The following is a 115,343-nucleotide window of genomic DNA, read 5'->3' on the forward strand; positions in this document are numbered from 1 at the left end:
AAGGCGACTTTTTAGATGGTTTTTGTATTGTTTTTGGTGAGTTACCAATTTAAACGAACGATTACGACATGTGCCAGCACACTACACAAATGTTAGGTAATCGAAGCCCATGAAAATATTTCGAATGTTGCCTATTCTTCTGCTGGTCGGTTGTGCATTTGGTGTAATCGATCGCACTGCTGAGCAGGTTGCTCTGTTAGAAGAGTGCTATTCGATAGTGAAACCAGCCTTCCTTTACGAGGCCCGGTGCGCAGATCTCAATTCACGAGGTTTCGGCAACAGTAAATTTTGCACAGGCATTCAGGGGTTCGATCCGTTGCCATACATTCGACCTGATGGTTCAAAGTATGAATACCAGTACCCGAAATCCTGGTCAGAATACATAAGTGACCGTGAGATGTGGGATAGTCAAATGTTCAATAAGCTTCTATTCGAAAAACAGCGAACTATCATCGCTCCCATTGATGTAGGAATACGGATACATGTTATTGACATTTATGAATATCCGCGGGGTGAAACCGGCCATGTGCTTGTTGGTCGAGCAAGAATTGCCAGCGGTGAACATCAGAATACAATTGTAGAATTGCCTTCTCCCGGCGGGTTCTCCGATACTGGGCCTTCCTGGTTAAAGCACTGGTTCTACCCGGATAGTGGTGATATCCAATTGTCAGAAGAGTATTTGCAACCATGCTATTAATATTTACCTAACAAAAGCGTCAACGCGGACCGGCTTTTCCGCTGGCGCTACAAAGCCGGCCGGTTACGCTAAACGTTAGGCGGCAAGGACCGTTCAATGATTGTCCGCGAAATATTAGACTTCTTGTATACCTACGTACTCACTGCATGGTACTTCTACGCTGCACTGGTCGTTATAGTTCTAGCCATTGCTGTTCTGACGAGGCGTACTAAGCCGTCAATTGCGTCAAGCATTCCCGTTCTCGGAGATCATGTTAGTACTGTTCCATTCTTTATTGCAGATATCTGGCAAGGCCTCGCAAAAGGCCATGGCTTAGTGGCCCTGCATCAAGAAGCTATCAGACTTGAGGTCCAAATCGTTGACTCATTAACCGGACTAATAAAATTTAGGCATCAGATTGTGGAAGTTCCAATCAGAGATGTCGCATCGATTGCCATTAGATCCTACTTGTTTGGAACCTACACACTGCTTTGGTTGCAGGGAACGAGGATGGATACTTTCCAAAGCTTTCCAAGGTTGCGTGGCGGGCGATGCAGACTGCGAATCGCGCGTCGCGACCGACAGAACTGCGCAGCCTTCGTAGAGCACTTCGCAACCGTCAAGGCGTCTGGGCAAGTGGTGGCTGCCGCCTAACAATTCGTTCAAGCCGAACTTGTTTGGCTCCGCTACACAAGTCGGCTTAACTCGAGCGTTAGCTTTTTTGGAACAGAACAATGGAGATCATATGAATATCGGGATGACGGCTGTGTTCGTAACGGCACTGTCTGTGGCAGGACTAGCTTTAGCTTCTGAAAGCTCTCCCTATGCCGGCGAAGAATCTCGTGAAATTAAAGCCCTGTCAAAATCAGAGATTGACGGCCTATTGGCTGGGAAAGGCATGGGTTACGGCAAAGCCGCAGAATTAAACGGGTACCCCGGTCCCGCGCATGTGCTTGAGCTCGGCGATGAGCTTTCGCTCACAGCCAGTCAACGGCAAGAGACGGAAATCGTTTTTGCTCAGATGGAGACTGCGGCCAAAGCCCTGGGTGCTGATCTTGTGGCAGCAGAACGTGCGCTCGATCAGGCATTCAGAAGCAAGAAGATAGACGAATCGTCCTTGTCGGAACTCGTTAAAAAAATTGGCGATGCTGAGTCTCGTCTGCGCGTAGTCCACCTCCGTGCGCATTTGCAGCAGACTGAAATTCTTAATGATCAACAGATATCCAAGTACATGGCTTTGAGAGGCTACAGCCGTGCCGGACACGGAAACCATCACAAGCATCATCACGGAAGATAGAAGCTCAAAAAACGGAGGCAGTTGCCTCCGTTCTATTTTTCTTTGCATAAAAAATCACTTGCTGCAGTGCGAGTAAGTATTTCTACCGTCATTCTCTATCCTTAAGAGCTTGAGCGAGACTTTGCCAATGCCAACCAAGAACAACTTGAAGTATTTTTTTCAATGACGTACAACGTTTAGGTTACCTCCTCCATAACTATTACAACAGGAAAAAGGCATGAAGTTAGCGCTGTATTTGGCGTCGAGCGTCCTCTTGACCGGAGTCTCGAGCCATGTTTTTGCGAGTGAAGACAATCGTGGTTACTATCGTGACCCTGCCATTCACCAAGATACAATCATTTTCACTGCTGAAGGCGATCTATGGCGAACCAGTATCCACGGTGGATTGGCCAGCCGCTTGACCAGTAGCACCGCGGAAGAACGTTACGCTGCGATTTCTCCCGATGGCCAAACCGTCGCATTCGTCGCGGACTATGAGGGTGCTCCCGAAGTCTATGTTATTCCCATTGACGGTGGTATTCCCAAACGAGTGACCTTCGAGAACAGCCGCACCCGAGTACAGGGTTGGACGTCAGACGGCCACATTCTTTACAGCACAGACCACGTCATGGGGCCAGCCAACCAATGGATACTCCGTACGGTCGACCCAGTTTCATTAAATAGCAAGACGGTTCCCTTAACCGATGCATTCGGCGGAAGCCATGCAGACGAAGCACTGTACTTTGTCCGTTTTGGTCTTAAAGAAGCCACCGCAGATAACGCGCGAGTATACCGTGGCGGGGCTATGGGCCAGCTGTGGCGTTATGCTCCAGGTGATGCAGAAGCAACTCGCCTTGTAGAAAACCACGAAGGTTCTATCCGCCGCGCCATGGTGGAAGGAACGCGGGTATACTTTATTTCTGATGCCGACGGCACCCCCAACCTCTGGTCCGTCAATCATAACGGTCAAGATATTCAACAACATACCCATCACAAAGACTTTCAAGTTTGGTCGGCATCTGTTGATGCGGGGCGCGTTGTTTATCAACAAGGGGCTGATTTGAAATTGTTGGATACCAACAGCGGCACCTCGCAAGTCATCGATATCCGTTTAGCCAGTGATTTTTCGCAGCGCCAAGAACGCTGGTTAGAAAGCCCCCTGAAATACCTCACCGCTACTCATTTTACCGGTGAAGTTGAACGGGTAACACTTACCGCACGGTCACAAATCGGTATTGCCGGCAAAGCCAATCAGCGTATCGTGAACATCAGTACGCCTGTTGGTAGCCGTTCGCGAAACGCCGTGTTAAGTCCAGATGGTAAATGGGTGTACGCCCTCAATGATCACAGCGGTGAAAATGAAATTTGGCGCTTCCCTGCCGATGGTTCTACGGGTGCAACCCAACTCACTAGCAACGCAAACACCTTCCGTTGGAACTTATACTTATCGCCCAACGGTGAGTACCTTGCTCATGATGACAAAAATGGCGACCTGTGGTTGTTGAATCTCAGTAATGGCAGCAACACTAAAATTGCCAGCGGCGGCTGGGGCCATTCCCCCTATCAAGACGTGGTTTGGTCGGCCGATAGCCAACTCATCGCTGTTACCCGCAAAAGTCAGCAAGGAGCCAGTAGCATCAATGGTGGCACGCGCCCACAAATCGTCCTATACTCAGTTGCTGAAAAGCGCGAGATGACGTTAACGAGCGAAAAATACGAGTCGTATTCCCCCACCTTTAGCCACGATGGCAATTGGTTATTCTTTGTGTCTAACCGTAACTTTAATGCGACCCCAAGTTCACCCTGGGGTGACCGTAATATGGGCCCCGCCTTCGATAAGCGCGGGCAAATTTTTGCGGTCAGCTTAAAAGCCCAAGCTTGTTTCCCTTTTGAACCTGCTCGTGAAGTTGCCATCTGCAACGACGAAGCAGTGGCGAAGGACCGAGCGAATCGTCGCAAACCACGCGTTGATTGGGATGGTCTCGCACAACGTCTATGGCCCGTGCCGGTCACTGCTGGCAACTATTACAACCTGCAAGCGAGCAAAGATTTCCTGTTCGTTCAGCGCTACCCAATCGGCAGCAGAAATAGTGAGTTAATCAGTATTAGTATCACGCCGCATAAACCAAAGGTTACCACCTTTGCGAAGCAAGTTCGTGAGTACCGCTTGTCTAATGACCAGCGCTCAATTTACTGGCGCACCCACGACAACAAATTGTTCAGTCACGCCGTGCAAGCAGAAGCGAAAAGTGACTTAACCCAAGCCACCTTCCACGCGAACCAATGGCAACTGGCCATTGATCCTGTTGAGGAATGGCAGCAAATGTTCCGCGATGCTTGGTTAATGCACCGTGATTTCCTCTTCGATGCCGATCTTCGCGGCGTGGATTGGGAGGCAGCCCGTAACAAGTATCACCCCCTCTTGAGCCGGGTCACCGATCGCCACGAACTCGACGACCTGTTTGCCCAAATGATGAGTGAGCTCAACGTGTTGCACTCCCAGGTGCGCGGCGGAGAGTACCCGGTACCAAGCGGACGCGCGCAAGCAGCCACCTTAGGTGCGGCGCTTGAAAGCACGTCAGATGGTGTCCGCATTCAACGTATTTACCAAACCGATCCAGAGTTACCCAACCAAGCGTCACCACTGGCTCAGCCTGGCGTTGATGCGCGTGCTGGCGACTATATTAAGGCAGTGAATGGTCAGCCGATAAAAAACCAAGCGGAATTGCATCTTGCTCTACGCAACCAAGCAGACAAGCCCGTCTTGTTAGCCTTGCAACGTGGCCGCAATGAGCATCGCACCGTGGTAACGCCAATCTCGGTACAACGTGATCACCGGTTACGTTATGAAGATTGGATCGAGCGCAATCGTCAGTCCATTCGTCAAGCCAGTGACGCCGATATCGGCTACCTGCACCTGTATGCAATGGGTGGCAATGACATTGCCAGCTTCGCCCGCGAGTTCTATGCCAACGTCGGACGTGACGGATTGATTATTGATGTCCGCCGTAACCGTGGTGGCAATATCGATAGTTGGGTGATTGAGAAGCTACTGCGCCGTGCTTGGGCATTCTGGGAACCAAACACCCATGGTGCGCCTTATACCAATATGCAGCAAACCTTCCGTGGCCATTTGGTGGTTCTGACTGACCAACTGACCTACTCTGACGGTGAAACCTTCTCCGCCGGTGTCAAAGCCCTCGGCTTAGGACCATTAGTCGGTAAGCGTACCGCTGGTGCAGGCGTTTGGTTATCAGGACGGAATACCTTAGCGGATGGCGGTGTGGCACGTGTTGCTGAAACTGCTCAATACGCAATGGACGGTCGCTGGGTCATTGAAGGCTACGGTGTCGAGCCCGACTATGACGTTGAGAACCTCCCTCACGCAACCTTCAAGGGGCACGATGCTCAACTGCAGTTTGCCATCGAACTGTTAGAGCGTCAGTTAGAAACTGAGCCCGTACAACCCTTGCGTCGACAGTCCATGTCAAATCCAATCGCGGATGATATTCGCCCTTAAAAAAAAAGCCCGTGAAAACGGGCTTTTTTATGCCTCCCCCTCTTATTAGCTCACCTGTCTGCAAGATACGTCAATTGCGTGTCATAGCGGGCTGATAGCCTTAGTCTGTCTCTTTTTATCATTGAATCAGCTAAGGAATTATCATGGCTCAATTTATTATTCACACCAAGCCGAGCAAATTGGCGATAGCCATTGCCTGTGCCGCGCTGTCGCTAGGCGTCAGCACGTCGCTGCTTGCGGCACCGAACAGCATACCCGCAGTACCGGAGGCAAATACCTTAGTGACCGCCGAGTCACCTCGTTACCAGCCTACGGTCTACCCAGATCGCGTCACCATTTTACCGGGCACCAATGCCAGCACGTCACAACAAGTCACCTGGCGCACAGCTGCCAGTGTCAACGAATCGATTTTACAGATTACCGTGGCGCAACCCACGCCTGGCTTACACCTCACGGCAACGGAACATCAAGGCAGTTTTGTCGCACTGGAAACCCCCAATGGCAAAGCGCACCACCATCGCGTAAAACTCGACAACCTAACACCTGACACCCTTTATGCTTATCGCGTCAAAGGCGGCGATACATGGAGCAACTGGCATCAGTTTCGAACGCCGGCTGCCACCTTCGAGCCTTATACCGCGCTTTATTTTGGCGATGCACAGAATGCCGTGTATTCCCATTATTCACGCACCGTGCGTGAGGCCATTTTAACCGCACCCCGCGCCAAAGTGATGATTTACGCGGGCGACTTAGTGAACTCGCGCGATGGCATTCATGACGACGAATGGGGCGAGTGGTACGATGCAACCAGTTGGCTCAGTGCATGGGTATTGCAAGTTCCTGCGGCTGGCAACCACGAGTTTAGTAGTGACGATAACGAGCCTCTACGGTATCTATTACCGAACTGGACGGCGCACTACAAAGTTTCTGGCAACGGCCCAGCGAGTCTCTCCAAGACGGTTTACTACACCGACGTACAAGGCGTGCGCTACATTGCCATGGATTCCACCGAAGCATTGCAGTCGAACGAACATGCGAAAGCTCAGGCAGAGTGGCTTGAGCAGGTCTTAGCAAATAACCCCAACCACTGGACCGTGGTGGTGCATCACCACCCAATGAATTCTGTCTCACTGGGCCGCGATAACCCACCATTACGTGAGCATTGGCAGCCGATTTATGAAAAGTACAACGTTGATCTTGTCTTACAAGGCCATGATCATACTTACGGCCGTGATCACAAAGCGCACAGTTTGGCGGAACAAGGCCCCGTCTATACAGTGTCGGTGGCAGGCCCGAAAATGTATTTAGTCAGCGACACCGCCCAAGAACGCATGGATCGCACTGGTGAGGATACTCAATTATTCCAAGCCATCGAGTTTTCGCAGGATCAATTGGTGTATCGTTCTCTCACGGCTACCGGTGAACTCTATGATGGCTTTACCCTGGTGAAAACAGCATCGGGTAAACAATTTATTGATGAGCAGCCTAACACGGCAGAACGCCGTTGTGAAAACCCCAATAAACCACGCCCTCATCGGTGCTGGAATGGCACTGATTTAATTCATGCACCAGCCGCGCTGAAGGAATAGTTGAAGGAATAGCCAAAGCAGCCAAAGGCAGACACAAAAAAGCCGGGACTTGTTACCAAGACCCGGCTTTTTATTTCACCACAACACCCTTTATTTAAACAAAGCGAGAACACGCTCTAACGGCACCAATTTTACGTTTTGCCCTGCTTCCGGCATTCGTTTGCGACCATCTTGCACCAATAAGGCGCCTTGTTCAAAGCCTGCCCCCAGCGACTGCGTGGTCACTTCCAAACCATCGGTTTCCGACGTGCCGTCAATGCCAAGCTCTGAATTCGTGCGGATGCGGAAATGCGCCAGCAAATTCCATGGGGCTTGCCCTTCAAACACAATGTAACTGTCATTTCCTTGGCTAGAGACAAACAACAAAGGCTGCTCATCAACCACCGCATAGGCCAGGCCTTCAATGTCATCCACTAATTCTGGATGTTCCGCCACCAAAATGATCGGCTCGCCTTGAGTCTGCCCCGTTGCTAATGCATCAAAGAGCCACACAGCTTCGTCTTCTTCACCCACAAACAAGCGTTGCTGCGCATCATCAACCACACACCCTTCGGGCTGCGACGGCACGCGTAATTCACGTACCAACTCCCCACCTTCTGGGGTGACCACATAATGCTGGATTTGACCTGTTTTACTATTCACATAAACCGAGGTTGTTTGCGTCGCATCATGGTAGCCCATGCACAACCCGTAGATTTCTGTCAGGTTGGTCGGAATGTTTGCAGCTAAACTCAATTCACCGTTCGCACTGATATGAAACAACTGAATGCTGTCATCATTTCGCAGCGATGCCGCAGCTAACTGGCCACGAACGTCCACGTTATTGAGTCGGCCAATGGTTAATTCTTGTTGCAAGCGCCCGTGCATGTCATACACCATCAACCCAATTCGTTTATCGGTGGCAAGAATGCGGCTTTGCTCTGGATGCTCAGGATGTACCCAAACTGCGGGGTCGTCAATCACATCACCACGGCGTGACGCCGGTTCTGTTTCCAACGTGGCTTCTACTTGCAACACTGGAGTCACCGCCTCCACGGCAAGTGGCTGCCCGGAATAAGGTCGCAATTGAATGACGTCTGAACGTGCGCCCGTTTCGTCGACACTCAGCACCACTTGGTTATCGCCCACCAACTGGATATCTTGCAACTCGTCAAAGCCAGCCACTGGGTAGGCGTGTGCCATGGTGTAGCCGTCATCGTGCGGGTAGAATTCCAACAATCTTGGCGGTTCTTCTTCCAAGGCCAACAGTCGACCATCGGGCATTATTTCCAACGCTTTCAACTCGGCTTCAATGGCCCCGAACGGTGATTTAACGGCAACTAACTGGCGGCCATCATCCGCTTCCGGCTCTGCTTGATACGCCCAAATGGCCTGATCACCTTCAGCAATATACAAGGTTCCCTGATGCACCACGCACGCGGTGCTGTCATACGGAATATTTAGCTCTCGAATCCGCAACGGCTCTGCTAACCATTGCTGATCTTGACGCAACAATAACTGGTCCGCACCACCGCGGCCGCCAATTAAAAACACCGACAGCTGCTGATTTTCAACGCTTTCATAAAAGCAGATATCTTCCACCACGCGGGAGGTAATCTCGCCCTGCCAGAGTGGTTGCACGGAATCTTTTCGCTGCAACCACAGTTTCAGCTCTTGGGTGCCATCATTGACTGCGCCCCACACTGCTGTATCGGGGCTCAACTGCAACATCCGCTGCGATTGCAAGACGGTTACGGGTTCCTGAGACTCTGGGGTGGCATTGGCACACCCCAGTAATAAGCAGCTGGAAACTGCTGTCGTAATAAATGCTTGTTTAAACGAAATCATTTTGATCACCAGTTTGTAATCTGTAAACCGAGCGTGAAGCTACGTCCATAACGCTCGTATTGTGCGTTATAGGCGCGGCGACCGGTGTATACATAGTAGCTTTCGTTGGTCAGGTTATTCGCTGCGAACGAAATGCTCACATGGTCGTTGAATAAATACTTCGCAGAGAAGTCCACCGTCATGTTGTCGTCTTCGTACAGGTCATAACGGTTGTCTTCAATGTCGCCAAGCTCCACCAAATATTTGGATTTAAAGTTGGCCGCTAACCGCAAACTTAAGTTCATGGTTTCATAGCCCACGGCAAAGTTCGCGGTGGTATCTGATTGACTTGGTAATGGAATATCGCGCTCCATCATCACGCCATCGTCCAACCAATCCACCGTCGCTTCAGAATCAGTGAAGGTTAAGTTGGTGCTAAATAGCAAGTTGTCGAGCCAGTTGTTATGGCCCTTCAACTGGTGAATAAAGTTCAGCTCTAAGCCATACACCCATGCGTCATCACCGTTAATGTAGGTAACCGCTTCGTCAAAAGCCTCGTAACCAGGGCGTCCCGCCAAGTCGGCTTCATAAACGAAGTTCTTGATGTCTTTGTAGAACAACATGGCTGACATCACTCCTAAATTGTCGTCGTAATGCTCAATGCCTAAGTCAATGTTGTTCGAGGTGAGCGGCTTCAAGTTCGGGTTCCCAAACTCTGACTTTAAATCGCCATCGTCATTTTCGAGGTAATAGCTGGGACGCAACTGCTCGAAGCTTGGGCGTACCATGCCTGTGGTCAATGCAAACCGAGCAATGGTGCGATCGGATAAATCATAGCGGGTAACTAAGCTTGGTAACCAACGCGCATGACTGTACTCACTGATATTTGGGGTGAATTCTCCGGTCTGATCGTCATAACGGTTCCCGACAGCTAATCGCTCATCATATTCATAGCGCGAACCCACAATCACCTGCCAGTTAGAGCCCTGAATATCCGCCATTAAATAACCCGCAGAGATATCTTCTTCAATATCGTAGCTGGCAATCGATGATTCCACATCGTCACGGAACGCGTTGCGGTCCAGTGGCTCCAGTAATTGCCACACGACATCAGCTGACACGCCAGGACCAAATTTCTGCAAGCCGTATTTCACGTCACCGCCGTAGTAATCGCTGAGGGATAAATCGGTCACTCCTAAATCAGCAAAGTCTTCGTAAATAAAGATATCTTCACGAGCGGTTTTTTCGCGCTGACTGAATTTCAACCCCGATTTAAAGGTCACTTGATAAGAAGGTTGTAACCAATCGTAGGCCACATCAAGCTTCACGTTCTTTTCTTTTTCTTCGGTAAACGCGTCACTAATTTCAACTTCATCCAGCTCATAACCAGAGGTGTCATGCATGCTGCTTGGGGCAATGATTTGCAAGTTATCCACGCCGGTATAGCCAAACCCTTGGTCGAATGCTTGCTTAAATTGCGCCCCACCAATCGCTAATGGCTGAGCCTCATTGGCTTTACTGGAGCCCGCTTCAAGCACCACGGTCCAATCCCCAAGCCGTTGCTCGGTACCAAGAACAAATGCGGTGATCTCTTGGGTTTCTTTCCGTGATTTAAGTTCTTTGACTACTTCGGCCGCACCCGTCGTATCTGGTAACATCGGGTCTTCAAATTCAATCACATTGCCTTGGCGAATTTCAGTGTCCGCAAATTCACTGTATAAGGTACGTAAGTAGTAATCCGAATGGTCTGTCGGGCGGAAGTCGAGGTTTAATGCCAAGCCGGTGCGCTCACGATTCACACTGTAGGCGCGCTGTTCCATTTCTTCTAAACCAGGCTCATCAAAGTCCCAGTTACCGCCGGTTTCCACGTTATCGGTGGTGAATGAACGGTCATGGTAGCTACCTGCAATGGCAATCCCGAACGCATTCTCGCGATTCCCAACCGCATAGGTATTACTCCACACGCCCGATACTTTCGGGTTAGTTTCACTGGCTTGCTGGTTATAGCCTAAGTCGGTGGTCAACGAGTAAAAGCGGCCGTCACGATCAAATGCGGTCATACTTTTTAATTCAATATTCCCACCCAAGCTTCCAGCAGCGATATCTGGCGTCAATGTTTTATTGACTTCAATCGATTCCAACAAGTCCGCTGGAATCACATCCAACGCGACCGCCCGTCGCCCAGCCTCAGGCGCAGCAAGCGTGGTGCCGTTATAAGAAACCGAGTTCATATCAGGTGCTAAGCCACGAATTCGAATGAATCGCCCTTCCCCTTGGTCCCGCTCCACGGATAAGCCAGGGATCCGTTGTAATGCATCACTCACACTGTCGTCTTGCAGCTTACCCATGTCGTCTTTTTTGACCACGTTAATGATACCGCCCGCATCACGCTGTTGCTGCACGGCTTTTTGAATGGCTTCACGACTACCAATCGTTACCACTTCTTCCATGCTTTCATCGATGGCTGGCGTGGCTGATTGGTTCGCTTCTTGCGCCAATAGCGCGCTACTATGCACCCCGCAAGTAGCGGCAATAAACCAAGCAAGATAGGATTTTTTCATAGTTGGACTCACCCTGTAGTGAAAGAACTGAATTTTTACGCTGGTCACTATAAGCGGGGGATGTGACAAACAGATGCCGACAGCCCTTGGTGGGTGAGCTTTTTTGATACGGGTCTTTTGGGCTCAAGCGGCGCAGAAGTGTGTCACAGGGTTGTCATATCCATGCGCTAAAATCGGCAACGAATTGGCCCATCTGACCTTCGAGCGCACCTGTGACGAATTTCAAGATAACTTGGCAAGTTTTACTACTTCTCCTAATCCTCATCGCCGCAAGCAGTTTCGCGATCAATTACGGTACCTGGAAGCCTTCGGCTGAAATTAACTGGCTGGATTTTGTTGGGGAAGGCTCGAGCTTATTAATTATGGCCTTTGTGTTAGGCCTGCTGTTAAAAACTCGTGCAGCAGGCCGCATTACTAACGGCATTTATCTGGGGGGAAGCTTATTATTGACCTCTATGACCTTGGATGTGTGGGACGAGTTTCTCCGTTATCCTGAGTCCTCCCAACTCATGAGCTGGCTCGAATCACTGCCCATGCCCATTGGGTTTGTCGTGCTCGGACTCACCGCTCACCAGTGGTATCATGAAACGCAAATCATGCAACGGCAAATGCGGCTGCGTGAAACCCATTTACGGGAGCATCGCTGGCTCGATCCGCTCACCCTGCTCTACACCAAACCCTACTTAGAGTACGTCTTAAAACGTGAAATTTCGTTGCAGCGAGCCACGGGACAATCGCTTACGCTGGTAGGTATCAATATCAAGAACTTTGATCTCCTGAATCAGCAGCTTGGCTGTGCAGTGGGCGATCAACTCCTACGGCAACTGGGCGAGTTGTTGGTGCTGCTCTCGCGTCCCGACGATACGGCGTGCCGCGAACACGCTGACCGCTTTGTGCTGGTGCTGCCCCATACCACCATGGAGCAAGCAGAAATCATTGTGCGGACGCTATTAAATGCCTTAACTGAAGCTTTGAATAAGGTCACTGAGGTGCGCCTAGAGGCATCGTTGTTACGCGTGACTGAGCCCAATGCCGCCGCAGCTCTACGACAACTCAATGCCTTAATGCAACAATCCTCCGTGGCCCCCGGTAAGCAGAGTGACTATGCGCAACTGGCACATCATTAATCACCCCCGGCTGTTCAGCAAACCATTACTGCAAAGCTTGGTGCCGCTCGCAGAGCGCCGTGGCGTGCCCACCAGTCGGTTATTTAAAAACACCGCCCTTGCTGCCACCACCGATTGGCAATTGAGCAATCATCGCATGAGCCTGAAAGATTGGTTTCAGGTGGTTCAAAATGCCGAACGTTTTGTCCAAGATCCGCAAATTTGGCCGCTCGTGGCACAAACCATTATTCATGAACGCTTGAGTCCGTTGGCCGAACTTACCCTGCAAGCCCCCCATTTATTTGATGTGCTCAAACAATTGCAGCATTACCGTCAGCTGATTCAGCCGTTAGAATTTGGCGTGGCCCGAGGGCATGAAGGGATGTTGGAGATTTATTTTTTACCCAGCTGTGGTGCGGTGGCCACGTCGAGTATGCTAAGCGTCAGCATGTTACTTACCATTGCGCAGCAACGAGGCCTTGCAATTCACCAATGGCAGTTAAAACTCCCCGCCAGCTTGAGTCCCCTGCCACAATGGTCGCGTTGGTTTGACAAGATCAGTGAAGGGGCTTTTGTTTCCGTGCGCATTCCACAAGCGCAACTGTTCGAGCCCTTGCCCCATGAACCAGATTATTACCGCCAAGCACAAGCGTTTTGTCGCATGCAACACCGTGAGGCTAAAACGCCCTCAGCACTCACGCACACCTTGCGCTGGAGTTATCGCTGTTTGCAACAGCAGCAACAACTGTCAATTCATGATCTTGCAGCGCACATGCAACTGAGTGTGTCCTCATGCAAACGCATGCTCGCCCAACATCAGAGTAGTTTTCAGCAGTGCGTCGATACCATGCGGCTCTTTCGCATGGTGGAACTGCTCCAACAGCAACCATACAATAACAGTCAACTCGCGGCACAATTGGGCTATTCCAACTCCAACAACCTGCGCCGAGCCTGCAAACGTTGGTTGGGTGAGAATCCGGCCCGGTTGCGGGAAATTCTGGCCTAACTCACTTCCCCATCTAAATAATACCAGCGACTATTTTCCCGAATAAAATAGGATTGTTCTTCCATCACGGCAATCTCATCGTCCTGTTGAAAGTACGCTTTGAAGTGAACGTACCCTCGATTCCCATGCAGCCCAGTCGCCAAAATTTGCAATTGCAGCCACGCGGGGTTGTCATCTAACGTTAAATTTTCAGGTACGGTGCTGGCATGCCAAGTGGCGCGAACGTAATCCTCCAAGCCACGTGCATACGCGCTGTATCGCGAGCGCATCAATTCTTCTGGGGTGCGCGGGAGTTTCGTCGCTTGGTGAAATGGCTGACAGCACTTAGTATACTTGCCGCCGCCACAGGGGCACTTGTTACTCATGGGTTGATTCATCGTTGCTCATTCTCTCCAGTCCTTGTACATTTGACCCCATCCATGAATCCGGCGCAAGCCACAAATAGATTTCCCCTTTCGAACCTTAAGGAGGTCCCATGAAACTGACCGTAGAAATCAGTAAATACCCATTACAAGATAACTATTTAAGTGCCATTCAAGGCTTTATTGATGAGTTGAATCAACACACCGATATCCATGTCATCACCAATACCTTAAGCACCCAAATCTTTGGCGACTACGATACCGTCATGGCAGCCCTGCAAGCCTGTATTCGCTGGTCATTTGACCGCTACGGTCAAGTTGTTTTTGTCTGTAAATTCTTGCATGGCGATTTACGTCCCTAGTTCCCCCCTATGCCTTTGTGACATTTATGTTTATGATTGATGACATAACACGTTGATGTGAGGTTGTTTTAGGAGAAGCGAACAGGCAATGCGTGGGAATACAAATAATAATAACAATACAATTTCCTTCGGCGAGTTGGCCCACGCCATTTGGCGGTTTTTACCCAAGTTGCCACAATTTGTGAAAGCTCTTCGAGTTCTTTCTGGCGCCAAAAAGCACCATCAGGGCTCCACCGGCTACTATCTCCAGCAAGCCGCGGCGCAGTATCCTGAACGTGTGTTTTTGAAAACCCACACCGCCACCTACACTTATGGGGAGTTCAATCAGTGGGTCAATCAACTGGCACACGCGCTGAACCGTTACGGCATCCAGCGGCAGGAGTGCGTTGGCCTGCTGTTCCATAACAGTGCAGAACAATTGGCGTGGGCGTTTGCGGTCAATAAAATTGGCGCCGTTGCTGGTATGCTGAACCCGAAACAACAGGGAGACGTCTTAACGCACAGCATTACCGTGTTGCAACCTAAACTAATTGTTGCTGCTGACGAATTTCATGACGTTTTACGTCCGCATGCGGCACTGTGCCCCCAAGGTTTTACCGGCACCGCAGCGGGCGATGTTTGCCTCACGGAACTGATCCCGAACGAACCATGTGACAACCCAGCGATCACCGCTGAACTCACCCTTGGTGAAAATTGTTTTTACATGCTCACCTCTGGCACTACCGGACTCCCCAAAGCGGCAGCGATGACCCACTTACGTTGGTATAAAGCAGGCGTGGGGTTTGGTCGCATGACGCTGAATTTAACCGAGCAAGATACGCTTTATAGTACCCTGCCCTTATGTCATAACACCGCTTTATCCATCGCCCTAAGCGCCACTGTGCTCACGGCATCATGCCTTGCCGTGGTGGATCGCTTTAGTGCCAGCCGCTTTTGGCAAGAAGTGGCTCACTTTAATGCCACCTGCTTTATCTATGTCGGTGAATTGTGTCGCTACCTATTGCAACAACCAGAACGCCCTGAAGATGCCCAAAACGGCATTCGTGCCATGATTGGGAATGGCTTGCGCCCCGAACTCTGGGATGAGTTCCAGCAGCGCTATCAAATTCCGGCAGTGTATGAATTATATGGCGCCAGTGAAGGCAACGCAGGCTTTGTGAACGCCTTTAATTTAAAGCGAACAGTTGGGTTCAGCCCCATGACGTACGCCATTGTCCGCTTTGACCATGATCACGAAACGCCCTTACGTGACAGTCGCGGGCGACTGCAAAAAGTGAAAAAAGGCGAAGTTGGCTTATTACTCACGCAAGTGTCCGCAAAAGCCCCTTTCGATGGCTATACCAACAACCCCGAAGCCAATGCTGAAAAACTATTCCAAAACGTGTTTAAAGCGGGAGATTGTTGGTTCAATACCGGTGATTTAGTGCGCCACCAAGGGTTTCGCCATATTGCCTTCATTGATCGGGTTGGCGACACCTTCCGCTGGAAATCAGAAAACGTGGCAACCACGGAGGTTGAAGCATATGTATCCCGTTTCCATGACGTGATTGAGGCCGTTGTCTATGGGGTGAAAGTCCCTAATGCTGAAGGTCGTGCCGGCATGGTCTCGTTAGTGCTTGATCAAGGGCGGGAATTCAATCCTCAAGCGTTTTATCAGTTTATCCGTGACAAACTTCCTGACTATGCCCTGCCTCGCTTCATTCGCTTGCGTACCGCCCATGAGCTCACCAGTACCTTTAAAATCATGAAAGCACAGCTGAAAAAAGAAAGTTTTTCGCTGTCACAAATCACTGATCCCTTGTATGTGCTAATCGATGAGCAACAAGGCTACCAACCGTTAACAAAAACCCTGTATCAAGCCATTCAGTCGGGGCGGGTATCATTGCCCTAAGCAACATAAAACCGGCCAATAAAAAAGGGAGCTCAGCTCCCTTTTTATTGCGCACGGCTTTCGTTAGAAGTTATAACGTAAACCAATCATCGCGACCGTTGGGTCAATATCAACGTTCACAGATTCTGCAGTAACGCCGTTAATACGAACGTCAGCACGGGTATCGATTGCCATATAGCTGACCATGGCGTGAATGCCCCACTTTTCGTTCAGCTTATAGTTAAAGCCGGCTTGTGCCGCGAAACCAAAGCTGTCGGATAGCGCTAAATCAACCGTGTCGGCGGCAGTAATCACACCTAACGCAGTCAAGGTATCGGTTAACTCAGGGTCCACATTGTCTTCAAAGAACGTGGTGTAGTTCAGACCTAAACCAACAAATGGTTTGAACACGTCACTGCCCACGTTAAAGTGGTACTGCGCCATCAAAGTTGGTGGCAAGTGCTTGGTTTTACCCACTTTCAGGCCATTAATTTCGCCTGAGCCGTGAATTTCGTGGCTAAACGGGGTGGCTGCAATCAGTTCAATGGTCCAATTCTCATCGATTTTGTAATCGATGGTTAAACCCAGCTGCACGTCACTATTTACTCGTACGCCCATGCTACCCGCCGGTGCACCAGCAACGCTTTCAATCACCGGCAAGGAACCACTACTATCGTTTGGCATCACACCAATTGCACCCACGTTCACTGAAAAGTCAGCATAAGCTGGAGTGGCGGCGCCTAACGCAAGTAAACTACATACCAATAATGATTTTTTCATACAGCTCTCCTTATCAAGATGCGTCCATTTTAAGAATTGCTGCAGAGCATTTATTGATCGAGATCAATATGTTTAAAATCGAAAATTCGGGGGTATTTGGGCTCCTTGGAAGTACCCCAAAGGGGGTAGTTCCAAGGCCCAAGGCAGGTTCATTAAAGGGTTACGCGACAATCATTGCCTAAATTATCCTCAATGATTGCTTTATCGGCTAAGTCGGTCACCCCATCCAAATTCAGATCGTACCAACTTGATTTGCCCCGTTCAGGCGCAGCCCAATATTCCCACTCATCCAAATCCGTTTGATTCACCAGCAAATCACCATTGCCGTCGCCAGGACAACTAATGGCGGTGGCCAGTAACTCATCCAAACTGCTCCGTAACGTGGTCAATCGTGCCAGTTGTTCGGCATTCAGCTGTGCCTCCCCATTGGCTAATAAGTTGGCATCTTCACGGTCCAACTTCAGTTCTTGTGGGTTCGCACTCTCGTTCACTTCATACAATTCTTCGGTATGCACCAACCCTTGCGTTTGACAATTCGGTCGCGCCAGTCGCACCAATTTATACTCGCCATCGCGCAGGGTGAATTGCTGCTCAGGGAACAAGGTCAAGGCAGGCTCTCCCAGTCCTTCTCGATAGGCGTTGACCGCACAGCACGAGGTGAAGCCGTCGGGGTCGATATCGCTACCCGGCCCATACCAAACCCCGCTTTGATCTTCACAGACTTCTTGCTGTGGAAATATCTGCACACAAATGTTGGCTTGAGGCAGCACACAAGGCGGGGGTGGACTGCTGTTGGGGTTCAAAGCCAGCTCGGCGTAGTTATAATCACGAATCGGAGGATGATCCGGGTCCTCTAAATAAGGGAACACTGGCTGCGCATCAAGCCGTAGCTCTTCAGCTATCGCCGTATCATCAATGCCGGCAATGCCGGTAAAGAGGCGAAACAAGTCCGTGCTATTAATCATGTGCGGCACGTCCCTATCGGGCTCCACCACCGTAGGACCCGCCACAATGAGCGGGACCCACACCCCACTTTGATACAGCGAGCCTTTGGCCCGCAACGGATCAAACGGCGCTTTCACCGACGGCATATAAGTGCCATTGTCCGCCGTAATCACCACCACAATGTCGCTCTCTTCGTTATAGACCAAGGCGCCATCGGCATCCCGTGTGGCCACGCCAATGCTTTCAAACAGCCGCCCCATTTCATGGTCAATGGCTTCTAACATGTGCTGTACCACAATCCGCTGTTCCGCAAACTCAGCCAAAGGCGTCGGATCCACCACCCCAACATCCGCCAAGCGACTACTCACCGGCGTGCCGCAGCCTGCCAAACTCAGCATCGCCTCGGGATGAGGTAATAACGCCGCGGGGGGTGGCTGCAACGGTGCATGTAACGCCGAAAAACCTAAACTCAGCATCCATGGCGTTTGGTCATCATCCGCTCGCTCTTGCATGGCCTTGATCCACGCAATAGCCCGATCGGTTTCAAGCGTGGTTCGATATCCCCGAGCAGCAGGATCACTGGGCGTTAGCGTGTAGGCATTGCCATCCATGTCGTTGATTTTCCACTCGCCGGTGTAATAGCCATTTTGCACATCAAAGCGCAATTCGGCCGCCCGCGTGGCTTGATAATCGGTCGTATTCGGATCCAAAATACCGCCCTGCTCGACACAGGTACGTCCCGGCGTCGGATACAGTTCGGGATCATTCATCACCACATGGTCGCCATCGACAAAATAGCACACGCCAAAATCAGCACCATGTTCAGCATCCAAGGCGGTCACTGGCACCCAACCACATTGATAGGTACCTTCTGAGCCAACACCGCCGGCCGTGGTGTCAATCGGATACGGCGCGCCATCAAGATACCCGGCAAAGTAATCCCACCCCAAAATGCGCATGGCGTCATCCCCTAACGGATGGTTGTCCGGCCCTAAATCCGAGCCCGTGAGATGCATTTTGCCAATCAAACCGCTCACATAGCCGGCTTCTTCACGCAATAGCTCGGGTAATGACGTGGCATAGGGCGACATCTGTGAGTTCGCTAAATCCGTAGATAGAATGGCATTGTGCACACCATTGCGGAACGGATAACGACCGTCAAAAAAGCTCACGCGCGTGGGCGAACAAGTGGGCATCGACCATGTATTCCGAAAACGTACGCCGGCTTCCGCAATGGTATTAATACTCAGGGTATTCGCCGGGGTTACCCCGCCGTAGCCAAACGCACTAAACTGGTCAATTCCCGCATCATCAATCACCAAAAATAAAATATTCGGCGGCTGCGGCGTCACCGCACCCGGATCATCTGGGTCTACGTTAACCGGCGGCTCATCGGGCTGACTGTCACTTCCACAGGCGGCCAACAACAGCGTTCCGATCACGAGTAACCCTCTCAGCCATGGTGTTTGTAATCGTTTCATCGTGTTTTCCTCGGTACTGTTATAGGCCACATACCGTCCCTAAGGCGGCCTCTATGATTGTGAGATCATCCATGTCAGTACTGCCATCAAAATTCACGTCATACCAACTGGATGCCGTCCAACCGGCATCCACAATGGCGTGGTAGTTATCGATATCGCGCTGATCCACCACCCCATCATAATTGCCATCGCCTACACAATCCGGCTGGGAACTCATGATGTCTGCAACAGCGGCACTTAAAGCGGCATAGTTTTGCTGTGCTTCTTCGGTTAAATCAGGCACTCCAGCCGCACCCGCGCCAGCCAATAGGTCACGGTTGGCGGTGTCCAACAAGGGCACGTGATCTTGGTTGATCTGGTACAGCTCAATCGAGAACCAATCCACCGGGCCGTCAGTGGCCGGGTCATAATCCAGCGCATGGTTTTGCACCAATTTATAGTGCTCATTACGAATGGCCTGATACAAGGTCGGCCCCATCGCCAAGCGATTGGTTTCGTATTGCGCTGGATCGGCCTGATAAATGACTTGGTTCACCTCCCAGCATTGCGCTAAATCACCGGATTGATAGGTTTGCACCACCAGACTATCGTCCGCACCAATACCCCACCACACACCGCCGTTATCTTCGCAAACACTTTTACTGGTTGGCGTATGCGAGCACATGGTGCTAAACACACAAGGCCCGTTACGACCATCGTTTAACTGAATGTTCAGGGCCCCTTGGGCAAAGTTATAGGTGCGTAAGCTCGGCTGCGTGGCGTCCTGAAGATACGGCATCAACCCCATACTATCGGGACCACCCATCGCGATCACGTCCGCTTCAAGGCCTGCGATTTCACCAAACAAGCCATACACATCGGTGGCATTCACCATATGTTCAACGTCACGATCCGGATCGTCCACCAAATGCCCGCCCACCACGAGCGGCACCCACACACCGGTTTGATAGGCTGTGCCTTTGGCGCGGTTTAAATCAAACGGGGCTTTCACCGTCGGGCCAAACGAACCGTTATCGCCCACAATCACGACCATGGTGCGGCTGTCCGGGTTGTAGACCAGACCGTCTTCGGTTTCGGTGACAATTCCGGTCTCTTTCATGAGCTGAGCTAATGCCGTATCGAGCCCTTCAATCATGGCATCGGCGATGCGTCGGGCATTCAAGGTATTGCCCGCACTTAAGTCACACTGAGCGTTCAACTCATGATGCAAGTCGCGCACCATCAATTCAGCGGGAGGCGGTTGCAACGGGGTATGGGGCGCGCTAAAGCTCACCGTCGCCATCCATGGTTGCTCACCGCTGCGGCTGTTTATCCATTCGGTGGCGGCCTGTGCTTCAATCACCGAGCGGTAGCCACGGCCACGTGGATCCGCTAAGGGCACTTGCTCCACCTCGGCGCCATCATTAATCACCAATTCGGACACGTAGTGGGCATTCTCGCGGTCGAACACCACAAACTCAGGTGCGGTGGCAGCGCACGATGCATTGGGCACCAAAATACCGCCTTGCAACACACACTGGAGGCCCACGCTATCGCCAGTTCCGCTGTACGTTAATTCACTGCACTGGGTGGCGGAGGTATAACAAGCACCTTGGTCCGCTCCCACGGTGGCGTTCTGCGCCAAACTCGGAACAAAGCCACAACTGTAGGTACCTTGCTCCCCCACGCCCCCAGCGGTGGTATCAATGGTTGCCGGTAAACCGCCCAACCAACCGTAAAAATAATCCCAGCCGAGCATATGGGGTGTCGCATATTCAAAGGGGTTGTGTTCCGGCCCGCCCAAGTGAAACTTACCGAACAAACCACTTTCATAGCCCGCTTCTTGCAACATTTTCGGCACCGTTTGTAAATACGGGGATAACTGGGAGTTGGCAAGATCATTCGGCCCCAACGCCTGATACATCTTGGTTCGTAGCGGATAGGTACCCGCTAATAAGGCTCCCCGACCGGGCGAACACTCGGGCATGGACCAAGTATTACGAAAGCGCACCCCTGCTTGAGCAATGGCATTGATGGACGGAGTTTCCGGTGGGTTCACCCCGCCATACCCCATCACCGACAACTGATCGATACCGACATCGTCCATCATGACAAACAAAATATTGGGAGCGAGCTCAACCGGATCCGGATCCGGATCAATCACCACCGGAGGGGTGGGCTCAGGGTCGGAGCTACTGTTATTGCATCCGGTGAGGGCAATGGCCGTGACGACGGCACAAAGCCAAGCCGTTGATGGTTTCATGGTGTTCTCCTTGTTGGGTGAGGATTCAACAGCAACGGATCGTTCGGGTTCATTGCCTGGAGTTGCTCCAACAGCGCAATTCGTTCACGTTCATCCTGGGTGTATTGCAACAATGCCACTCGTAGGGAGCGTTGTTGCGGGGATTTATCAAGGGCGTCGCGCAGTACTTGTAACGCTTCAGTACGGCGACCACTATCAAACAATGCGACCGCATACACATAGGCATACTGACTCTGGTCAGGAGCCTGTTCGGTGGCTTGCTTTAAATAAGTTAAGGCCAGCGGTAGCTGCCCTTGTCGCACGAGGCTCAGTGCCAGAGCATAGGTGAGCTCCGCCGCTTCGGGCAGCCGTTGCTGAGCACCGCGTAACAACTGCTGGGCCTCTGCTGGTGCCTGTTGTTCACGCATTTGCGCCAAGGCAACCAAGGCGGGAAGGTAATTCGGATCCCGTGCTAGAGCGCGTTCTAACGCAGGCAGACTTTGGTCATGTCGGTTGGTGAGCGAGGCAATCATCGCTTGATTAAAATGTGCTTGTGCGGTACCTAAATGGTGCGCTTGCAATTGCTCGTACTCTTCCACTTGCTGAGCTTGCAGTGGTCTCCCTTGGGCAATCAATTGCTCCAACGCCGTCACCCGCACTGCCCGAACTGGATCCGTGAGCAGCCGCGGCCACAGGCGTTCCAACACGGATCCCTGAAATAAACTCGGCAGCACTTCTATGGCCGCCCGCCGTACCATGGGGTCTTGATGTTGCAAGGCTTGCGCCACCTCACGTTGAGCAGCGGTCGATGGATAATTTGGGAGCTCGCTAAGCAACGCCGCACGGCGAATGGCAGGTTGATCGTCCCGTTGTAGCTGCGCTAATAATTCTGCCGCCGCTCCGTCCTGACCATTTCGCGCTTTAAATAACGCCACGGCATAGCCGCCATCGCGCGGTTGCGCCTTTGGATACCAGCGTTTGAAGGCAGCGATCACAGTGCTCGGATCGTCGTCTTGATGGCACCCTAAACAGGCATCGCTGTGCCCTAATGCCAATGCTTGAGCTGGGTTCGGGCTAGAAAAGCTATGATCATGCCGCCAGTCATTGCCCATATAGACCTTGGCCGGCATATGACAACTGGTGCACTGCGCTCCCACGCTATCGGCCGCATGAAAATGATGCTGTTGTTCACTGGTGGCATGGCATTGGGAGCAAACCTGCTCCCCCGGCGCTTGTAACTGAGCGCTATGAGGATTATGGCAATCACTGCATACCACCCCAGCTTGATGCATCCGACTTTGAATAAAAGAACCGTACTCAAATACCTCATCCTTAATCTTACCGTCCACCTCGTATAACTCGGCCGTCAAAGGACTGATAAGCAGTTGGTCATGAATGGCAACGGTGGGCTGAAAGGGCTGCAACTCGCTACGGCGACTATGGCATTGCGCACACACCTGCAACTGTTGCTCGGCATCAAACACCTGCAACGACCACCCAAAATTAGGTAAATTCACCGCGGTTGGAGTTTGCGCAGCCCAATCAAGATGTTGTTGCGCGGGACCATGACAACTTTGGCACCCGACCCCCAGCGCTTGCCACGACGAACGAAAGGTATCTGTTTCGACGTCGTAATTTTTCTGGTAATTCGTCACATGGCAGGCAATGCATTGGGTGTTTGCTTGATGCGCAATCTGTTGCCAGTGCAGTGGATGGTCGGGGGTATCTGCTTGCGCAGGATAAAGATGAAAGAACTCTTGGCGTTCGGTATCCCAAGCTTTGCCGTAGGCTTGTAAACGCCCGTTGCGGGTTTCAATGAGAAATTGCTGGAGCGGTTCATAACCGAGCGTAAAACGCACGGGCAGCCCATCCACTTCCGCACGCGTTGGCGCTGTCATTGCACGCGCGTGATGAGATGTTTGCCACTGTTGATAGACACTTGAATGGCAGCCTTGGCAAGTTCTTTCGTCCGCCCAAGTTTCGGCCTTAGCAGGTGACATCAAACAGATAACGAACAGTGCTACCAAACAAGGCACGATTCGCTGCCAATGGATTTGGCATCGTAATCGGTCGTTCATGCCGCCTTGCCTTTTGGTTGTTATTTGTTCACATAGTAAAGTCTATATTAAATTTATGTCAACAAGTTTCAGACTAAAATCACCCCCACTGGTAGCACAAAGGCCATAAAAGCAGGTACACTGTGAGCCCCGTTTGTAGAGGTTTAATCATGACAGCCTTCCGCTCCAGCCAATCGTACGCCACGCAATTTCCCCAACTGGCACGAGCTTGCCAGCCCACTCCGGTCATAGCACCGCAATGGTTGGCGTTTAATCATGCCTTGGCAGATGAATTAGCTTGGCCAAGTGCTTGGCGGGATACCCAAGCGGGGCTTGAGCTCTTTGCGGGCAATACACTGCCCTCGTGGGTCACCCCTCATGCGTTGGCTTATGCCGGCCATCAATTTGCCCATTTTGTCCCACAACTCGGTGATGGTCGCGCCTTATTACTGACTGAAGTCGAGCTTGATGACCAGGGGCAACAGCGGGTTGATGTGCAATTGAAAGGCGCGGGCCGTACCCCCTTTTCACGGGGCGGCGATGGTCGCTCAGCATTAGGGCCCGTGCTGCGTGAGTATCTGGTAAGCGAAGCGATGCACGCACTGGGGATTCCCACCACCCGAGCATTAGCAGCCGTACTCACTGGTGAACAGGTACAACGAGAAACCGCACTGCCAGGCGCTATTCTCACCCGCGTTGCCGCCAGTCACTTGCGGGTAGGAACTGCCCAATACGTGTTGCACCAGCAACAATTTGAGCTACTCAAAACCTTTATGGATTACGTGATCCAGCGTCACTATCCGCACCTTACCCAGGCTGATGAACCCTACTTGGCGTTGTTAGAGGAAGTACAAAATCGACAAGCCGCCTTGATTGCCCAATGGATGAGCATTGGTTTTATTCATGGTGTGATGAATACCGACAACATGACGCTTAGCGGTGAAACCATTGATTATGGTCCCTGCGCCTTTATGGAAGCCTATCACCCGGCAACCAAGTTCAGCTTTATTGATAAACAAGGGCGTTATGCGTATCAGAATCAGCCGGCCATCGGACTGTGGAATATGGCCCGTTTTGCAGAAACATTGCTGCCCTTGCTCGGCGACGAAACCACCAGTGTGGCACAAGCCACCGCAGTGCTAGAGGAGTTCCAGCCCACTTACGAACAGCATTATTGGCAGCTCATGTGCGCCAAAATCGGACTCGAGTTCACCCCAGCAGCACAACAACTGGTCCAACGTTATTTGAATTTGATGCAGGCGTATCAGGTGGACTATACCTTGGCCTTTCGGGTGTTGGCCGATGGTGATGTGCAGCGTGCCGCTCCATTATTTCAGCACCAAGATGACTGGCAATTGTGGTACCAAGATTGGCAACAACAGGTGACTCCTCAGGCGGTCGCTCAACTAGCACAGCGCAACCCTGCTTATATTCCACGCAACCATTTAGTAGAGCGCGCCATTCAAGAAGCATCTCAGAGCGGTGATTTAACCTATTTTAATCGTCTGCAGCAAATTCTTGCCCACCCCTATGAGGAGCGCCTTGAGTGTCAAGCCGAACTGCAACCAGCGCGCCCCGACCAAGCGGTCACCCACACCTTTTGTGGAACCTAAGCACACCCTCGTCTGCATAATCGTAGCAATCAGCAAAATTTTTGATTAAGCTCGTTATTGCAGTCCAATGCTTTGATTTTATTTCGTGAGGGAACAATAATGACAAACCAGAACGATGCTGTCGTCGCACAAAACAAACAATACACGCTAATTATCTATGTTTTGCAATTAGTATCACTTGTCACCGGCATCACCGCGATTATCGGGGTGGTGATGAACTACCTGAAACGTGACGAAGTTCGCGGAACAATCCTCGAGTCGCACTTTGAATGGCAAATTAAAACCTTCTGGTGGATGCTCTTGTGGGTCATTGTCGGAAGCATCTTAACCATTTTCGTCATTGGCGCCCTGGTGTTTCTGGCTGCTGCTATTTGGTATATTTACCGTGCGGTGAAAGGATTGATTAATCTGAACGAAAACAAGCCTATGGCAGTATAAGTTGAGGTGGCGTGCAACGGTGTTGCACGCCATTTTTAACGCCGCGGGGCTGCGCCTTTCGGCCGTGGGTATTTAGGTCGCCGACTACGATGCCCTTCCGGTGCCAAGCCGGTCGAATGTTCAATGGATTTCATTAACTCCGCCATTTCAGCATCGGTTAAATTCCGCCATTGCCCCACTTGTAGATGCCCCAACCGAATATTCATAATGCGCGTACGCTCTAGCTTACGCACTTCATAGCCAAAATACTCACACATCCGACGAATCTGTCGGTTCATTCCCTCAACAATCACCATTTTCAAGACAAAGGTTGAGAGCTGTTGGACTTTGCAACGCTTGGTGCGCGTACCCAGAATAGGTACGCCGTTGGCCATTCCACGAATAAATTCTGGGGTAATCGGTTTATGCACCGTCACGATATACTCTTTTTCGTGTTGGTTACCGGCCCGCAATATCTTATTCACCAAGTCACCGTTACTGGTGAGGAAAATCAGCCCTTGCGAGTCTTTGTCTAAACGACCAATGGGGAAAATACGAGTCCGGTGCCCCACAAACTTCTCAATGTTTTGCGGTTCTGCGGGATCCGTTGTGCTCACAATCCCCACTGGCTTATTCAGTGCGATAAACACAAATCGCTCTTTATCTTGCGCCTTGATCAGCCGACCATTGACCCGCACGCTATCGCCTGGGCCCACTTTATCGCCAACCACGGCCACGCGGTCATTTAAGGTCACTTGCCCTTGTTCAATAAAGCGATCGGCTTCACGGCGCGAACACAGGCCGCTTTCACTAATAAATTTATTTAGGCGAACGGCCTCTCGTGTTTGCATACTACCTCAAACTTGTTCTGCTGGAACGTACACCCATCCATCCATCAAGATACGTGCGCTCCGACTCATAATGGCTTTAGTTACCGTCCATTGGCCTGCCTGACATTCGGCTGCTGCGCCAACGCGTAGCGTACCTGATGGATGGCCAAAGGTCACTTGTTCACGCTCGCCACCACCCGCTGCAAGGTTCACTAAGGTACCCGGCACCGCTGCCGCCGCAGCAATCGCCACTGCCGCAGTGCCCATCATGGCATGATGCAGTTTCCCCATGGATAAGGCGCGTACCAATAAATCAATCTCGGACGCCGCAATTGCTTTGCCACTGGAGGCCGTGTAATCGGCAGGAGGCGCAACAAAGGCAATTTTCGGAGTATGCTGACGCGCAGCCGCTTCCTCCAACGATTGGATCAAGCCCATCTGCAACGCCCCATGCGCACGCAAGGTTTCAAACCGTGCCAATGCTTGCGCATCTTCGTTAATGGCACCTTGCAGCTCGGTTCCGGTATAGCCAATCTCTTTGGCATTCACAAAAATAGTAGGAATGCCCGCGTTAATAAAGGTGGCCTGCAATTTACCAAAGCCGGGAACGTCAAACTCATCAACCACGTTGCCGGTTGGGAACATGGCTCCGCCAGCCCCATCGTCATCCGCCGCTGGGTCAATAAAAGCAACTTGGACTTCGGCCGCAGGAAAGGTGACACCGTCTAGCTCAAAATCCCCTGCTTCTTGCACCTGCCCATTGCGCATCGGCACCTGAGCAATAATGGTTTTTTCAATGTTGGCTTGCCAAATACGGACTTCGCAAAGGCCGTCGGCGGGTACCCGCTCCGGTGCAATCAACCCTTGGGTAATGGCGAACGCCCCTACCGCCGCGGTTAAATTCCCGCAGTTGCCACTCCAATCCACAAAGGCTTGGTCAATCGCAACCTGACCGAACAGATAGTCCACGTCATGATTGGCGCGGGTGCTCTTATCAAGAATGACTACTTTACTGGTACTGGACGTAGCACCACCCATCCCATCGGTCTGTTTACCGTAAGGATCCGGGCTGCCAATCACGCGTAGCATCAAGCGGTCACGTGCAGCACCCGGCTGTTGAGCTGCCGCTGGCAGCTCTGAACGTTTAAAAAACACCCCTTTGGAGGTGCCGCCACGCATATAGGTGGCGGCAATTTTCAATTGCGGAGCGTACGTCATTAGGACACCTCACCCGCTAAGAAGTCATCAGCAAAGCGTTGCAATACGCCGCCCGCTGAATAAATAGAGACTTCTTCAGCTGTATCAAGACGACAAATGGTCGGTACTTTAACCACCTCACCATTGCGGCGACGAATCACCAAGGTCATGGTGGTGCCTGGCGCAACCTCCCCCTCGACATCAAAGGTTTCAGTGCCATCAATGCCAAGCGTCTTGCGTGTTGTGCCTGCTTCAAACTCCAGCGGCAACACGCCCATGCCAATTAAGTTGGTCCGGTGAATCCGCTCAAACCCTTCTGCCACGATGCACTCAACGCCTGCTAACCGAACACCTTTCGCGGCCCAGTCACGTGATGAACCCTGACCGTAGTCAGCGCCAGCAATGATAATGAGCGGTTGCTTGCGTTCCATGTAGGTTTCAATCGCTTCCCACATCCGCATGACTTGCCCTTCAGGCTCTACCCGCGCCAATGAACCTTGACGCACCTTCCCTTGCTCGTCCAACACCATTTCATTAAACAGCTTGGGGTTGGCAAAGGTCGCCCGCTGGGCGGTTAAGTGGTCACCACGGTGTGTTGCGTAGCTGTTGAAATCCTCTTCAGGTAAGCCCATTTTGGCAAGGTATTCACCCGCTGCACTGTTTGCCAGAATCGCGTTCGACGGTGATAAGTGATCGGTGGTGATGTTATCGCCTAACACCGCCAATGGCCGCATGCCACGTAACGTGTTTTCCGTCGCTAACGCGCCTTCCCAATAAGGAGGACGGCGAATATAGGTGCTTTGCGGACGCCAATCATACAGCGGACTAATGGTCTCACCGTAATCCACATCAATGCTGAACATCGGGTCATACACCTGACGGAATTGCTCCGGTTTCACCGCAGTTTTAACAATAGCATCGATTTCTTCATCGCTAGGCCAAATGTCTTTCAAGGTAATGGGGTTGCCGTTTGCGTCGTACCCTAACGGGTCCTTCTCAATATCAAACCGAATGGTTCCCGCAATCGCGTAGGCTACCACCAACGGCGGAGAGGCTAAAAACGCTTGTTTCGCATAAGGGTGGATCCGCCCGTCAAAGTTACGGTTCCCCGATAACACCGCCACCGAATACAAATCACGATCGATAATTTCTTGCTGAATGGCTGGGTCTAGCGCACCACTCATGCCGTTACAGGTGGTACAAGCAAAACCAACCACACCGAAACCAAGTTGCTCTAACTCAGGCAACAAATCAGCATCTTCCAGGTACATTTTTACGGTCTTAGAGCCCGGTGCCAGGGAGGTTTTCACCCAAGGTTTGCGCGTTAAGCCTAACCGATTTGCGTTGCGTGCAATTAAGCCCGACGCAATCATGTTGCGTGGGTTACTAGTATTGGTACAGCTTGTAATGGCTGCAATAATGACTGCACCATCCGGCATCAATCCGTCTTCAGGTTGCTCGATGGGCTTAGCAATGCCGCGTTGACTCAGTTCCGCTGCAGGTAATAACGCATGCGGGTTGGAAGGACCAGCAAGGTTCCGTTCAACGCTGCTTAAGTCGAAACGTAGAGTGCGCTCGTACTCTGCTCCTTTCATGGCGTCGGCCCACAAACCGGTTTGTTTCGCGTAACATTCGACCAGCTCAATTTGCTGCTCGTCACGGCCCGTTAATTTCAAATAATCAATGGTTTGTTGATCAATGTAGAACATGGCTGCCGTGGCACCATATTCAGGGGTCATGTTGGAAATGGTCGCGCGGTCACCCACCGACAGGTTATCTGCCCCTTCACCATAGAATTCAAGGTAGGCTCCTACCACCCGCTCTTGGCGTAGGAACTGGGTAATCGCAAGCACCAAGTCGGTGCCGGTAATGCCCGGTTGGAGGCGGCCTACCAGTTCGACCCCGATGATTTCTGGCAAGCGCATGTAGGACGCGCGGCCCAACATCACACTTTCAGCTTCCAAACCACCCACGCCAACGGAAATAACCCCCAGCGCATCCACCATCGGTGTATGACTATCGGTACCCACACAGGTATCTGGGAAGGCAACGTTGTCGCGAACTTGCACCACTGGCGACATTTTCTCCAGGTTAATTTGGTGCATGATGCCATTGCCCGGAGGAATCACATCTACGTTTTTAAAGGCTTTTTTAATCCAGTTGATAAAGTGGAAGCGGTCATCGTTGCGTCGGTCTTCAATCGCTCGGTTCTTCTCAAACGCATCTTTCTCAAAACCAGCATGTTCTACCGCCAATGAGTGGTCCACAATTAATTGAGTCGGTACCACTGGGTTGACTTTAGCAGGGTCCCCACCACGCTCGGCAATGGCGTCGCGCAAACCCGCTAAATCCACAAAAGCGGTTTGCCCAAGAATATCGTGGCATACGACTCGTGCCGGATACCAAGGAAAGTCCAAATCACGTTTGCGCTCAACAATTTGACTTAAAAATGCGGGAAGTTCATCTGCCTCGCAGCGCCGAACCAACTGTTCAGCAAGCACTTTTGATGTATACGGCAGCCCGTCATAGGCGCCAGGTTGAATCGCTTCGACCGCGGCACGCGCATCATAATATTGCAGCGTGGTGCCCGGGAGCGGTTTTCGGTATTGGTGAGTCATAGCAAGGCCTCTCGTTCGACTACTAGGGAATCGTTGCAAGCATCCAAAAGAGGCACCGTGGTGCCTCTTTATTCGCGACTACTTAGCGGTCTGCTAAGCTAGGTACTGGACGTGGACCCGGTCCAATATAGTCTGCGCTGGGGCGAATAATCCGGTTATTCGCGCGTTGTTCTTTCACATGTGCGGTCCAACCAGACACGCGTGACATGACAAAAATTGGGGTGAACAGCTTGGTTGGAATGCCCATGTAATGATAGGCAGAGGCATGGAAAAAGTCTGCATTGGGGAACAGTTTTTTCTCCCGCCACATCACTTCTTCACAGCGTACTGACACATCATATAAACGGCGATCGCCAAACTCTTGGGCAAGTTTTTCAGACCAGGCTTTAATAATATCATTGCGCGGGTCACATTCGCGATAAATCGCATGCCCAAAGCCCATGATTTTTTCTTTGCGCTCTAACATCCCCAATAAGGTTTGTTCGGCATCTTCTGGATCCTTCATATTTTCAATTAAATCCATGGCTGCTTCGTTGGCGCCACCATGCAAAGGACCACGCAAAGAGCCGATGGCTCCAGTCACGCAAGAAAAAATATCCGATAAAGTTGACGCACAAACACGTGCGGTAAAGGTCGATGCGTTAAACTCATGCTCTGCATACAGAATCAGCGACGTGTTCATCACATCAATGTGCAATTGAGAAGGCTTTTTATCATGCAGCAAGTGCAAGAAATGCGCGCCAATTGAGTCATCGTCCGTCGCCGTTTCAATGCGTACCCCGTCGTGACTAAAGCGATACCAGTACAAGAGAATACTTGGGAAGACAGCCAGCATGCGCTCAATTTTGGCATCGGCTTGGCTGAAATCTTCTTCCGGCTCCAAATTTCCTAAAAACGAACAGCCGGTCCGCATCACGTCCATCGGGTGAGCATCGGCAGGAATCCGTTCAAGCACGTCTTTTAATGCTTGCGGCAATCCACGCTGTTGCTTCAACCGCGCTTTGTAGTCTGCTAATTGCGCTTGCTTCGGCAATTCGCCGTGAGCGAGTAAGTAGGCCACTTCTTCAAAGCTGACTTTATCCGCCAATTCTTTAATATCGTAGCCATAATAAGTTAAACCTGAGCCACTTTTGCCAACGGTACAAAGCGCGGTTTCACCCGCAACTTGGCCGCGTAAACCCGCGCCTGTTAATTTCTTATCGACCATGGTTAACTCCTTTGTTTGTTTGTTCGTTCTTATTGTTTTTTAAATAATTGATCTAATTTATCTTCGAACGCGTGGTAGTTGAGGAAGTCATATAATTCTGCCCGCGTCTGCATGGTATCCACCACATCTTGCTGGTGACCATTGGTTAAAATGCTCTGATAGACATTCAACGCTGCTTTGTTCATCGCACGGAATGCGCTCAATGGGTAAAGAATTAATTCAATTCCCGCGCCAGCTAACTCATCTTTGCTAAACAATGGCGTCGCACCGAACTCGGTAATATTCGCCAGCACCGGCACGTCCAAGGCGCTGGTAAAGGCTTGGTAATGTTCCAACGTGTGCACTGCTTCAGCAAAAATCGCATCAGCACCGGCTTCCACACAGGCTTGTGCCCGCTCAATGGCTGCAGCTAACCCTTCTTGCTGGAACGCATCGGTACGCGCCATGATGTAAAAGTTTTCATCGGTCCGCGCATCCACCGCTGCTTTCACCCGATCCACCATCTCCGCTTGTGAAACAATTTCTTTATTCGGGCGATGGCCACAGCGTTTTTGCGCAACTTGGTCTTCAATATGGAAGCCTGCAGCGCCGGCCCGCGTCATTTCTTTGACCGTCCGAGCAATATTAAACGCCCCACCCCAACCGGTATCGGCATCCACTAACAAAGGCACTTCCGTCGCCCCCGTAATGCGGCGAATATCCTCACACACATCATTCAATGAGGTCATGCCTAAATCAGGCAAACCAAAGGACGCGTTGGCAACCCCTGCGCCAGATAAATAAATGGCTTGGTGCCCGATACGCTCTGCCATCATTGCCGTGTACGCGTTGATGGTACCAACAATTTGTAGCGGCTTGTTGTTGGCAATCGCTTGCCGAAACTTTGCGCCAGCACTATAGATTTGAGTCATATCACTTTCCTAATTGTTGCAGTTTCAATTCGATATTGCCACGCGACGCCGCAATATGGCGCCGCATTAGCAAATCCGCTAACTCGCCATCGCGATTCGCAATGGCGTTAATAATGGCTTTATGTTCATCAAACGCGCGCGAAACTCGCGGTCCATTCATTCCCAACTGCACCCGATACATGCGGACTAAAAAATACAGTTCATCGCACAGCATATTAATCAGATACGGGTTTTTGCTGCCCAAAATGATGCGGTAATGGAAATCCAAGTCCCCCGCTTCTTGATAGTAGCTTTCGCCCTCACGGACGCGTTGGGTGTCTAAATGTTGGTTCAGGAGCTCTTGCACTTGCTGAATTTCAGCATCGTCCATGTTTTCCGCTGCCAGCCGACAGGCAAGACCTTCGAGCTCTTCACGGATCTGATACAGCGCGCATAAGCCTTCGCGGGATAACTTAACCACTCGGGCACCAGCATTGGGCGTTCGTTCAATCAAATGACAACGTTCCAGTCGCGCCAATGCTTCGCGCAATGGAGCCCGACTCACGTTAAATTGACGCGCTAGCTCTGGTTCACTGATTTTACTGCCCGACTCAATCTCACCTTCCACAATGGTGCGTTGAATTTCAAGCAGTAAGCGATCCGCAGCGGTAACCGGTGAGCGCCATAAAGGATTTTGAGGTTCGTTTGGCATAATTGTCGACATAATCCAAAGATAACTCGTATGATACGTCTAAATTTCACGCATTCCAAGTTTGAATCCGAATTATTGTCGACAATTTACAAAAGAGATGAGGTTAATTTTTTGCGCTGATATACGACTGATGCTGAAACACATCCGCCAAAATCGATTGTTCCATGGAACTGCGCACCTGTGCTTTACAAGGGAACCGCACAATCAGATGAATCTCACCCGCGGCAGGCACTGACAAAGTAACCCGAGGCTCGGCCGAGGGCACGTTGATTCCGCGATAGTCACTCATCCGTTGCATATAGCGCCGCGCTTGCTCCAAATAATCGGCACAATGACGGTTGGCCGACTCCAACAACGCCAACTGCGCTGCTTGCCAATTGTCTTCCCGTTTAAACGGCACCGTAAACACGTGCAAGACAAAATCATGGGTATAACTTTCGTTCACTACGGGCTCTGAAACAAACAGGGAGTTAGGGATTGAAATCATCCGCCCAGTCCGTTGATGGGAAAATTTCCCCGGCCCCACTTCCAAAATGGTGGTGGTCAGCAAATTTTGGTCAATCACATCCCCACGGAAATCTTTAATTTGAATGCGATCACCAATACTAAACGCACTGCCGCTGGATTTGACCAAGCTTCCGGTTAAGCACATGATGAGCTCTTTGGTGGCCACCACAAAGGCCACCGCAATAGCCACTAAACCAAGGGCCAAGGAACGCAGCTCTTCGGCCCAAATCAGCATGAGCCCCAGCACCATAAACAACAGCAATATATTGCGGGTTTGTACCAACCAACGGCGGCGTAATTCAGTGGCTTTTACACTCTTACGAATAAACTTCGTAGAGATGGCACGGACAATCACAATCACCGCCACCAAAATGAGTGTCGCAACAATGGGGCGCAAGAGCTCCCCAGTAAACTCCATATCGCCCAACAAGCCCGTTAGGTTTTCTAAGTACATCGGTCCGCTAATCCTTTTATTTGTGCTTTAATTTGTTCATCCTTATATTACAACATTCGTGTAAATAGTCAGTGCTAAACTCGTGTAAATCAAACGGCTATGCTATCTTTTATACCCCAACTAAAGGATGAACTGTATGTCTATGAAAAATATTTTACCCATCGGGGCTTTGGCCGTAACACTCTTTAGCGCAACGGCAGCAGCTGACAGCTGGCAACTCGATAGTGAGCACTCAAGCTTGCACTTTGTTTCGGTAAAAAATGATCACATTGCAGAAACTCATCGCTTCACCGATATTCAAGGAAGCTGGGCTGACAATCAAGTCACGGTTGAAATTCCTGTGGTGGGCCTGGATACCCAAATTCCGATCCGCGATGAACGCATGCTGGAACACATTTTCAAGTCCACCGACTTTTCAGTGGTGACCGCGACAACCCGTTTGGATGATCAGTTGTTCCTGCAACTGGATGAAGGCGATACAATGCCCACCGCTGTGGAGCTGACCATTACCATCGCCGGTGCCAAGCAAACCATCAGCAGTCATATTCAAGTCACTCGTCTTGATGACGATCGCTTCCTGATTAATTCTATTCAACCGCTTATCATCGATGCCAAAGCCTTTGATTTAGTGGCTGGAGTGAATAAGTTGCGTGAGCTCGCTGGGTTAGCTCGAATTGATTACAGCGTGCCAGTCACCTTTAGTGTGCAATTCACTCGCTAACATGGCGTTCGACATACGCCCAGCGTCGCGCCAGGATGTGGAACAGTTGGCCGCGCTCGAGTTTCAAACTTATGGCGCTGACGGTTACCCCAGCGCCCTGTTCTACCAAGCCTTGGTGCAATGGCCCGATGGTTTTTTTGTTGCCACCCGCGGTCAGCAAGTGTGCGGCTATGTGCTCGCCACACCGGGAACCGACCACACCCTGTGGGTGATGTCCTTACTTATCGCTGAATCAGCGCGAGGGCAAGGCATCGGCCGCCAACTCATGCAGTATCTGCTTGACCAACTCCGGGCGAAGCCCACAAACTATACACAGATTGCTTTAACAGTAGCGCCTGACAATCAGCATGCGCTTCGACTTTACCAACAATTGGGATTCCAACAACGCGAATCCATTCCAAATTTTATGGGTCCACAGCACGATCGTTTATTATTGATCGCGACCATTCAGTGAGGGAGCACCACTCGTTATGTTTCATCGCATTGCTGGCCCCATTGCGGCACTCTTAGCCTATGTGATTGCGCATCATTACTTAGCTATTCCGGCCCCCGCTGCGTGGACCCTTGCAACAACGGTATGGGTGGCCTGGTGGTGGATTAGCGAAACCATCGCCATTCCTGCAACCTCGTTATTACCCTTTGTGTTGCTACCCTTGGGCGGAATCACATCCGCTGCGGAAGTTTCCGGCGCTTTGGGTAACCCCATTATTTTGTTGTTCATGGCGGCCTTTATGTTGGCCAAAGCGGTGGAGTTGAGCGGCGTTCACAAGCGCATCGCCCTCACCTTAGTTCGTCGTATTGGCAACAATAACCCACAGCGGATGGTATTTTCATTCATGGTTGCCACTGCATTTTTATCCATGTGGATATCGAATACCGCAGCGGTGCTGGCCTTACTCCCAGTCGCTTTAGCGCTCGCCGATGCCAGCCCTGACCAAAAGTTTCAACGCGCTTTATTGTTAGGATTGGCCTACTCCGCCTCCGTGGGCGGCATCGGAACCTTGATTGGTACCCCACCCAACTTAATTTTTGCGTCCGTTTATGAAAGCTATACCGGCACTCCCTTTGGGTTCACCCGCTGGCTGCAGATTGGAATCCCGCTGGTGATTATTGGAATTCCCATGATGGCATGGTGGTTAACACGTGGCATCACCACCACCAGCGCCATGGAAATTGAAGAGCCAGGCCCGGTTCGAAGCGCGGAAAAACGCGTCGTCGCCGTATTCGGCATTGTGATTTTCCTGTGGATGACACGCACCGCACCTTTTGGTGGTTGGGCAAGCATTTCAACCTTAAGCTATATGAACGATGCAACCATCGCCTTTATTGGCGTGCTCATTCTATTTATTTGGCAAGATAAAGAAGGCAATCCTTTATTAACATGGCGCGATGCCGTTGAAATTCCTTGGGGTATTCTACTGTTGTTTGCGGGTGGTATTGCGTTAGCAGAAGGCTTCGTCAACAGTGGTCTGAGTGAAATTATTGGTCATGCAGTTGCCGATTTAGGGAACATTCCAACCTGGATGCTGGTATTTATTGTGACGATTTCGGTGAGTGCCTTAACCGAAGTCACCTCCAATACCGCCAGCGCAACCCTATTGATGCCGGTAATGGCCGCCACTGCCACGGCCCTTGATATGCCGCCTGAATTACTCATGATTCCAGCGGCCATTGCCTGCAGTTGCGCATTTTGTTTGCCGGTTGCGACGCCTCCCAACTCCATTGTGTTCTCCGCCAACCGGTTGAGCATCAAAGAAATGGCCAAGGAAGGCATCGTGCTGAGCATCATGATGGCGTTCCTTACCACCTTGATTGTCATGCTGTTGGTTTATTAAGCGCCAGGTTAAAAATGTAGCACGCCCATATAATCCGCAATATGCACATCATACGGCGATGTCTGAGACAAATAATCAGACATCGCTTCAAGGGCATCAGGTTCACCATGCACCAAATAGATCCGCATATCTGCGGGCAGCTTCGAACGTTTTAACCACTCGCCCAACTCCGCGTAGTCGGCATGCCCAGACAAGCCATTTAACCGTCTGATTTTTGCCTTCACCGGCAACCATTCGCCATGCACTTTAATGCGTTCAACCCCTTGCACCATTTTCGCGCCTCGCGTACCACCGGCTTGGTGACCAGAAAACAACACCGTGGTTCGATAATCGGCCAACCAATGTTTAAAGTGGTGCAGAATCCGTCCCCCAGTGGCCATGCCACTGCCGGCAATAATAATATGGGGCCCATATTGGCTTGCTATCGCTTTGGATTCATCCACGCTAGGCGTGTAAATCACCTGTTCTTCAGCAGCGATGCACTGGGCAGCGCTGAGTCGATGAAATTCGTGGTAATTGCAATACACGTGGGAGGCTTTGATGGCCATGGGGCTGTCGAGAAAAATCGGCATCCGCGGAATTTTGCGCTGCGCCATTAAGGTCACCAGCATGTGTTGCAGCAATTGAGCACGCCCTACGGAAAAACTCGGAATCAACAAAGGCCCGCCATCGGCCGCGGCTTCATTCACCACGTCCATTAACTGCTCCCAAGGATCATCCTCGGTATGGCGCAAATCACCATAGGTTGATTCCAACAGCAACACATCCACCGGTGGCATCGGCTCCGGCGGCATCATGAGAATATCATTGGGTCGCCCGACATCCCCACTAAAGCCAATGCGCACCCCGCCGTGTTCCGCCACAACGCTGGCGGCACCCAGAATATGCCCCACTGGGTGCAAGGTGAACTGAATGTCTCCAATTTGAAAGGTTTTCTTAAACGGCACCGGCTTTAGCAAGTTCAGCGCCGACTCTGCCATCGCCTGACTATACAAAGGCTCCGGGTTTTGATGGCGGCTCAATTGGTGCCGATGATAGAACTTTGCATCTTCTTCTTGCAGCTTCCCACTATCGGGCCAGAGTAACTGACACAGACCAATGGTCGCTGGATGAGTGTAGACCGGGCCTCGAAAGCCGTGTTTATAGAGAACAGGGATAAACCCCGAGTGGTCTAAGTGAGCATGCGTCAGCACAATTGCATCGACATCTTGAATGCCTAATGGCAGGGGCTGCCAGTTGCGTCGGCGCAACCACTTATACCCTTGGAATAATCCGCAATCGATGAGCACACGGGTGGTCTTAGTTTCTAATAAAAACTTCGACCCAGTTACGGTTTCACAGCCACCTAGAAAAGTTAAATGCATTGCTGTTCCTTATCATGCTCATTTAATTTATATAGTTTGCATTACAGTAACCAATCCACTGGAAGCAGCGCAAGCAGTCGTGTGCCTAGCCGTCGCCACCACGAGGTTCCCGGCTCGATCCGATAACGGGTGGTGCGCTGTCCTAATCGCTCTTCCCAATACAATTTGCCGCGTTCATCCGTATTCACCCGATACGCAAAATTTGGAACCGTTTCAATAAAGGCCGCATCAATTTGATGCGCCAGCTTCGCGCTATGAATGACAAACCCCAGTTCCGTATTCAACGCCAACGAGCGAGGATCAAAGTTAAATGACCCAACGAACACGCGCTTTTTATCCACACTAAAGGTCTTGGCGTGCAAACTTGAGGCTGAGCTTCCAAACCGCTCTTTTCCCTTCAGTCGCTGTCGCCGTATTTTACGTTCTAGTTTTCGGGCAATGGGGGACATTTTTTGCATTTCATACAATTGAATGCCCGCTGCAATCAAATCCTTCCGCCACTTTGCATACCCCGAATGAACCACCGCCACATCCGTTGACTCCAGCGCATTGGTCAAGATGGTAATATCCACTCCTCGCGCCGCTAACTTCGATAACTCGTCAACCCCCGTGGCTGTGGGTACAAAATAAGGTGACACTAATTTCAGGCATTGTTCAGGGTTACCAATGGCTTGTTGTAGCTGAAACGCCAATAAATGGTGTTGTTTCGCTAACCCAAGTGTTTTACGTGGATCATCGGATAATAAATTGACTTCGGCCCATTCAAACTCTAATTTTCGTTGGAGGAAGTCTTGCACGAAAGGATGCTCTTGAAGGGCTTCAACAAAGCGTTTGGTGCCCGGATCGCGTTCAATCATCTTGGCCCTTTCTTCCAGCGCGGATAAGGTTATCGGCTTGGTCAGGGTCAATAATCGATTTAACGGCACCGCCGAGGGAGCGTTCCAATAACGTTCAAAGTCAGCTTGGGTTTCTTCCACAATGGGGCCGATCAGCAACACATCTAAATCTGAAAACACCACCCCATCATGAGCCCCAAAATACTCATCACCAATATTGCGACCACCACTAATCAACACCTGTTGATCGGCAATAAATAACTTGTTGTGCATGCGCCGATTCAAGCGAGCAAAATCATACAAATAATTAATCCAGCGCGGGCGGCGCAGTTTCAGGGGGTTGTATAATCGAACGTCAATATTGGAATGGCTTTGTAAGGCAATAAGCACCGCATCAAGGCCGCCGGTGCTATGGTCATCGAGTAGCAAACGCACTTTAACGCCGCGGTCTGCGGCCTCATGCAAGGCTTCAAATAACAGGGTTCCAGTACGGTCATTTCGCCAAATGTAATACTGTAAATCGAGCGAATACTGGGCGTTTCGGGCCAGTAGCATACGCGCGGCAAATGCTTCCCGCGCGTCAATAAGAGGTCGCACCCCACTCTGCTGAGGATGTTGAGCAAGCATGGGTTGAATTGCCTGCGCATAGCGTCCAAAGAACGGGAGCCCCATAATTGTTACAACGCCTGTTGCTGCTGTCGTTGCTCCGCACGCTCGGCGCGTGCCGCTGCGTCATGGGATACCGTCCAGCCTTGGAGGTGCTCGTTGATAATACGGGTTAAGGCTTCGATATGATCAGCTTCCGCATTCAACGCCGGTATATAGGCGTACTGCTCGCCGCCTGCGGCCATAAAATAATCGCGGTTTTCCACCCCAATCTCTTCAATGGTTTCAAGACAATCGACACTAAAGCCTGGACAAATAACATGCACATTTTTAATCCCTTGCGCTGGCATGTTTTTAAGCACCTCATCCGTATAGGGTTGCAACCACTCTTCGCGGCCAAACCGTGATTGAAAGGTTGTGACATACTCATCCTGAGATAAACCAAGCCGTTCAGCAATCAGCCGTGAGGTTTTATGACACTCACAAAAATAGGGATCCCCCTCATGCAAATAACTCAACGGCACACCATGATAGCTTAGGACCAATTTTTGCGGACGTCCATGGGTTTGCCAAAATGCTTGGATGCGCGCGACTAAAACATCAATATAGGCTGCATGGTCATGATAATGCGTAATAAAACGCAGCTCGGGCAACCACCGCCGCCGGGTAAAATCCGCCGCCAAGGCATCGAACACCGAGCCAGTGGTACTGGCGGAGTACTGTGGATACAACGGCAGCACCAATAACTTCCGCGCGCCCGCATCCATCAACTCTTGGATTCCTTGGCTCAGTGCAGGATTTCCATAGCGCATGGCATAGGCCACCACGACGTCATCGCCGTACTGCTGTTGCAGTGCTTGCTGAATTCCGTCCCGTTGGTCTTCAGTGTGCCATAATAACGGCGAGCCCCGTTCTGTCCACACGGTTTGATAAGCTGCCGCAGAGCGCTTTGGACGCGTTCGCAGTACAATCGCATTGAGAATAAACCACCACAATAACCGTGGCGCTTCGACCACCCGCGGATCTGATAAAAACTCACGTAAATAGCGACGTAATGCAGAAGGGGTGGGAGCATCGGGTGTTCCCAAATTAACAATCAGTACCCCTATCCGATCACGCTGTGCATGTTTAAACCCTGCACTGCCCTGATATTTCATGTCAGTTGACTCCACGCCAAAATAAAGTTTCTTCGGTTAAGTCCACAACGTGACTTTTTGCCGCACTTGATCAGTGGCTAACCATTCATGTAATTGGTCAGCCAGACGTTGGCTTTGCTCGACGGCTTGTTGCCAATAAGCGAACCGCTCAGCCACGCTCAACTTCGCAAAGTCTGAGCGGTCAGGAATTTTTCCATAAGGTAACGACTTCACAAATTCCGCCGACGGTGCAATAAGCACCACTTGGGGCCAATGGGCTCCGGTGGTACGGCGCCATTTCAATTGTTTGTCGAACCAGCCCGGAATCACTTCCGAGTAAAAGTGAGGATACAGCACTAAGCCATCTACACCGCTTAAATCAAGATCAAAATGGTAATCCGTAATGCCACCATCTCGATACATTCCTGGTGGCGCTCCGGCAATATCACGAACACCATCCAACACCATAGGAATAGAGCCCGTGGCCAAGAGCGCTTGCTTAAAATTGGCCGCGCTTAACGGGACTTTATAAGTGTCAACGTCCTGCCACTGATCCACAAAGCTTGCGGTCGAACTTGGATGGTGCATGACCACCCGATCATAAAACCACCGCAAATGCCGTCGATCCACGCTATTCGCCAATGCCGAGGCCAACAACCCTGCCAACTGGCGTTTCCCTGGAGCCCCAGTCAGGCCGCGACAACGCGTAACAATCCAATGGTGACGAAACGTCGACTGCTGCAAAATTTCATCAATGGCCTGCTCAGGAAGATACTCATCCAGTAACTTCACCGCTTCATCGGTAATTTCGCGAACATCCGGTTTATCACTATACGTTTGTTCGCGATATAACCGATTAAATAAATCAATCGCAGCCACCGGATCGGTTTGTCCTAGACTGGCAAACCGCCATGCGCCCGCCGACGTTCCAAGTAAATCAAGAGGTTGCTCCCGATCCTTAAAGAATTGCCCAAACCAGTAGCGATCGAGCCCATGCAAGACAAACCATTTCGGTCCGCCTGACGCACCCAGCATTAACCGGATATCATGGGCTTGTAACCCATGCTCTTGGATGTGCATCCAAGCGGTGCGGCCGGCTTTGATGGTTAGCCAATCAGTGCTCATGATTCGGCAACTCCTTGTACGTCAATTGATTCTGTGACGCAGAGTATATAAGAAAAGCCGAGGGCAATCAGCTATTGTCGCCTCGATTGTGGCAATCTGATATGCTTACTGTAATCAGTAACCTGTCTGTGATCGCAGCGACACAAAATACGACAAGAGAGAAACAATGAAAGTCATTTCATTCAACATCAACGGCATTCGTGCTCGACTCCACCAGCTTGAAGCACTCATCGAAAAACATCAGCCCGATGTGATTGGACTGCAAGAAACCAAGGTACATGATGAGCAGTTTCCGGTAGAAGCAGTTGAGGCCATGGGCTATCACGTGGCTTATTACGGGCAAAAAGGCCATTACGGCGTGGCCCTACTGAGTAAAACTCCCTTAGAAAACGTAACCTATGGTTTTCCGACTGATGAAGAAGATGCCCAACGCCGAATGATTATGGGGGATTACATCACCCCGACCACCGGCCAACGCGTGCGGATCATGAACGGCTACTTCCCCCAAGGAGAAAGTCGCGACCACCCGGTGAAGTTCCCAGCCAAAGAAAAATTCTATGTGGATTTAATGAATTACCTGCAAACCGCTGAAAATAATGAGCAGCCGGTGATTTTAATGGGCGACATGAATATTTCCCATCAGGATTGCGATATTGGCATTGGGGAAGCAAACGCCAAACGTTGGCTCCGTACTGGAAAATGTAGCTTTTTGCCGGAAGAGCGTGTTTGGCTGAATACCCTTCTCGACTGGGGCTTTGTTGATACTTTCCGTTATCAACACCCAGAGGCCACCGACCAATACAGCTGGTTCGATTACCGTTCACGCGGCTTCGATGATAACCGCGGACTGCGCATCGATTTAATTTTGGCCACCCAGCCACTGCTGGAAAGCCTGAACGAAACCGGCATTGATTATGAATTACGGGGCATTGAAAAACCTTCCGACCACGCCCCTATTTGGTCTCGTTTCAATATTTAATCCCTCGTCACCGCCTGATCAATGTTGATCGGGCGGTAATTCCTGCAGCGCTTTGCGGATTAATCTCGCTAACATCATATAGGTCGGCTTGGCCTGCGGCTGTACCGCAAGTTTCACTGCCAAATCACGGTACCAATGGTGCAACTTGGGATCCAACGGCGCCTGCGCCCGTTGCCCTAGCCAATACCAGCCTTGCAGTGGAATGGATAGCAGAAATAGCGACGTCACCACCACTTGGGCTAATCCTTGACTTCCCAACCACTCCCACTGCACAAAAAAGTTGAGAATGGCCACCGCCGGCACCCAGCGCTCCGCAAACTTGACCGCAGGCACTACCCGACTTTCTGTCATCGCCGCCACCACTGCATGGCGAGGCCAGACTTTGGCATATTCCTGCCCCATGCGAAATGTTTTCAATAAACTCATCGTACCCTACTTAACAACCGGCCATTAATACCGTCTAATTTAACACCAATGTGTCGCCTATATGATCAACTGTACGTTAAACACCCAAGATGAAATATCATTATAAGTCATATAGATACGCACTTCATGGCAGCTAACTAACAGAGTTATCCACATAAATTGTGGAGAATTCACAACAGCTTTGACACAATGGCATTTCACTGTTTGAAAACCAAGAGAAGTATACACTATGACGATTATCGTTTACGGCATCCCAAATTGCGATACCGTACGCAAAGCTCGCAAATGGCTCGAGCAACAAGCCATCGACTACCAATTTCATGATGTACGCGCGGAACCTGTTCCTGCTGCCACCATTGACGCTTGGATTACCACACTCGGTATCGATACTGTCATCAACAAACGTAGTACCGCTTGGCGCGCATTAAGCACCGCCGAGCAACAGCTAACCACGCCTGCCCAAGCGGTAGCGTTACTGCAACAACATCCAACGCTCATGAAGCGGCCGTTACTCACTGCCGGCGAGCAAATGGTGGTGGGCTTCCAGCCTGAGCAATGGCAACAAGCGCTACCAAGGGGGTAAGGGTGGACACTGTTGCACTTGCTGCCGAGTTAATTCAGCGCCCATCGATTACCCCTAATGATGCGGGTTGCCAAGAACTCATTGGGCAACGTTTGGCAAAACTAGGGTTTACCCTCGAAACCATGGTCTTTGAAGACACCACCAACCTTTGGGCCCGGCGCGGGACCGAAGGCCCGGTGTTTTGCTTTGCCGGACATACCGATGTGGTCCCGGTTGGGAACGAAGACGCATGGGAGTTTCCTCCATTTGCTGCGGTTCGACACAATGGCTATCTCCACGGGCGTGGCGCCGCTGACATGAAAGGCAGTCTGGCTGCCATGGTGGTCGCCGTTGAACGCTTTGTCGCCCATTACCCAGACCATCAAGGCAGTATCGCGTTTTTGATCACCAGCGATGAAGAAGGTCCCTTTATCAATGGCACCACACGAGTCATCGACACCTTAGAAGCCCGCCAAGAAAAAATTACTTGGTGTGTGGTCGGTGAACCTTCCAGCACCAGCCAATTCGGGGATGTGATCAAAATTGGCCGGCGCGGCAGTCTCAGTGGGGATTTAGCCATTCTTGGCGTGCAAGGTCACGTGGCCTACCCTCACCTGGCGGCGAACCCAGTGCATCTAGGCATGCCGGCTCTCACTGAGCTGGTCAACACGGAGTGGGATCAAGGCAATGCCTCGTTTCCCCCCACCACCTTCCAAATTTCCAATATCCATGCGGGCACGGGTGCCACCAATGTGATCCCCGGCGAACTCTATGTGCAATTCAATTTGCGCTTTAGTTCAGAGTTAACCTCAACCCAGTTAATCGAGCGCATCGAACGGGTATTCACTGAGCATCAACTCGATTACAAAATTCGCTGGACCCTCAACGGGGAGCCATTTTTAACGGATTCTGGCGAGTTGCTAAGCGCGGCCATTGCAGCAGTGCAAGAGACCACAGGGATAGAGCCCGAGTTATCAACCTCAGGTGGGACGTCAGACGGGCGCTTTATTGCCCCCACCGGGGCACAGGTCATTGAATTAGGGCCAGTCAATGCTACCATTCATAAAGTGAATGAATGTGTTCGTGAGGCTGATTTAGACGCTCTCACGCTGGCTTACGTCAAAATCCTAGAGAAGTTACTATGCTAACGCCTCGTCAGCTTTTTGGATTAACCAATAGCCATACGGTGTTGATTGCCGGTGAGGCCGACACCGTGCGCTTGGTTCCGCGCGCAGCAGAAGCCTATCTGTATATGCAAGATGCTGCCGCGCAAGCGGGTATTTCCATGCACATCGCTTCGGCATTTCGCAGCTTTGAGCGTCAGCGGCTGATTTGGAATCGTAAGTTTCAGGGCGAATCCCCGTTATACAACAGCCATGGCGAACTGCTGGATCAGCAGCAGCTCGCCGTGGGCGAAAAAGTAGCCGCCATTCTCACCTGGTCCGCCCTGCCGGGAGCTTCCCGTCATCATTGGGGCACGGATTTTGATGTGTATGACCCGACCGCCTTTGCCGATGGACAACGCCAGTTACAATTAATCCCGGCGGAATATGAGCCTGATGGCCCCTGCTATGAACTGCACCAATGGCTGCTCCAGCATGCCCATGATTTTGGCTTTTTCTTTCCTTATGCGCGGTATCAGGGTGGCGTGGCCGCTGAACCCTGGCACTTAAGTTATGCGCCGCTCGCCACGACCTATCAAACGGCGCTGACGGTGGAGACATTAGAGAATTTATTGAGCTCCCAAGATATCGCCGGGCTTGCGTATATTCTTGAGCAGCTACCAGAAATCAAACAACGCTACATCGATTGTATTTGCAATCCTGAACGAACGACGAGCGACACATGGTTTGGTTAATCATTGCATTAGCAGTAGGCATCATTGTCGGCAATTTACTGCTAGTAAAACATACCGTCTCAATGAAAATGCCGTCCCTGTCTGAACAACAGCGACGGCAAGCAGAAGAACAGGATCGTGATGATTGGGATGAAGAAGATTAAAGCGCAATGCCCAATCGAGCTGCGACTTCTTCGTACGCCTCAACCACGCCACCTAACCCTTGGCGGAAGCGGTCTTTATCCAATTTCTTGCGGGTTTCTTTATCCCATAAACGACAACCGTCAGGGCTGAATTCATCGCCCAACACAATGTTACCGTCGCCATCCACACCAAACTCTAGCTTAAAATCAACCAACATCATGCCGGCCTCATCAAACAATGCGCTGAGCACATCGTTCACTTGATAGGTCAGTTGCTTCATGCGTGCCAGTTGCTCGGCCGTAGCCCAGCCAAAGCTAATCGCAATGGATTCGTTGATCATGGGATCGTGCAACGCATCATTCTTCAAAAACTGCTCAAACGTAGGCGGATTCAGCGCTTGACCTTCGGTCACACCTAACCGACGCACCAAGGATCCAGCCGCGAAGTTACGAATCACACACTCCACCGGAATCATGTCCAAGCGCTTCACCAAAGTTTCAGTGTCGCTCAAAACGCGATCCAATTGGGTCGGGATACCCGCAGCTTCCAGCTTGGCCATAATAAAGTTATTAAATTTATTATTAACCATGCCTTTTCGATCCAGCTGCTCAACTTTTTCGCCATCAAAAGCGGACGTATCGTTGCGAAACTGAAGAATCAAACGTTCCGGGTCGTCCGTTGTAAATACGGTTTTAGCCTTACCCCGATATAATTCAGTACGTTTTTCCATGAGCAGTGGTGTCTCCGAACAATGAGCGATAATGGAGGCCTATTATAGGCTACTTTGACTGCGAATTTCAGCAGCAAATGGTGCAAATATTTGCATCACTTGGGCCGCACTCAACGGATTACCGTCACGGAACAAGGTAACGGTGGTCTGTTTTTGATCCCCCGTGACTTTAATTTCGTAGTCGCCCCGCGGCAGTTCTAGTTTACCGTCCACATTACGGCTAAACCAAAACGACTTCTTCACCCCGTAAATAGTGTAATAACGCCCCAATTCGCGGTTATAGTCGTCCACTTCAAAGCCCAGTTCTGGCAAGACTTCTTGCATCAAGCCCCAGGTAAACCCAAAGCTAGCACCCAGCACAATACTGGGATAGCCATCTTCGTCAAAGCCCATGTCCACCGCCACGGTGCCGTCATCATCGACTGCCGCAACACCAGCCATTTGGGTAATGGCGATTTCACTCACGACCATGTTCAAGGCAGCGGTTGCTGCATTCTGATCACGGAAGGCAAGGTACGTTGGGGTGACTTCAACATTGTTTTCAGCATCCACTTGCTGCTCGACCACTTCACTGCGGATAGTGGTAGTCCGGCCATGTTCTGCGGTGTCAAAATTCAATGCAATCCGACGTCGAATCGTCACATTGTCATCATCTTCACCATGGGTAAATGATTCCTCGAGCCAATCGGTAACAATCCGCTTCCGATCTTCTTGCTCAACAATGCCAACGTTACGGATCCGCAACGCTTGTAACGCGCCTTGCCATACGTATTGCTCGACATTGCTCATGCCTTCAATTTCATCGAAGTAGATATGCGCGCCCTGCTCGCTTTCTTCCAAGCGGCTGCCGTTGGCCAATGGCCAAACAAGCGTAGGCGCAAGCACGGGCACGATTTTACCAAGCGGGCCCGTTTGATTTGCTTCAGGAACTTTGAAGCGATTACTTGGGGTCGGAAGCTTTTTATTTGGCGCAGGTTCGACTTGTTGCTGCAGCCCCACCTCAAGATACTCAAACTTCCCCTCTGCTTGTTCCCGTGGGGTGAAACTACATGCACTAGCGACAATGGTTGCGGTGCCCGCTAGTACTAACAAATTCGATTTCATGATCACTCCGCTTTAAATAAGTCCGGCTTGTTGTAATGTTTGTTCGATATGCTGTTGCTGCGGAAGTTCCGGCTCCGTCATCGGTAACCGATAAAAAGGTTCAACTTTCCCCATTTTTGCCAGCGCCCATTTCACCGGAATTGGGTTCGCTTGGACAAACATGGCATCGTGCACCGGTTGCATTTCTTGATCGAGTGCCGTCGCTGTGGCGATATCACCCGTGGTTGCCGCCGTTACCATGGCTTTCATTTTTGCCGGCATCACGTTCGCGGTCACACTGATCACACCATGGCCACCTTGCAACATAAATTCACAGCCAGTGATGTCATCACCGCTGAGTAAAATAAATTCGTCGCCACAATATTCTTGCAGCACTGCCACCCGGCTCACATCACCAGTGGCTTCTTTAATTCCAACAATATTGGGGATTTTGGCGAGTTCTGCCACCTGCTCTGGGAGCAGATCGTAGCCGGTCCGACCCGGTACGTTGTACAGTAATTGGGGCAATTCAGACGCCGCTGCACATGCTTTATAATGCTCAACCAACCCGCGCAGTGACGGTTTGTTGTAATACGGGTTCACGTTCAAAAACCCACTAATGGGCAGATGACCCATCCGTTCAGTCAACATGACTGCTTCCGACGTGGCGTTGGAACCATTCCCTGCAATCACCATAATGCGCCCTGCGGCAATTTCTGCCACCGCGCCCACCACCATAATATGCTCATCATGACTCATGGTGGCCGATTCACCCGTGGTTCCCATTGCAACAATGCCATCAGTGCCTGCTTCAATGTGCCAGTTCACTAATTCTTCCAGCGCATTGAAATCCACATTGCCTTGTTGCGTAAATGGTGTCACCAGCGCGACGATACTACCTCTTAACATATTGCCCCCAAAATTTGTGTGCTACACATGGTACTTTCACCGCCCCTTGATGACAAGATATCTGCTCACTTTGCTTCACATTGCCGCTTCTTCTATCATAGCCTACGCAAATGAACGATCGATATGGACTGTTATGGAGCCACAATGAAAACACTCACAGCAGGCGATAAAGCCCCTCAATTCACATTACTCGATGCCCAAGGTCAATCAGTGTCGCTGACTGATTTGCTCAATCAAGGCCGCGTTTTGGTGTACTTTTATCCGAAAGCAATGACCCCCGGGTGCACCGTACAAGCGCAACAACTGCGCGACCATCACAGCCAATTACAACAGCACCAAGTGCAAGTTGTGGGAATTAGCACCGATGAAGTAAAACGCTTAGCAAAATTCACCGAGCGCGATCAGCTCAATTTTACCTTATTGAGCGATCCTGACCATCAGGTGGCTGAACAATTTGGCGTTTGGGGCCTGAAAAAGTTCATGGGCCGAGAATATGACGGCCTTCATCGTATCAGTTTTTTGATCGAACAAGATGGGACCATTAGCCATGTTTTCAATAAATTTAAAACCAAGGATCACCACCAAGTAGTGCTTGAGCATCTACAAGCCACTGCTACGTCTTAGTGCCTGCATCCTCCACTGGCGCTGACTGGCTGGAAAGCGCCACTAACACAGCTTTCACCAAGCTCGCCAGTGGAATGGCAAAAAATACGCCCCAAAAGCCCCATAAGCCACCGAATACTAATACTGCGGCAATAATATACACGGGATTCAGGCTGACTGCTTCAGAAAATAATAATGGTACCAACAAGTTCCCATCTAATATTTGAATGATTAAATAACAGATCAGAACCCAGGCCATGGTACCGCTCCACCCAAACTGGAAGAGCGCAACCATCACCACCGGAATCGTCACCACCACTGCCCCAATATAAGGTATCAACACCGACAACCCTACTAGCACCGCTAGTAGCGCCGCATAGCGCAGATCGAACAACGCAAAGCAGACATAAGTGAAAATGCCAACCACCGCCACTTCCACTGCCTTGCCACGAATATAATTCATAATTTGCTGGTTCATCTCACCGCTTACTTGAGTAATTAGTCGACGATTTGTTGGGAGCATTCGGTGAATATGATGCAGCAGCTCGTGCTTATCCTTCAGCATAAAGAAAATTAACAGCGGTACGACAATGAAATAAATCATGAGCTGCATGATGCCAATAATTCGACTCAAGGATTGGCTCAGTAAGAGCTCACCGAACGCCAACGTGCGGGTAGTGAGGGAGTCAATGAAGGTGCTAATGTTTTCTTCACTAATAAACTCGGGGAACAGTTCAGGCAGTCGCTCCAGTAAAACGCGCATTTGCGCCAGCATTTGTGGAAGCTCAGCCACCAATGCCACTGTTTGTTGCCAAATCACCGGCACCAAAAACACCAATAAAATAATATTGATGGCAAGAAAAGTGGTGAATACCAGCGCCACTGCACTTAACCGAGGAATCCCAAGCTTTTCAACACGTTGAATGGCCCACTCCAGCAAGTACGCCAATGCGACCGCCACTAAAATTGGCGCTAAGAGGTCCCCAAACAGCATAATGACTAAAAAGGAAATCACCAATAACAAGACCAAAGTCACTGCATCGGGGTCAGAAAAACGTCGTTGATACCATTGCTTTACGTACTCAAACATTGCATTTACTCCGCTTCATGCGTCACATCAGTGTTGCATGCATTCGATCAATATCCCATCATAACTGATGAACGCGAAGCAGATACAGTGGTCTATGACATAGATAGATAACTTCTCGATTGATTTAGGCGTATTTGATGAAGCAATTTAGTCACCTTGCTGCCGCTATTATTGCAAGCTTAACGCTTGCGATGACAGCCCATGACGTAGCAGCACACCCGGCACAAGAGCGAATTCCAGAAATTGGAACCGCAGGTGCCGCCATTATGACCATTGAACGGGAACGTATTTATGGCGACATGTATATGCGCCAAATTCGAGCCCTTGCGCCCATGGTGGGTGATCCTGTGTTAGACGAATACCTTCGTGATATTGGTTCACGCATGGTGCGTGAAGCCGACGGCGTCCGCTTCCCTTATACGTTTTTCTGGATCAATCAAAAGGACATTAACGCCTTTGCATTTTTTGGCGGTTACATTGGGGTCCATACCGGTCTAATTGCCGAAGCACAAACTGAAAGTGAATTAGCGGCGGTGTTAGCGCACGAAATTGCACACGTGTCACAACGACATATTGTGCGCAACATGGAACGTATGTCGAACGCTTCGCCGACCACCATGGCGGCGATGTTAGGCGCCATGATTTTAGCCGTCATCAACCCACAACTAGGCTTTGCTGCCCTCTCGGGAACGGTTGGTCTCAACAAACAGATGCAATTAAACTATACCCGACAATTTGAGCAAGAAGCGGACCGAGTTGGCTTTAACATTCTAGTAAGTTCAGGGTTCGACCCCATGGGCTCGCCGAACTTTTTCGGCCGCTTAAGTGAAAAATATCGCTATTCCTCACGGCCCCCCGAAATTCTGTTAACCCACCCCTACAGTGAAAACCGCTTAGCAGATATGCGCTCGCGCGCTGAATCGCTCCCGCGCCCCCAAGTCCGTGATTCCCTGTCCTTTTATTTGGCGAAATATCGAATTCAAACGCGCCATTTGAAGCAGCTGAGCGAAGGTGAGTTACGGCGCTTGCAAAGCACCGCAGCCACCAACAACGAACGTACTGCGGCCAGCTATGGGCTCGCCATTTGGTTATTGGATCAAAACCGTGCCAGTGACGCCGAAGCTATCCTCGCCCCCTTGTTGCAAGAAGCGCCCATGAATACTTTCTATCTTGATGTGCAAAGTGACATTCTGTTAGCGCAAAAACGCTTCGATGACGCCTTGGCCATGTTGGAAAAAGCCTACATTCGGCAACCCAACGAGCAAACCATTACCTTAAACTTTGCCAATATTGCGATTGAGGCAAGGGACTATTCGTTAGCCATTAATCTGCTGCGTGAATACACCCAGCGCTATGAAAATAATGTGTTGGCGCTGGATCTATTAGCCACAGCCTACCGTCTTAACGGCAATAACAGTGCCATGCATGAAGCCCAAGCTGAGCTCGCCGCCCTGCATGGCGCCTTTGATCAAGCCATTGACCACTTGCATAAAGCCCACCGCCATAACCAGTTAGAGCTGGACAAACGCCGACTGCAAGCTCGCATTGAGCAATTAATGGCTCAGAAGCGCTTGCTGGAAAGCCTCAGCTAATGGCTGAGGCCCGTTGCCGCCGCTAAACTGTCAATGGTTTGTTCCCCCAACAACGGTCCAGTGATGTCTCCGTTGGGTCGAATAATATAGGTTGCTGGCAACGCATTGGGTTGGGCAAAGGGTAAATAAGGGGCAGGTTCATTCTGGATGAGTGGAAATTCAATGCTGTATTCAGCGCGCAATTGCGCCAGCGCGTCATTATCAAGGCCGTCAAAGCTCACCCCGAATAATCGCACTTGGCCTCCGTATTGCTCATGGAACTCATTCAGCTCAGGCAGTTCACGCAAACAGGGGGCGCACCATTCGGCAAAGTAATTCACCACCACATACTGCCCTTCCAACTGTTGCCAGCGGAACGCACCTGCGGTATCCGTGTGAAATTCTGGCGCCGGTTGACACCCCATTAATACCGCCGCACCCACGAAACCAATCACGGGCAATAATCGACAAGACATAGAGATTCCCTTAAGCTATTGGCATTCAGATTATGGAGGACCATTTCGCTATGACTCAGGTCATGATTTATCACAACCCGCGCTGCTCAAAAAGCCGCGAAACGCTTCAGTTGCTCGAACAACGTGACTTACAGCCAACCATTATCGAGTATTTAAAAACTCCCCCTAGTGTGGCAGAAATTAAATCCCTAGTAAAACAGCTTGGGTTTGAATCGGCACGACAATTGATCCGTTGCAAAGAAGACCTGTATCGTGAGCTTGAATTGGCCCAAGAACAGGATGAAGAAAAGCTCTACACCGCCATGGCGGAGCATCCCAAATTAATCGAGCGCCCGATTGTGGTGGTGGGCCAGCAAGCTCGGTTAGGTCGTCCACCGGAAGCGGTCCTTGAGATTTTACCGGCATGATACCCCAAATTTTAATTCTGTATTACAGCCGCAATGGGGCCACCCAACGGTTAGCCGATGCCATTGCCACCGGCGTGGTCCAAGCTGGTGGCGAGCCGCTATTGCGCACTGTGGCTGGCCCTGGTGAGCCGGCCAGTGCCCGCGACTTAATGGTGGAGCCTAGCGACTTAAGCCTATGCGACGGCCTTATCATGGGCAGTCCGGTTCGCTTCGGTCATATGGCCAGCGCTCTCCAACAATTCTGGGAAACGAGTAGCCCGCAGTGGCTGCGCGGTGAATTGCAAGGCAAACCCGCGGGCGTATTTACCTCGGGCAGCAGCATGCATAGCGGGCAAGAAGCCACGTTATTATCCATGGGAGTACCGCTGCTGCATCACGGCATGCTGTTGTGTGGCATTCCCTATACCGAACCGGCCATTCAACAAACTCAAGCCGGTGGCTCTCCTTATGGCGCGAGCCATGTTGAGCATGGCCGCGGCCCCCACCTAAGCGAACACGAATTACAAATCGCGATCACCCTGGGGCAGCGTGTTACGGCCGCCGCTCAAGCATTAAAATCTTCACGTGAACAAGGGCTTATTTAAGTATGGATAGCACGACCAAGAAAATCCGCACCTTGGCCTTAGCCAGTTATTTAGGGTTGTTGGTGTTGATGAGTTGTTGGCAACTGTTATGGCAGTCTAGCAGCGAGTTTAGTTTACTCTTTCGCGTGCTGTTATGGGTGGTTCCACTGCTGCTTCCGTTGCCGGGGCTACTCCGCGGCAAGCCCTATACCTATGCGTGGACCAACTTCATTCTCATGTGGTACTTTTTGCATAGTTTAACCACCTTGTACGTCGCCCCTGCGGAACGCGGCTTGGCAAGCGCGGAATTACTCTTAACCAGCGCTGCTTTTGTGGGGTGTACTTGGTTTGCTCGTCGACAAGGTCGCGCGCTTGGGTTAGGACTCAAGAAACTCAAAGATGCTGAGCGTTAAACGTTCAGCACATCTTTGATAAAGGGAATGGTCAACCGCCGCTGAGCGGCAATGGAAGCTCGATCGAGCCGAGCCAAACAGCCGAGCAACGTGCGCATGTCTCGCCCGAGACGTTGCACCATAAACTGCGCCGCCTCGTGCCCTAAGCGCAAGCCTAAAACTTTTGCTCGAAGTTGCAACGCACTTACTTTATCTTCGTCCGTCAAAGGCCGCACGTGCATGCTCAGGCCCCACTGCAGTCGTGACTGAACATCGGCCAGCGCGACCGGCAAATGACTCGGGGTTTGCTTCGCCGTCACCACCAAGGTGCCCTTGCCGCCATCCTTGACGCGATTCAGCAGCGCAAATAATTCAAAGCACCAAGCTTCATGGGTCACAATGGCATCCACATCATCCAGGCAAATCAGCGGATAATACTCCAGCCCCTGCAATATTTCCGGTTGCACTTGTTGGTGCATATCCGCCAACGGCAAATACATCACCGCCGATTGCGCCTGCGCGCACAAGGCGTGCAACAAGTGGGTTTTCCCCACCCCTTCAGCACCCCATAAGTACACCACCCCTTGCGGCAACTGTTGGAGCACCTCCAGTAATTCCTGGTTGCTACCGGCCACAAAGGTGGCAAAGGTTTCGTCATCCGGCAATTGCACCGCTAACGGCAATTGCGCAACTTCACTCATGGTTGACTCCAGCGGTAGATTGGCAAGTCCGATGCTGACCGTTGCTCCGCATTCATCGGAGTCAATGACTGACTCAAATCCAGAGCCTGAATAATTTGGGCCGGATCGGTTTGAATAAAGAGTTCAAACACCCCTTGTTGTTGACCGAACTCGACCAACTGCACGCGATGCACCGATGGCAATTGCTGTAACAGTTGTTCCACTTGAATCACCTCAGTGACCGAGGTTAAATTCAGCACCTGCAACCGCCAGGTTCCTGCCATGTCGACCTGACTATCAATCCGGAACCGTTGGGATAAGCGTTGGGTCACCTCGCCAACCAATAACTGGCCGAGTTCTTCCGGCGAGTCTGCCAGCACTTCTCCGCGCCAGCGAAGCCCACTGCCTAATTGCAGGGTCCAGTCCAACATCCACGGCTGTTCATAAGAACTTGGGTCAGTTTGATAAATTCGTGCCACAACCACGCCATCAGTGTCATAACGACTGCTGGCAAACTGAATGCGATCATCAAAGCGTGCCCATAAATCAATCACGCTAATGCTCATGGAGTCATTCAAATCAAGTAACGGCAGCTTAATGGGTAAGCCACGTTGCTGCGCTGTTTCACGCAACGCTTCAACCAGCGGCTCATGGTCTCCTCGCCCCAGAATTTGACGACGCAATTGTTCATCTTCCGCCACCAACCAAAACAATAACTCGGGCCGTCGGCTACTCCAAATTCCGGAACCCGCATCGTGGATCACCTGATCAATTTGCGCTTGATCAAACTGCACCCATAACACCAAGTTCTCCGCAACCTGCCGATAGCCAAATTGAACCACATAATTACGAACATTTTGCAATGCAAAGCGTACATTTTCATGGGCCAGTAGCTGACCGTCGCCGGAAACTTTCAACAGTGTTTGTTCAAGCGCCGTTTGTAACGCTTGATTACGTTCACCCACAGCTTGGCTCTCAACCGGCACTTGCGCTTGATAAAGCTGCTGCACTTCAACTGCGGCAGACGCGGTTTTGAGGCTATTGAAGGCGATCCCGACCACCAGCAACAACCCCATCAATATGATTTTGGAAGCTCGCATAGCTACCCCTATCCCTCAACTTGTGCCCATCATAATCAGCTCAAAGCGTCGCCGCAAGTAACAAGCTGTGGATAACCTCTTGACGTTTTCGATTTTTTTGTAACGTGTTAAGATACTTCGACACTCACGGCATCGATGCAAGGATCTCCAGTCATGCTACGGCAACAACTGCGCGCGATCAGTTCATTACTTTCCAGCATTACCCTCATTGGTATTTGTACCGGCATGACCAGCACCCTGCTGAGTCTCCGTGCTACCCTAGAAGGGTTCGGCACGCTCACCACCGGGATCATCATGTCAGCCTATTTTATTGGCTATTTATTTGGCACCACGCGCGCGCCAAAAGATATTCGTCGAGTGGGTTATATTCGAGCCTTTGGCGGCTTAACGGGGCTGGCCGCCGCCTCCATTTTAGTGCAAGCCATTTGGGTCGATCCCGTGGTTTGGTTCGTGATGCGCTTTTTAACGGGCTTCGCCATTTCGGCCATTTACGTCATCGTCGAAAGTTGGCTGAACACCATGGCCGATAACAAGAATCGTGGCGCTCTGTTATCTATCTATTTAGTCTTAATTTATGGCGGCTTAGTGGCCGGCCAGCTCATTCTTGGTGTCACCGACCCGGCCGAATTCATGGCGTTTGCCATTGTCGCACTATTAATGAACTTGGCACTGATCCCAATCCTAATTAGCGTGACGGTAGAGCCAACCACGACCACGCCACGCAAAGTGCCCATCAGCAGCTTAATGAAAATTGTTCCGTTGGGCATAATTAACGCATTTATCATGCAAGCCTGTTATTCCATGTTCTATGGCGTGGGCCCCATGTATGCCACCTATATCGGCTTAAGTGTCGGCCAAGTATCCTTTTTCATGGCATCATTTATTTTAGGTGGGATGTTGGCCCAAGCGCCCATTGGCATGCTGTCAGACCGAGTTGATCGCCGTTATGTGCTGGCTGGATGTGCGGGAAGTGCCGCCCTCATCGCCTTGGTATTATCCCAACTCGATGCGTCCATTCCGTGGCTGATCTATCTCTGTATGGGATTATTAGGGGCCAGCGCACTGCCCATGTACTCACTGGGTATGGCGCACACCAATGATTTCTTAGAAAAGGATCAAATGGTCGGAGCGACGGGAGCGATTTTGAAAGTGGGCGGGCTGGGCGCGATTTTTGGCGCCCCATCCGTCGCCGCATTGATGCAGTTTGGTGCTGTGAATTACTTTTTCTTACTAATGACAGCACTCACCAGCATTGTCTGTGCTTATTCCCTGTATCGGGTCACCAAACGTGCCAAGCCAGTGGAGCAGCCACAAACGGCATTTGCCTTGCTAACGCCTACTCCGACTTCGGAAGAGTTGTTGACAACCTTAGCCCAAGAGCCGAATACGTTGCCGCCCAATGCCGCGGATGACGACGATACCCCGCCAACTGCTGCAGGTTAACCCTGCAGCCAGCTATTGACGAGTTGTTGCGCTTCTTCAGCAAGCTGCTCAAGGTGCGCTTCACTCAATAAACTTTCACAATAAATTTTATAAATAGGCTCGGTGCCAGAAGGACGTGCAGCAAACCAGCCATTAGCGGTAGTGACTTTAATTCCACCAATTAAGGCATCGTTGGCAGGTGCTTTGGTCATGACCTGGGTTACCGGATCTCCCGCCAGCGTTTCTAACTTAAGCTTATACGCCCGAATAGACTGGAACGCAGCGTTTTTCTCAGCCGAGGATGCGGCATCAATCCGCTTGTAATAAGACGTGCCATGCTCGGCACACAAATCATCATAGTATTGCCCTGGGTTCTTACCAGTGACCGCGCAAATTTCCGCCGCCAACAATGCCAGAATGATCCCGTCTTTGTCCGTCGACCACGCCTTGCCCTGGCGATCCAAGAAACTTGCCCCCGCACTTTCTTCGCCACCAAATGCCGTGGTGCCCGCATGCAATTCCTGCGCAAACCATTTAAAGCCTACCGGCATTTCTCGTAGCTCACGTTGATGCTTCGCCACCACGCGATCAATCATGGCACTGGATACCAAGGTTTTACCAATAGCTAATGATTGTGGCCACTGCCGATGTTGACATAAGTAATCAATGGCAACGGCCAAGTAATGGTTCGGGTTAAGCAAGCCATGCGTTGGCGTCACAATACCGTGGCGGTCGTAATCAGGATCATTGCCAAAGGCAATATCGTACTGATCACGCAACTGCACCAAACTGGCCATGGCATAAGGGGACGAACAATCCATCCGAATTTTGCCGTCTTTATCCAAGCTCATAAACTGAAACGTGGCATCGGCATGAGCATGATGGACGTCAATCGACAACCCGTACTGTTCAGCAATCAGTGCCCAATAACTCGCCCCTGCGCCGCCCATGGCATCGACACCAATGCGTAGCTTGGCTTTGGCAATCGCTGCCATATCAATCACGGTTGCTAAGCCATCAATGTACTGTTGGCGCCAATCCACTTGTTTAAGCAACGAGCTGGCACGCGCTTCGGCGTACGAGACCGCCTGCACGCCTAATAAGTCTGATGATAACAATGCATTGGCATACTTCTCGATGACTTTAGTGGCATCGGTATCAGCCGGTCCGCCATGAGGCGGGTTGTATTTAAAGCCGCCATCGGTGGGCGGGTTATGCGAAGGGGTAATCACCACGCCATCACACAAGCCACTTGTACGGCCTTGGTTGTAACGTAATATGGCATTGCTCAACACCGGCGTTGGAGTGTAACCGTCGTCGGTTTGAATGTGGACTTCAATGCCATTGCCAATAAAGACTTCCAGCGCAGTCATGTACGCCGCTTCGGACAACGCGTGCGTATCACGCCCGAGCAGCAACGGACCCGTAATCCCCTGCTCTTCACGATACGCCACTAACGCTTGGCAAATTGCCAAAATATGGGCTTCGTTAAATGAGCAATCAAGGGCACAACCACGGTGTCCTGAGGTACCAAACTTCACTTGTTGGGCCGGATTCCGAGGGTCTACTTCATTCACAAAATAAGCACTAACCAGCTGAGCAATATTGGTTAAGTCATCAGCTGTTGCGGGTTTTCCTGCGCGTGGATGCAATGCCATTATAATAAATCCTTTATTTGTTCCGCTTGCTCCTCAGTATACCCTAGCTCAAGGGCCACTTGGGCGAGCATCGACTTTTTCCGGGTCGTGTTGTTGTTGGTGACCACAAAATAGGGAGAATCTGGAATTTGCTTCGGGTTCGTACTTGAACCGCTGGCCGCCAATTCCGCTTCGGTGGTCCCAAAATAACGACGATCCCGCCCAGTAATTTGTAACACCACCGAAAATTGCTCTCGATGGCACTGATATAATGCACTTAAAATATGTAAAAACCGTGCCACCGCACTTTTTTGATTGGCCAATTCTGTGGCCGATAACACCTCAAAAATTGTGGCCCCCGCACTGAGAGGTGCAACGGCAGCAGGCGCTACGTCAATCGCTTCAACCGCCTCACCAGCGGATGGTGATAACGGTGGCAAGTTTAGCAAGCGCCGCAAAATAGACGATGCGCTCTCCCCAATCCGTTGGGTGTGGCTGGCGATATAGCGGTACAATTCCTCATCAATCTCAATGTGTTTGGTCATTGCCCATCACTTCTCATTCAGGTTTTATTCGACTGGTGTCGCTTTAAGACTCGTTTAATGCAGGCTATTATACCCAAGCGATCGCTCGGGTACAGGAAATCAAGATGAGTACAGCACAGATTTTGAATTATGAGGTCATGGGCAGCGGTGAACCTGTGGTATTACTGCACGGTTTATTCGGTGATTTAGATAACCTCAAAGGCTTAGGACGTGACCTGAGCACCGATCATCAAGTCATTCTGATGGATCTTCGTAATCACGGTGAATCTTTTCATCACACCAGCATGAGCTTTGCTGAAATGGCTGCCGACGTGGCCGCCACCTTAGACAGCTTGCAGCTCACCGAAACCCATCTGGTGGGGCACTCCATGGGGGGCAAAGTGGCGATGGAATATGCCCTCACCTACCCGGAACGAGTTCGTAGTTTAATTCCCGCGGACATTGCTCCGGTCGCCTATGACCCTCGCCATCGGCACATTTTAGATGCGTTGCAGTCCTTGCCCATTGAGCAAATGACCAGTCGCCAACAAGCCGATCAGCATTTGGCCCAAACCATTCACGAAGTCGGCGTACGCCAATTTTTGCTGAAGAACCTGCGCCGGGATGACACCCATTTCTATTGGCGGTTGAATTTAGCGGCGCTGGTGGAATGTTACCCGCAAATTACCGGCGGGATTCGGGAGGGACACTTTGCCGGCCCCGTGCGGTTCATTAAAGGGGGTAATTCAGATTACCTCACCTCGGCTCATACTGAGGCTGTTACCGCCCGTTTTAGTGATGTTGATATCAAGATTATTAATGGCACTGGCCATTGGCTGCATGCAGAAAAACCGCAAGTATTCAACCGTCTGGCACGCCAATTTATTGAGAATCATTCTCGCACCTAAATGGCCTTCATGTTATACTGGCGGCTCTATTTAGATTCATCTGTCTGACCAATTCTTAGGTGGTACCATTATGCTGTCTGAACATTATGAATTAATTGAAACTTTAGGTACAAATTTCGCGATCGCATTTTTATTTGTACTCATTGGTCTCGCCATTCAAGATGTTCTGAAAAAAGGCAATGTGCCGACCTTTGGTCGTTGGTTTGTATGGCTCGTTTTATTTTTAGGATGCGCTGGTTTTATTGCCAAAGGCATTATTCAAGCATTCTGGGAAGCTGGTCTTTAATCATTTATACAGCACAGGTAGTACGAATTTATGGCAAGTGTAGGTATCTTTTTCGGCAGCGACACAGGCAACACCGAAGCAATCGCTAAAATGATCCAAAAGGAATTGGGCAAACACCTTATCGACGTTTTTGACATTGCGAAGTCAAGTAAGGAAGATATAGCATCCTATGATTTGCTCATGTTTGGCATTCCAACATGGTATTACGGAGAAGCTCAATGTGATTGGGATGATTTCTTCCCAGATCTTGAAGAAATTGATTTCACCAACAAGCTTGTCGCAATTTTCGGTTGTGGTGACCAAGAAGACTACGCCGAGTACTTTTTAGATGCGATGGGAACTATTCGTGATATCGTAGAGGCGCGTGGCGCGATCATTATCGGCCATTGGCCAACCGAGGGTTACGAATTCGAAGCCTCACGTGCTTTGGTTGACGATAATCATTTTGTTGGATTAGGCATTGACGAAGATCGTCAGCATGAGTTAACTGAAGAACGTGTCCAACAATGGTGTGCTCAAATTCGTGACGAAATGGGCTTAGCTCAGTTAGGCTAAGCGTTAGCTAACCTATCGAGTGACGTTGAGATCATGAACAGTAAAGAAGAACAGAAGTTAAAAAAAGCAGGCCTTAAGGTCACTTCACCGAGAATTAAAGTGTTAGAAATTCTCCGTGACCCTGACTATCAACACATTAGCGCAGAAGATGTGTACAAAGTACTCATCGAGCGCAATGAAGAAATCGGCTTAGCGACCGTTTATCGGGTGCTGAACCAATTCGATGATGCGGGCATTGTAAGTCGCCATCATTTCGAAGGGGGACGCTCGGTTTTCGAACTCCGTTCCAATGACCATCATGATCATCTGGTTTGTTTAACCTGTGGGCATGTGTTTGAGTTTGAAGATGACGTGATTGAAGAACGCCAATTGCAGGTTGCAGAAGCGAACAATATTACGTTAACCAACCATAGTTTATATCTATACGGCGAGTGTAAAACACCGGATACCTGCGTGAACAAGCAAGCGGCTGATGCTGCAGCTGGCAACTAAACGCCGTTCAGAGTATGAAAAAAGGGCCCCTGCTCAGCAGCGGCCCTTTTTTTATTGTTGACGGAATTGGACGACGGAATGTGGACAGCGAACAATTATTCGCTGTCATCACTCCAGGTGTCTCGTAATCCCACAGTTTGGTTAAATACCAAAGCATCCGGACGGCTGTCTTTGCTATCCGCACAGAAGTAACCAATCCGCTCAAACTGATACGCTTTTTCTGCTTCTGCCGCAGCTAAGCTCGGTTCTACGAAGCCCTGTTTCACCACCAATGAATTCGGATTCAAGGTGCTGAAAAAGTCTTCTTCAGCGGCAGGGTTTGGCACTTGGAACAAACGGTCATACAAACGGAACTCAGCCGGGACCGCATGCGCTGCTGCCACCCAGTGAATGACCCCTTTCACTTTCCGTCCGTCGGCCGGAGCACGGCCAAGCGTGTCAGCGTCATAGGTACAGTAAATCGTGGTGATCTCGCCTGCTTCATTCTTTTCAACACGCTCCGCTTGAATCACGTAAGCGTTACGCAGGCGAACTTCTTTGCCTAACACCAAGCGCTTGTATTTCTTATTGGCTTCTTCACGGAAGTCATCACGCTCAATGTAAATTTCGCGCGCAAACGGCAGCACTCGAGAGCCCATGCTTTCATCGCTTGGGTGATTCGGCGCTTGCAACTCTTCATGCTGGTCAGCTGGGTAGTTTTCAATCACAATCCGCACGGGATCCACCACCGCCATCGCACGGGGCGCATGTTGGTTCAAGTCATCTCGAATACAGGATTCGAGCATGCTCATTTCAACTTGGTTATCCATCCGTGTCACCCCAATGCGGTGACAGAATTCACGAATCGCATTCGGGGTATAACCACGGCGACGCATGCCCGCAATGGTCGGCATCCGCGGGTCATCCCAGCCTGACACCTTGCCGGCTTCCACCAGCTCGTTCAGCTTACGCTTACTCATCACGGTGTATTGCAAGTTCAAGCGAGAGAACTCAATTTGCTGCGGGTGACAATCAATGGTGATGTTTTCTAGCACCCAGTCATACAAACGGCGGTTATCTTGGAACTCCAGCGTACACAACGAGTGAGTAATGCCTTCAATCGCATCGGAAATACAATGGGTGAAGTCGTACATCGGGTAGACACACCAGCGGTCACCCGTTTGGTGGTGATGCGCAAAACGAATTCGGTAGATCACCGGGTCACGCATACACATAAACGGCGAACTCATATCGATTTTCGCCCGCAGACACACTTCCCCTTCCTGATATTTTCCGGCAGTCATATCCGCGAAAATTTTCAGGTTTTCTTCAACAGGGGTATCGCGATAAGGGCTATGGGTGCCTGGCTCGGTTAAGGTACCGCGCATGGCGCGCATTTCTTCTTGGGAAGAAAAATCACAATACGCCAAGCCTTTTTCGATCAATTCCACCGCGTACCCGTGCAGGCGATCAAAATAGTCCGATGAATAACGAACGTCACCGTCCCATTGGTAGCCTAACCACTTCACATCGGCTTGAATCGATTCAACGTAATCGACTTTTTCTTTTAGCGGATTGGTGTCATCAAAGCGTAGATTACAGCGCCCCTGGTAGTCTTGCGCAATGCCAAAGTTTAAAACGATCGACTTGGCATGCCCAATATGCAGAAATCCGTTCGGTTCAGGCGGAAAACGAGTCTGCACATGGTTGTGCTTACCACTCGCCAAATCACTATCAATAATTTGTCGGATAAAATTACTACGTGGTGTACTTGCTGCCTTATCTGCGGCCATGAATTCATCTACTCCGAAGTTCATCCAAAAAAATGACGACTATGATCGCAGTTTATCGAGGGCGACGCAAGAGTTAAGCCCTCGCCTTAAGCGCTCGCAATGACCTGAACCACCACAATTAATAGAATCACAATCACCGGCATCCAAACCACCGGAGCTTGATACCATTTTAACGGTCGTCGTTCGAACGGTTCCTGTGAATCGTCCGTTGCGGTGGTGCGGTGTTGGCGTAATAACCAGAACACCCCGAGGGCTAAAAGCACCACCCCCACTTGACGGTAACTACTGACGGCTTCCCCTGCTGGGGCAAGCACAGCGAACAATATACCAGTGACAATAACAGCCAAAGCCCCAATACGAGTTGCGATTGTTGATTTCATAGTTCCTTGTCTACCTTGTTCAAACAATAACTGGTGATCTTCACCTTACTGAAAACAAACGCTCGGGGAAAGACTTAACGGATTAAATTCGACTAATAATCAAGCAACTGTCATACTCAATAACATCGAGTCGGCTATTTTCTGGAGCTCTTATGTCGCGTGCTTACGACGAACATCAATTGGCTGACAGCATTTATGCTGCTTTGGAACGCCCGTTAACCCCCGAGCTAAGCGTACGCCGCGTGTTTCCACAGCGCGCCATTCGCATGCTTGGTCCGTGGTGCTTCTTGGATCACTTCGGCCCTTTGGCGCCCAGCAGCTATCGGTTATTCGATGTGCCGCCGCATCCTCATATTGGGCTACAAACCATTACCTGGCTTCTGTCCGGTGAACTCATGCACTTTGATAGTTTGGGCTATCAACAACCGTTGCATCCAGGCCAATTAAACCTGATGACCTCCGGCCGCGGCATTAGCCACGCCGAAGTCGCCCAACCCAACCCCACCACTCCGCTGCACGGGTTGCAGTTGTGGTGTGCTTTGCCACCCGCCCATGAAGAAACCGATCCACGGTTTGATCATTATCCGAGCGTGCCAAGCTTCACGCTCGGACAATGCCAGGCCACCTTAATTACTGGCAGTTATGCAACCGCCACGCAAAGCTGGCACAGCCCAGCATTAAGTTTTAGTCCGCATATTGCCTTGTTACTAGAAGCTGCTGCGGCAGACACCCTCACCTTGCACCTGCAACCCGAGTTCGAGCACGGAATTTATGTGCTCCATGGTAATGTACGGGTCAATGGCACTGGGGTTCCGGCGCACCATTTGTTAGACTTAGGCGCACAGCGCGACGCAGTCACGCTAGAGCTGAGTCAGGGCTGCACCCTCCTGCTCTTAGGAGGCGAACCTTTCGCCCAACCAGTGAAGATTTGGTGGAACTTTGTCAGCGCCTCGCAAGCGCGTGTAGAACAAGCGCAGCGCGATTGGGATGCGGGGCATCCGCGCTTCGGCAAGGTTCCAAACTATACGGTTGAACCCCGCGAGGCATCGACAGGAAAATGATGACAGTGTGGCAGAAATTAACCGCGGCAGTACGACGGCTTGGTAGTTGGCTACTGGCCGCGGCCATTCTCTTAAGCGTGCTGTTTGTCAGCGTGCTCATTTATAAGTACCTTGGTGCGCATCCCAGCCCTCCTGACACCGCGCAGTGCCACCGCATTCAACAGCTGAACACCGCCGATGAGGGCGCTGAAGTTCATTTATACCAATGCCAACGCGGCAGTCTAGAACAACCCTGGATGGGCTACGAAGTGTGGCTCTACAATGTTGGGGAACGAGACTGGGAACGGCTCGCCACCGCCCCCCACGCCGCCTGTTTATCGCTCAGCTGGCACCGCCCGCAACACTTGCTAATCAGCCATACCGGCCAGCGCAGCGAGGTGTACATTGTGCGGCCATCAGCAGTGTATCAAACCCCAACCGGAGCTCCCGATACCCTGAGCATTGATACCCGCGTGCAAGCCCAATGTGAACACCAATAAGTGCCGCTTAACGCGTCACCGGTACTTGCAGAGAGCTGCGCGCAGCCTGCGGCAGCCGCTCTGCTAAAAAGTCAATTAATGCTCGTACGGCAGGCAGTAACCCACGGCGGTACGGATACACCATGTGCATAATTCCGACCGGCAATGACCAGTCCGGCAACACCCGTTCAAGCACCCCATCTTGGAGTTCTTGCTGACACAAATAATTGGGTAGCGACACAATCCCAAGCCCTTCAATCGCCGCCTCACGTAGGACCATCAAATCATCGGTGATCAGTCGTGGGCGATAACTTACGTTAAGTTTATCCCCTTGCTTCGAGCGCAGCTCATAATGATAGCGTCCACTCGTAAAATGCAAACTCAGATGAGGAAAGTGAACCAAGTCCAGTGGGTGCTGCAACGGCTTGTTGATTTTCGCCACATCTCCCCGCGAGGGGCTGCGCACCAAGGTGGCCGGTGCATCCGCCAGCGGCCGCGCAATCAACGACGAATCTTCAATGTGGGAGCGTACCCGTAATGCCACATCAATGCCTTCATCAATCAAGCTCACTGGCCGATTGGTCACCATCAAATTCACCGTCACCTCGGGATACAACGCCATAAACTCCGGCAGTAAATTCACCAACATGCTCTGGCTAATTGCGTAAGGTGAACTTAAGTTGATTTCCCCACGAGGTGTTTCCAGCACCAGTTGCGCCACCTGCTGCGCGGCTTCTGCGGCAGCCACCAAGGACTCACAATGCACCAGAAATGCTTGCCCCACATCGGTAAGTTTCAACCCTCGGGTACTGCGATGCATCAAGCGCACGCCCTGACTTTCCTCCAACGCTGTTAAGCGCCGGCTTACCGTCGATTTTGGCATATTCAATTCACGCGCACCGGCACTAATACTTCCTGCGGCCGCGACCCGGGCAAACAGATAGTAATTGGTTAAATCAGGGATGCTCATGGTTTCATCCTCAGGTTGATAGGGAGTCGAGCGTTCCATTAATGAAACGATTCTTTCCAACCTAGCACACTACCCTAACGAATGGAACGCCAGTAGACTGCCCCCTAGTATCAGCAGTTGCCATTGATTTTTAGAGGTATTATGAAAATTCTTCATTTGGATTCAGGTATTTTTGTCGAGCAATCCGTGAGTCGTAAAATTAGCCGTGATATTGTCCAACACTTAAGCCAACAACAACCCACGGAAGTCATTTATCGTGACTTAATTCATGAGCCGATTCCCCATTTAACCGCAGACAGCTTATTAGCCGAGCGTGACCCACTTAGCGAGACCCTAATCGCCGAGCTGCAAGCCGCTGATATTGTGGTGATTGGTGCGCCTATGTATAACTTCACCATTCCAACGCAGCTGAAAGCCTGGTTAGATCGCGTGTTGAAAGCTGGGGTTACTTTCTCTTACTCTGAACAAGGCCCGCAAGGTTTATTAACGGGTAAAACTGCCTATATCGCTTCGGGACGCGGGGGCATCTTTACCTCAGGTGACCAAGTGGCATGGGACCACCAAGAAACCTACTTGCAGCAAGTGCTTCAATTCATCGGTATCACCGACGTTCATATTATCCGAGCCGAAGGCGTTTCCATGGGAGACGAACCCCGCCAGCAAGCGTTGCATGCTGCCAAAGCAGCCATTGCCGCCATTTAATTCCCATCACACCAACAAAAAAGCCGCTCCTAGGAGCGGCTTTTTTACGAGTCAGAAAACTTACCAACCGGTTTTCTCACGGAGTGCTTTACCGATGTCGGCTAAGCTACGAACCGTTTTCACACCCGCTGCTTCAAGGGCCGCGAATTTCTCATCCGCAGTACCTTGACCACCGGAGATAATTGCACCTGCGTGACCCATCCGCTTACCTGGAGGAGCTGTCACACCAGCAATGTAAGAAACAACCGGCTTAGTGACGTTGTGCTTGATGTACTCTGCAGCTTCTTCTTCTGCAGTTCCACCAATTTCACCGATCATCACAATGGCTTCAGTTTCAGGATCTTTCTCGAACAGTTCAAGAATATCAATGAAGCTTGAACCTGGAATCGGGTCACCGCCAATACCAACACAGGTAGACTGACCGAAGCCTTCGTCCGTGGTTTGCTTCACTGCTTCATAGGTTAAGGTTCCAGAACGTGACACGATACCTACTTTGCCTTTCATGTGAATGTGACCTGGCATAATACCAATTTTACACTCATCTGGCGTGATCACGCCTGGGCAGTTAGGACCGATCATGCGCACGCCTTTGTGCGTTAAGTACTCTTTCACGTACAACATGTCGAGCGTTGGAATTCCTTCGGTAATACAAACAATCAGTTCGATTCCCGCGTCCGCCGCTTCAATGATAGAGTCTTTACAGAAAGGTGCTGGTACATAAATAACCGACGCTGTTGCGCCCGTTGCTTCAACCGCTTCACGAACGGTGTTGAATACCGGCAAGCCTAAGTGCGTTTGACCACCTTTACCTGGAGTGACACCGCCAACCATCTGGGTACCGTAAGCAATGGCTTGTTCAGAGTGGAACGTGCCCTGACCACCGGTAAAACCTTGACAGATAACTTTCGTGTTTTTGTCGATCAAGATTGACATTATTGACCTCCTGCTGCGGCAACAACTTTCTCAGCAGCGTCGAACAAGCCTTCTGCTGGAATGATATTCAGGCCACTTTCTGCTAACTTCTGACGGCCTAGTTCAGCGTTGTTACCTTCTAAACGAACAACCACAGGAACTTTAACGCCTACTTCTTCAACTGCGCCCATAATGCCTTCAGCAATCATGTCACAGCGTACGATACCACCGAAAATGTTCACCAAAACGGCTTTCACTTCAGTATCAGATAAAATGATTTTGAACGCTTCAGTTACGCGCTCTTTGGTCGCACCGCCACCAACGTCAAGGAAGTTCGCTGGTTGGCCGCCCGCCAACTTAACGATATCCATGGTGCCCATGGCCAAACCTGCACCGTTCACCATACAGCCGATGTTACCGTCCAATGCAACGTAGTTCAGTTCCCACTGTGCCGCACGTGCTTCACGCTCGTCTTCTTGGCTCGGGTCATGCATTTCACGGATTTTTGGCTGACGGTATAAGGCGTTGCTATCAATATTGATTTTGCCGTCTAGGCAGTGCAAGTTACCTTGGTCAGTAATTACCAATGGGTTGATTTCTAACAAAGCGAAATCGTATTGCTCAAACATTTTCGCTAAGCCCATGAAGATTTTAGTGAATTGCTTCACTTGCTCTTGGTTCAGGCCTAACTTAAACGCCAGCTCACGCGCTTGGTAAGGTTGTGCACCCACAATTGGGTCGATAATTGCTTTCAAGATTTTTTCTGGTGTTTCTTCAGCAACTTTCTCGATTTCAACACCACCTTCTGTTGACGCCATAAACACGATTTTACGTGTTGCACGGTCAACAACTGCGCCCAAGTAAAGCTCAGAAGCGATGTCGGTTAAGCTTTCCACAAGAATTTTAGAAACTGGCTGACCGTTCGCATCCGTTTGATAGGTTACGAGGTTTTTACCCAACCAGTTGCTCGCAAACGCGTGGACTTCGTCCAAGCTGGAAACTAATTTAACACCGCCCGCTTTACCACGGCCACCGGCGTGTACTTGGGCTTTAACGACCCAACGGTCTCCGCCGATTTTTTTTGCAGCTTCTACGGCTTCATCCGCAGTATCTACTGCAAAGCCTTCAGACACTGGCAATCCGAACTCTCTAAAGAGTTGTTTAGCCTGATACTCATGCAAGTTCATGATGATCTTCCGATTCGTTTGAACAACAAAAGCAGCGAAGTGCTGCTTACCCGAAAATTCGCACGTATTTTACATTCTCGTACGCAAAAAATACAGCCGCTGTTTGAAGTTGATGGACCAGTTCAAAACAGCGGCTGCGGTTATTGGATTATAAATCCAGTAACAAACGGTGTGGATCTTCTAACAAGTCTTTAATAGTGACTAAGAATCCAACCGACTCTTTCCCGTCAATGATGCGGTGGTCGTAAGATAACGCCAGGTACATCATCGGTAAGATTTCTACTTTACCATTCACCGCCATAGGGCGATCTTGGATTTTATGCATGCCCAAAATTGCGCTCTGTGGTGGGTTCAGAATCGGTGTTGATAACAATGAACCGAACACCCCGCCATTGGTGATGGTGAAGTTACCACCTTGCATTTCATCCAAGGTCAACTTACCGTCACGCCCTTTAATGGCTAGGTCACGGATGCCGTTTTCAATTTCGGCCAAACTTAACTTATCGGTATCTCGCAATACCGGAGTTACTAACCCACGTGGGGTGGATACCGCAATGCTGATATCGAAGTAGTTGTGATACACAATATCATCACCGTCAATGGACGCGTTCACTTCAGGGAAGCGCTTCAACGCTTCAGTCACAGCCTTCACATAGAAGCCCATGAAGCCTAAACGAGCATCATGACGTTTTTCAAACTCGTCTTTGTACTTCGCGCGTAAATCCATGATCGGCTTCATGTTCACTTCGTTAAACGTGGTTAACATGGCTGTGGAGTTTTTCGCTTCTAAAAGACGCGTTGCAATGGTCTTACGTAAGCGTGTCATCGGGACACGTTTTTCTTCACGCTCGCCCAATACCGGCGCTGGTGCTGCTGCCGCCGCTGCAGGTGCTGCCGCTGACTTTTTGCTCAGGTGGTTTTCAACGTCTTCTTTGGTGACGCGACCGCCTTTGCCAGTGCCTTTCACGTCTGCAACTTGCAAGCCATGCTCGGCCAATAGACGGCGAACTGCTGGGCCTGCAACTTCGGTATCGTTGTCGCTGTCAGCTGCTGCAGCACTTGCCGCTGCTGGAGCTGCCGCTGCCGTAGCACCTGCCATCACAATGCCGATAACTTCGTCAGCACCGACAGTGGCACCTTCAGCTTGGCGAATTTCTGCCAATACACCATCGGCTGGTGCAACGACTTCTAACACCACTTTGTCTGTTTCAATATCGACCAAGTTTTGGTCACGAGTCACTGCTTGACCCGGTTGGACGTGCCAAGTCGCGATGGTTGCGTCAGCAACTGACTCAGGTAACTGTGGCACTTTCACTTCCAGTGCTTCACCGCCTGTTGCTGCGGCTGGAGCTGCTGCTTCAGCGGCTGCTGGAGCTGCTGCTGGAGCTGCTGCAGCGCCTTCACCTTCGACCAACTGGCCAATCACTTCTTCTGCTAGCACTGTGGTGCCTTCCGCAGCAATGATTTCGCCAATGACGCCGTCGGCGGGTGCAACCACTTCAAGCACGACTTTATCTGTTTCAATGTCGACCAAGTTTTGATCGCGCGAAACTTTATCACCTGGCTTTACGTGCCAAGTAGCGACTGTTGCATCAGCAACAGATTCTGGGAGTTGTGGAACTTTAATTTCAATTGCCATGGTCAATTATCACCTATTTAATGGTTAGCGCGTCATCGACTAATTGCTGTTGCTGTTTGTTGTGTTCGGACAGATAACCTACCGCAGGTGCCGCGGATGCTGCACGTCCTGCATAAGTTAATTCAGCGCCGGCTGGAATTGCTGCACGGAAATGATGCTGGCTACTGTACCAAGCACCTTGGTTCTGTGGCTCTTCCTGACACCAAACAAAATCTTTCACGTGTTGATAATCTTTCATTATCTCGTTCACTTCGTCCGCTGGGAACGGATACAGTTGCTCAATTCGAATAATGGCAACATCGTCTTGTTCCCGCTTGCGGCGTTCTTGTAGCAAGTCAAAGTAAACTTTACCTGAACAGATTACCACGCGCTTGACTTTTTTAGGCGCTAAAGAATCGATCTCTCCAATCGCATTTTGGAATACACCATTGGTCAGTTCGTCCATTGAAGACACTGCCAGCGGGTTCCGTAATAATGATTTCGGCGTCATCACAATCAATGGGCGACGAACTGGGCGAATGTGTTGACGACGCAGCATATGGAATACCTGTGCTGGCGTTGTCGGCACACACACTGACCAGTTGTGGTCAGCCGACAATTGTAAGAATCGTTCCAAACGCGCCGAGCTATGCTCTGGGCCCTGACCTTCATAGCCGTGTGGCAATAATAGGGTTAAGCCACAGAGACGGCCCCATTTTTGCTCACCCGAACTTAAGAACTGGTCAATCACCACTTGTGCACCGTTCGCAAAGTCACCGAACTGTGCTTCCCACATGACCAGCGACTTCGGTTCTGCCGTTGCGTAACCGTATTCGAATGCAACCACAGCTGCTTCCGATAACACCGAGTCATAAATTTCGATTTGGCCTTGGCCGTCACGAATATGGTTCAGTGGCATGTAGGTGCTCGCATCATTTTGGTTATGCAACACCGCGTGGCGATGGAAGAAGGTTCCGCGCCCACTATCTTGACCGGTTAACCGAATATGAACACCGGCGTCGACCAATGAGGCATAAGCTAAGTTTTCTGCAAAGCCCCAATCCATTGGCTTTTCACCCAATGCCATTTGCATACGGTCTTCATACACCTTGGCCACCCGCGAGTGGAGCTTGTGCGTTGCTGGCACGGTACTCATCGCGACTCCAAGCTCTTTCAATTTATCAAGGCTGAGGCTCGCATCGTATTCTGCATCCCACTCATGACCGATGTATGACGCCCAACTGGAAGAATGCTTTTTAATTTCACGCCACTCGTCCACCACAATGTCACCTCGGTCGAGGGCATCACGGTAGTTGTTCACCAGTTGCTCACTGAATGCGGCATCAATCACACCGGCTTTTTCTAAGCGTTCTGCGTACAAAGCACGTGCCACTGGATGTTTTTTCACTTGCTTGTACATCAACGGCTGAGTTGCACTCGGCTCATCCGCTTCGTTGTGACCATGACGACGGTAACAAACCAAATCGATCATTACGTCACGCTTAAAGGTGTTACGGAAATCAACCGCTAGTTGCGTCACAAACACAACCGCTTCAGGATCATCCGCATTCACGTGGAAAATTGGTGCTTGGACCATTTTCGCAATATCAGTACAGTATTGCGTTGAGCGTGTGTCTTCCCGCTTCGAGGTGGTGAAACCGACTTGGTTATTAACCACAATACGGATTGAACCGCCCACTTGGTACGCACGGGTTTGTGACATGTTAAAGGTTTCTTGAACAATGCCTTGGCCCGCAATCGCAGAGTCACCGTGAATGGTAATCGGCAATACTTTAGCACCAGTTGTGTCACCTAAACGGTCCATCCGCGCCCGCACCGAGCCCATCACAACTGGGTTTACGATTTCCAAGTGCGACGGGTTAAACGCCAACGCTAAATGAACATTACCGCCTGGGGTTTCAAAATCGGAAGAGAAGCCAGAGTGGTATTTAACGTCACCGGAACCTTTGGTTGGGTTTTTGCCAGCAAACTCATCAAACAAGTCTTGTGGCTTTTTACCTAACACGTTCACCAGCACGTTCAAACGGCCACGGTGCGCCATGCCAATAACGACTTCTTTACTTCCTTGCTCACCGGCTCGGCTAATAATCGCTTTCAACATTGGAATCAGGCTATCACCGCCTTCCAGCGAGAATCGCTTCGCCCCTGGGAATTTCGCTCCCAAGTATTTTTCCAAGCCGTCTGCAGCAACCAATTCCTTCAGAATTTTACGCTGCCACTCCTGGTCAAATTTAGGGGTTCCACGCACGCCTTCAAGACGTTGCTGAATCCAACGTTTTTCTTCGGTCGACACAATGTGCATGTATTCCGCACCAATCGAACCGCAGTAAATTTTATTGAGCAGCTCATGAATCTCACCCAGTTTCATGGTTTCTTGGCCAATCGCCAACGACCCCACGTTGTACTCGGTGTTGAAATCATCTTTGCTTAAACCGTGATGTTCTAAGGCCAAATCTGGAACAGATTCTTGTTTCCAGAGCCCTAACGGGTCAAGGTTCGCGTGCTGATGGCCTCTGAAACGGTAGGCGTTGATCAATTGCAAGACTTTCACTTGCTTATGATCAGGAGCACCTGCCATTACCGTGCCAGCCTGCTTTAGCTTATTCTTCGCAAGCGAACGGAATTGTTCACGAATCAAACTATGCTTTGTATCTACGGCGACGCCATCACGCGGTAGTTGGTCAAAGAAATTACGCCAATCATCACTAACCGCTGTTGGATCATCCAGATATAACTCGAATAATTCCTCGACATAAGCCATGTTACCACCAGCAAGGTGGGAGGATTCTAGCCAGGCTTGCATTACGCCATCTTGCATCGCTGTTCCTTCACACTCGTTTATAAAAAAATAGCCACCCAAGCTGGATGGCTATTTCGATACAGCTCGGCCAATACTATCGCAGCGCAATTAAACTTAAATTGCGCGGCTCAATAGCATGGATTTGATGTTACCAATAGCCTTCGTTGGATTGAGGCCCTTCGGGCACACGTTGACACAGTTCATAATACCGTGGCAACGGAACACACTAAAGGCATCATCGAGTTCGCTCAGACGCTCTTCAGTGGCCGTATCACGGCTATCAATTAAGAACCGGTACGCGTTCAACAGCCCTGCTGGACCGATAAACTTGTCCGGGTTCCACCAGAACGAAGGACACGAAGATGAACAGCATGCACAAAGAATACACTCGTACAGGCCGTCCAATTTCGCCCGATCTTCAATCGACTGCAAACGCTCACGCGCAGGTGGCGTTTTGTCATCGTTGATCAGATAAGGCTTAATTTTTTCATACTGGGCAAAGAACTGGCTTAAATCCACGATTAAATCGCGAATTACCGGCATGCCAGGTAACGGACGAATCACAATTTTCTTATCGCCGCCCTTCAGCGCACTTAATGGCGTGATACACGCCAAGCCGTTCTTACCGTTCATATTCAAACCGTCAGAACCACACACACCTTCACGGCATGAGCGACGGAACGCCAATGTTGGATCTTGCTCTTTCAATAACAACAGCAGATCAAGCACCATCATGTCACGATCTTTCTCCACCTCAATGGTGTAGTCTTTCATGTAGGGTGCGTTATCAACATCTGGGTTGTAACGATAAACTGAAACGTTCAACTTCTTCATCGTTGTCACCTAACCTTAGTAAGTCCGCGCTTTCGGCGGGAATGCTTCACGCAACTTCGGTTGCATGTTCACTTCGCGCTTCGCCATGCTTTCATCCTGCGGATTATACACGGTATGAACTAACCAGTTTTCGTCATCACGCTCTGGGTAGTCAGCACGGCTATGAGCACCACGGCTTTCAGTACGGTAGTTTGCAGCAACTGCGGTTGCATAAGCAGTTTCCATCAAGTTATCTAACTCCAAGCACTCGATGCGCTGGGTGTTAAACTCTTTACTGGTGTCATCCAAACGAGCATTTTTCAAGCGCTCACGGATTTCTTTCAACTGCTCCAGACCTTCAGCCATCGCGTCACCTTCACGGAATACCGAGAAGTTCAGCTGCATGCACTGCTGCAAGTCTTTCTTAATTTGTACTGGATCTTCACCGTTTTGGTTATTTTCCCAACGACGAACACGAGCTAATGCAGCATCGATTTGATCTTGATTGGCTTCTTTGTTTTCTGCCAACGCTTTGATTTCGTCTGCCAATTTCAAGCCCGTTGCACGGCCAAAGACCACCAAGTCAAGCAACGAGTTACCGCCTAAACGGTTCGCACCGTGCACGGACACACACGCCACTTCACCACAAGCAAACAGCCCTGGAATTGGCTTAATTTGACCGTCAGCATCAATATGTAATGCTTGGCCATTCACGTCTGTAGGAATACCACCCATCATGTAGTGACAGGTTGGAATAACTGGAATTGGCTCTTCTGCTGGGTCAACGTGAGCAAAGGTTTTCGCCAGGTCACAGACGCCTGGTAAACGGCTTTCTAAGACTTCGCGACCTAAGTGATCCAGCTTCAGTTTCAAGTGTGGACCGAGTGGACCATCGAAGCCACGGCCTTCACGGATTTCAGTCATCATTGAACGCGCAACCACGTCACGTGACGCTAAGTCTTTCGCATTCGGGGCATAACGCTCCATGAAGCGCTCGCCGTCTTTGTTCAACAGGTAACCACCTTCACCACGGCACCCTTCAGTAACCAAGGTACCGGCACCGGCAATCCCGGTTGGGTGGAACTGCCACATTTCCATGTCTTGCATTGGAATGCCAGCACGGATCGCCATTCCGATACCGTCACCGGTGTTGATGTGGGCGTTCGTGGTTGAGGCATAAATACGTCCAGCACCGCCCGTCGCTAACACGACTGCTTTGGCTTTCACGTGGAACAACTCACCGGTTTCAATATTGATGGTGGTCACACCAACAATAGCGCCTTCATCGTTCTTCACTAAATCAAGCGCATACCACTCCGAAAACACCGTGGTTTTGTTCTTAACGTTTTGTTGATAAAGCAAGTGCAATAAGGCGTGGCCAGTCCGGTCAGCTGCTGCTGCAGTACGCGCTGCTTGCTCACCACCGAAGTTTTTCGATTGACCACCAAACGGACGCTGATACACGCGGCCATTTTCAAAACGAGAGAACGGCAGGCCCATGTTTTCGAGTTCTAGAATAGCTTCTGGACCGGTCTTACACATGTATTCGATAGCGTCTTGGTCACCAATGTAGTCGGACCCTTTAACGGTATCAAACATGTGCCATTCCCAGTTATCTTCGTGCGCGTTACCTAACGCAACGGTAATACCACCTTGCGCTGATACGGTGTGCGACCGCGTTGGGAAAACTTTTGACATCAGAGCACAGGTCATGCCGGCTTCTGAAATTTGTAGCGCAGCGCGCATGCCCGCACCACCAGCACCAATTACTACCGCATCAAATTCGAGAGTTTGTACGCTCACTTAGACACCCTCCACTGGCCACACAACCAATAAACCGACTAACCAGTAAACGATTAATGCGACACATACAACGAATTGAAGAAAAGCTCGTAACCCTGCTTTTTTCACGTAGTCAGTTAGCACTTGGAAAATCCCAATCCAACCGTGAATTAAAATCGCAGTTAGCGCTAACATGGTGAAGATTTTCATTCCCAAATGAGCGAAAAGATTGGTTAACGAGGCATGTGTAACGGCGTCTGCCGAAACGAAGAAGCTCACCATGAAGATGGTGTACAACGCCATGATGATGGCTGTCGCACGAAGCAAGATAAAGTCGTGGCTTCCAGTACGACCAAATGTCGACGCAGAGCTTACCATAACCACACTCCTACCAAGATTGACCAAATAATTGCCAAGCCAATAATTGCTTGTGCACTGACTCGACCAGAGGCGAGTTCACCAAAGCAACCCATGTCCATCAACATATGACGTACCCCTGCAAGCAGGTGGTAGCCCAATGCTGTGAGAATGCCCCAGGCAATGAACTTAGCAACGAAGCCAGTTAATAACCCTTGTACTAAAGCAAACCCTTCCGCGGACTGAAGTGCAGTTGCTAAAGCCCAAATCAAGAACCCAACGCCCACCAACATGATGACGCCGGATACACGATGAAGAATGGAACTTATAGCTGCAGCTGGAAAGCTGATTGTTGTTAATTCTAAATTTACAGGTCTTTGTTTTTTCACGATTGCTGTGCCTTAACGAAAAGCATTGTAAATATGCTCGGAACTTCAAACATCCTCTCCAGATATGAATGATTGAGAGGACCCTGTGAGATCGCTGTCAAAGTATATAAGCCAAGCTCAAGAATTACAATTCTTTAGCGCCCTTTTCGTCTCAAAACCCAAGATATTGGCAGCTTTTATGAAACAGTCACTGAATGTGGTAAAATAACAATTCTACCTTAGTATGATTCCACCTAACGTGGATTTAGCGTATAACTTGCGCTGGATAATTTTTATGGTTTCGACCAGTGTCACCAAACATTCATTTCATGATGCGACCATGGCGTTTGAATCATCCATCTGTCTGCACCGCATCGAGTGACATTGTCTAACCTAGTGTCGGTTCATGCAGTTGGTTTAAACAACCGTTTGAATTGACAGGAACGGTTAAGATCAAGTAAATTCTAACGCCCTTAGTGATGAAGCAGACTTAAACAAGGAGATTTCCTTATGGCTGATCGTAAAGCCACCCTGCAGATTGACGGCCAATCCATTGAATTGCCAGTATTATCTGGTACAGCCGGCTATGACGTAGTTGACGTGCGTACTTTAGGTAAACATGGTTATTTCACTTTCGACCCAGGCTTTTTAGCCACCGGTGCTTGCGAATCAAAAATCACCTACATTGATGGTGAGCAAGGTGTTCTTCTGCATCGGGGATATCCGATTGATCAGCTCGCGATGCATGCGGATTATCTCGAAGTATGTTACATGCTGCTCCACGGAGAAGCTCCAACCCAAGCCCAGTATGCTGAGTTTAAAGAAAATATTACGAAGCACACCATGATTCATCAAGGGCTGCATAACTTCTTTAATGGGTTCCGTCGTGATGCTCACCCAATGGCCATGTTATGTGCCGTAACGGGTGCTTTGTCATCGTTCTACCATGACGATTTAGATATTTCAGATGAACAACAACGGTTGCGCAGTGCCTATCGTTTGATTGCCAAAATGCCCACCATTGCGGCAATGGCTTACAAATTTAGCATTGGCCAACCTTTTGTTTATCCACGCAATGATTTGTCGTACTCTGAAAACTTCCTCAATATGATGTTTTCAGTGCCAGCGGAAGAATACAAAATCAGCCCAACCATTGCTAAAGCAATGGATCGGATTTTCATTCTGCACGCTGACCACGAACAAAACGCTTCAACCTCAACCGTGCGTTTAGCAGGTTCATCCGGTGCCAACCCTTATGCGTGTATCGCAGCGGGTGTTGCCTCGTTATGGGGACCAGCTCACGGTGGTGCTAACGAAGCATGTTTACGCATGTTGAGCGAAATCGGTAGCGTGGAAAACATTCCAATGTACATCGAAAAAGCCAAAGACAAGAACGATCCGTTCCGTCTGATGGGCTTCGGTCACCGCGTGTACAAGAACTTTGACCCACGTGCTACGGTCATGCGTGAAAGTGCTCACGAAGTATTAAAAGAGCTGAACATCAATGACCCACTGTTGGATATTGCGATGGAACTCGAGCGCATTGCGCTGGAAGACCCATACTTCATTGAGAAGAAGCTGTATCCAAACGTTGACTTCTACTCCGGAATCATTTTGAAAGCGATTGGTATTCCAACCAATATGTTTACAGTGATTTTCGCGCTATCGCGCACCGTAGGTTGGATTTCACACTGGCATGAAATGTTAGGCGAGGAAAACCAAAAGATTGGTCGTCCACGTCAGTTATATACCGGTGAAACACAACGTGAGTTTAAACCACTAAAAAGTCGCTAAGTGTGACTGGTTAAACAAACTAATTATTAGTAAAAAGCACTCTTCGGAGTGCTTTTTTTATTTCTAGCGTTCTTTCTTTATTCTTAAAATCTCGCAAAATAACAGATTAAGCAATTGATTTTAAATAAAATAATTCAAAGCATCGCAGCCATCATAAAGTGCTGGCATAAAACTTGCTTATCATTCTGGTGAGAACATTTTTTCGAGTCGTTTAAAACACTCAACGAGTCCAATAACAACCAGAGATAACCAGGATTTGACCATGACGAAGACTATTCACCGCCTCCATGCCGTTGCGCTTGCGACCTTGCTCAGTCTGTCACTGAGTGCTTGTAGTAACGCCGACGCAATCCAGGCGCCAACCCCATCACCACAGGCCGAGTCCGTGGCCCGTATTCCAGTGGCGACTCAGCAAGTTGTAGCAGGCTCCATTACCGCGAGTTTTAAAACCACCGCCACGCTTGAAGCCCGTGACGAAGCTGATGTCACCAGTAAAGCGACCGGGATTATTGAAACGATTTTAGTCGAAGAAGGCGATTACGTTGAAGCAGGCCAAATTCTTGCGTATATGCGGGATGACGAGTACCAAATTCAACTGGCGCAAGCCAATGCGGAGCTGAACTCCATTAAGCAAGAACTGCGTCGCGTGAAAGACATGGCAGAGCGGGACATGATCAGTGCTGATGCCTACGACAAACTGCGGTTTCAAGCGGAACTATTGCAAGCGCGCTATGACATGGCGGCTCTGAATTTAGCTGAAACAAATATTCGCGCGCCCATTAGCGGCTATGTGGCCCATCGCTATGTCAAACCCGGCAACTTAGTACGCCAATATGAGCAGAACAAACTCTTTCATATCGTTGCGTCACAAAGCCTTCAAGGCAATGTGTACTTACCAGAGCGTGAGCTGCAACGGGTGCAAGTGGGACAAACCGCACAATTAAAAATCGGTGCGTTGGACCATCAAGTCATCCAAGCAACGGTGGCACGCATTAGTCCCGTTATCGATACTGCTTCTGGCACCGTCAAAGTCGTGCTGCACGTGGATAATGAAGACAATCAGCTGAAACCGGGCATGTTCGCTCACGTCAATCTCAACTACGCCACCCGCGAAGCGACCGTCACCGTTCCACGCTACGCCGTGCAAAGCTTAGATAACCAGCACAGCGTCTTTACCATCGATAGCGATAACGTGGCGCATAAAGTTGATGTGCAAATTGGGTTTGCCGATGAAACCCATTTAGAGATTATTTCAGGGCTAAAAATCGGCGATACCATTGTGGTCAATGGCCAAGCCAACTTGAAAGATGCTGCCCCAGTAGAAATTGTGAAGAGTGAGCAGCAGTCATGAGTATTGTGAGTCTGGCGGTACGCCGCCCCGTCACCATTTCGATGCTGACCATTGCGGTATTACTATTCGGCTTTGTCTCGCTCGCCCGCATTCCGGTCACCTTATTACCAGACTTGGCCTACCCCACGCTTACCGTGCGCACGGATTATCCTGGCGGTGCGCCCAGCGAAGTGGAGCAGCTGGTCAGTAAACCCATTGAAGAAATCTTAGGGACGGTGAAAGGAATCCGCCGCATCGAATCCATTTCTCGTGCGGGTCAAAGTGATGTGCTGCTGGAGTTTAGCTGGGGCACGGACATGGATATGGCCAGCCTCGATGTGCGGGAAAAGCTGGATTGGATCGACTTACCATTGGATCTTGATAAACCAGTTTTGCTGCGCTTCAACCCCAGTGAAGATCCGGTGTTTAGACTCGCTTTCGGTCGGCAAGATGGCGCCCAAAGCGCGGCCGCCTTGAAACAGCTACGAACCTTCGCTGAAGAAGAGCTAAAGCGTCAACTAGAAAGTATTGAAGGGGTGGCCTCGGTTCGTTTAGGCGGTGGCCTGGAAGACGAAATTCAAGTATTGGTCAATGAACGCCAAGCGGCCGCCTTACAAATTCCAATGACATTAATTACCCAACGGCTGCAGGAAGAGAATATCAACTTATCTGGCGGGCGCATTGAAGCAGAACGCTCGGAATATTTAGTACGAACCCTGAATCAATTCCAAAATCTCGATGATATCCGCAATATCTACCTCACCACGCGCAATGACCGCCCTATCTTTTTACGGGATGTTGCGGTCATTGAAGACGGTTATAAAGAACGCAACGCCATTAGCCGCGTAGGCAATATGGAAGCCGTGGAATTATCCCTTTACAAAGAAGGCGATGCCAACACGGTCCAAGTGTCCAAAGCAATCAAGGCACACCTAAACCACATGCAACAGGCCGAACTGCTGCCCGCGCAATACACGGTGAAGCCCATATACGATCAAGCGGTATTTATCAGTGCCGCCATTGATGAAGTGAAAGGTGCGGCTATTTCCGGTGGGTTGCTCGCCATGGTCATCATTTACCTATTTTTGCAGCGGGTCTGGCCAACCATTGTCATTAGTATTGCCATCCCAGTTTCAATTATCGCCACCTTTAACCTCATGTATGGCAACAATGTCACCCTGAATATGATGTCCTTGGGGGGCATTGCGTTAGCCGTGGGCATGTTGGTGGATAACGCCATTGTGGTGTTGGAAAACATCGCCCGTCATCAGACCCAGGCACCCATTGAACAAGCTGCAGAACAAGGCACCAAAGAAGTCGCCGGAGCCATCACTGCCTCCACCCTCACCACCCTTGCGGTATTCTTTCCGCTGGTGTTTGTCGAGGGCATTGCGGGCCAGTTGTTCCGCGACCAAGCACTGACCGTTAGTTTTTCCCTGTTGGTCTCTTTGGTTGTCGCCTTAACCCTCATTCCGATGTTGTCTTGTCGTCGTAAAGCCGCCAACACAACCATCACACCCTTTGTTTATGCCAAAGGCTGGAGGTTTTGGGTGAAAACCCCGGGGTACCTGCTATTTCGCTGGTTACCGCTCGGCGTGGTCAGCCTCCTGGTGTTGCTCAGCCGTTTGATCGCACGGGGCTTTAACGCCATCAGTCGCCCACTGTTAGCCGCGTTTAATTGGGCCTACGCAGGCTTTGCGGCAGCCTATCACCGCCTATTGGTCAGCGCTTTAAATCGCGCTCGTATAACCTTGAGCGTCATTTTACTCAGCGCGCTTGGTTGCTACGCCTTGCTCCCCTTGCTGCCCATGTCGTTGATGCCAACGATGACCCAAGGGGAGTTCTATGCCGAAATAGAATTACCACCGGGTGCCACCATTGATGAAACCGACCGCACCTTGCAAGCCCTAGGCCATGTCATTAGCAATCATTCCGAGCTGGCTGACCGGGTCGAACGTTTCTATTCAGTCGCTGGTACGGGTAGCTTACTGAATGCAGCGCCGGGGCAAAGCGGCAACCAATGGGGCCGACTCAACATTGTGCTGAAGTCCGCCAGTGCAACCGATACCGCTTTGGTCCAAGAGCACTTACGCCAAGCCATCGCCAAAATGCCTGGAGTCACCGCTAAGTTTGGCACGCCTGAACTGTTTAATTTCGCCAGCCCAATCATGGTGGAGTTTGTCGGCTATCATTTGGAGTCGATCCAGCATGCCGCCCAGCACTATGCCCAACTGTTGGAGCAGCAGCCTAACTTTGCTGATGTGCGCGTCAACATGACGGATGGCCAGCCCGAATTAGCCATTCATTTTGACCACGCCAAACTCAGCCAATACGGGCTTACCAGCGCGGCTGTCTCCGACCTGTTAGCCACCAAAATTGGCGGCCGAGTGGCTACCCAATTTAGCTTGGACGATCGCAAAATTGATATTTTGGTTCGCAGCCAATCGGCGGATAGAAACTCTGTTCAAGATCTCCAACAGGTCATTATTAATCCCGGCGCTGCACGAGAAATTCCGCTGCTCGCCGTCGCAGAAATTCAGCCTATTTTAGGGCCCAGCCAAATCACCCGCATTAACCAACAGCGCACGGCAGTTGTCGAAGCCAATTTAGCAGAGGGAGATTTGGGGGTTGCCGTCCAGTACGCTCAACAACTGCTCGATGGCATGAATTTACCGCTCACGGTGAACGCCCGTATTGCCGGACAAAACGAAGAAATGGAAAGTTCGTTCCGTTCCTTACAATACGCCCTGATTTTTGCGGTTTTCTTAGTGTATCTAGTCATGGCCTCACAATTTGAGTCCTTACTCCACCCGTTTTTTATTCTGCTAACCGTCCCTTTAGCGGGGGCTGGCTCTATCTTGGGCTTGTACCTTGCTGGCACAGAACTCAGCGTGATTGTGTTTATTGGGCTCATTATGCTGGCCGGTATTGTAGTAAATAACGCCATTGTCTTAGTCGACCGCATTAATCAGTTGCGCCACGAGGGGCACGACCGCTATCAAGCGATTGTCAACGCCGCGAACCATCGCCTACGGCCCATCATGATGACCATGCTCACCACGGTTCTCGGGTTGCTTCCCTTGGCGTTGGGCTTAGGTGAAGGCGCAGAAGTAAGAGCGCCCATGGCGATTAGCGTGATTGCCGGGTTATTCTTTTCAACCTTGTTAACGCTGCTGTTTATCCCCTGCTTGTACTTACTCATTGATCGGAAGCAAGTCACTCATAAGCAAATGGCACAGGAGCAGCAATCATGACCGCCGCAGAATTAGGTTCAGCACTCGCTCGCTGGGCTCTTCGGCGCCCTGTGACCACGTGCATGTTATTTTTATCAATGATTTTGCTGGGAGCCATCAGCTCCCGCTTACTCCCGCTGGAAAAATTTCCCGGCGTTGATATTCCACAAATTGTGGTTCAAGTGAGCTACCCCAACTCCACCCCCGTGGAAATTGAACGGCTCATTACTCGCCCCTTGGAAGAGGCTCTGGCCACGCTCAGCAACGTCAGTCGCATGCGTTCTACCTCCACTTCGGAAATGGGACAAGTCCTGCTAGAGTTTGAGTGGGGGCAAGATATCCGCACCAAAACAGTAGATGCTCGGGAAAAAGTTGATGCCATCAAGCACCTGTTACCAGCAGATGCCGGCCGGGTGGTAGTTTTTCAATTTAACACCGAAGACATGCCCGTCTTTCAGTTGCGGATTAGTAGTCAGCGTGATTTAACCAACGCCTACGATCTGCTCGATCGCAGCTTACGCAAACCCATTGAGCGAGTCGACGGGGTCTCACGCGTGACCCTGTATGGCGTGGAGCCCCAACACATTGTGATTCGGCTGAATCGTGATGTGCTGTTGGCCAATCAACTTGATCCCGCCCAGGTCACTGCCGCCCTGCAACAAGCAAACTTTTCGCTCACCGCCGGCTATTTAGAAAATGAGCATGAACGGATTTTGGTGAATCCAGTTGGTGAGTTCCGTTCGGAATACGAAATTGGGGAGCTCCCGATCCGTCCTGGCTTAAAGCTGCGCGATATTGCGGATATTTCACGGGAAATGCCTCGTAAAACCGATGCACGGCACCTCGATCAAAGTTATGCCATTGGCATGGAAATCTTTAAAGAATCTAATGCCAATTTAGTCGAAGTGTCGACCAGAGTCATGAAAGTGATTGAAGAAATCCGTCAAGACCCGCAATTTAACGGCATTCATTTGTTCATTATGGACGATACGGCCAAAGGGGTGACCTCATCACTCAGTGACTTGGTGAACGCCGGCTTAGTCGGTGCGCTGCTTTCATTCATCATACTGTTCCTATTTCTGCGAGATATCGTCACCACCTTGGTGATAGTGCTCAGTGTTCCCATCGCCATTTGTATCGCCTTGGGCGGCATGTATTTTCTCGGCTATTCATTGAATATTTTGTCGCTGATGGGCCTGATGCTGGCAGTAGGCATGCTCATTGATAACGCGGTGGTCATGACCGAAAGCATTTTGTTCGAACGTGAACAAGGAGCCACCCCAGAGCAGGCAACCATCCGCGGTGTTGGACAAGTGTCATTGGCGGTGATCACCGGCACCGTGACCACCGCAATCGTGTTCCTGCCGAATATTTTTGGTCAACAAACCGATTTGACCATCTTCTTGGAACATACCGCGGTATCCATTTGTATTTCCTTGTTTGCCTCCTTGTTACTGTCGCAAACCTTGGTGCCGTTGCTGATTACCAAGTTGCCCAAACTGAATGCAAGCAAACCGGGTGATTACCAGCAGTTTCCTCGCTATCGAAAGGCCCTGCAGTGGACCCTGAACCACCCTGGCTGGACGGGAACCATTGCCTTGGTACTGTTGGTTAGCATCGCAGTTCCACTAGGAGCCATTTCGGGGGATGGCGAAGGCCAAGATTTTGGGAATCGGCTGTATTTGAATTACCAAATTAATTCCCAATACACCTTGCCAGAAGTGGCTGACGAAGTGAACCAGCTGGAAACTTACCTGTATGCCAATAAGGATAATTTCCATATTGACTCGGTCTACAGCTATTACACGTCCAACTACGCCATATCGACGCTGTTGCTAAAAGATGATTTACCAGAGAAAACCACCGAACTCATGCAACGAATTCGCGCTGATCTCCCCACCATGTTACGCAGTAATCCTAAGTTTGGTTTTGGCGGCGGGCGGGACGGCGTCCAAGTTACTTTAAGCGGTCAATCCACCGACGTACTCCAACGCTTAGCTCAGCAAATGGTTCCAGTATTGAGTCAAATTAACGGGCTTACCGACGTGCAAACGGAGCTTGAAGCCGGTCAATTTGAGCTGGTGATTCATGTTGATCGGGAACGTGCGTACCATTTTGGTCTCAGCTCGGCTGATGTGGCCCGCACCGTTGCTACGGCTTTACGAGGTCAGCGGCTACGTTCCTATCGCGGTGATCCCAATGGTGAAATAGAATTACGCGTCGCTTTTGATCGGGAACTGGAATATTCACTGGCCGCACTTTATCAACTGCCCGTGACCCAACTCGAGCACAAAGTCGTACGGTTGCAAGATATTGCTACCTTGGTGAAGCAACCGCAGCAATCACAAATTCGCCGTATTGACCGCCGGACCGCCCTGCAAATCAATGCCAATTTGAATGAGCTAACCTTAGGGGCAGCGCGCGAGCAAATCACCGCAGTATTAAGCCAGTTGGAACTCCCAGCGGGTTACATGTGGAGCTTAGACGGCAGTTTTCAGCGGCAGCGAGATAATGAGAACGTCATGCTCATGAACTCGTTGTTAGCAGTGGCGCTCATCTACATTGTTATGGCAGCCCTGTTTGAATCGCTGATTTTGCCAACCGCCATTATCACCTCGCTGGTGTATTCCATTGTGGGGGTGTTCTGGACCTTAATGCTCATGGGAGAGTCCATGGGCATTATGGCCATGATTGGCATTTTGATTCTGATGGGAATTGTGGTGAACAATGGCATTGTGATGGTGGATAGGATCAATCAACTGCGCCAAGAAGGCATGGCGCTCAATGATGCCATTATCGAAGGCAGTTTAAACCGTTTCCGCCCTATTTTGATGACGGTTGCGACCACAGTGGCAGGGTTGATTCCATTGGCCGTGGGCAATACTCAATTTGGCGGCGATGGCCCGTCCTACACCCCCATGGCGATTGCGATCATTGGTGGATTACTGTTTTCCACCATCACCAGTTTGTTCCTGGTGCCTTATGTGTACGCCCGCTTACTGGGGCTGCGCGCACGCTGGCAACGGTTAATCCAGCATGCGCAACAACAGGTTAATCGGTTACTGCCTGGTTAGCCCGTGCTAAGTCGGCTGGTGTATCCACGCCAGCCGGCGGCGCTTCCAGCGCGGTGGCGACATGGATTTTTTCACCGTGCCACAACACCCGTAACTGCTCCAACGATTCAATGTGCTCAAGCGGACTGGCGGGCCACTCCACATAACGGCGAATAAAGCCGGCACGATACGCATAAATGCCAATATGACGTTGATAATTTGCCAGAGCGCCTAAGCGGTTCTCCGCCATTCCATCTCGTTCATACGGAATTGGCGCACGGCTAAAATAGAGTGCATAGCCTTGCTGATCTGTCACAACTTTCACCGCATGCGGGCTTAAAATTTCTGCCAACTCGGTGAGTGGCACTGCCAGCGTTGCCATGCCCGCCTGCTGTTGGCTGGCCAAGTTTTCCGCCACTTGGCGAATAATCGCGGGGGGAATAAAAGGTTCGTCACCTTGCACGTTCACGACCACTTCATCATCGGCAAGCTGTAACTGCTCAATCACTTCCGCCAACCGCTCGGTTCCCGATTGATGGTCCGCTGACGTCAACATGGCTTGCCCACCAAATTCATGCACCGCCGTGACAATGCGTGGATCATCGGTGGCAACAATCACCGCTCGTGCACCGGCTGCCAGCGCCCGCTCATAAACCCGTTGAATCATTGGCTTGGTGCCAATCATTGCCAAAGGCTTTCCAGGTAAGCGCTGGGACGCATAGCGCGCTGGAATAATGACGGTATAATTCATGATGGCAGTTGCTCAAGTTCCGCTAAACTCAGTTCCCGCGCTTCATGACTCAGGAGCATGGGAATGCCTTGTTGCACCGGGTAAGCTAACCGATCACCACGACAAATCAACGCTTGTTGTTCTGCCACCCAAATGAGTTTTCCCTTGCACAAAGGGCATGCCAAAATAGCTAATGTTTTTTCGTCGACCATCATCAAGTCTCCTGTGTCATTCGGCTTAAGTGCTGGCTAAATTGGTGCCAAAAAGCATCCTCAAAGGTTGCCGTGACACTTAAGTAATACCAATTTTCTTGGGCAAATTCTCGGCATTTAGCCGCATCTTTTTCAGTCATCACTACCGGCAATGCTGGATCAAAACCTGCAAAATCAGCGGCCGTATACGGGTGATGGTCGGCAAAAGCACGACATTCGACCAAGGTCATTGAGAGCTGTTGCAGGGTGCTAAAAAACCGCTGCGGGTACCCTATGCCGGCCACGGCAATGGCGCGCCCGGTCGGCATCGCCACCGGTTCGTCATCCAACACACGGCGCCAATCATTGGGTTGTAACGTGAAACGGTGCCCAAAGCGCGCCTGCTCACCGCCATTTTGCACCACCAAATCCACCTGCTGCAAACGCTGCACTGGGTCACGCAGTGGCCCCATGGGTAACCGCCAACCGTTGCCCACACCGCGTTCACCATCTACCACCGCAATTTCTAAATCACGATGCAACGGTTCGTGTTGTAAACCATCATCACTTAAGATCAGATTGGTGTCCGGAAAGTGTTGCAGAATGAGTTCAATGGCATGTTGCCGATTCGGGCTCACCGCTACCGGCACCTGCGTTCGCTGCGCCAGCAATTTGGGTTCATCCCCCACCGCTTGGGGGACCGACTGGGCAGTCACTAATTGCGGGAACGGGCCACTGGCCCCATAGCCACGTGAAATAATGGCAGGCCGATAGCCCTGTTGCTTCAGCCACTGGACCAAGGCTTCAGTCACCGGTGTTTTCCCGGTGCCGCCTACACTAATATTGCCCACTACAATCACCGGCACGGGAGCCCGATAGCGCGCGCACCATCCCCATTGATAACACCAACGGCGGCACTGGCTCACACCCACAAACAACGCCTGCAGTGGCAGTAACAACAACAGCCACGCTGACAGTTTGGGGCGATACCATGCGCGCTGTAACGCCATCTTACTCAGCACCACCAAATTGCAGGCGATAAAGCTGACAGTAGGCGCCTTGCTTCGCCAATAAGGTTTCGTGATCACCCCGTTCCAGCACTTTGCCATCTTCCATCACTAAGATTTCATCGGCATTTTCAATGGTGGATAACCGATGCGCAATAACAATCGAAGTACGGTTTTTCTGTAAGCGGCTGAGGGCTTTCTGAATATGACGTTCCGATTCGGTATCCAACGCAGAAGTTGCTTCATCCAGAATCAAAATGGGCGCATCGCGCAATAATGCTCGAGCAATTGCGATCCGTTGGCGCTGCCCACCGGACAGCATCACCCCGTTCTCACCCACCATGGTGTCGAGCCCCAACGGCAAGTTATCGGTGAACTCAGTAATAAACGCTTGCTCCGCCACTTCACGAATCCGTTCCGGCGAAATTTCGCCACGGGCGCCATAGGTAATATTGTTAGCAATGGTATCGTTAAATAACGTGACATGCTGTGACACCAGCGCAAACTGACGACGCAAACACTTCAACCGATAGTCGTAAATATCCACGTCATCCAAATAAATTTTGCCACCTTGTGGAGCGTAAAACCGCGTCAATAGGTTAGAAATGGTGGACTTACCACTCCCCGAACGCCCAACCAGTGCCAATACCCGCCCCGGTTGTACATCAAAACTAACCTGATCCAAGGCCGGCGTTTCAGCTTCAGCGTAGGTAAAGGTAACATTTTCAAAGCGAATATGCCCTTTCACTCGGTCCACTTCGTGCTTGCCTTGATTCGGCTCCGCAGCTTCGTCCAACACTTCAAAAATACTCTGTGCGGCAGCAATACCCCGCTGAAAATCACTGTTCACCGTGGTTAACTGCTTCAACGGCCGCAATAACATGATCATCGAGGTCAATAAGGTGGTAAATGCCCCTGCCGACAGTTTTTCCAGCATTTCTGGATAACTGGCCAAAATCAACACCATCGACAAACTAAAGGATGCAATCAACTGAATCAGCGAGGTGCTCACGGTTTGTGCATTAATGAGCTTCATATTCTGATTGCGGGTGACGTCGTTAGTATCCCGGAAGCGCTGTGATTCACGCTCTTGCCCTTCGTACATCACCACCACTTTATGACCATTCAGCATTTGTTCAGCAGTGGTCGTCACATTGCCCATCGCGGTCTGAATCCGGCGCGAGACTTGGCGGAAACGCTTAGAGACCACCGACACGATTTTGGCAATCAACGGCCCCACCACCAAGAACACCAACGAAAGCTGCCAGCTAATGTAGAACATCAGGCCCAACAACCCGATCACAAAGGCGCCTTCACGAATCAGCACTAAAATGGCACGCGAACTCGCTTCTGCCACCTGCTGAGTGGTGTAGGTAATTTTAGACAGCAAATCACCGGTGGAGTGTCGATCATGGAAGGACACCGGCAACTTCATCATGTGGTCAAACAATTGCTGTCGCAGCGTGGTGATCACTCGGAAGCCCACCCAGTTCAATAGGTAGGTCGAGACAAAGTTAAAGGTTCCCCGCGCAATAAACACCAGCGGCACAAAAATAGCGCCATACACCAGAATCTGGGAGTTTTGCTGGGTGAGTCCCTCATCAATGAGCGTCTCAATTTGTGAAAAGAAAAAAGTATCCACGGCTGCGTACCCGATCATGGCAAAAATCGAGAAAATAAACGCAGTTCGATACGGCTTGATATACCCTAATAAGCGACGAAATGTCCGTTTCTTTTGGGCTTCTGTTAAGTTTTCAGAAAGAATTTCAGCGTTCATGCAAGTCTTATCAAGTGAAACGATTGCTGCATTCTAACCGCTTTGCCTAGTGAGTTGCTAGTTATCCGCATCAAACCATGGCCGACCCCGCCCTGCCCAAGGCTGTTCCACGGTCCATCCTTGGGCTTCAAAACGCACCGTAATTTGCCCACCCAAGGCCGTATCAAGTAAGGGAATTTGCAGCTGTCGCAAGCGCTCTTTCACCGGTTCGGCCACCATGCCATACGCATTGTTGCGCCCTCGGCTGGCCAGCGCCAATTGCGGCTGCACCGCACGTAAAAATATTTCTTCACTGGAGCTATTACTGCCATGGTGAGCCAATACCAAGATATCGCTGGCGACCGGCGCGACATACGCCAATAACTGACGTTCGGCCCGATACGTGATGTCGCCTGGCACCAACACTGAGGCGTCCCCAATTTGTAGCCGAATCACGCAGGATTCATCGTTGTGCCGGTTCTCCGTCACGCGGCGTGGGTGCAACACCTGCCAACTCACCCGCCGCCATTGGCCTGTTTGCCCTGCGGTACACGGCAAGCCAGTGCCGCTGCCAAACCACCGCAGGTGCGGGTAGCGAGCGGCCAATAGCGTATAGCCCCCGAGGTGATCGTTGTCACGATGACTCACAAAGGCGATCTTTGGTGTTAGCCGATGCTGTTCTAGAAAAGGAATAATGGCGCGTTCGGCCATGGAGCCACCCAACGCCCAGTTGGCGCCGGTATCGATTAATAGAGCCTCTTGGCCCTGCTGAATCACGATCGCACTGCCCTGTTCCACATCCAACACGTGCAACTTAACGCTAGCATCGCGCTGTTGCAGCTCCACACTCACCAGTTGCAGTAACACAAAGCCAATGCTCGTCGCCACCTTATATCGCCACCGCCACGGCCATAACCAACTCAGTAGCAGTAGGCTTAGTCCAACGCCAGCACCGCTCACATGGGTTGGCAACCATTGCCAAGGGGCATGGGCCAATGTTGTTAACAACGGAGTGAGCAGCGTTAGTGGTAGCTCGGCCCAGTGCAATAACACCGCTGCTAAAGGTTCTGCCGTGACTATCAGTGCCAACGTTCCTAATAGCGCCAGCGGCAGCACCCAAAAAGAAACCAGTGGAATCACCACTAAATTAACCAGCGGGGCCAACACCGGCACACCGCCAAACCACAAGGCGGTTAATGGCCATAACGCGAGCGTCAACACCCATTCCAAGCGCCATAATGAACGCAGCCACGCCCACTTCCCCCGAATCACCGGCCAGCGCCAATGCATCATTAAAATTGTCGCAACCGCCCCCACCGACAGCCAGAATCCCGCCTGCAAGGGAGCCATCGGTTCCACCAACACCACCACCGCCACCGCGCGCAACAGCACCCGCGAGGGCGGCGTATGAACCGCATAATACTTGTGCACCAACAGCACCGAAAACATGGCAAAGGCACGCACGGTCGCGGTGGCGAAACCAGCCAATGACGCGTAATAAAACGTTGCGACTAACGCAATCAAGGTGGCCCAATACCAGCTATTCATGGTTTCCCGGCGGCTGCGATGAGATGCCCGCTGCCGCACCAACCGTTGCCCCAACCAAATCACGCCGGCCGCAACTAAACTTAAATGGAGCCCAGAAATAGCAATCAGATGAGCCAATCCCGTGCGCTGATAGATCATCCACTGCTCGCGAGAGATCTGTTGTCGTTCCCCCAGCGTGAGCGCCTGCAAAATGCCACCATGTGGAGATTCTTGAAGTAGCTGCGCCATGCGATCAAACAGCCGTTGGCGATACGTGGGTTGCCCCGCTAACCATTGCCCGCTACGAATGGTTCCCAGTGCCTGAATTCCTTGTCCGATCAAGTAACGATGGTATAAGAAGCCGCCATCGTTGCGCACCCCTTGTGGGGCTCTTAAGCGCGCTTCAAACAGCCAACGGGTGCCTGCGGCAGGAGGTGAGAGTGCTGGCGGTGGTTGGTACCAATTTAACCGCACACGTGGCGCAGGACGTTGTGGCTCCCCGCGTACCGCGACAAGCTTGCCTTCAATGCGCCAAAAATGCTGCTCCACTTGGGTGATCGATTGCACGGCCACTTCAATGGGTAGCGTGACGCCATATCGTTCGGGAGGCAATTGCGCCAGCTGGTGGAAATAACTATTGCCACTTCCCCACACGATGCCGCACAATACACCCACAATAAGCGCCCGATTCAGGTATAATGGCGCCAAATTGCTAGCAATAATTCCCGTGATACCGAGCACCAAGCTCCACTGCAAGAGTAGGATGGGCTGGCTCATAAAGAATGTAAGAGCATAGCCTGTTAGCGCTGCGCTCAACCACCGATCCATGGACGTTGTACCTGTTTAATTGATTCAATTCGAAACGACGGATTAAAGATGCCACGTAAGTTCATTCAACGCATCATGCCCAAGCATGAAACGATTAAAAACAGCAAAAGCTTAAAGATTTTTGGTTCGTTATTGCACGATGCAAACCTTTGGCATCTCAATCGTCGCTCAGCGGCAGGTGCTTTTGCAGTCGGTCTGTTTTGTGCCTTTATTCCAGTGCCGTTTCAAATGGCATTAGCAGCGGCAGCAGCCATTCCCTTTCGCGTCAACTTACCCTTATCCGTGGCCATGGTTTGGGTGACGAACCCAATCACCATGCCGGTTATTTTTTACCTCTGCTACGTGTTAGGCACCTGGATTCTGGGGCAGCCCGAGCAAACATTTACCTTTGAATTATCATGGCAATGGCTCGGCCAAAGTATCACCACCATTGGGCCGGCGTTCTTGTTAGGCTGTTTTATTATGGCGGTGGTCAGCAGTATTGTGGGGTATTTTGTGATTAGTTTACTGTGGCGTCAGGCGGTGGTGAATGCTTGGCGGGAACGCACGCGCCGCATGCTGGAAAAAGCCAAGCAGCGCGCCAAACACGGATCAGACGCTAATCATTAATTGCGTTAATTACGTCGATTTTCCCTGCTCGCCAAGCCGGGTATAAGGTCGCCAGCAAGCTCAGCACTAATGCTACCGCGGCGACCGTCACCACATCACGCCATTGCAGTGCGACAGGAATTTGGTCAATAAAGTACACATCACTATTTAGCAATGGCTCGCCGCTGAACCATTGCAGCAAGCCCATCACATCAGGCAGCGCCCAGGTAAGCAGCACGCCACTCAGGCAACCAATACCAATGCCGATCAGGCCATTTTGCAGCCCTTGCAGCATGAACACCCGCATTAAATAGCGAGACCGCAGGCCCATGGTGCGTAAAATACCGATCTGACGTTGTTTTTCTTGCACCGTCATCACCAGCGTCGAAATAATATTGAAGCACGCCACCGCCAGCACGAGCACCAACACCAGATACATCACCAAGCGCACCAACTGAATGTCCTGATACAAATGGCCTTGCGAACGCATCCAATGGTCCAAGTACACATAATCAGTCAGCTGCTGCCCGACTTCAGCCGCCACGCGTTGCGCCGCCATAATGTCATTCAAACTCACTTCGATGGCAGTCACGCCGGAATCAATGCCGACCATTTGCTGAGCCGTGGCGAGCGACACATAAGCAAACTGATGATCCACCTGGCCACCAAACTCAAAGGTCCCGGCTAGCTGCAAGCGAATCCGTTGCGGCTCACGAAAATCAGCGTTTTTCGCCACCAACACCACAAAGTGTTGCCCCACTTCCACCTGCAATTGGGTGGCGAGTTTACTGCCCAACACCACTTGCAAGGGCTCACCTTGCAGTTGCTGCCAGGTCGTTTCCGGCATGTACTCTTGAATGGCTTGGGGCTGGTCCAAATCAATGCCGTGTACTTGAATGCCAGTAAATTGAGTGCCCTGCTGAATCATCGCTTGAGTTCGAATCACAGGTTTTGCGCTGACCACATTCGGGTGCGCTAAACTGCGCTCAATGATCTCATCCGGATCACGTAATTGCTGCGTTACTGCACTAAACTCTACGTGTGGGACCAAGCTTAAAAAGCGTTCAGCCAACACTTTCTCAAAGCCGTTCATCACGCTTAATCCTGCAATAAACACCATGCAGCCTAAGGCGATTCCCACCGTCGATGACGCAGAAATAAACGAAATAAAATGATGACGCTGCCGCCCTTTGCGAAATCGGTGCGCTAACTGCCACAGCAGCGACCAAGGTGCGGTCATAACACCGGCTCCCGTGGCTGCAGTTGGCCATGGTGCAAGGTCAAGGTGCGTGGCAATTTGGCAGCCAAGGCCTGATCATGGGTGACAATCACAAAGGCCGTTTCCAATTCCTGATTGAGCTCCACTAACAAATCAACCACTTGTTCGGCCGTGGTGTCATCTAAGTTTCCGGTGGGTTCATCGGCCAACACCAGTCGCGGCTGATTCGCCAACGCACGCGCAATCGCCACCCGTTGCCGTTCGCCGCCCGATAATTCCGCAGGGCGATGGTGCTGACGCTGGCTTAAGCCAACCCGTTCCAACAACTGTTGCGCCCGTGCTTGTGCTGCGGGCACCGCCTTACCAGCAATCAGCAAGGGCATGGCGACGTTTTCTAACGCCGTAAATTCCGGCAGTAAGTGGTGAAACTGATAAATAAATCCTAATTCTTGATTACGCCAATCCGCCAATTGATTCGCATGCCATTGGTGAATCGCACGCCCTTGGTAAATGATCTCGCCTGAAGTTGGCCGATCCAAACCGCCCATGCAATGCAATAAGGTACTTTTTCCCGAGCCTGAGCTGCCCACAATGGCCAGCATTTCCCCGGCCGCAATCTGCAAATCAATATCCTTGAGCACATCCAGATACTGATCGCCATCTTGGTAGCGACGTGACACGCGGCGACATTCCATTAACATGACTTCGATTCCTTACCGTTATTCAGCGGTTATTCGTAACGTAACATTTGTGCTGGCAGCACGCGGCTTGCGCGCCACGCTGGATATAGGGTTGCCAACAGGGTCAGTAACAACGCCAGCCCCACCACCAGCGCAATTTGCCCCGGCTGCATCAGCACGGGCAAACCATTCTGCCCCGCAAAGCTTAAATTAATTTGCAGCAGCCCCATCAACTCATTCAGGTAACGGGCGCCTAATACGCCTAACACCAGCCCACCTAAACTGCCAATCACGCCACAAGTCACGCCCTGCACCAAAAACATTTCGTATAACTGGCGTGGTCGCAGCCCCATGGTTTGTAAAATCGCAATGTCAGCCTCTTTATCTTGAATGACCATCATCAACGCCGACACCACATTAAACACCGCCACCGCAATAATCAGACTCAACAATAGCCCGACCATGCGCTTTTCCATGCTAACGGCATCGAACAGCTCGCCGTAGCGCTCACGCCACGTTACCGTACGGTACTCATCCCCCAACAGCTGTTGCACTTGCGCTTCTGCCGTTAACGCGGCAAATGGGTCAGCAAAATAAAAGCGCAGTTCTGACACATGGTCCGCGGGCAGCCGCAGCAAGCGCGCGGCATCGGTGCCATGCATCACCAACAAATGGTTATCAGCTTCGGACTGCATGGCAACAATGCCCACCACGGTAAATTGCCGTTGGGCGGGCATTAACCCAAGTGGGGTAAACACCCCGCCTCCAGCCGCAATAATTCGCAGCGAATCACCGGGCCACACATTTAATTGCTGCGCCAGCGCCTGCCCTAATACCACGTGATAACTGCCTGCCTGTAGCGCCCCAATATCACCATACAATAGATTCTCGGTCAGGGGCGCCCACTGCACCTCAGCAGCGGCAGCTTCGGGAAATAGCCCTTGGATCATCACCGGCCGCAGCGTGCCTTGGCTTTGCACCACGCCGGCACTGCTCACTTGCGGCACAATCCCCACGCTTGGTACCTTGGCCGCTAACTGCGTCGCCAACGGCTGCCAATCCGCCAAGGTATTTTGCGCCGCCGAGGTCACCGTTAATTGTGGCACTACGCCCAAAATACGTTGTTTTAATTGGTGTTCGAAACCATTCATCACCGAACTGACAATAATTAAGGCTGCAACGCCAATCAAAATGCCCACGAGTGCAATGCGATTGATAAACCGCGTAAAGCGATTCCCGTAGCGCGCGCGGCTATATCGTAAGCCTAAAAAAAGTGTGGCCGGTTTAAACATGTGAATCCCTAAAATAAGATGCGTTGCAAGCATAATGAAAACTGAACACTGATCCAAGCTGCAACTTCAGTTATACTCCCCCATTATTTTTTGCAGCAGTAGAGATTTTGTAACTCATGACCCTTGCGTCTCCTTTTGCACCGCCCCTTCCAAAGTCGGCACAGCAGGATATTACTTGGCAACAACTGGTCGGCAGCAGCATTGCGTTGGCACTTGCACAGGCCATTGACCAGCATGATGGCCCGGTGGTGATTGTCGCGCCGGATACGCCCACTGCCTTGCGCTTGGAGCATGAAGTGCAATATTTTGCACAGCCGCAGCAGCACCCGATCATGATGTTCCCAGACTGGGAAACCTTGCCCTACGATAGTTTTTCGCCGCATCATGACATTATTTCAGAGCGGCTACGGGTATTAACACGCCTGCCTGATTTAACCAAAGGTGGGGTGATTGTTTCCCTTAGCACCCTGCTGCACCGGTTAGCACCGACGGATTATATTGCCGGGCAAAGCATTCAAATCCAACCGGGACAAACCGTCGATATTCATCGCCTGCGGCAGCGCTTAGAGCGCGCGGGCTATCGCCATGTAGCGCAAGTGATGGAACATGGTGAGTTTTGCGTGCGCGGCTCGCTGTTGGACCTCTACCCTATGGGCAGTGAGCAGCCTTATCGCATTGATTTTTTCGATGACGAAATCGACTCTATCCGCGTGTTTGATGCCGACACCCAACTTTCCGCGGGCGTGGTGGATGCCATTGACTTACTACCGGCCCATGAATTCCCCACCGACCCAACCGCCATCGAACGGTTTCGGGTGAATTATCGCGAGCAATTCGATGCGTCCAACGATCGTGAATCGATCTACATGCAAGTGTCCAATCAGCAGTTCCCCGGGGGCATTGAGTACTATTTACCCCTGTTTTTTGAGCAAACAGCCAGCTTGTTTGACTATCTGCCTGACAACACCTTGCTGATCACCTTGGGCGACTTACAAACCCATTTGGATCATTTGTGGCATGACATTCATCAACGCTACGAGCAGCGCCGCTATGACGTACAACGTCCCATTTTAACGCCGCAGCAACTGTATTTAAGCGTGGACCAAGTGCATGCCGGGTTCAAAGCCTTGCCACGCATTCGTGCGCTGGTTCCAGCCGATAAACCGCAACCGGGAGCCACCCCTTTTGGCACCGCTGCGGTGGGTGAAATTGCAGTCAATCATCAGCTGAAAAACCCGCTCGAAAAACTGGCAGAACGGTTAACCCGCGACGATTACCAGCGTATTATTTTTATGGTGGAGTCGGCCGGTCGGCGCGAATCACTGCGTGAGTTATTGAGCCCTCTGCAATTGGGCCTTACCCCGGTCGAACACTTCCAAGACGCGCGCACCCAAAACCTTGACGTGGCCATCGCCATTGGCCCCATTGGCAATTCGTTTTTACTGACCGACGAGCAACTGTTGGTGATCACCGAAACCGAATTATTGGGCCAACGTATTGTGCAGCGCCGGCGCCGTGATCAAAAAGCCACGGTGAATGCCGAGAACATGGTGCGCAACCTGGCCGAACTGCGAATTGGCCAACCCGTGGTGCATTTAGAACATGGGGTGGGACGCTACCAAGGGTTGCAAACCCTGCCCGCAGGCGGCATCACGACTGAATTCGTGACCATTGAATATGCCAATAACAGCAAGCTTTATGTGCCCGTGGCCTCTTTGCACTTGCTTAGTCGCTACAGCGGCGGCGAAGAAGCCAGCGCTCCGTTACACAAATTAGGCAGCGATCAGTGGGAAAAAGCCAAACGCAAAGCCGCTGAAAAAATCCGTGATGTGGCCGCCGAGTTGCTAGAAATTTATGCCCGTCGTGAAGCCAAGCCGGGCCATCCGTTCAAATTGGATGAAACCGATTATCAGCGATTCGCCAATAGCTTCCCGTTTGAAGAGACCGAAGACCAAGCGGTGGCCATTATGGCCGTGCTCAACGACATGCAAAGTGACCGTGCCATGGACCGCTTGGTGTGTGGGGATGTGGGCTTTGGTAAAACCGAGGTCGCCATGCGTGCCGCCTTTGTTGCGGTCAATGACAACAAACAAGTGGCTGTGCTGGTTCCCACCACCCTGTTGGCACAGCAGCACTATGATAACTTTAAAGACCGCTTTGCCGACTGGCCGATTCGGGTAGAAGTATTGTCGCGGTTTAAAACCGCCAAACAAACCCAACAAGTGTTAGCTGATTTAGCCGAAGGCAAAATTGATTTAGTGATTGGCACCCACAAGCTGTTAAGCCCCGATGTGCAGTTCCATGATTTAGGCTTACTGATTGTGGACGAAGAACACCGCTTTGGGGTGCGCCAAAAAGAAGCCATCAAACGTCTGCGGGCCGATGTGGATATTTTAACGCTCACCGCCACGCCAATTCCGCGTACCTTGAATATGGCCATGCATGGTGTCCGCGATCTCTCCATTATCGCCACTCCACCGGCCAAGCGCTTAGCAGTGAAAACCTTTGTTCGTGAATATGACGAGCTCACCGTACGAGAAGCCGTGCTGCGTGAAATTCTGCGGGGCGGGCAAGTGTATTTCTTACACAACAACGTCGAAACCATTGAAAAAACTGCCGACGAGCTCGCAGCTCTGGTTCCTGAAGCTCGCATTACTGTGGCCCATGGCCAAATGCGTGAGCGTGAACTGGAACGCATTATGTCGGATTTTTACCATCAACGCTTTAACGTGTTGGTGTGTACCACCATTGTTGAAACCGGCATTGATATTCCTACCGCCAATACCATTATTATGGATCGCGCGGACAAGCTCGGACTGGCACAATTACACCAATTACGGGGGCGAGTCGGTCGTTCTCATCACCAAGCCTATGCCTATTTGCTCACTCCGTCGCCTAAGCGCATGACCAAAGATGCCTTGAAACGTTTGGATGCCATTTCACAATTAGAAGATTTAGGCGCAGGCTTTATGTTGGCCACCCACGACCTTGAAATCCGTGGCGCAGGCGAACTCTTAGGCGATGTGCAAAGTGGGCAAATCGAAACCATCGGTTTCACCTTGTATATGGAAATGCTGGAACAGGCGGTGACGGCGTTGCGGGAAGGCAAAGAGCCTTCGTTGGATCACCTATTGGCCGAGCAAACCGATGTGGATTTACGAATCCCGGCGTTGTTGCCAGATACGTACATTGCCGACGTCAACACTCGCTTAAGCTTTTACAAGCGCATTGCCAGCCGTAGCGAGAACGAGACCTTGGATGATATCCAAGTGGAATTGATTGATCGCTTTGGCTTATTGCCAGAACCGGTCAAAAACCTGATCCGCGTGGCTGAAATCCGCCAGCAGGCGCAACAATTGGGCATTCGTAAAATTGATGGCGGCCCACAAGGCATCACCATCGAATTTGCTGAAAATAATGCGGTATCGCCGGCCTACTTGATTCAGTTGATTCAGCAAGCCCCGCAAGAGTACCGCATTGATGGCCCCATGCGTTTACGTGTTCTTCGTAAAATTGACGATACTCAAGAACGTTTGAAACTGGTAGAGTCATTACTGGAAGAATTTGGTCGAGGACAACTATGATTCGTTGGTTACGAACTGGAGCAATGCTTTTCGCTGTGCTGCTAAGCGGACCCTTGGCAGCGCAAGAATCACCCGCTGACTGGCGCTGGTTTGAAGTGGAAGTTATGGTCTTCAAACATCACGCGAACCGTGAACTGGAGTCATTCCCGTGGCACGCTCCGCGACAGTTCACGCCAGCGGTTGACTTATTAAGCCCGCACTACGTGCCCAACTTTTTTGGTTACCTCAATGGGCTACCAGTTTGCCCTGAGCCGCAAGAAGGCTCGTTCGCACTGCAAGTCCTTTGCGCCCACGCCCATGAAATCGATCCATTTGCTCCGCCTTGGTACCAACCCGAGCAAATGCTCAACCGCTATCAAACGGCCCCCACCACCATTGTCGATGGCCGTGGTGGGGACATGCGCACTAGCTTTAGCCCGTTTTTAATGCCCCGTGACAATCATGAATTCAACGATTTCCGGCAACAACTCATTCGTCGCCAAGTCGGCACCCCATTGCTTCACCTAAGCTACCGGCTGCCGGTCTTTAATCGCAACCAAGGGCAGACCATTCGCTTATTCGGCGGGCGCAACTTTGGCCATGAGTTTTTACCCAACGGCTACCCTATTCCGCTAGCAGAAACCGAAGAACCTACCGCCTACCAAGGCGAAGCACAGTTATTCGCTGAATTGCAGGAGCTGTTCGAACAACTTTCGAACCAGCAGTTACAACTCAGTTACCGTGACCATGGCACACCGAACCCCCCGCCCTTTTTAACTGAACAGGAAAGCGAAGCGCTGCAGCAAGCAGTGTGGGAGTTGGACGGCTTATTGCATATCTATTTGGTCGGGAACTACCTGCATATTGATACCGACCTTGAGTTGCGAGTGCCTCAACAGGTTCGTTTCAATCAACGGGAATTAACCGGGCAAATTGAGCACGCTCTGCAAACGGATCAGGTCACCTCAGAGTTTCTACGCAGCTACCGGTTAAATCAGCTGCGCCGTGTGATTAGTCATGAAACCCATTATTTTGATCACCCCAAACTCGGACTGGTGGTGCAAATTCGGCGTACGGATTTATCAGCACGTCGCTAACAGGACCCGACAATTTTTTTCATTATGAAGTTGGATGTTATGAAAATTCAGAAAATAACAACGCTCATTCTTAGCACCTTGGTGTTAACCCTAGTTGGCTGTGTGCAATTCAAGCAGCCTCCGTTATGCGATGCAGAAATTACACCTATCGCCACCATTCAAGGCAGTGCGGCACAATCGCCGTTGCTGGATCAAAACGTCACCACGCGCGGCATTGTCACCGCAGTCTGGCAAGGTGCGGATCAATTACAAGGCTTCTTTATTCGCAGCATCGAACAAGACGATGACTTGAACCCCGCCACCTCCGAAGGGTTATTTATTCATGTGGGCGACACCCCGCAGTTGGTCACCGTGGGCGATTTAGTCTACGTTAGCGGCACCGTGGCTGAAACCAATCAGCTCACCCAGCTGACGCAAGTGCAACAAGTCGTGGTGTGCAAGCAACAACAAGAGTTTGCCTACCAGCCTGTACAACTGCCATTCAGCTCAACCGCAGCGTTTGAAGCGCTAGAAGCCATGCCAATTCGGTTCGAGCAAAACTTAGTGGTAAATGGCCATTATCGCTTAGCTCGACACGGCCAATTTACCGTGGCCCATGAGCGCTTATACACGCCTACGCAGCATGTAAAACCGGGTGAAGCGGCACGGTTACAGGCGCTACAAAACGAACTCGCACAATTAGTCATTGATGATAACGTCACCACCGCAGGCGCCACGGCGATGGCTGCACAGCTTGGTTTAACCGCCGACCAACCACTGCGCAGCGGCGATCAATTGGCACCGGTGCAAGGCATCCTGAACCAGCACCACGCCCAATATCAATTGCAGCCAACCAGTGCCATCAGCGTGGTGGCACGGCATGAGCGCCCTGCTGCGCCCACCGCTCCGGCAACGAACACCATTCGTGTGGCAGCCTTTAACGTGCTGAATTACTTCAATGGCGAAGGTGCAACGAAAACCTTCCCGACCAAACGCGGCGCACGTACTCATGCTGAGTTTGAGCGCCAGCATACCAAAATCATTGCGGCATTAAGTCAACTCAATGCCGATGTGATTGGTCTCTTAGAAATTGAAAACGACGGCTATGGCCCGAACAGCGCCATCGTTGAGTTGGTGACAGCGTTGCGCGAAGCAACCGGGCAACCCTGGGAATTTATTCAACCCAGTGCCAAAGGCTTTGGCACCGACCAAATCACCAATGGTTTAATTTATCGTAGCGACAAAGTAATTCCGCAAGGCGACGCCGTTACCCTACAAAAAGGCCCGTTTGGCACCCGCAGTCGGCTACCGTTAATTCAACGGTTTTCACCCTATAATACCGTGGAAAACATCGTGGTAGCGGTCAATCACTTTAAATCCAAAGGGGGTTGCCCCAAACAAGCAGGTAGTGCGAATGCCGACCAAGGCGACGGCCAAGGCTGCTGGAACCCCGTTCGCCTGCAATCATCTCAATTGCTGGCCGACTTTATTGAAGAACACCCTGATTTACGTCGTCACTCATTGCGCGTGCTGATGGGCGACTTTAATGCCTATGCCCAAGAAGACCCAATCCAACACCTGCTTGAGCGCGGCTATTACAACCGTATTGATGTGTTCGATACCCAAGCTTATACCTATGTATTCAATGCCCAAGCCGGCAGCTTGGACCATATTTTGGTATCGAGCAACTTAGCGCCGCGTGTGGTGCAACAAGGGGTCTGGGCCATCAATGCTGATGAGCCGAGCTTACTGCAATATCAATACGCCACGCCGGACACGCCGTGGTTTGCGCCAACCCCTTACCGTTCTTCGGATCATGATCCGGTGTACGCGGATATTCAATTCTAACGAAAAGAAAGACAAACCCCTTGTCACACTCCTGCCCTTTGTTGCATCTTTCTATCTAGCAGATGCAACAAGGGCGATAACGTGAGTAAGGAAACCTCTGGCTTTGGGCAACCCACCGACGCGGCCACCATTCGTGCCGCCAGTCGTGGTAATCAGCGTGCACAACACACGATTTTTGAGCGCTATAAAAATGCCGTGTTACGGACTTTAATTGGCATGTGCCATGATCGGGAACTCGCTCGTGATCTCGCCCAAGAGGTGTTTATTCAAGCCTTTCGCAAGTTACATCAAGTAAATCAGCCCCAAGCCTTTGGCGCTTGGCTGAAGCGGTTAACGGTGCGCGCTGCGCTGAGCTATTTTCGCTCGCAGCCGCCGCCCCATGAACCACTTGATGAAGCCCTTCATGCCCAACCGGCATGGACCCAGCCGATAGACCAATTGCTTCAGGTGCGTGACATCGCCACCTTAATCAATCAGCTCACGGCCCCAGAACGGTATTCGGTGTGGTTGTATTTAGGCGAAGGATACAGCCATGAAGAAATTGCAACACTCACTGGTGAAGCGGCAGCCACGGTGCGCAAGCGTTATCAACGCGCGCTTGCCAAGCTGCAAGCTTATGTATCCCAGAAGGAATCATGATGAAAACACCCTTAGAGCAACAATTACGCCAACAATGGCAACAATACGTTGCCGAACAAGCAGAACAAACAACGCTGGAGTTTGAACCGCAACCAGCCACCGCTCGGCAGCGCTTCTACTCACCACTACGCCCCTACTGGTTAACGGCCGCCGCCGTCGTGTTAGGGGTCAGTGCCGTGTGGTGGGTGCAGCTCACCCCGTTCGAAGCTGCGACCGACTCAGCTTTTGCTGATGTTGCCACACCGCCACCGCCGCCACCGATGTTACTGGCCGGGGACTACCACCTCGATGCGCTAGAGCGGCGCTTGCAACAAGCCTATCTGCAAGGCGCCAATGAGGCCGAGTTGGCCCAACTGTGGGCGCACTATCACGCGTTAACGCAATAGGAGGTAGAATCATGCGTTGGATAACCTTTCTTTTGATCATCACGCTCAGTGGCCTTAACCCGAGTGCCGCAGCGCAAGAACTCGATGCGCGCGAACATGCGCGCGCCGCCGCTGTCGCTGCCAGTAAAACGGTCAGCTCGCGAGAACCGATAACCTTACAAGAGCCGGCGCGCAGCTATTTTGAATGGGGCGCTATTGTGGCTGACAATGGCCAAGTACTGTCAGTGCGACCCGGCAGTGTGGCGGCCACCATGGGGCTGCAACCCCAAGATCAGCTGATTCATGTCAACGAATTCCCGTTTGAGCCCGGGCAGTTGTCACAATTTCTAACCAAAATTTCCGAGTTAGAACACAACCAATCCTTCGTGGTCGGCGTGCGCCGAGACCAGCAAACCTTGGATCTAACCGGCACGGTTCGAGCCACGGTGATCCCAGGCTGGCGTTTGGAAGTATTCCATGAGGTCGAAGAAACATCGTTAGCCCCAGAGACTGCCCAGCAATGTGGGCGAATCAGCGTGTTTTTCACCCCGCCCGCCGCCGCTGATTTACACCCAGCATTCATTAATAGCATTGACGGCACCAATGTGCGGATTCAAAACCCCACCCTCAAACTGGCGGCACAAGAATACCAAGTGGGCGTGCATGAACTCATTCAAGATCCCAGCGTTCGCCGTGGTCGTGGTATTGCTCCAGAAAAGTACCTGACATTGACCATTGAACCCAACAAGGTGTATCACATTGGCGCACGTTTTATCCCCGCCAAGCGGTTTAAATATATCCGCGGGGACTACTGGGAACCGGAAGTTTGGAAAGTGACCGAGCAAAACTGTCAATTGGACTAATTCGTCATCCGACTGTCATCTGCGCGTGATATACTGCGCGCAACATCAGATGTTTTAGTAAAGGATGATCAATCACATGAAATCGCGCGCCTTATTTTCGCTAACGGCTCTGTCCGTGTTCGTACTCAGTAGCTGTGCGACCACAGCTCCATCCACGTCAGCGGTCACCGCTGAAAGCACCGCTCCCAATATTATTTTTATGATTGGCGATGGCATGGGCTTTGAATATATCTCTGCCTATCGTTACGCCATTAGTGAGTTGGGGCAAGATGAACTGGCGCCGACGCCATTTGATGATTTACTGGTAGGTGCCGCCACCACCTATCCTGATGACGATACCTGGGTCACGGATTCTGCTGCCGGTGCCACGGCCTTAGCCACTGGCTATAAAAGTTACAATGGTGCCATTGGTCTGGATACCCATAAGAACCCGCAGCAAACATTGATGGAACGTGCGCGTGAGCACGGCTGGGGCACGGGTGCGGTCGTGACCGTGCAAGTGAACCACGCCACCCCTGCCAGCTTCTTTACCCATCATCCATCGCGCAGTCTTTATAACGACATCGCCGATAGTTACGCCACGCAAGTGACCAACGGCGGTTGGAGTTATGATGTGTTGCTCGGCGGCGGTTACAGCTATTTTCATCGCGACGATGTGAATTGGTTGCCGCAACTGACCGAGCAAGGCATGCAAGTGATCACCCAACTCGACCAATTGGACGAGATTCAGCAAACCCCAGTGTTGGGACTATTTGCGCCCAAAGCACTGCCGCTTGCCATTGATACCCGCACCGATCGCTTGGCGGACATGACCCAACACGCACTGCGCCTGCTGGATCAACAATCGGAGCAAAACGGTAAGCCGTTTGCGCTCATGATTGAAGGCAGCATGATTGACTGGTGTGGCCACGCCAACGATATCGCCTGCGCTGTGCATGAAATGGCCGACTTTGCCAATGCCGTGCAAGTGGTGCGTGATTACATGGCCAACAACCCCAACACCTTATTGGTGATCACTGCAGACCATTCCACTGGTGGTTTAACACTGGGCCAAGGCGGTGAATACGCATGGCATACCGACAAAGTGATGGGAATTCAAAACTCCTTTGAAGTCATGGCTGGCGAATTGGCCAAACGGCCACGGTCTGAATGGCGCGAGTACCTGACGCCGGTGTTGAACTTGCCACTCACCGATGCCCAGTGGGACAGCTTAATGGCGGTGCAATTAGATGAGTCCGTGCAAGGTCGTGAACGGTTGTATCCGATTCATCAGGCACTGCTGGCTATCGTCACCGAACACACCCGCACTGGTTGGACCACCTCAGGTCATACTGCGGTCGACGTCCCCATTATGGCGGCCGGCCCAGGTGCTGACCTGTTCGGTGGCTATATGAACAACACTGAAATCGCGAAGGCGTTATTGAAGTTGGTGCGCTAAGCGCACCACCCCAATTCCTCCGCACGTTGCTGGGCAACTTTGGGCACATCGGTTGCCACAAAGTGTTGGTGTAAAATCTGCACCCCCAGCACGTGATTCACCATGGCATCCAACTGCACTTTTTCTTCTGCCGACGTACGCTCATCGCCATAACGCTCGAGCATTCGCTGCACCTCAGCTGCATCTAAAATCCCTGCCTCAGCAATGGCTTCTGCCGATAAGTAGTGGCGTGCAAGCTGCTGTACCGCCTGCCATTTATGCGGATCGGTGTGAGCTGGTGGAGCCATAAAGGCAAACTTCTCACGATAATATAAGGTGTCCGGTAACAAGCCCCTCATGGCCTCACGCAGCACGTGCTTCTCACGCTTGCCCTTAATGCGCAAATGAGGCGGAATGGTGGCCGCATATTCAGCCAAGTGATGGTCTAAAAATGCCGGCCGTGCTTCCATGGAATGAGCCATATCCACCCGATCCCCACCCCAGGTTAAAATTTGCCCCTCCAACATGGTCTTAATCCACACGTACTGCGCTTTATCCAGCGGGTGACGATCGGCCAACATGCTGGCATCCAAGGTATCCGCAATGGCTTGGCCGGCGTCATAGCCCTGCAACTGGTCTCGATGAGCAGGCGCCAGCAAGGGCATGGCCAGTTCACTACAAGACAGCCAAGGTTGTAAACAGCTTGGCGTAAAACCCACTTTGGCCGTCAGCGCAGCACTTTCCCATTCTTCACGGGCCAACATGGCGCCCTTCACCAACTGATTCGACTCGGCCAGGTGTTGTTGCCAAGCTTCACGCTCTGCCGCTGGCAAATGGGCCAAGCCATGCTTAAACATATCCAACCGAAACGACGGGTAGCCGCCAAAGAGTTCATCGGAGCCCTCGCCCGTCAACACCACTTTATAACCGGCCTGCTGCACCTGTTGGCTCATCAGGTACTTCGCCACCCCTAAGGTGTTATAAATGGTGCGTTCGGTGTGCCATAAAGTATCGACAAAATGGTCGTACAGTTCTTCCCCGGATAAACTCATCACATGGTGGTCTGCCCCAGTGACTGCTGCCATTTCTTTGGCAATGGCCGTTTCATCATAGTCGGCTGAGTTAAAACCAATGGTGAACGCTTTGATCGGGTTTTGTGACACCGCCGCGGCCAATCCTAAGATGGCACAAGAGTCGATGCCGCCGGACAAATAACAGCCCACGGGCACATCCGCATTCAAACGTAATTCTACGGCTTCCAAGAGCTTTTCACGCACGCCATCCACGTACTCCTGCTCCATCGCAGCATCGGTGTCTTGCACATGAGATGTGGGAAAGGTCATATCCCAATACTTGCTCTGGCTTATCGTCAGCTGCCCTTGCGCACGCTGGATTTTAACCATATGCCCCGGCGGGACTTGCTGAACCCCCGCAAATGCGGTGGTACCTGGCACCATCACTTGAATCAACTGATGGAATAGCCCCTCACTGGAAAACTCACGCGGCACCTCAGGGTGCGCAAACAAGGCTTTAAGTTCTGAGCCAAACACCACGCCTGACTCGGTTTCTGCGTAGTACAGGGGTTTCACCCCAAAGCGGTCACGCACCAAATACAAGGTATCCAACGCGCGGTCGTACAAGGCAAAAGCAAACTCGCCGCGCAACTGGGTTAAGGTTTGCTCCAGTCCATCCCGTTGATACAGGTGCAATGCAATCTCGGTATCCGCTTTACTGCGGAACTGAACGCCCTGCGCCGTCAAATCAGCACGGATGCGTTGAAAATCATAAAACTCGCCATTCACCGCCAACATCACCTGTTGGTTCTCGCTCACAAAGGGTTGGCGAGCCCGTTGTTCATTTAAATCAATAATCGACAAGCGCGCATGGCTGAACCCGACGCCACACTCCGGCAGCACCTGGTAACCAAACCCATCAGGCCCGCGATGGGACATCATGGCAACCATATTCACCAATTGCTGCGGTTGCGGTTGCTGCTGCACATCGCGCTTAAATATTCCGGCAATTCCACACATTTAATTCTCCTGCTTAATTCTGGTTACACCACATCAATCACGTGCTCGGTACGCTCCACCATACAAGTGAGCAGCGCCATCCGCAGAAACACCGCACCGCGCGCTTGGCTGAAATACCAATTGTGCGGGGTATGATCGAGATCGGTCGCAAGTTCTTCACCGCGAGCCAGCGGGTGTAAAATAATGGCGTCGGGTTTCAACGGAGAGGCCGCATTCAGGTGAAAGCGCCGACCGTAGGTATGCACACAATCCCCTTCCCACGAAATCGCATTGATGTAGATAACATCCAACTCAGGTAATTCGGGCTCCAGCTGGTGGCTGGTGGTAATTTTCAAGCCACGCTGCTCCAACTCTTCCCGCTGGCCTGGAGCAAATAACTCGGTCTCTGCCGCGTCATCGTAAATCACCACCACTTCGGCAACCGCGTGCGAGAACACGGACAAACACTTCAAAAAGCTCCGTACCGTGCGCATTTTATTGGGCACCCCAATCACACCCACACGAATTTTGTTGGTCACCGTAGGGTCCAACAAATCTGGGCGCCATTTAAAAATGGCATACATATCCGCCAAAGCTTGGGTTGGGTGCTCATCGGTGCCATTGCCCGCATTAATAATCGGGATCCGTAAAGAATCCATCATGTCGTACAAGGAATGATTGCAATTGTCCCGCAGCACCACACAGTCACCGTAGTTATTGAACATTTCGGCAACGTCCGCCAAGCCTTCACCCTTGGCAATTCCCGTGGTGGAACGGTCGGTAATCGACATGATATCGCCCCCCAAGCGATGCCAAGCACTCTCAAAGGACAAGCGGGTGCGCGTACTCGGCTCATAAAAAGCACTGATTAAAATTTTATTGCGCAGCGGGGTATGAAAGCGCTTCGGGTTACTTTCAATTTTGGCCGCCAACCGAAAGAGTTGCTGCATGGTGTGCTGATCAAACTGATCACCCGAAACGATATGCTGGTTGGCCAATTGAATCAGGCAATCGCCCTCTTCTTGGATAGCCCGCAGTAACGCCTTTGGGTGCGCATCACCATAAACATCAGGACGAGCGCGTTGAAACGAAATATCTTGCAACGTCATTATCAATTACCATAGTTGATTAGAAAGGAGGTCTCGCAACCATAAAATAAGAAGGTAAACGGGGCTGATTGCAGCAAAGAGCAAACATCCCAGAATCAGTAAGTTAAATGCAGTGAGCCCTAGCATCCGTCCGACTCCTGTAATTGCTGCCAACGAAAGCTGGTGGTCGACCACCGCAAGCCCAGCACACACACCAGCATCGACACCACACTGGAGGTGAGCGCTGCCACGTAAAAACCCACCACAAAGTAGCTGATTAACCCCAGCGTACTCCCGGCAATCATGGCAAGGGTGGCGGTGCGACCGCTCAGTTTCGGGTGATAAAGCCCCAACACAATGGGGAAAATAGTGCTGGCAACAAAGGCCCCGGTGAAATGCAGTAAGGCGGCCAACGTCGCAACCTGAGGTAAGCACAGCAGCCAGGTAAACACCCCTAAGCCAATCAGGCACAGGCGATTCCAGCGAATAAGCTGCTGATCGTTCGCTTCGGGATTAAAAAATTGGCAATAAATATCTCGGGTAATCAAATCGGAGGTAGCTGCCAACAGGGAATCAAGGCTAGAAGCCAGCGCTGAAAACACCACAACCAGCACAATCACGGCACCGACTTTGCCGAGCACTTGCGCCGTCACCATGGGCCCAATCATGTCCGCGCTGGGTGGGTAGATGCCGAGTTGCGGCGCCGCCAGCGCAATAAAGCCCGTGACGATAGGAATGGGTAACCACAGGAGCCCGCCAATAAGAAAGGCTTTAAACGCAATCCCCTTGCGGAAGGCCTGCGCACGGGACCACCACACATTGGAGTGAAAAATCTCCCCCAGCCCAAAGAAAATATTATTAAATAAAAACATCAAGGCAGCAGGAAACAGTAAATCCAATAACTTAGGGTGATTATCCGATAGGTTTTGATGGATGCTTGCTAAGGACACCTTATCGATTAAGAACCACGCTGTGACCACCACGCCAATGATAATGACTACGGTTTGAATAAAGTCCGTGGCAATCACCGCGCGCAGGCCACCGAACAAGGTGTAACCAACACAAATAAACAGAATCACCGACATGCCAATGTGATAATCCAGGCCGGTCAATGCTTGCAGCAAAATGCCACCCGCCATGCCCAAACTGACCAACCACCCCAAGGCATAGATCAATGAAATCACAATAAACGGCCACCATGCTGCACGCCCAAACCGCAAGCGAATAAAGTCACCGGAGGTGTAGCCCATGGGCATCAGCTGTTTGATACGTGCCGCTAACGGGGCAAATAAAATTAAGCCAAGGGCGGCGAAGGAATACCCCACCATGCCCCAAATACCCAACTGATAGGCCAGTTGCGGCGCGACTAAGGTGGTGTTACTGGTCACCCAAGTGGCCATGGCCGTTGCCATGGCTAACGCTAAGCCCACCTGCCTACCAGCGAGGGCAAAGTCATCATGGGTTTGATTCTTGCGGCCTAAATACCAGCCATAAAAAATCCACAGAATCCCAAAGGCGATAATCAGGGCCACCCCAAGGGAGGTGGGCAATGCATAGCTGATGGGTTCACTCATAACGACTACGACTCCAATGACCTCGAACAATCATCACCACCAACAACCCAAACATGGCGCCCCCAAAACACAATAATCCAATCGCCAAGTTCAAGGGATAATGCTGCACCCTGACCATCACCACCGGCCCTACTTGGTTAGGTGCCGAGCCATCAACGCCCGCCTGAGCCAAACGGAAATAGTGTTGGCCGTTGGGAAAACCAGACAACGTCATCTGAGAAAAGTCAGCAAACCACGGGTATTGAGCAGTGACTTGAGTAAACTGGGGGTCGGTCGAATATTCCACCACCAAGGGAACGGTAGGAAGTGACTGTAATTGAAGGGTAAAGTATCCTTCGCGACTGATAGCTGGGGCGGTTAATAGCGGCAGTTCGGCGCGCACTGAGGGGGGTGCTTCATGCGCAGCGGGAGGGCGCGCGTGCAGCGTGATTAAAAATAGCAAAATAATCTGAACAATAAACCTTGCGCGGTTTGGCACAATTCCTCCCAGGCTGATTCGTTATTTAGGCTAACAAGTGAGGAAAAGCATTGCAACTTCAGTTATGCTCCTTGCCATTGAATTGAAAAGGTTGGCTATGAATTATCGTTATCTATGCACCATGGGCGCAAATATTGCCCCAGAGGCTAATTTTGCTGCAGCCAGAGAGCTGCTTTCACAATTCGGACACGCCTATTATTCACGGGCGGTGTACACCCAACCGGTGGCCATGACCACCAACCACCAGTTCTTGAATGCACTCTTTATTTTTGTAACCGACTTAGACCCAGTGTCGTTAAAAGAACAATTTAATACCATTGAACAGCGCCTAGGACGGGATCGTGATGACCCGTTAAGCGCCCAAAAAGATCGGCCCATGGATATTGATATTTTAGGTGATTGCTGCTCATCCGAGGCATGGCAACAAGTGCCATCCTACCTGCAATGTGTCGTTCCCAACCTGCGTCCGATTGTCGAACAACTCAGCCATTAACTCAGGAATTCAGCGAGGAAGCTTCATGAACGCACGCACAAAAACTGCATTAATTACGGGGGCGGGTCGCCGTTTAGGCTTCGCTTTAGGTCAAGCGCTGCTCAATGAGGGGTATCAAGTGATTGCCCATTATCATTCATCGGCGACGGGAGTGGCCGAGTTAGTGGCACAGGGGGCCGTTGCCCTGCAAGCAGATTTGGCCGATTTAACCCAGGTGCGCCAGTTGATCCAACAAGTTCAGCAACTGGCTCCCCAACTCGACCTATTAATCAACAATGCCTCGTGCTTTTTTGACAACGACAAAGTTGCCACAAGCGATGAACACTTGCAGGCCGTTTTTAGTGTGCACACCATGGCCCCTTACTTGCTGATGGAGCAGTTAACGCCCCAACTTACCCAAGCGCAGGGATGTGTGATTAATCTGACAGATATTTACGTGGAAAGCCCCAACCCACAGTACATTGCGTACTGTGCTGCCAAAGCAGGGTTGGCAAACTTAACCTTAAGTTTCGCCAAAAAATTAGCCCCGGCCGTGCGCGTTAACGCCATTCAGCCAGGGCCTATTCTGTTTCTACCAGAGCATGAATCCGATTACCGGCAGCAAGTTTTAGCCGAAACCCCGTTGCAACTTGAAGGTGGCTTAGAGCCGGTGATTCAAGCCATGCGTTTATTACGCGACAACCCCTTTATCACCGGCGAATCCATCAAAGTTGACGGCGGCAGAGCATTATTAATTTAACGCTCAATTAATTGCCGTAACACGTAGTGCAAAATGCCGCCACTACGGAAGTAGCTCAACTCATTTTGCGTGTCGATGCGGCATTTCACCTCAAACTCACGCATGCTGCCATCTGCTCGAAAAGCTTGCACTCGGAGCATTTGGCCTGGCTGCAGTTGGTCATTGATACCCACAATGTTGATTTGCTCGTCGCCCTTCAACCCATGAGTATGTGCGCCTTCGCCCGCAACAAATTGCAGCGGCAACACGCCCATGCCAACCAAGTTCGAGCGGTGAATACGCTCAAAGCTCTCCGCCACCACTGCCTTCACGCCCAATAAGTTCGCGCCTTTGGCAGCCCAGTCACGGCTTGAACCGGTCCCGTATTCCTTGCCCGCAAACACCACCAGTGGCGTGTTTGACTCTTGGTACAACATAGCCGCATCGTAAATCGACATCTCTTGCCCGGTCGGGATATGGCGGGTATACCCCCCTTCCACCCCATCCAACATGAGGTTCTTAATACGAATATTGGCAAAGGTACCGCGCATCATCACTTCATGGTTACCACGGCGAGAACCGTAGGAGTTAAAGTCTGGCACCGCCACCCCATGGGATTGCAAGTATTGCCCCGCCGGGGAATCAGGCTTAATGGAACCAGCCGGTGAAATGTGGTCGGTGGTAATGGAATCTCCAAACACCGCCAGCACCCGCGCTTCGGTAATATCTTGCAACGCTGGCAACGGCTTCTCGATGTCCGCAAAATACGGTGGATTCTTCACATAGGTTGAGGAATCGCTCCAATCGTAGGTTTTGCCATCGCCAACTGGAATGGAACGCCAATGTTCATCACCGCTAAATACTTCACTGTATTCTCTGCTGAACATGTCGCCGTCAACCCACTGCACGGCATCTGCAATTTCTTGACTGGTCGGCCAAATCTCATACAAGTACACGGGTTTGCCGTCAGCATCGTAGCCTAGCGGCTCCTTGCTTAAATCAACGCGCGTGGTGCCCGCTAAAGCAAACGCCACCACCAACGGCGGCGACGCCAACCAGTTGGCTTTCACTTCTTGGTGAATTCGGCCTTCAAAGTTACGGTTGCCCGATAACACCGAGCTGACCGTTAAATTCCCGTCACGAATGGCCGCACTAATGGGCGGTGGTAAAGGCCCTGAGTTCCCGATACAGGTGGTACAGCCGTAGCCAACCAAGTGGAAACCCAACTGCTCTAAGTAATCGGTGAGCCCTGCTTTGGCTAAATAGTCAGTCACCACTTTCGAGCCGGGTGCCAATGAGGATTTTACCCATGGCTTCCGCTGTAAGCCGCGCTCGACCGCCTTCTTCGCCACTAACCCAGCCGCCATCATCACGCTGGGGTTCGAGGTGTTGGTACAGGAGGTAATGGCGGCAATCACCACATCACCGTGCCCCAAAGTGTAATCTTCACCTGGGACCGGCACTCGCACGTCTTTTTCAGCGGCTTGGCCAGAGGTTTCTAAGAACAGATCAAAGGCCGCACCAAGCTGCGGTAAGTTCACCCGATCTTGCGGACGTTTTGGTCCCGCCAAGGACGCATTCACCGTGCTTAAATCCAGCTCTAATGAATCGGCAAACACTGGCTCCTGCCCCGCTTCACGCCACAACCCTTGCGCTTTCGCATAGGCTTCAGCCAAGGCCACGGTTTGCTCATCACGACCGGTAAGGCGCAAATAACGCATGGTTTCTTGGTCAATCGGGAAGAACCCACAAGTTGCGCCATATTCTGGCGACATGTTGCCAATGGTCGCACGGTCGGCCAAGGGTAAGTGATCCAACCCGGGGCCATAAAACTCAACAAACTTCCCGACGACGCCATGCGCACGAAGCTGTTCGGTCACGGTTAATACCAAGTCGGTGGCCGTGACGCCTTCACGCAGCTTTCCAACCAAGCGGAAGCCGACCACTTCAGGAATTAACATGGACACCGGCTGCCCCAACATGGCGGCTTCTGCTTCAATACCGCCCACACCCCAACCGAGCACGCCCAAGCCGTTAATCATGGTGGTGTGTGAATCCGTGCCCACCAAGGTATCTGGCATGACATAGGTGCGATCGCCTTGCGGTTGGGTCCACGCCACTTTCGCCAAGTATTCCAAGTTAACCTGGTGACAAATACCGGTGCCAGGCGGAACCACGCGGAAGTTTTCAAAGGCTCGCTGACCCCAACGTAAAAACTGGTAGCGTTCAAAGTTACGTTCCATTTCAATGCGCACGTTTTCTTCAAACGCATCGGGAGACGCGAATTTATCCACCATCACCGAGTGGTCAATCACCAAGTCGACGGCCGACAACGGATTAATTTGTTCTGGGTCATGACCGGCTTTCGCCACCGCATCACGCATCGCAGCCAAGTCCACCACCGCAGGAACCCCGGTAAAGTCTTGCATCAACACCCGCGCCGGGCGATATTGAATTTCACGATTTTCAGGAGTTTTTCCTAACGACTTTGCGACCGCTTCAATATCTTGCACTGTCACCGTGGTGCCATCTTCGTGGCGCAACAGGTTTTCCAGCAGCACCTTCATTGACACCGGCAACTTACGGATATCAGCCACTCCAGCCAGCTGTTCAGCGGCTTTAGCGAGACTAAAGTAGTGATAGGTTTGCCCATTCACTTCGAGTGTACTCAAGGTTTTCAAACTATCATTACTCGACATAAAAACACTCCTTACGATAAAAATATCATGACTCTTACTATGGATACTCCCTGCTGAAAGATCAACCGAATTCCCCAGTGAAAACCTTGTACCGAATTGGCGAGCCTTTATAATGGAATGTTCATTGCTGTTAATTATCGAAACAAAGGAATACACATGAGTCAGGTGTTGGACGATCTTCTCAATCTGCTAAAGCTAGAAACTATCGAGCAAGGGATTTACCGGGGTCAAAGTCAGGATCTTGGGTTTGGCGCGGTGTTTGGTGGGCAAGTGATTGGGCAAGCCTTATCTGCCGCCAAAGAAACCCTACCTGAAGATCGCAAAGTGCACTCCTTGCACACCTACTTTTTACGCCCCGGCGATGCGCACCAACCGATTGTTTATGATGTGGAAGCCATTCGTGACGGCAAAAGTTACTCCACCCGCCGGGTGCAAGCCATCCAATTCGGCAAACCGATTTTCTACATGACCGCTTCGTTTAAAATTGACGAAGAAGGGTTTGAGCACCAAGATCAGATGCCCGACGTTCCGGGCCCGGAGGATCTGATTTCAGATATTGAAATTTATCGCCAGCATGCCGAGTTGATCCCCGCGCATTTACGCCCCAAGTTTATTTGTGAAAAGCCCATCGAAATGCGCTTTGTCACTCCTTACAACCCGTTTAAACCCACGGTGGATGCGCCACGGCGTTATGTTTGGTTGAAAGCCAATGGCCCCATGCCTGACGATTCACGGGTGCACAAATACCTGCTGGCCTACGCGTCGGACTTTAACTTTTTACCGACGGCGCTCCAGCCACATGGCTGTAGCTTCGCCCAACCCAACATGCAAATGGCCACCATTGACCATTCCATGTGGTTCCATAAAGAGTTTCGCATGGACGACTGGTTGCTATACGCCATTGACAGCCCCATCGCCACCGATGCACGCGGCTTAGTCCGTGGACAAATCTTTAATCGCGAAGGCGTGTTGGTCGCATCAACCATGCAAGAAGGCGTGATTCGCGACCGTTCAAAGAA

The 115,343-nt window shown here is 51.0% G+C and carries 98 protein-coding genes (1 of these 98 running past the window's edge); 46 read left to right on the forward strand and 52 right to left on the reverse strand.

Going from position 1 to position 115,343, the window contains the following annotated elements; all coding sequences use genetic code 11:
- Nucleotides 1-109: 109 nt before the first annotated feature.
- From BLP64_RS01745 to BLP64_RS01765, 4 genes are all read left to right on the forward strand, one after another.
- Nucleotides 110-697 (forward strand): hypothetical protein, encoded by a 588-nt coding sequence (locus BLP64_RS01745; protein ID WP_092591139.1) that lies wholly within the window; start codon nucleotides 110-112, stop codon nucleotides 695-697.
- A 724-nt stretch (nucleotides 698-1,421) separates the two neighbouring features.
- Entirely contained in the window at nucleotides 1,422-1,973 is a 552-nt protein-coding gene (locus BLP64_RS01755; protein WP_092591143.1) for a Spy/CpxP family protein refolding chaperone, read from the forward strand.
- A gap of 217 nt (nucleotides 1,974-2,190) precedes the next feature.
- A complete protein-coding gene (locus tag BLP64_RS01760) occupies nucleotides 2,191-5,472 on the forward strand; it encodes a S41 family peptidase (protein ID WP_092591145.1) in 3,282 nt (1,093 codons plus the stop codon).
- 143 nt (nucleotides 5,473-5,615) lie between these two features.
- A complete protein-coding gene (locus BLP64_RS01765) occupies nucleotides 5,616-7,061 on the forward strand; it encodes a purple acid phosphatase family protein (protein WP_092591147.1) in 1,446 nt (481 codons plus the stop codon).
- Between the two features lie 90 nt (nucleotides 7,062-7,151).
- On the opposite strand, the gene BLP64_RS01770 is transcribed toward BLP64_RS01765, so the two are convergent.
- Nucleotides 7,152-8,888 (reverse strand): phytase, encoded by a 1,737-nt coding sequence (locus BLP64_RS01770; RefSeq protein ID WP_092591149.1) that lies wholly within the window; start codon nucleotides 8,886-8,888, stop codon nucleotides 7,152-7,154.
- Between the two features lie 5 nt (nucleotides 8,889-8,893).
- Complete coding sequence (locus BLP64_RS01775) at nucleotides 8,894-11,428, reverse strand: TonB-dependent receptor (RefSeq protein WP_092591151.1); 2,535 nt, start codon at nucleotides 11,426-11,428, stop codon at nucleotides 8,894-8,896.
- A 212-nt stretch (nucleotides 11,429-11,640) separates the two neighbouring features.
- Between BLP64_RS01775 and BLP64_RS01780 the strand changes: the two genes are divergently transcribed.
- The gene (locus BLP64_RS01780; protein WP_092591153.1) at nucleotides 11,641-12,555 is read left to right on the forward strand and encodes a GGDEF domain-containing protein; all 915 of its coding nucleotides are present in this window, start codon (nucleotides 11,641-11,643) and stop codon (nucleotides 12,553-12,555) included.
- Complete coding sequence (locus BLP64_RS01785; protein ID WP_092591155.1) at nucleotides 12,533-13,540, forward strand: helix-turn-helix domain-containing protein; 1,008 nt, start codon at nucleotides 12,533-12,535, stop codon at nucleotides 13,538-13,540. The genes BLP64_RS01780 and BLP64_RS01785 overlap by 23 nt, the downstream gene beginning before the upstream one ends.
- Here BLP64_RS01785 and BLP64_RS01790 read toward each other — a convergent pair.
- Nucleotides 13,537-13,905 carry a YchJ family protein gene (locus tag BLP64_RS01790; RefSeq protein ID WP_143001060.1) on the reverse strand — a complete coding sequence of 123 codons (369 nt, stop codon included), beginning with the start codon at nucleotides 13,903-13,905 and terminating at the stop codon, nucleotides 13,537-13,539. The genes BLP64_RS01785 and BLP64_RS01790 overlap by 4 nt on opposite strands.
- A 110-nt stretch (nucleotides 13,906-14,015) precedes the next feature.
- Here BLP64_RS01790 and BLP64_RS01795 point away from each other — a divergent pair, with 110 nt between their 5' ends.
- Complete coding sequence (locus BLP64_RS01795; RefSeq protein WP_092591159.1) at nucleotides 14,016-14,264, forward strand: YkoF family thiamine/hydroxymethylpyrimidine-binding protein; 249 nt, start codon at nucleotides 14,016-14,018, stop codon at nucleotides 14,262-14,264.
- A gap of 88 nt (nucleotides 14,265-14,352) precedes the next feature.
- Nucleotides 14,353-16,155, forward strand: a complete 1,803-nt coding sequence (locus BLP64_RS01800) for a long-chain-acyl-CoA synthetase (RefSeq protein WP_092591161.1) — start codon at nucleotides 14,353-14,355, stop codon at nucleotides 16,153-16,155.
- Between the two features lie 63 nt (nucleotides 16,156-16,218).
- Here the strand turns inward: BLP64_RS01800 and BLP64_RS01805 are convergent, their stop codons facing one another.
- The 4 genes from BLP64_RS01805 to BLP64_RS01820 form a co-directional block, all read right to left on the reverse strand.
- On the reverse strand, nucleotides 16,219-16,914 hold the full coding sequence (locus tag BLP64_RS01805; RefSeq protein WP_092591163.1) for an OmpW/AlkL family protein: 696 nt from the start codon (nucleotides 16,912-16,914) through the stop codon (nucleotides 16,219-16,221).
- Between the two features lie 152 nt (nucleotides 16,915-17,066).
- Nucleotides 17,067-19,340: a sulfatase-like hydrolase/transferase gene (locus BLP64_RS01810; RefSeq protein ID WP_092591165.1), complete on the reverse strand. Its 2,274-nt coding sequence runs from the start codon at nucleotides 19,338-19,340 to the stop codon at nucleotides 17,067-17,069.
- 19 nt (nucleotides 19,341-19,359) lie between these two features.
- A complete protein-coding gene (locus BLP64_RS01815) occupies nucleotides 19,360-21,582 on the reverse strand; it encodes a sulfatase-like hydrolase/transferase (protein ID WP_092591167.1) in 2,223 nt (740 codons plus the stop codon).
- Nucleotides 21,579-23,639, reverse strand: a complete 2,061-nt coding sequence (locus BLP64_RS01820; RefSeq protein ID WP_092591169.1) for a tetratricopeptide repeat protein — start codon at nucleotides 23,637-23,639, stop codon at nucleotides 21,579-21,581. The genes BLP64_RS01815 and BLP64_RS01820 overlap by 4 nt, the downstream gene beginning before the upstream one ends.
- 149 nt (nucleotides 23,640-23,788) lie before the next feature.
- Between BLP64_RS01820 and BLP64_RS01825 the strand changes: the two genes are divergently transcribed.
- Together BLP64_RS01825 and BLP64_RS01830 are read left to right on the forward strand one after the other, a co-directional pair.
- Nucleotides 23,789-25,231 carry a protein adenylyltransferase SelO gene (locus tag BLP64_RS01825; protein WP_092591171.1) on the forward strand — a complete coding sequence of 481 codons (1,443 nt, stop codon included), beginning with the start codon at nucleotides 23,789-23,791 and terminating at the stop codon, nucleotides 25,229-25,231.
- Nucleotides 25,232-25,330: 99 nt separating this feature from the next.
- Entirely contained in the window at nucleotides 25,331-25,669 is a 339-nt protein-coding gene (locus BLP64_RS01830; protein ID WP_092591173.1) for a DUF4870 family protein, read from the forward strand.
- A gap of 35 nt (nucleotides 25,670-25,704) precedes the next feature.
- Here the strand turns inward: BLP64_RS01830 and rluF are convergent, their stop codons facing one another.
- The 7 genes from rluF to BLP64_RS01865 all read right to left on the reverse strand — a co-directional run bounded on the left by rluF (nucleotide 25,705) and on the right by BLP64_RS01865 (nucleotide 34,063).
- On the reverse strand, nucleotides 25,705-26,499 hold the full coding sequence (gene rluF, locus BLP64_RS01835; protein ID WP_092591175.1) for a 23S rRNA pseudouridine(2604) synthase RluF: 795 nt from the start codon (nucleotides 26,497-26,499) through the stop codon (nucleotides 25,705-25,707).
- Nucleotides 26,500-26,505: 6 nt separating this feature from the next.
- Complete coding sequence (gene prpF, locus BLP64_RS01840) at nucleotides 26,506-27,696, reverse strand: 2-methylaconitate cis-trans isomerase PrpF (RefSeq protein WP_092591177.1); 1,191 nt, start codon at nucleotides 27,694-27,696, stop codon at nucleotides 26,506-26,508.
- Nucleotides 27,696-30,293, reverse strand: coding sequence for a Fe/S-dependent 2-methylisocitrate dehydratase AcnD (acnD, locus tag BLP64_RS01845; RefSeq protein ID WP_092591179.1), 2,598 nt, complete (start codon nucleotides 30,291-30,293; stop codon nucleotides 27,696-27,698). The genes prpF and acnD overlap by 1 nt, the downstream gene beginning before the upstream one ends.
- Before the next feature lie 82 nt (nucleotides 30,294-30,375).
- A complete protein-coding gene (prpC, locus tag BLP64_RS01850; protein WP_092591181.1) occupies nucleotides 30,376-31,500 on the reverse strand; it encodes a bifunctional 2-methylcitrate synthase/citrate synthase in 1,125 nt (374 codons plus the stop codon).
- A gap of 29 nt (nucleotides 31,501-31,529) precedes the next feature.
- On the reverse strand, nucleotides 31,530-32,411 hold the full coding sequence (prpB, locus tag BLP64_RS01855) for a methylisocitrate lyase (protein WP_092591183.1): 882 nt from the start codon (nucleotides 32,409-32,411) through the stop codon (nucleotides 31,530-31,532).
- A gap of 1 nt (nucleotide 32,412) precedes the next feature.
- Nucleotides 32,413-33,102: a GntR family transcriptional regulator gene (locus BLP64_RS01860; RefSeq protein WP_092591185.1), complete on the reverse strand. Its 690-nt coding sequence runs from the start codon at nucleotides 33,100-33,102 to the stop codon at nucleotides 32,413-32,415.
- Nucleotides 33,103-33,205: 103 nt separating this feature from the next.
- The gene (locus BLP64_RS01865) at nucleotides 33,206-34,063 is read right to left on the reverse strand and encodes a mechanosensitive ion channel domain-containing protein (RefSeq protein WP_199286030.1); all 858 of its coding nucleotides are present in this window, start codon (nucleotides 34,061-34,063) and stop codon (nucleotides 33,206-33,208) included.
- A gap of 136 nt (nucleotides 34,064-34,199) precedes the next feature.
- On the opposite strand from BLP64_RS01865, the gene BLP64_RS01870 reads away from it, so the two are divergent.
- Genes BLP64_RS01870 through BLP64_RS01880 form a run of 3 tightly spaced genes read left to right on the forward strand, consistent with a single transcriptional unit; the run spans nucleotide 34,200 to nucleotide 36,619 of the window.
- The gene (locus tag BLP64_RS01870) at nucleotides 34,200-34,784 is read left to right on the forward strand and encodes a YceI family protein (RefSeq protein WP_176754883.1); all 585 of its coding nucleotides are present in this window, start codon (nucleotides 34,200-34,202) and stop codon (nucleotides 34,782-34,784) included.
- A 1-nt stretch (nucleotide 34,785) separates the two neighbouring features.
- Nucleotides 34,786-35,238, forward strand: a complete 453-nt coding sequence (locus tag BLP64_RS01875; RefSeq protein ID WP_092591189.1) for a GNAT family N-acetyltransferase — start codon at nucleotides 34,786-34,788, stop codon at nucleotides 35,236-35,238.
- Nucleotides 35,239-35,254: 16 nt separating this feature from the next.
- A complete protein-coding gene (locus tag BLP64_RS01880; RefSeq protein WP_092591191.1) occupies nucleotides 35,255-36,619 on the forward strand; it encodes an SLC13 family permease in 1,365 nt (454 codons plus the stop codon).
- Nucleotides 36,620-36,627: 8 nt separating this feature from the next.
- Here the strand turns inward: BLP64_RS01880 and BLP64_RS01885 are convergent, their stop codons facing one another.
- Genes BLP64_RS01885 through BLP64_RS01900 form a run of 4 tightly spaced genes read right to left on the reverse strand, consistent with a single transcriptional unit; the run spans nucleotide 36,628 to nucleotide 41,686 of the window.
- A complete protein-coding gene (locus BLP64_RS01885) occupies nucleotides 36,628-37,983 on the reverse strand; it encodes an MBL fold metallo-hydrolase RNA specificity domain-containing protein (protein WP_092591193.1) in 1,356 nt (451 codons plus the stop codon).
- 41 nt (nucleotides 37,984-38,024) lie between these two features.
- A complete protein-coding gene (locus tag BLP64_RS01890) occupies nucleotides 38,025-39,491 on the reverse strand; it encodes a phospholipase D family protein (RefSeq protein ID WP_092591195.1) in 1,467 nt (488 codons plus the stop codon).
- A 5-nt stretch (nucleotides 39,492-39,496) separates the two neighbouring features.
- The gene (gene hemH / locus BLP64_RS01895; protein WP_092591197.1) at nucleotides 39,497-40,582 is read right to left on the reverse strand and encodes a ferrochelatase; all 1,086 of its coding nucleotides are present in this window, start codon (nucleotides 40,580-40,582) and stop codon (nucleotides 39,497-39,499) included.
- A gap of 36 nt (nucleotides 40,583-40,618) precedes the next feature.
- On the reverse strand, nucleotides 40,619-41,686 hold the full coding sequence (locus tag BLP64_RS01900; RefSeq protein WP_092591199.1) for an alpha/beta hydrolase: 1,068 nt from the start codon (nucleotides 41,684-41,686) through the stop codon (nucleotides 40,619-40,621).
- A 166-nt stretch (nucleotides 41,687-41,852) separates the two neighbouring features.
- Between BLP64_RS01900 and xthA the strand changes: the two genes are divergently transcribed.
- Nucleotides 41,853-42,665: an exodeoxyribonuclease III gene (gene xthA, locus BLP64_RS01905; protein WP_092591201.1), complete on the forward strand. Its 813-nt coding sequence runs from the start codon at nucleotides 41,853-41,855 to the stop codon at nucleotides 42,663-42,665.
- Between the two features lie 18 nt (nucleotides 42,666-42,683).
- Here xthA and yfbV read toward each other — a convergent pair whose 3' ends face one another.
- Nucleotides 42,684-43,091 (reverse strand): terminus macrodomain insulation protein YfbV, encoded by a 408-nt coding sequence (yfbV, locus tag BLP64_RS01910; RefSeq protein WP_092591203.1) that lies wholly within the window; start codon nucleotides 43,089-43,091, stop codon nucleotides 42,684-42,686.
- A 229-nt stretch (nucleotides 43,092-43,320) separates the two neighbouring features.
- On the opposite strand from yfbV, the gene BLP64_RS01915 reads away from it, so the two are divergent.
- Genes BLP64_RS01915 through BLP64_RS01930 form a run of 4 tightly spaced genes read left to right on the forward strand, consistent with a single transcriptional unit; the run spans nucleotide 43,321 to nucleotide 45,654 of the window.
- Nucleotides 43,321-43,674 (forward strand): arsenate reductase, encoded by a 354-nt coding sequence (locus tag BLP64_RS01915; protein WP_092591205.1) that lies wholly within the window; start codon nucleotides 43,321-43,323, stop codon nucleotides 43,672-43,674.
- Nucleotides 43,675-43,676: 2 nt separating this feature from the next.
- Nucleotides 43,677-44,801 (forward strand): succinyl-diaminopimelate desuccinylase, encoded by a 1,125-nt coding sequence (gene dapE / locus BLP64_RS01920; protein ID WP_407681258.1) that lies wholly within the window; start codon nucleotides 43,677-43,679, stop codon nucleotides 44,799-44,801.
- Nucleotides 44,795-45,511, forward strand: coding sequence for a M15 family metallopeptidase (locus BLP64_RS01925; RefSeq protein ID WP_092591209.1), 717 nt, complete (start codon nucleotides 44,795-44,797; stop codon nucleotides 45,509-45,511). The genes dapE and BLP64_RS01925 overlap by 7 nt, the downstream gene beginning before the upstream one ends.
- The gene (locus BLP64_RS01930; RefSeq protein WP_092591211.1) at nucleotides 45,499-45,654 is read left to right on the forward strand and encodes a DUF2897 family protein; all 156 of its coding nucleotides are present in this window, start codon (nucleotides 45,499-45,501) and stop codon (nucleotides 45,652-45,654) included. Before BLP64_RS01925 ends, BLP64_RS01930 begins: the two co-directional genes overlap by 13 nt.
- On the opposite strand, the gene purC is transcribed toward BLP64_RS01930, so the two are convergent.
- From purC to dapA, 3 genes are read right to left on the reverse strand one after another with little or no spacing between them, the layout of a single operon-like run.
- On the reverse strand, nucleotides 45,651-46,364 hold the full coding sequence (gene purC / locus BLP64_RS01935; RefSeq protein ID WP_092591213.1) for a phosphoribosylaminoimidazolesuccinocarboxamide synthase: 714 nt from the start codon (nucleotides 46,362-46,364) through the stop codon (nucleotides 45,651-45,653). The two genes, BLP64_RS01930 and purC, sit on opposite strands and share 4 nt — an antisense overlap.
- 42 nt (nucleotides 46,365-46,406) lie before the next feature.
- Entirely contained in the window at nucleotides 46,407-47,468 is a 1,062-nt protein-coding gene (gene bamC, locus BLP64_RS01940) for an outer membrane protein assembly factor BamC (RefSeq protein WP_092591215.1), read from the reverse strand.
- Nucleotides 47,469-47,480: 12 nt separating this feature from the next.
- A complete protein-coding gene (gene dapA, locus BLP64_RS01945) occupies nucleotides 47,481-48,356 on the reverse strand; it encodes a 4-hydroxy-tetrahydrodipicolinate synthase (RefSeq protein ID WP_092591217.1) in 876 nt (291 codons plus the stop codon).
- A 144-nt stretch (nucleotides 48,357-48,500) separates the two neighbouring features.
- Here dapA and bcp point away from each other — a divergent pair, with 144 nt between their 5' ends.
- Entirely contained in the window at nucleotides 48,501-48,980 is a 480-nt protein-coding gene (gene bcp / locus BLP64_RS01950) for a thioredoxin-dependent thiol peroxidase (protein WP_092591219.1), read from the forward strand.
- On the opposite strand, the gene BLP64_RS01955 is transcribed toward bcp, so the two are convergent.
- Complete coding sequence (locus tag BLP64_RS01955) at nucleotides 48,970-50,049, reverse strand: AI-2E family transporter (RefSeq protein WP_092591221.1); 1,080 nt, start codon at nucleotides 50,047-50,049, stop codon at nucleotides 48,970-48,972. The genes bcp and BLP64_RS01955 overlap by 11 nt on opposite strands.
- Nucleotides 50,050-50,186: 137 nt before the next feature.
- Between BLP64_RS01955 and bepA the strand changes: the two genes are divergently transcribed.
- Nucleotides 50,187-51,641 (forward strand): beta-barrel assembly-enhancing protease, encoded by a 1,455-nt coding sequence (gene bepA, locus BLP64_RS01960; RefSeq protein WP_233340079.1) that lies wholly within the window; start codon nucleotides 50,187-50,189, stop codon nucleotides 51,639-51,641.
- Here the strand turns inward: bepA and BLP64_RS01965 are convergent.
- A complete protein-coding gene (locus tag BLP64_RS01965; RefSeq protein WP_092591223.1) occupies nucleotides 51,638-52,096 on the reverse strand; it encodes a TlpA family protein disulfide reductase in 459 nt (152 codons plus the stop codon). The two genes, bepA and BLP64_RS01965, sit on opposite strands and share 4 nt — an antisense overlap.
- 50 nt (nucleotides 52,097-52,146) lie before the next feature.
- Between BLP64_RS01965 and arsC the strand changes: the two genes are divergently transcribed.
- The 3 genes from arsC to BLP64_RS01980 are packed head-to-tail and all read left to right on the forward strand — an operon-like array spanning nucleotide 52,147 to nucleotide 53,479.
- On the forward strand, nucleotides 52,147-52,503 hold the full coding sequence (gene arsC / locus BLP64_RS01970) for an arsenate reductase (glutaredoxin) (protein ID WP_092591225.1): 357 nt from the start codon (nucleotides 52,147-52,149) through the stop codon (nucleotides 52,501-52,503).
- Nucleotides 52,500-53,087, forward strand: coding sequence for a flavodoxin family protein (locus tag BLP64_RS01975; protein WP_176754884.1), 588 nt, complete (start codon nucleotides 52,500-52,502; stop codon nucleotides 53,085-53,087). Before arsC ends, BLP64_RS01975 begins: the two co-directional genes overlap by 4 nt.
- Before the next feature lie 2 nt (nucleotides 53,088-53,089).
- Nucleotides 53,090-53,479 carry a DUF2069 domain-containing protein gene (locus BLP64_RS01980; protein ID WP_092591227.1) on the forward strand — a complete coding sequence of 130 codons (390 nt, stop codon included), beginning with the start codon at nucleotides 53,090-53,092 and terminating at the stop codon, nucleotides 53,477-53,479.
- Here the strand turns inward: BLP64_RS01980 and hda are convergent.
- A complete protein-coding gene (gene hda, locus BLP64_RS01985) occupies nucleotides 53,476-54,159 on the reverse strand; it encodes a DnaA regulatory inactivator Hda (protein WP_092591229.1) in 684 nt (227 codons plus the stop codon). The two genes, BLP64_RS01980 and hda, sit on opposite strands and share 4 nt — an antisense overlap.
- Nucleotides 54,156-55,238 (reverse strand): DUF2066 domain-containing protein, encoded by a 1,083-nt coding sequence (locus BLP64_RS01990; protein ID WP_092591231.1) that lies wholly within the window; start codon nucleotides 55,236-55,238, stop codon nucleotides 54,156-54,158. The genes hda and BLP64_RS01990 overlap by 4 nt, the downstream gene beginning before the upstream one ends.
- Nucleotides 55,239-55,391: 153 nt before the next feature.
- Between BLP64_RS01990 and BLP64_RS01995 the strand changes: the two genes are divergently transcribed.
- Nucleotides 55,392-56,681: an MFS transporter gene (locus BLP64_RS01995; protein WP_092591233.1), complete on the forward strand. Its 1,290-nt coding sequence runs from the start codon at nucleotides 55,392-55,394 to the stop codon at nucleotides 56,679-56,681.
- Here BLP64_RS01995 and pgm read toward each other — a convergent pair.
- Together pgm and seqA are read right to left on the reverse strand one after the other, a co-directional pair.
- Complete coding sequence (gene pgm, locus BLP64_RS02000) at nucleotides 56,678-58,318, reverse strand: phosphoglucomutase (alpha-D-glucose-1,6-bisphosphate-dependent) (RefSeq protein WP_092591235.1); 1,641 nt, start codon at nucleotides 58,316-58,318, stop codon at nucleotides 56,678-56,680. The genes BLP64_RS01995 and pgm overlap by 4 nt on opposite strands.
- Complete coding sequence (gene seqA, locus BLP64_RS02005) at nucleotides 58,318-58,842, reverse strand: replication initiation negative regulator SeqA (RefSeq protein WP_092591237.1); 525 nt, start codon at nucleotides 58,840-58,842, stop codon at nucleotides 58,318-58,320. The genes pgm and seqA overlap by 1 nt, the downstream gene beginning before the upstream one ends.
- A gap of 104 nt (nucleotides 58,843-58,946) precedes the next feature.
- Between seqA and BLP64_RS02010 the strand changes: the two genes are divergently transcribed.
- From BLP64_RS02010 to fur, 4 genes are all read left to right on the forward strand, one after another.
- On the forward strand, nucleotides 58,947-59,729 hold the full coding sequence (locus BLP64_RS02010) for an alpha/beta fold hydrolase (RefSeq protein ID WP_092591239.1): 783 nt from the start codon (nucleotides 58,947-58,949) through the stop codon (nucleotides 59,727-59,729).
- Nucleotides 59,730-59,799: 70 nt separating this feature from the next.
- Complete coding sequence (locus BLP64_RS02015; RefSeq protein ID WP_092591241.1) at nucleotides 59,800-60,015, forward strand: DUF2788 domain-containing protein; 216 nt, start codon at nucleotides 59,800-59,802, stop codon at nucleotides 60,013-60,015.
- Nucleotides 60,016-60,045: 30 nt separating this feature from the next.
- Nucleotides 60,046-60,570: a flavodoxin FldA gene (fldA, locus tag BLP64_RS02020; RefSeq protein ID WP_092591243.1), complete on the forward strand. Its 525-nt coding sequence runs from the start codon at nucleotides 60,046-60,048 to the stop codon at nucleotides 60,568-60,570.
- A 33-nt stretch (nucleotides 60,571-60,603) separates the two neighbouring features.
- Nucleotides 60,604-61,062 (forward strand): ferric iron uptake transcriptional regulator, encoded by a 459-nt coding sequence (fur, locus tag BLP64_RS02025; RefSeq protein WP_092591245.1) that lies wholly within the window; start codon nucleotides 60,604-60,606, stop codon nucleotides 61,060-61,062.
- 95 nt (nucleotides 61,063-61,157) lie between these two features.
- Here fur and glnS read toward each other — a convergent pair whose 3' ends face one another.
- Together glnS and BLP64_RS02035 are read right to left on the reverse strand one after the other, a co-directional pair.
- Nucleotides 61,158-62,834, reverse strand: coding sequence for a glutamine--tRNA ligase (gene glnS / locus BLP64_RS02030; protein WP_092591247.1), 1,677 nt, complete (start codon nucleotides 62,832-62,834; stop codon nucleotides 61,158-61,160).
- Nucleotides 62,835-62,920: 86 nt separating this feature from the next.
- A complete protein-coding gene (locus BLP64_RS02035) occupies nucleotides 62,921-63,214 on the reverse strand; it encodes a hypothetical protein (RefSeq protein ID WP_092591249.1) in 294 nt (97 codons plus the stop codon).
- A 152-nt stretch (nucleotides 63,215-63,366) separates the two neighbouring features.
- On the opposite strand from BLP64_RS02035, the gene BLP64_RS02040 reads away from it, so the two are divergent.
- Together BLP64_RS02040 and BLP64_RS02045 are read left to right on the forward strand one after the other, a co-directional pair.
- Nucleotides 63,367-64,275: a pirin family protein gene (locus BLP64_RS02040; RefSeq protein WP_092591251.1), complete on the forward strand. Its 909-nt coding sequence runs from the start codon at nucleotides 63,367-63,369 to the stop codon at nucleotides 64,273-64,275.
- A gap of 5 nt (nucleotides 64,276-64,280) precedes the next feature.
- Nucleotides 64,281-64,754 (forward strand): hypothetical protein, encoded by a 474-nt coding sequence (locus BLP64_RS02045; RefSeq protein ID WP_143001061.1) that lies wholly within the window; start codon nucleotides 64,281-64,283, stop codon nucleotides 64,752-64,754.
- A gap of 7 nt (nucleotides 64,755-64,761) precedes the next feature.
- Here the strand turns inward: BLP64_RS02045 and BLP64_RS02050 are convergent, their stop codons facing one another.
- Nucleotides 64,762-65,703 (reverse strand): LysR substrate-binding domain-containing protein, encoded by a 942-nt coding sequence (locus tag BLP64_RS02050; RefSeq protein ID WP_092591700.1) that lies wholly within the window; start codon nucleotides 65,701-65,703, stop codon nucleotides 64,762-64,764.
- Between the two features lie 141 nt (nucleotides 65,704-65,844).
- Here BLP64_RS02050 and BLP64_RS02055 point away from each other — a divergent pair, with 141 nt between their 5' ends.
- Entirely contained in the window at nucleotides 65,845-66,405 is a 561-nt protein-coding gene (locus BLP64_RS02055; protein ID WP_092591255.1) for an FMN-dependent NADH-azoreductase, read from the forward strand.
- A gap of 60 nt (nucleotides 66,406-66,465) precedes the next feature.
- On the opposite strand, the gene sucD is transcribed toward BLP64_RS02055, so the two are convergent.
- The 8 genes from sucD to sdhC all read right to left on the reverse strand — a co-directional run bounded on the left by sucD (nucleotide 66,466) and on the right by sdhC (nucleotide 76,284).
- The gene (gene sucD, locus BLP64_RS02060; RefSeq protein ID WP_092591257.1) at nucleotides 66,466-67,338 is read right to left on the reverse strand and encodes a succinate--CoA ligase subunit alpha; all 873 of its coding nucleotides are present in this window, start codon (nucleotides 67,336-67,338) and stop codon (nucleotides 66,466-66,468) included.
- Nucleotides 67,338-68,504 (reverse strand): ADP-forming succinate--CoA ligase subunit beta, encoded by a 1,167-nt coding sequence (gene sucC / locus BLP64_RS02065; RefSeq protein WP_092591259.1) that lies wholly within the window; start codon nucleotides 68,502-68,504, stop codon nucleotides 67,338-67,340. Before sucC ends, sucD begins: the two co-directional genes overlap by 1 nt.
- Before the next feature lie 148 nt (nucleotides 68,505-68,652).
- Nucleotides 68,653-70,143: a 2-oxoglutarate dehydrogenase complex dihydrolipoyllysine-residue succinyltransferase gene (odhB, locus tag BLP64_RS02070; RefSeq protein ID WP_092591261.1), complete on the reverse strand. Its 1,491-nt coding sequence runs from the start codon at nucleotides 70,141-70,143 to the stop codon at nucleotides 68,653-68,655.
- Nucleotides 70,144-70,156: 13 nt separating this feature from the next.
- Nucleotides 70,157-72,961 (reverse strand): 2-oxoglutarate dehydrogenase E1 component, encoded by a 2,805-nt coding sequence (sucA, locus tag BLP64_RS02075; RefSeq protein ID WP_092591263.1) that lies wholly within the window; start codon nucleotides 72,959-72,961, stop codon nucleotides 70,157-70,159.
- Between the two features lie 96 nt (nucleotides 72,962-73,057).
- Complete coding sequence (locus tag BLP64_RS02080; RefSeq protein WP_092591265.1) at nucleotides 73,058-73,777, reverse strand: succinate dehydrogenase iron-sulfur subunit; 720 nt, start codon at nucleotides 73,775-73,777, stop codon at nucleotides 73,058-73,060.
- A 15-nt stretch (nucleotides 73,778-73,792) separates the two neighbouring features.
- The gene (sdhA, locus tag BLP64_RS02085) at nucleotides 73,793-75,559 is read right to left on the reverse strand and encodes a succinate dehydrogenase flavoprotein subunit (protein WP_092591267.1); all 1,767 of its coding nucleotides are present in this window, start codon (nucleotides 75,557-75,559) and stop codon (nucleotides 73,793-73,795) included.
- The gene (gene sdhD / locus BLP64_RS02090; protein WP_092591269.1) at nucleotides 75,560-75,916 is read right to left on the reverse strand and encodes a succinate dehydrogenase, hydrophobic membrane anchor protein; all 357 of its coding nucleotides are present in this window, start codon (nucleotides 75,914-75,916) and stop codon (nucleotides 75,560-75,562) included.
- Nucleotides 75,910-76,284, reverse strand: coding sequence for a succinate dehydrogenase, cytochrome b556 subunit (sdhC, locus tag BLP64_RS02095; RefSeq protein WP_092591271.1), 375 nt, complete (start codon nucleotides 76,282-76,284; stop codon nucleotides 75,910-75,912). The genes sdhD and sdhC overlap by 7 nt, the downstream gene beginning before the upstream one ends.
- Nucleotides 76,285-76,773: 489 nt before the next feature.
- Between sdhC and BLP64_RS02100 the strand changes: the two genes are divergently transcribed.
- The 4 genes from BLP64_RS02100 to BLP64_RS02115 all read left to right on the forward strand — a co-directional run bounded on the left by BLP64_RS02100 (nucleotide 76,774) and on the right by BLP64_RS02115 (nucleotide 85,694).
- On the forward strand, nucleotides 76,774-78,057 hold the full coding sequence (locus BLP64_RS02100) for a citrate synthase (RefSeq protein ID WP_092591274.1): 1,284 nt from the start codon (nucleotides 76,774-76,776) through the stop codon (nucleotides 78,055-78,057).
- A gap of 262 nt (nucleotides 78,058-78,319) precedes the next feature.
- The gene (locus BLP64_RS02105) at nucleotides 78,320-79,408 is read left to right on the forward strand and encodes an efflux RND transporter periplasmic adaptor subunit (RefSeq protein ID WP_092591276.1); all 1,089 of its coding nucleotides are present in this window, start codon (nucleotides 78,320-78,322) and stop codon (nucleotides 79,406-79,408) included.
- Nucleotides 79,405-82,641 (forward strand): efflux RND transporter permease subunit, encoded by a 3,237-nt coding sequence (locus tag BLP64_RS02110; protein ID WP_092591278.1) that lies wholly within the window; start codon nucleotides 79,405-79,407, stop codon nucleotides 82,639-82,641. Before BLP64_RS02105 ends, BLP64_RS02110 begins: the two co-directional genes overlap by 4 nt.
- On the forward strand, nucleotides 82,638-85,694 hold the full coding sequence (locus BLP64_RS02115; protein ID WP_092591280.1) for an efflux RND transporter permease subunit: 3,057 nt from the start codon (nucleotides 82,638-82,640) through the stop codon (nucleotides 85,692-85,694). Before BLP64_RS02110 ends, BLP64_RS02115 begins: the two co-directional genes overlap by 4 nt.
- Here the strand turns inward: BLP64_RS02115 and kdsB are convergent.
- The 5 genes from kdsB to BLP64_RS02140 are packed head-to-tail and all read right to left on the reverse strand — an operon-like array spanning nucleotide 85,672 to nucleotide 91,712.
- Nucleotides 85,672-86,424, reverse strand: coding sequence for a 3-deoxy-manno-octulosonate cytidylyltransferase (gene kdsB / locus BLP64_RS02120; protein ID WP_092591282.1), 753 nt, complete (start codon nucleotides 86,422-86,424; stop codon nucleotides 85,672-85,674). The genes BLP64_RS02115 and kdsB overlap by 23 nt on opposite strands.
- A complete protein-coding gene (locus BLP64_RS02125; protein WP_092591284.1) occupies nucleotides 86,421-86,618 on the reverse strand; it encodes a Trm112 family protein in 198 nt (65 codons plus the stop codon). Before BLP64_RS02125 ends, kdsB begins: the two co-directional genes overlap by 4 nt.
- On the reverse strand, nucleotides 86,618-87,604 hold the full coding sequence (gene lpxK, locus BLP64_RS02130; RefSeq protein WP_176754885.1) for a tetraacyldisaccharide 4'-kinase: 987 nt from the start codon (nucleotides 87,602-87,604) through the stop codon (nucleotides 86,618-86,620). Before lpxK ends, BLP64_RS02125 begins: the two co-directional genes overlap by 1 nt.
- Before the next feature lies 1 nt (nucleotide 87,605).
- Nucleotides 87,606-89,378, reverse strand: a complete 1,773-nt coding sequence (gene msbA / locus BLP64_RS02135; protein ID WP_092591288.1) for a lipid A export permease/ATP-binding protein MsbA — start codon at nucleotides 89,376-89,378, stop codon at nucleotides 87,606-87,608.
- Between the two features lie 57 nt (nucleotides 89,379-89,435).
- Nucleotides 89,436-91,712 (reverse strand): DNA internalization-related competence protein ComEC/Rec2, encoded by a 2,277-nt coding sequence (locus BLP64_RS02140; RefSeq protein WP_092591290.1) that lies wholly within the window; start codon nucleotides 91,710-91,712, stop codon nucleotides 89,436-89,438.
- A gap of 48 nt (nucleotides 91,713-91,760) precedes the next feature.
- On the opposite strand from BLP64_RS02140, the gene BLP64_RS02145 reads away from it, so the two are divergent.
- A complete protein-coding gene (locus BLP64_RS02145; protein ID WP_092591292.1) occupies nucleotides 91,761-92,321 on the forward strand; it encodes a DUF2062 domain-containing protein in 561 nt (186 codons plus the stop codon).
- On the opposite strand, the gene BLP64_RS02150 is transcribed toward BLP64_RS02145, so the two are convergent.
- Genes BLP64_RS02150 through BLP64_RS02160 form a run of 3 tightly spaced genes read right to left on the reverse strand, consistent with a single transcriptional unit; the run spans nucleotide 92,311 to nucleotide 95,491 of the window.
- Nucleotides 92,311-93,540, reverse strand: a complete 1,230-nt coding sequence (locus tag BLP64_RS02150; protein ID WP_092591294.1) for a lipoprotein-releasing ABC transporter permease subunit — start codon at nucleotides 93,538-93,540, stop codon at nucleotides 92,311-92,313. The genes BLP64_RS02145 and BLP64_RS02150 overlap by 11 nt on opposite strands.
- A complete protein-coding gene (lolD, locus tag BLP64_RS02155; RefSeq protein ID WP_407681259.1) occupies nucleotides 93,537-94,220 on the reverse strand; it encodes a lipoprotein-releasing ABC transporter ATP-binding protein LolD in 684 nt (227 codons plus the stop codon). Before lolD ends, BLP64_RS02150 begins: the two co-directional genes overlap by 4 nt.
- Before the next feature lie 29 nt (nucleotides 94,221-94,249).
- Entirely contained in the window at nucleotides 94,250-95,491 is a 1,242-nt protein-coding gene (locus tag BLP64_RS02160) for a lipoprotein-releasing ABC transporter permease subunit (protein ID WP_092591298.1), read from the reverse strand.
- Nucleotides 95,492-95,607: 116 nt separating this feature from the next.
- Here BLP64_RS02160 and mfd point away from each other — a divergent pair, with 116 nt between their 5' ends.
- From mfd to BLP64_RS02195, 7 genes are all read left to right on the forward strand, one after another.
- Nucleotides 95,608-99,075, forward strand: coding sequence for a transcription-repair coupling factor (gene mfd / locus BLP64_RS02165; protein ID WP_092591300.1), 3,468 nt, complete (start codon nucleotides 95,608-95,610; stop codon nucleotides 99,073-99,075).
- Nucleotides 99,072-100,151 (forward strand): CsiV family protein, encoded by a 1,080-nt coding sequence (locus BLP64_RS02170; RefSeq protein ID WP_092591302.1) that lies wholly within the window; start codon nucleotides 99,072-99,074, stop codon nucleotides 100,149-100,151. Before mfd ends, BLP64_RS02170 begins: the two co-directional genes overlap by 4 nt.
- A 39-nt stretch (nucleotides 100,152-100,190) precedes the next feature.
- A complete protein-coding gene (locus BLP64_RS02175; protein ID WP_176754886.1) occupies nucleotides 100,191-101,978 on the forward strand; it encodes an ExeM/NucH family extracellular endonuclease in 1,788 nt (595 codons plus the stop codon).
- Nucleotides 101,979-102,059: 81 nt separating this feature from the next.
- Nucleotides 102,060-102,617, forward strand: a complete 558-nt coding sequence (locus BLP64_RS02180) for an RNA polymerase sigma factor (protein ID WP_176754887.1) — start codon at nucleotides 102,060-102,062, stop codon at nucleotides 102,615-102,617.
- Nucleotides 102,614-103,003: a hypothetical protein gene (locus BLP64_RS02185; RefSeq protein ID WP_143001062.1), complete on the forward strand. Its 390-nt coding sequence runs from the start codon at nucleotides 102,614-102,616 to the stop codon at nucleotides 103,001-103,003. The genes BLP64_RS02180 and BLP64_RS02185 overlap by 4 nt, the downstream gene beginning before the upstream one ends.
- Before the next feature lie 11 nt (nucleotides 103,004-103,014).
- A complete protein-coding gene (locus BLP64_RS02190) occupies nucleotides 103,015-103,845 on the forward strand; it encodes a hypothetical protein (RefSeq protein WP_092591310.1) in 831 nt (276 codons plus the stop codon).
- Between the two features lie 76 nt (nucleotides 103,846-103,921).
- Nucleotides 103,922-105,283: an alkaline phosphatase gene (locus BLP64_RS02195; RefSeq protein WP_092591312.1), complete on the forward strand. Its 1,362-nt coding sequence runs from the start codon at nucleotides 103,922-103,924 to the stop codon at nucleotides 105,281-105,283.
- On the opposite strand, the gene asnB is transcribed toward BLP64_RS02195, so the two are convergent.
- The 4 genes from asnB to BLP64_RS02215 form a co-directional block, all read right to left on the reverse strand.
- A complete protein-coding gene (asnB, locus tag BLP64_RS02200) occupies nucleotides 105,280-107,295 on the reverse strand; it encodes an asparagine synthase (glutamine-hydrolyzing) (RefSeq protein ID WP_092591314.1) in 2,016 nt (671 codons plus the stop codon). The two genes, BLP64_RS02195 and asnB, sit on opposite strands and share 4 nt — an antisense overlap.
- Before the next feature lie 23 nt (nucleotides 107,296-107,318).
- Nucleotides 107,319-108,383 (reverse strand): aspartate/ornithine carbamoyltransferase family protein, encoded by a 1,065-nt coding sequence (locus BLP64_RS02205; protein WP_092591316.1) that lies wholly within the window; start codon nucleotides 108,381-108,383, stop codon nucleotides 107,319-107,321.
- A 119-nt stretch (nucleotides 108,384-108,502) separates the two neighbouring features.
- Entirely contained in the window at nucleotides 108,503-109,936 is a 1,434-nt protein-coding gene (locus tag BLP64_RS02210; protein WP_092591318.1) for a sodium:solute symporter family protein, read from the reverse strand.
- Nucleotides 109,929-110,414, reverse strand: coding sequence for a hypothetical protein (locus BLP64_RS02215; RefSeq protein ID WP_092591320.1), 486 nt, complete (start codon nucleotides 110,412-110,414; stop codon nucleotides 109,929-109,931). The genes BLP64_RS02210 and BLP64_RS02215 overlap by 8 nt, the downstream gene beginning before the upstream one ends.
- 97 nt (nucleotides 110,415-110,511) lie before the next feature.
- Here BLP64_RS02215 and BLP64_RS02220 point away from each other — a divergent pair, with 97 nt between their 5' ends.
- The gene (locus BLP64_RS02220) at nucleotides 110,512-110,907 is read left to right on the forward strand and encodes a 2-amino-4-hydroxy-6-hydroxymethyldihydropteridine diphosphokinase (RefSeq protein WP_176754888.1); all 396 of its coding nucleotides are present in this window, start codon (nucleotides 110,512-110,514) and stop codon (nucleotides 110,905-110,907) included.
- A 25-nt stretch (nucleotides 110,908-110,932) separates the two neighbouring features.
- Entirely contained in the window at nucleotides 110,933-111,646 is a 714-nt protein-coding gene (locus BLP64_RS02225; RefSeq protein ID WP_092591324.1) for an SDR family oxidoreductase, read from the forward strand.
- Here the strand turns inward: BLP64_RS02225 and acnA are convergent.
- Nucleotides 111,643-114,324, reverse strand: a complete 2,682-nt coding sequence (gene acnA / locus BLP64_RS02230; protein WP_092591326.1) for an aconitate hydratase AcnA — start codon at nucleotides 114,322-114,324, stop codon at nucleotides 111,643-111,645. The two genes, BLP64_RS02225 and acnA, sit on opposite strands and share 4 nt — an antisense overlap.
- Before the next feature lie 156 nt (nucleotides 114,325-114,480).
- Between acnA and tesB the strand changes: the two genes are divergently transcribed.
- A protein-coding gene (gene tesB, locus BLP64_RS02235; protein WP_092591328.1) for an acyl-CoA thioesterase II crosses the window boundary here: on the forward strand, nucleotides 114,481-115,343 show its 5' portion. 7 nt of this gene lie beyond the right edge of the window; the window shows 863 of its 870 coding nt (coding positions 1-863); it begins with the start codon at nucleotides 114,481-114,483; its stop codon lies beyond the right edge, outside the window.

Origin of the sequence: Pseudidiomarina indica (genome assembly GCF_900104245.1) — a bacterium.
Classification (GTDB): domain Bacteria; phylum Pseudomonadota; class Gammaproteobacteria; order Enterobacterales; family Alteromonadaceae; genus Pseudidiomarina; species Pseudidiomarina indica.

Bases quoted from the DNA above. Each gene is read 5' to 3' on its own strand.
- BLP64_RS01745 (WP_092591139.1), top strand. From the start codon at position 110: ATGAAAATATTTCGAATGTTGCCTATTCTTCTGCTGGTCGGTTGTGCA.
- BLP64_RS01755 (WP_092591143.1), top strand. From the start codon at position 1,422: ATGAATATCGGGATGACGGCTGTGTTCGTAACGGCACTGTCTGTGGCA.
- BLP64_RS01760 (WP_092591145.1), top strand. From the start codon at position 2,191: ATGAAGTTAGCGCTGTATTTGGCGTCGAGCGTCCTCTTGACCGGAGTC.
- BLP64_RS01765 (WP_092591147.1), top strand. From the start codon at position 5,616: ATGGCTCAATTTATTATTCACACCAAGCCGAGCAAATTGGCGATAGCC.
- BLP64_RS01770 (WP_092591149.1), bottom strand. From the start codon at position 8,888: ATGATTTCGTTTAAACAAGCATTTATTACGACAGCAGTTTCCAGCTGC.
- BLP64_RS01775 (WP_092591151.1), bottom strand. From the start codon at position 11,428: ATGAAAAAATCCTATCTTGCTTGGTTTATTGCCGCTACTTGCGGGGTG.
- BLP64_RS01785 (WP_092591155.1), top strand. From the start codon at position 12,533: ATGCGCAACTGGCACATCATTAATCACCCCCGGCTGTTCAGCAAACCA.
- BLP64_RS01790 (WP_143001060.1), bottom strand. From the start codon at position 13,905: ATGAGTAACAAGTGCCCCTGTGGCGGCGGCAAGTATACTAAGTGCTGT.
- BLP64_RS01795 (WP_092591159.1), top strand. From the start codon at position 14,016: ATGAAACTGACCGTAGAAATCAGTAAATACCCATTACAAGATAACTAT.
- BLP64_RS01800 (WP_092591161.1), top strand. From the start codon at position 14,353: ATGCGTGGGAATACAAATAATAATAACAATACAATTTCCTTCGGCGAG.
- BLP64_RS01805 (WP_092591163.1), bottom strand. From the start codon at position 16,914: ATGAAAAAATCATTATTGGTATGTAGTTTACTTGCGTTAGGCGCCGCC.
- BLP64_RS01810 (WP_092591165.1), bottom strand. From the start codon at position 19,340: ATGAAACGATTACAAACACCATGGCTGAGAGGGTTACTCGTGATCGGA.
- BLP64_RS01815 (WP_092591167.1), bottom strand. From the start codon at position 21,582: ATGAAACCATCAACGGCTTGGCTTTGTGCCGTCGTCACGGCCATTGCC.
- BLP64_RS01820 (WP_092591169.1), bottom strand. From the start codon at position 23,639: ATGAACGACCGATTACGATGCCAAATCCATTGGCAGCGAATCGTGCCT.
- BLP64_RS01825 (WP_092591171.1), top strand. From the start codon at position 23,789: ATGACAGCCTTCCGCTCCAGCCAATCGTACGCCACGCAATTTCCCCAA.
- BLP64_RS01830 (WP_092591173.1), top strand. From the start codon at position 25,331: ATGACAAACCAGAACGATGCTGTCGTCGCACAAAACAAACAATACACG.
- rluF (WP_092591175.1), bottom strand. From the start codon at position 26,499: ATGCAAACACGAGAGGCCGTTCGCCTAAATAAATTTATTAGTGAAAGC.
- prpF (WP_092591177.1), bottom strand. From the start codon at position 27,696: ATGACGTACGCTCCGCAATTGAAAATTGCCGCCACCTATATGCGTGGC.
- acnD (WP_092591179.1), bottom strand. From the start codon at position 30,293: ATGACTCACCAATACCGAAAACCGCTCCCGGGCACCACGCTGCAATAT.
- prpC (WP_092591181.1), bottom strand. From the start codon at position 31,500: ATGGTCGATAAGAAATTAACAGGCGCGGGTTTACGCGGCCAAGTTGCG.
- prpB (WP_092591183.1), bottom strand. From the start codon at position 32,411: ATGACTCAAATCTATAGTGCTGGCGCAAAGTTTCGGCAAGCGATTGCC.
- BLP64_RS01860 (WP_092591185.1), bottom strand. From the start codon at position 33,102: ATGCCAAACGAACCTCAAAATCCTTTATGGCGCTCACCGGTTACCGCT.
- BLP64_RS01865 (WP_199286030.1), bottom strand. From the start codon at position 34,063: ATGTACTTAGAAAACCTAACGGGCTTGTTGGGCGATATGGAGTTTACT.
- BLP64_RS01870 (WP_176754883.1), top strand. From the start codon at position 34,200: ATGTCTATGAAAAATATTTTACCCATCGGGGCTTTGGCCGTAACACTC.
- BLP64_RS01875 (WP_092591189.1), top strand. From the start codon at position 34,786: ATGGCGTTCGACATACGCCCAGCGTCGCGCCAGGATGTGGAACAGTTG.
- BLP64_RS01880 (WP_092591191.1), top strand. From the start codon at position 35,255: ATGTTTCATCGCATTGCTGGCCCCATTGCGGCACTCTTAGCCTATGTG.
- BLP64_RS01885 (WP_092591193.1), bottom strand. From the start codon at position 37,983: ATGCATTTAACTTTTCTAGGTGGCTGTGAAACCGTAACTGGGTCGAAG.
- BLP64_RS01890 (WP_092591195.1), bottom strand. From the start codon at position 39,491: ATGGGGCTCCCGTTCTTTGGACGCTATGCGCAGGCAATTCAACCCATG.
- hemH (WP_092591197.1), bottom strand. From the start codon at position 40,582: ATGAAATATCAGGGCAGTGCAGGGTTTAAACATGCACAGCGTGATCGG.
- BLP64_RS01900 (WP_092591199.1), bottom strand. From the start codon at position 41,686: ATGAGCACTGATTGGCTAACCATCAAAGCCGGCCGCACCGCTTGGATG.
- xthA (WP_092591201.1), top strand. From the start codon at position 41,853: ATGAAAGTCATTTCATTCAACATCAACGGCATTCGTGCTCGACTCCAC.
- yfbV (WP_092591203.1), bottom strand. From the start codon at position 43,091: ATGAGTTTATTGAAAACATTTCGCATGGGGCAGGAATATGCCAAAGTC.
- BLP64_RS01915 (WP_092591205.1), top strand. From the start codon at position 43,321: ATGACGATTATCGTTTACGGCATCCCAAATTGCGATACCGTACGCAAA.
- BLP64_RS01925 (WP_092591209.1), top strand. From the start codon at position 44,795: ATGCTAACGCCTCGTCAGCTTTTTGGATTAACCAATAGCCATACGGTG.
- BLP64_RS01930 (WP_092591211.1), top strand. From the start codon at position 45,499: ATGGTTTGGTTAATCATTGCATTAGCAGTAGGCATCATTGTCGGCAAT.
- purC (WP_092591213.1), bottom strand. From the start codon at position 46,364: ATGGAAAAACGTACTGAATTATATCGGGGTAAGGCTAAAACCGTATTT.
- bamC (WP_092591215.1), bottom strand. From the start codon at position 47,468: ATGAAATCGAATTTGTTAGTACTAGCGGGCACCGCAACCATTGTCGCT.
- dapA (WP_092591217.1), bottom strand. From the start codon at position 48,356: ATGTTAAGAGGTAGTATCGTCGCGCTGGTGACACCATTTACGCAACAA.
- bcp (WP_092591219.1), top strand. From the start codon at position 48,501: ATGAAAACACTCACAGCAGGCGATAAAGCCCCTCAATTCACATTACTC.
- BLP64_RS01955 (WP_092591221.1), bottom strand. From the start codon at position 50,049: ATGTTTGAGTACGTAAAGCAATGGTATCAACGACGTTTTTCTGACCCC.
- bepA (WP_233340079.1), top strand. From the start codon at position 50,187: ATGAAGCAATTTAGTCACCTTGCTGCCGCTATTATTGCAAGCTTAACG.
- BLP64_RS01965 (WP_092591223.1), bottom strand. From the start codon at position 52,096: ATGTCTTGTCGATTATTGCCCGTGATTGGTTTCGTGGGTGCGGCGGTA.
- arsC (WP_092591225.1), top strand. From the start codon at position 52,147: ATGACTCAGGTCATGATTTATCACAACCCGCGCTGCTCAAAAAGCCGC.
- BLP64_RS01975 (WP_176754884.1), top strand. From the start codon at position 52,500: ATGATACCCCAAATTTTAATTCTGTATTACAGCCGCAATGGGGCCACC.
- BLP64_RS01980 (WP_092591227.1), top strand. From the start codon at position 53,090: ATGGATAGCACGACCAAGAAAATCCGCACCTTGGCCTTAGCCAGTTAT.
- hda (WP_092591229.1), bottom strand. From the start codon at position 54,159: ATGAGTGAAGTTGCGCAATTGCCGTTAGCGGTGCAATTGCCGGATGAC.
- BLP64_RS01990 (WP_092591231.1), bottom strand. From the start codon at position 55,238: ATGCGAGCTTCCAAAATCATATTGATGGGGTTGTTGCTGGTGGTCGGG.
- BLP64_RS01995 (WP_092591233.1), top strand. From the start codon at position 55,392: ATGCTACGGCAACAACTGCGCGCGATCAGTTCATTACTTTCCAGCATT.
- pgm (WP_092591235.1), bottom strand. From the start codon at position 58,318: ATGGCATTGCATCCACGCGCAGGAAAACCCGCAACAGCTGATGACTTA.
- seqA (WP_092591237.1), bottom strand. From the start codon at position 58,842: ATGACCAAACACATTGAGATTGATGAGGAATTGTACCGCTATATCGCC.
- BLP64_RS02010 (WP_092591239.1), top strand. From the start codon at position 58,947: ATGAGTACAGCACAGATTTTGAATTATGAGGTCATGGGCAGCGGTGAA.
- BLP64_RS02015 (WP_092591241.1), top strand. From the start codon at position 59,800: ATGCTGTCTGAACATTATGAATTAATTGAAACTTTAGGTACAAATTTC.
- fldA (WP_092591243.1), top strand. From the start codon at position 60,046: ATGGCAAGTGTAGGTATCTTTTTCGGCAGCGACACAGGCAACACCGAA.
- fur (WP_092591245.1), top strand. From the start codon at position 60,604: ATGAACAGTAAAGAAGAACAGAAGTTAAAAAAAGCAGGCCTTAAGGTC.
- glnS (WP_092591247.1), bottom strand. From the start codon at position 62,834: ATGGCCGCAGATAAGGCAGCAAGTACACCACGTAGTAATTTTATCCGA.
- BLP64_RS02035 (WP_092591249.1), bottom strand. From the start codon at position 63,214: ATGAAATCAACAATCGCAACTCGTATTGGGGCTTTGGCTGTTATTGTC.
- BLP64_RS02040 (WP_092591251.1), top strand. From the start codon at position 63,367: ATGTCGCGTGCTTACGACGAACATCAATTGGCTGACAGCATTTATGCT.
- BLP64_RS02050 (WP_092591700.1), bottom strand. From the start codon at position 65,703: ATGAGCATCCCTGATTTAACCAATTACTATCTGTTTGCCCGGGTCGCG.
- BLP64_RS02055 (WP_092591255.1), top strand. From the start codon at position 65,845: ATGAAAATTCTTCATTTGGATTCAGGTATTTTTGTCGAGCAATCCGTG.
- sucD (WP_092591257.1), bottom strand. From the start codon at position 67,338: ATGTCAATCTTGATCGACAAAAACACGAAAGTTATCTGTCAAGGTTTT.
- sucC (WP_092591259.1), bottom strand. From the start codon at position 68,504: ATGAACTTGCATGAGTATCAGGCTAAACAACTCTTTAGAGAGTTCGGA.
- odhB (WP_092591261.1), bottom strand. From the start codon at position 70,143: ATGGCAATTGAAATTAAAGTTCCACAACTCCCAGAATCTGTTGCTGAT.
- sucA (WP_092591263.1), bottom strand. From the start codon at position 72,961: ATGCAAGATGGCGTAATGCAAGCCTGGCTAGAATCCTCCCACCTTGCT.
- BLP64_RS02080 (WP_092591265.1), bottom strand. From the start codon at position 73,777: ATGAAGAAGTTGAACGTTTCAGTTTATCGTTACAACCCAGATGTTGAT.
- sdhD (WP_092591269.1), bottom strand. From the start codon at position 75,916: ATGGTAAGCTCTGCGTCGACATTTGGTCGTACTGGAAGCCACGACTTT.
- BLP64_RS02100 (WP_092591274.1), top strand. From the start codon at position 76,774: ATGGCTGATCGTAAAGCCACCCTGCAGATTGACGGCCAATCCATTGAA.
- BLP64_RS02105 (WP_092591276.1), top strand. From the start codon at position 78,320: ATGACGAAGACTATTCACCGCCTCCATGCCGTTGCGCTTGCGACCTTG.
- BLP64_RS02110 (WP_092591278.1), top strand. From the start codon at position 79,405: ATGAGTATTGTGAGTCTGGCGGTACGCCGCCCCGTCACCATTTCGATG.
- BLP64_RS02115 (WP_092591280.1), top strand. From the start codon at position 82,638: ATGACCGCCGCAGAATTAGGTTCAGCACTCGCTCGCTGGGCTCTTCGG.
- kdsB (WP_092591282.1), bottom strand. From the start codon at position 86,424: ATGAATTATACCGTCATTATTCCAGCGCGCTATGCGTCCCAGCGCTTA.
- BLP64_RS02125 (WP_092591284.1), bottom strand. From the start codon at position 86,618: ATGATGGTCGACGAAAAAACATTAGCTATTTTGGCATGCCCTTTGTGC.
- lpxK (WP_176754885.1), bottom strand. From the start codon at position 87,604: ATGGCGTTACAGCGCGCATGGTATCGCCCCAAACTGTCAGCGTGGCTG.
- msbA (WP_092591288.1), bottom strand. From the start codon at position 89,378: ATGAACGCTGAAATTCTTTCTGAAAACTTAACAGAAGCCCAAAAGAAA.
- BLP64_RS02140 (WP_092591290.1), bottom strand. From the start codon at position 91,712: ATGGATCGGTGGTTGAGCGCAGCGCTAACAGGCTATGCTCTTACATTC.
- BLP64_RS02145 (WP_092591292.1), top strand. From the start codon at position 91,761: ATGCCACGTAAGTTCATTCAACGCATCATGCCCAAGCATGAAACGATT.
- BLP64_RS02150 (WP_092591294.1), bottom strand. From the start codon at position 93,540: ATGACCGCACCTTGGTCGCTGCTGTGGCAGTTAGCGCACCGATTTCGC.
- lolD (WP_407681259.1), bottom strand. From the start codon at position 94,220: ATGTTAATGGAATGTCGCCGCGTGTCACGTCGCTACCAAGATGGCGAT.
- BLP64_RS02160 (WP_092591298.1), bottom strand. From the start codon at position 95,491: ATGTTTAAACCGGCCACACTTTTTTTAGGCTTACGATATAGCCGCGCG.
- mfd (WP_092591300.1), top strand. From the start codon at position 95,608: ATGACCCTTGCGTCTCCTTTTGCACCGCCCCTTCCAAAGTCGGCACAG.
- BLP64_RS02170 (WP_092591302.1), top strand. From the start codon at position 99,072: ATGATTCGTTGGTTACGAACTGGAGCAATGCTTTTCGCTGTGCTGCTA.
- BLP64_RS02175 (WP_176754886.1), top strand. From the start codon at position 100,191: ATGAAAATTCAGAAAATAACAACGCTCATTCTTAGCACCTTGGTGTTA.
- BLP64_RS02185 (WP_143001062.1), top strand. From the start codon at position 102,614: ATGATGAAAACACCCTTAGAGCAACAATTACGCCAACAATGGCAACAA.
- BLP64_RS02190 (WP_092591310.1), top strand. From the start codon at position 103,015: ATGCGTTGGATAACCTTTCTTTTGATCATCACGCTCAGTGGCCTTAAC.
- BLP64_RS02195 (WP_092591312.1), top strand. From the start codon at position 103,922: ATGAAATCGCGCGCCTTATTTTCGCTAACGGCTCTGTCCGTGTTCGTA.
- asnB (WP_092591314.1), bottom strand. From the start codon at position 107,295: ATGTGTGGAATTGCCGGAATATTTAAGCGCGATGTGCAGCAGCAACCG.
- BLP64_RS02205 (WP_092591316.1), bottom strand. From the start codon at position 108,383: ATGACGTTGCAAGATATTTCGTTTCAACGCGCTCGTCCTGATGTTTAT.
- BLP64_RS02210 (WP_092591318.1), bottom strand. From the start codon at position 109,936: ATGAGTGAACCCATCAGCTATGCATTGCCCACCTCCCTTGGGGTGGCC.
- BLP64_RS02220 (WP_176754888.1), top strand. From the start codon at position 110,512: ATGAATTATCGTTATCTATGCACCATGGGCGCAAATATTGCCCCAGAG.
- BLP64_RS02225 (WP_092591324.1), top strand. From the start codon at position 110,933: ATGAACGCACGCACAAAAACTGCATTAATTACGGGGGCGGGTCGCCGT.
- acnA (WP_092591326.1), bottom strand. From the start codon at position 114,324: ATGTCGAGTAATGATAGTTTGAAAACCTTGAGTACACTCGAAGTGAAT.